The organism is Citrobacter sp. BDA59-3, assembly GCF_015167655.1.
GTDB lineage: Bacteria > Pseudomonadota > Gammaproteobacteria > Enterobacterales > Enterobacteriaceae > Phytobacter > Phytobacter diazotrophicus.
This window is the reverse complement of record NZ_CP063427.1, coordinates 3,734,489-3,849,831: the sequence shown is the minus strand read 5'-3', so window position 1 is coordinate 3,849,831 and position 115,343 is coordinate 3,734,489. Positions and strand designations below refer to the sequence as shown.

100 protein-coding genes, 1 tRNA gene and 3 pseudogenes (2 of these 104 running past the window's edge) are annotated in these 115,343 nt (G+C 53.6%); 78 read left to right on the top strand and 26 right to left on the bottom strand.

Features of this window, described 5'->3' with window-relative positions; genetic code table 11:
* A protein-coding gene (locus IP582_RS18140; RefSeq protein WP_193794017.1) for a glycoside hydrolase family 1 protein crosses the window boundary here: on the top strand, positions 1-428 show its 3' portion. The gene continues 973 nt to the left of window position 1, outside the view; 428 of the gene's 1,401 nt are visible here — the last part of the coding sequence; the start codon falls outside the window, past its left edge; it ends in the stop codon at positions 426-428.
* 5 nt (positions 429-433) lie between these two features.
* The gene (manA, locus tag IP582_RS18135; protein WP_193794016.1) at positions 434-1,609 is read left to right on the top strand and encodes a mannose-6-phosphate isomerase, class I; all 1,176 of its coding nucleotides are present in this window, start codon (positions 434-436) and stop codon (positions 1,607-1,609) included.
* A 73-nt stretch (positions 1,610-1,682) separates the two neighbouring features.
* Here the strand turns inward: manA and IP582_RS18130 are convergent, their stop codons facing one another.
* Positions 1,683-3,587, bottom strand: a complete 1,905-nt coding sequence (locus tag IP582_RS18130; protein WP_193794015.1) for a methyl-accepting chemotaxis protein — start codon at positions 3,585-3,587, stop codon at positions 1,683-1,685.
* A 538-nt stretch (positions 3,588-4,125) separates the two neighbouring features.
* Here IP582_RS18130 and IP582_RS18125 point away from each other — a divergent pair.
* Entirely contained in the window at positions 4,126-4,386 is a 261-nt protein-coding gene (locus IP582_RS18125) for a hypothetical protein (RefSeq protein ID WP_193794014.1), read from the top strand.
* Positions 4,387-4,632: 246 nt separating this feature from the next.
* Here IP582_RS18125 and IP582_RS18120 read toward each other — a convergent pair whose 3' ends face one another.
* Positions 4,633-4,899 (bottom strand): hypothetical protein, encoded by a 267-nt coding sequence (locus IP582_RS18120; protein WP_039079814.1) that lies wholly within the window; start codon positions 4,897-4,899, stop codon positions 4,633-4,635.
* Between the two features lie 285 nt (positions 4,900-5,184).
* Entirely contained in the window at positions 5,185-5,355 is a 171-nt protein-coding gene (locus tag IP582_RS25405) for a YnfU family zinc-binding protein (RefSeq protein WP_222556294.1), read from the bottom strand.
* Positions 5,356-5,820: 465 nt separating this feature from the next.
* On the opposite strand from IP582_RS25405, the gene IP582_RS18115 reads away from it, so the two are divergent.
* From IP582_RS18115 to IP582_RS18110, 3 genes are read left to right on the top strand one after another with little or no spacing between them, the layout of a single operon-like run.
* A complete protein-coding gene (locus IP582_RS18115) occupies positions 5,821-6,033 on the top strand; it encodes a cold shock domain-containing protein (RefSeq protein WP_193794013.1) in 213 nt (70 codons plus the stop codon).
* Between the two features lie 13 nt (positions 6,034-6,046).
* Entirely contained in the window at positions 6,047-6,247 is a 201-nt protein-coding gene (locus IP582_RS25400) for a cold-shock protein (protein ID WP_228008000.1), read from the top strand.
* A gap of 40 nt (positions 6,248-6,287) precedes the next feature.
* Positions 6,288-6,518: a hypothetical protein gene (locus IP582_RS18110; protein ID WP_039079816.1), complete on the top strand. Its 231-nt coding sequence runs from the start codon at positions 6,288-6,290 to the stop codon at positions 6,516-6,518.
* 259 nt (positions 6,519-6,777) lie between these two features.
* On the opposite strand, the gene ttrR is transcribed toward IP582_RS18110, so the two are convergent.
* Together ttrR and ttrS are read right to left on the bottom strand one after the other, a co-directional pair.
* Positions 6,778-7,389 carry a tetrathionate respiration response regulator TtrR gene (ttrR, locus tag IP582_RS18105; protein ID WP_193796305.1) on the bottom strand — a complete coding sequence of 204 codons (612 nt, stop codon included), beginning with the start codon at positions 7,387-7,389 and terminating at the stop codon, positions 6,778-6,780.
* An 8-nt stretch (positions 7,390-7,397) separates the two neighbouring features.
* Complete coding sequence (gene ttrS / locus IP582_RS18100; RefSeq protein WP_193794012.1) at positions 7,398-9,122, bottom strand: tetrathionate respiration histidine kinase TtrS; 1,725 nt, start codon at positions 9,120-9,122, stop codon at positions 7,398-7,400.
* A gap of 167 nt (positions 9,123-9,289) precedes the next feature.
* Here ttrS and ttrB point away from each other — a divergent pair, with 167 nt between their 5' ends.
* From ttrB to IP582_RS18055, 9 genes are all read left to right on the top strand, one after another.
* Positions 9,290-10,039: a tetrathionate reductase subunit TtrB gene (ttrB, locus tag IP582_RS18095; RefSeq protein WP_193794011.1), complete on the top strand. Its 750-nt coding sequence runs from the start codon at positions 9,290-9,292 to the stop codon at positions 10,037-10,039.
* On the top strand, positions 10,036-11,049 hold the full coding sequence (ttrC, locus tag IP582_RS18090; RefSeq protein ID WP_370551812.1) for a tetrathionate reductase subunit TtrC: 1,014 nt from the start codon (positions 10,036-10,038) through the stop codon (positions 11,047-11,049). Before ttrB ends, ttrC begins: the two co-directional genes overlap by 4 nt.
* Positions 11,042-14,113: a tetrathionate reductase subunit TtrA gene (gene ttrA, locus IP582_RS18085; protein WP_193794009.1), complete on the top strand. Its 3,072-nt coding sequence runs from the start codon at positions 11,042-11,044 to the stop codon at positions 14,111-14,113. The genes ttrC and ttrA overlap by 8 nt, the downstream gene beginning before the upstream one ends.
* A 365-nt stretch (positions 14,114-14,478) precedes the next feature.
* The gene (locus tag IP582_RS18080; protein ID WP_193794008.1) at positions 14,479-22,218 is read left to right on the top strand and encodes an Ig-like domain-containing protein; all 7,740 of its coding nucleotides are present in this window, start codon (positions 14,479-14,481) and stop codon (positions 22,216-22,218) included.
* Between the two features lie 67 nt (positions 22,219-22,285).
* A complete protein-coding gene (locus IP582_RS18075; protein ID WP_193794007.1) occupies positions 22,286-23,806 on the top strand; it encodes a TolC family protein in 1,521 nt (506 codons plus the stop codon).
* Positions 23,803-24,564 carry an efflux RND transporter periplasmic adaptor subunit gene (locus IP582_RS18070; protein ID WP_039079821.1) on the top strand — a complete coding sequence of 254 codons (762 nt, stop codon included), beginning with the start codon at positions 23,803-23,805 and terminating at the stop codon, positions 24,562-24,564. The genes IP582_RS18075 and IP582_RS18070 overlap by 4 nt, the downstream gene beginning before the upstream one ends.
* Before the next feature lie 7 nt (positions 24,565-24,571).
* Positions 24,572-25,897, top strand: a complete 1,326-nt coding sequence (locus tag IP582_RS18065; protein WP_107224745.1) for an efflux RND transporter periplasmic adaptor subunit — start codon at positions 24,572-24,574, stop codon at positions 25,895-25,897.
* Position 25,898: 1 nt separating this feature from the next.
* Positions 25,899-27,998 carry an HlyD family efflux transporter periplasmic adaptor subunit gene (locus tag IP582_RS18060; protein WP_228007908.1) on the top strand — a complete coding sequence of 700 codons (2,100 nt, stop codon included), beginning with the start codon at positions 25,899-25,901 and terminating at the stop codon, positions 27,996-27,998.
* A gap of 38 nt (positions 27,999-28,036) precedes the next feature.
* Complete coding sequence (locus IP582_RS18055; protein WP_228007907.1) at positions 28,037-28,546, top strand: GNAT family N-acetyltransferase; 510 nt, start codon at positions 28,037-28,039, stop codon at positions 28,544-28,546.
* A gap of 36 nt (positions 28,547-28,582) precedes the next feature.
* On the opposite strand, the gene IP582_RS18050 is transcribed toward IP582_RS18055, so the two are convergent.
* The 3 genes from IP582_RS18050 to IP582_RS18040 all read right to left on the bottom strand — a co-directional run bounded on the left by IP582_RS18050 (position 28,583) and on the right by IP582_RS18040 (position 30,182).
* A complete protein-coding gene (locus IP582_RS18050) occupies positions 28,583-28,918 on the bottom strand; it encodes a hypothetical protein (RefSeq protein ID WP_193794006.1) in 336 nt (111 codons plus the stop codon).
* 17 nt (positions 28,919-28,935) lie between these two features.
* The gene (locus tag IP582_RS18045) at positions 28,936-29,511 is read right to left on the bottom strand and encodes a phage tail protein (protein WP_193794005.1); all 576 of its coding nucleotides are present in this window, start codon (positions 29,509-29,511) and stop codon (positions 28,936-28,938) included.
* A 596-nt stretch (positions 29,512-30,107) separates the two neighbouring features.
* Positions 30,108-30,182: transfer RNA gene (locus IP582_RS18040), tRNA-Arg, on the bottom strand.
* 195 nt (positions 30,183-30,377) lie between these two features.
* Between IP582_RS18040 and IP582_RS18035 the strand changes: the two genes are divergently transcribed.
* Positions 30,378-31,547, top strand: coding sequence for a site-specific integrase (locus IP582_RS18035; protein WP_193794004.1), 1,170 nt, complete (start codon positions 30,378-30,380; stop codon positions 31,545-31,547).
* Here IP582_RS18035 and IP582_RS18030 read toward each other — a convergent pair.
* Positions 31,531-31,776, bottom strand: coding sequence for a hypothetical protein (locus IP582_RS18030; RefSeq protein ID WP_370551815.1), 246 nt, complete (start codon positions 31,774-31,776; stop codon positions 31,531-31,533). The two genes, IP582_RS18035 and IP582_RS18030, sit on opposite strands and share 17 nt — an antisense overlap.
* Positions 31,710-32,086: pseudogene (locus IP582_RS25585) on the bottom strand (ATP-dependent helicase); the annotation flags it as partial. The pseudogene IP582_RS25585 and the gene IP582_RS18030, both read right to left, overlap by 67 nt.
* A 407-nt stretch (positions 32,087-32,493) precedes the next feature.
* On the opposite strand from IP582_RS25585, the gene IP582_RS18025 reads away from it, so the two are divergent.
* Positions 32,494-32,832: a hypothetical protein gene (locus IP582_RS18025; protein WP_193794003.1), complete on the top strand. Its 339-nt coding sequence runs from the start codon at positions 32,494-32,496 to the stop codon at positions 32,830-32,832.
* 159 nt (positions 32,833-32,991) lie between these two features.
* Positions 32,992-34,086, top strand: a complete 1,095-nt coding sequence (locus IP582_RS18020) for an acyltransferase (protein WP_193794002.1) — start codon at positions 32,992-32,994, stop codon at positions 34,084-34,086.
* A gap of 807 nt (positions 34,087-34,893) precedes the next feature.
* Here IP582_RS18020 and IP582_RS18015 read toward each other — a convergent pair.
* A complete protein-coding gene (locus tag IP582_RS18015; RefSeq protein WP_193794001.1) occupies positions 34,894-35,820 on the bottom strand; it encodes a formate/nitrite transporter family protein in 927 nt (308 codons plus the stop codon).
* A 309-nt stretch (positions 35,821-36,129) separates the two neighbouring features.
* Between IP582_RS18015 and mlaA the strand changes: the two genes are divergently transcribed.
* Positions 36,130-36,882, top strand: coding sequence for a phospholipid-binding lipoprotein MlaA (gene mlaA, locus IP582_RS18010; protein ID WP_039079826.1), 753 nt, complete (start codon positions 36,130-36,132; stop codon positions 36,880-36,882).
* Positions 36,883-36,930: 48 nt separating this feature from the next.
* On the opposite strand, the gene fadL is transcribed toward mlaA, so the two are convergent.
* Positions 36,931-38,259: a long-chain fatty acid transporter FadL gene (fadL, locus tag IP582_RS18005; RefSeq protein ID WP_193794000.1), complete on the bottom strand. Its 1,329-nt coding sequence runs from the start codon at positions 38,257-38,259 to the stop codon at positions 36,931-36,933.
* A gap of 370 nt (positions 38,260-38,629) precedes the next feature.
* Between fadL and IP582_RS18000 the strand changes: the two genes are divergently transcribed.
* The 4 genes from IP582_RS18000 (at position 38,630) to sixA (ending at position 43,229) form a co-directional block, all read left to right on the top strand.
* Positions 38,630-38,914 carry a YfcZ/YiiS family protein gene (locus IP582_RS18000; RefSeq protein WP_193793999.1) on the top strand — a complete coding sequence of 95 codons (285 nt, stop codon included), beginning with the start codon at positions 38,630-38,632 and terminating at the stop codon, positions 38,912-38,914.
* Between the two features lie 162 nt (positions 38,915-39,076).
* Positions 39,077-40,387 (top strand): acetyl-CoA C-acyltransferase FadI, encoded by a 1,311-nt coding sequence (fadI, locus tag IP582_RS17995; RefSeq protein WP_071196191.1) that lies wholly within the window; start codon positions 39,077-39,079, stop codon positions 40,385-40,387.
* Positions 40,387-42,534 carry a fatty acid oxidation complex subunit alpha FadJ gene (fadJ, locus tag IP582_RS17990; protein WP_193793998.1) on the top strand — a complete coding sequence of 716 codons (2,148 nt, stop codon included), beginning with the start codon at positions 40,387-40,389 and terminating at the stop codon, positions 42,532-42,534. Before fadI ends, fadJ begins: the two co-directional genes overlap by 1 nt.
* Positions 42,535-42,743: 209 nt before the next feature.
* Positions 42,744-43,229, top strand: a complete 486-nt coding sequence (gene sixA, locus IP582_RS17985) for a phosphohistidine phosphatase SixA (RefSeq protein ID WP_039079831.1) — start codon at positions 42,744-42,746, stop codon at positions 43,227-43,229.
* Between the two features lie 65 nt (positions 43,230-43,294).
* Here the strand turns inward: sixA and smrB are convergent, their stop codons facing one another.
* The gene (gene smrB / locus IP582_RS17980) at positions 43,295-43,846 is read right to left on the bottom strand and encodes an endonuclease SmrB (RefSeq protein ID WP_039079832.1); all 552 of its coding nucleotides are present in this window, start codon (positions 43,844-43,846) and stop codon (positions 43,295-43,297) included.
* Positions 43,847-44,009: 163 nt separating this feature from the next.
* Between smrB and prmB the strand changes: the two genes are divergently transcribed.
* The 7 genes from prmB (at position 44,010) to IP582_RS17945 (ending at position 49,001) form a co-directional block, all read left to right on the top strand.
* Positions 44,010-44,942, top strand: a complete 933-nt coding sequence (gene prmB / locus IP582_RS17975; protein ID WP_039079833.1) for a 50S ribosomal protein L3 N(5)-glutamine methyltransferase — start codon at positions 44,010-44,012, stop codon at positions 44,940-44,942.
* Between the two features lie 35 nt (positions 44,943-44,977).
* On the top strand, positions 44,978-46,063 hold the full coding sequence (aroC, locus tag IP582_RS17970) for a chorismate synthase (RefSeq protein WP_193793997.1): 1,086 nt from the start codon (positions 44,978-44,980) through the stop codon (positions 46,061-46,063).
* A gap of 3 nt (positions 46,064-46,066) precedes the next feature.
* Positions 46,067-46,888 (top strand): penicillin-insensitive murein endopeptidase, encoded by an 822-nt coding sequence (gene mepA / locus IP582_RS17965; protein WP_193793996.1) that lies wholly within the window; start codon positions 46,067-46,069, stop codon positions 46,886-46,888.
* A complete protein-coding gene (locus IP582_RS17960) occupies positions 46,888-47,700 on the top strand; it encodes a sulfite exporter TauE/SafE family protein (RefSeq protein WP_193793995.1) in 813 nt (270 codons plus the stop codon). The genes mepA and IP582_RS17960 overlap by 1 nt, the downstream gene beginning before the upstream one ends.
* Entirely contained in the window at positions 47,697-48,245 is a 549-nt protein-coding gene (locus tag IP582_RS17955) for an elongation factor P hydroxylase (RefSeq protein WP_039079837.1), read from the top strand. Before IP582_RS17960 ends, IP582_RS17955 begins: the two co-directional genes overlap by 4 nt.
* Before the next feature lie 13 nt (positions 48,246-48,258).
* A complete protein-coding gene (locus tag IP582_RS17950) occupies positions 48,259-48,537 on the top strand; it encodes a YfcL family protein (protein ID WP_039079838.1) in 279 nt (92 codons plus the stop codon).
* Between the two features lie 239 nt (positions 48,538-48,776).
* Entirely contained in the window at positions 48,777-49,001 is a 225-nt protein-coding gene (locus IP582_RS17945; protein ID WP_193793994.1) for a hypothetical protein, read from the top strand.
* Positions 49,002-49,146: 145 nt separating this feature from the next.
* On the opposite strand, the gene mnmC is transcribed toward IP582_RS17945, so the two are convergent.
* Positions 49,147-51,147 (bottom strand): bifunctional tRNA (5-methylaminomethyl-2-thiouridine)(34)-methyltransferase MnmD/FAD-dependent 5-carboxymethylaminomethyl-2-thiouridine(34) oxidoreductase MnmC, encoded by a 2,001-nt coding sequence (mnmC, locus tag IP582_RS17940; protein WP_193793993.1) that lies wholly within the window; start codon positions 51,145-51,147, stop codon positions 49,147-49,149.
* A gap of 159 nt (positions 51,148-51,306) precedes the next feature.
* Between mnmC and fabB the strand changes: the two genes are divergently transcribed.
* The 3 genes from fabB to IP582_RS17925 all read left to right on the top strand — a co-directional run bounded on the left by fabB (position 51,307) and on the right by IP582_RS17925 (position 55,613).
* Positions 51,307-52,521, top strand: a complete 1,215-nt coding sequence (gene fabB, locus IP582_RS17935; protein ID WP_039079840.1) for a beta-ketoacyl-ACP synthase I — start codon at positions 51,307-51,309, stop codon at positions 52,519-52,521.
* 219 nt (positions 52,522-52,740) lie between these two features.
* The gene (locus tag IP582_RS17930) at positions 52,741-53,922 is read left to right on the top strand and encodes an MFS transporter (protein WP_039079841.1); all 1,182 of its coding nucleotides are present in this window, start codon (positions 52,741-52,743) and stop codon (positions 53,920-53,922) included.
* A 260-nt stretch (positions 53,923-54,182) separates the two neighbouring features.
* Positions 54,183-55,613: a 6-phospho-beta-glucosidase gene (locus IP582_RS17925; RefSeq protein WP_193793992.1), complete on the top strand. Its 1,431-nt coding sequence runs from the start codon at positions 54,183-54,185 to the stop codon at positions 55,611-55,613.
* A 30-nt stretch (positions 55,614-55,643) separates the two neighbouring features.
* Here the strand turns inward: IP582_RS17925 and flk are convergent, their stop codons facing one another.
* Positions 55,644-56,651 carry a flagella biosynthesis regulator Flk gene (flk, locus tag IP582_RS17920; RefSeq protein ID WP_193796301.1) on the bottom strand — a complete coding sequence of 336 codons (1,008 nt, stop codon included), beginning with the start codon at positions 56,649-56,651 and terminating at the stop codon, positions 55,644-55,646.
* 113 nt (positions 56,652-56,764) lie between these two features.
* Here flk and pdxB point away from each other — a divergent pair, with 113 nt between their 5' ends.
* From pdxB to hisP, 15 genes are all read left to right on the top strand, one after another.
* Positions 56,765-57,901: a 4-phosphoerythronate dehydrogenase PdxB gene (gene pdxB / locus IP582_RS17915; protein ID WP_039079844.1), complete on the top strand. Its 1,137-nt coding sequence runs from the start codon at positions 56,765-56,767 to the stop codon at positions 57,899-57,901.
* 63 nt (positions 57,902-57,964) lie between these two features.
* Complete coding sequence (locus IP582_RS17910; RefSeq protein WP_193793991.1) at positions 57,965-58,978, top strand: aspartate-semialdehyde dehydrogenase; 1,014 nt, start codon at positions 57,965-57,967, stop codon at positions 58,976-58,978.
* Entirely contained in the window at positions 58,978-59,790 is an 813-nt protein-coding gene (gene truA, locus IP582_RS17905) for a tRNA pseudouridine(38-40) synthase TruA (protein WP_039079846.1), read from the top strand. Before IP582_RS17910 ends, truA begins: the two co-directional genes overlap by 1 nt.
* A 26-nt stretch (positions 59,791-59,816) precedes the next feature.
* Entirely contained in the window at positions 59,817-60,476 is a 660-nt protein-coding gene (locus IP582_RS17900; protein ID WP_039079847.1) for a DedA family protein, read from the top strand.
* A 103-nt stretch (positions 60,477-60,579) separates the two neighbouring features.
* The gene (gene accD / locus IP582_RS17895) at positions 60,580-61,494 is read left to right on the top strand and encodes an acetyl-CoA carboxylase, carboxyltransferase subunit beta (protein WP_039079848.1); all 915 of its coding nucleotides are present in this window, start codon (positions 60,580-60,582) and stop codon (positions 61,492-61,494) included.
* Positions 61,495-61,566: 72 nt separating this feature from the next.
* On the top strand, positions 61,567-62,835 hold the full coding sequence (folC, locus tag IP582_RS17890) for a bifunctional tetrahydrofolate synthase/dihydrofolate synthase (protein ID WP_193793990.1): 1,269 nt from the start codon (positions 61,567-61,569) through the stop codon (positions 62,833-62,835).
* Positions 62,825-63,511: a cell division protein DedD gene (gene dedD, locus IP582_RS17885; RefSeq protein WP_193793989.1), complete on the top strand. Its 687-nt coding sequence runs from the start codon at positions 62,825-62,827 to the stop codon at positions 63,509-63,511. Before folC ends, dedD begins: the two co-directional genes overlap by 11 nt.
* 269 nt (positions 63,512-63,780) lie before the next feature.
* Positions 63,781-64,269: a colicin V production protein gene (cvpA, locus tag IP582_RS17880; protein ID WP_039079851.1), complete on the top strand. Its 489-nt coding sequence runs from the start codon at positions 63,781-63,783 to the stop codon at positions 64,267-64,269.
* A gap of 35 nt (positions 64,270-64,304) precedes the next feature.
* Entirely contained in the window at positions 64,305-65,822 is a 1,518-nt protein-coding gene (gene purF, locus IP582_RS17875) for an amidophosphoribosyltransferase (protein ID WP_039079852.1), read from the top strand.
* 102 nt (positions 65,823-65,924) lie between these two features.
* Positions 65,925-66,506, top strand: coding sequence for a UbiX family flavin prenyltransferase (locus tag IP582_RS17870; RefSeq protein WP_071196206.1), 582 nt, complete (start codon positions 65,925-65,927; stop codon positions 66,504-66,506).
* 273 nt (positions 66,507-66,779) lie between these two features.
* Positions 66,780-67,562 carry a lysine/arginine/ornithine ABC transporter substrate-binding protein ArgT gene (gene argT / locus IP582_RS17865; protein ID WP_039079854.1) on the top strand — a complete coding sequence of 261 codons (783 nt, stop codon included), beginning with the start codon at positions 66,780-66,782 and terminating at the stop codon, positions 67,560-67,562.
* A 251-nt stretch (positions 67,563-67,813) separates the two neighbouring features.
* Positions 67,814-68,596, top strand: coding sequence for a histidine ABC transporter substrate-binding protein HisJ (gene hisJ, locus IP582_RS17860; protein ID WP_039079855.1), 783 nt, complete (start codon positions 67,814-67,816; stop codon positions 68,594-68,596).
* An 82-nt stretch (positions 68,597-68,678) separates the two neighbouring features.
* Entirely contained in the window at positions 68,679-69,365 is a 687-nt protein-coding gene (locus IP582_RS17855; RefSeq protein WP_039079856.1) for a histidine ABC transporter permease HisQ, read from the top strand.
* The gene (locus IP582_RS17850; protein WP_039079857.1) at positions 69,362-70,078 is read left to right on the top strand and encodes an ABC transporter permease; all 717 of its coding nucleotides are present in this window, start codon (positions 69,362-69,364) and stop codon (positions 70,076-70,078) included. Before IP582_RS17855 ends, IP582_RS17850 begins: the two co-directional genes overlap by 4 nt.
* 7 nt (positions 70,079-70,085) lie before the next feature.
* Positions 70,086-70,859 carry a histidine ABC transporter ATP-binding protein HisP gene (gene hisP, locus IP582_RS17845; RefSeq protein WP_047369432.1) on the top strand — a complete coding sequence of 258 codons (774 nt, stop codon included), beginning with the start codon at positions 70,086-70,088 and terminating at the stop codon, positions 70,857-70,859.
* Positions 70,860-70,891: 32 nt separating this feature from the next.
* Here hisP and IP582_RS17840 read toward each other — a convergent pair whose 3' ends face one another.
* A complete protein-coding gene (locus IP582_RS17840) occupies positions 70,892-71,839 on the bottom strand; it encodes a sugar-binding transcriptional regulator (protein ID WP_039079859.1) in 948 nt (315 codons plus the stop codon).
* Positions 71,840-72,038: 199 nt separating this feature from the next.
* On the opposite strand from IP582_RS17840, the gene dalD reads away from it, so the two are divergent.
* The 3 genes from dalD to IP582_RS17825 all read left to right on the top strand — a co-directional run bounded on the left by dalD (position 72,039) and on the right by IP582_RS17825 (position 76,246).
* Positions 72,039-73,436, top strand: a complete 1,398-nt coding sequence (dalD, locus tag IP582_RS17835) for a D-arabinitol 4-dehydrogenase (RefSeq protein WP_193793988.1) — start codon at positions 72,039-72,041, stop codon at positions 73,434-73,436.
* 9 nt (positions 73,437-73,445) lie between these two features.
* Positions 73,446-74,906: a xylulokinase gene (xylB, locus tag IP582_RS17830; RefSeq protein WP_193793987.1), complete on the top strand. Its 1,461-nt coding sequence runs from the start codon at positions 73,446-73,448 to the stop codon at positions 74,904-74,906.
* 65 nt (positions 74,907-74,971) lie between these two features.
* A complete protein-coding gene (locus IP582_RS17825; RefSeq protein WP_039079861.1) occupies positions 74,972-76,246 on the top strand; it encodes an MFS transporter in 1,275 nt (424 codons plus the stop codon).
* Positions 76,247-76,275: 29 nt separating this feature from the next.
* Here IP582_RS17825 and IP582_RS17820 read toward each other — a convergent pair.
* From IP582_RS17820 to IP582_RS17805, 4 genes and pseudogenes are all read right to left on the bottom strand, one after another.
* Positions 76,276-76,776, bottom strand: a pseudogene (locus IP582_RS17820) (GNAT family N-acetyltransferase).
* 62 nt (positions 76,777-76,838) lie between these two features.
* Positions 76,839-77,744 (bottom strand): TIGR01777 family oxidoreductase, encoded by a 906-nt coding sequence (locus IP582_RS17815; RefSeq protein WP_193793986.1) that lies wholly within the window; start codon positions 77,742-77,744, stop codon positions 76,839-76,841.
* Positions 77,745-77,757: 13 nt separating this feature from the next.
* Positions 77,758-78,126 carry a dihydroneopterin triphosphate 2'-epimerase gene (gene folX, locus IP582_RS17810; RefSeq protein ID WP_039079864.1) on the bottom strand — a complete coding sequence of 123 codons (369 nt, stop codon included), beginning with the start codon at positions 78,124-78,126 and terminating at the stop codon, positions 77,758-77,760.
* A 195-nt stretch (positions 78,127-78,321) separates the two neighbouring features.
* Positions 78,322-78,438 (bottom strand): annotated as a pseudogene (locus IP582_RS17805) (thiol:disulfide oxidoreductase); the annotation flags it as partial.
* Between the two features lie 127 nt (positions 78,439-78,565).
* Here IP582_RS17805 and yfcF point away from each other — a divergent pair.
* The 5 genes from yfcF (at position 78,566) to IP582_RS17780 (ending at position 83,479) form a co-directional block, all read left to right on the top strand.
* Positions 78,566-79,210 (top strand): glutathione transferase, encoded by a 645-nt coding sequence (gene yfcF / locus IP582_RS17800; protein ID WP_193793984.1) that lies wholly within the window; start codon positions 78,566-78,568, stop codon positions 79,208-79,210.
* A gap of 55 nt (positions 79,211-79,265) precedes the next feature.
* Positions 79,266-79,817: a phosphodiesterase gene (yfcE, locus tag IP582_RS17795; protein WP_193793983.1), complete on the top strand. Its 552-nt coding sequence runs from the start codon at positions 79,266-79,268 to the stop codon at positions 79,815-79,817.
* A 52-nt stretch (positions 79,818-79,869) separates the two neighbouring features.
* Complete coding sequence (gene yfcD / locus IP582_RS17790) at positions 79,870-80,415, top strand: NUDIX hydrolase YfcD (protein WP_039079867.1); 546 nt, start codon at positions 79,870-79,872, stop codon at positions 80,413-80,415.
* A gap of 197 nt (positions 80,416-80,612) precedes the next feature.
* A complete protein-coding gene (locus tag IP582_RS17785) occupies positions 80,613-81,671 on the top strand; it encodes an AAA family ATPase (RefSeq protein ID WP_193793982.1) in 1,059 nt (352 codons plus the stop codon).
* Between the two features lie 5 nt (positions 81,672-81,676).
* Entirely contained in the window at positions 81,677-83,479 is a 1,803-nt protein-coding gene (locus IP582_RS17780) for a VWA-like domain-containing protein (protein WP_193793981.1), read from the top strand.
* Positions 83,480-83,522: 43 nt separating this feature from the next.
* On the opposite strand, the gene pta is transcribed toward IP582_RS17780, so the two are convergent.
* Complete coding sequence (gene pta, locus IP582_RS17775) at positions 83,523-85,664, bottom strand: phosphate acetyltransferase (RefSeq protein WP_193793980.1); 2,142 nt, start codon at positions 85,662-85,664, stop codon at positions 83,523-83,525.
* Positions 85,665-85,740: 76 nt separating this feature from the next.
* The gene (gene ackA, locus IP582_RS17770; protein WP_039079871.1) at positions 85,741-86,943 is read right to left on the bottom strand and encodes an acetate kinase; all 1,203 of its coding nucleotides are present in this window, start codon (positions 86,941-86,943) and stop codon (positions 85,741-85,743) included.
* A gap of 337 nt (positions 86,944-87,280) precedes the next feature.
* Here ackA and yfbV point away from each other — a divergent pair, with 337 nt between their 5' ends.
* The 4 genes from yfbV (at position 87,281) to IP582_RS17750 (ending at position 90,903) form a co-directional block, all read left to right on the top strand.
* Complete coding sequence (gene yfbV, locus IP582_RS17765; protein ID WP_039079872.1) at positions 87,281-87,736, top strand: terminus macrodomain insulation protein YfbV; 456 nt, start codon at positions 87,281-87,283, stop codon at positions 87,734-87,736.
* A gap of 94 nt (positions 87,737-87,830) precedes the next feature.
* Positions 87,831-88,325 carry a YfbU family protein gene (locus IP582_RS17760; protein ID WP_039079873.1) on the top strand — a complete coding sequence of 165 codons (495 nt, stop codon included), beginning with the start codon at positions 87,831-87,833 and terminating at the stop codon, positions 88,323-88,325.
* Entirely contained in the window at positions 88,297-88,995 is a 699-nt protein-coding gene (locus tag IP582_RS17755; RefSeq protein WP_304489334.1) for a sugar phosphatase, read from the top strand. Before IP582_RS17760 ends, IP582_RS17755 begins: the two co-directional genes overlap by 29 nt.
* Positions 88,996-89,070: 75 nt before the next feature.
* Positions 89,071-90,903 (top strand): SLC13 family permease, encoded by a 1,833-nt coding sequence (locus IP582_RS17750; RefSeq protein ID WP_193793978.1) that lies wholly within the window; start codon positions 89,071-89,073, stop codon positions 90,901-90,903.
* A gap of 79 nt (positions 90,904-90,982) precedes the next feature.
* Here the strand turns inward: IP582_RS17750 and yfbR are convergent, their stop codons facing one another.
* Positions 90,983-91,582 (bottom strand): 5'-deoxynucleotidase, encoded by a 600-nt coding sequence (gene yfbR, locus IP582_RS17745; RefSeq protein ID WP_193793977.1) that lies wholly within the window; start codon positions 91,580-91,582, stop codon positions 90,983-90,985.
* A gap of 81 nt (positions 91,583-91,663) precedes the next feature.
* The gene (gene alaA, locus IP582_RS17740; protein WP_039079877.1) at positions 91,664-92,878 is read right to left on the bottom strand and encodes an alanine transaminase AlaA; all 1,215 of its coding nucleotides are present in this window, start codon (positions 92,876-92,878) and stop codon (positions 91,664-91,666) included.
* A 949-nt stretch (positions 92,879-93,827) separates the two neighbouring features.
* On the opposite strand from alaA, the gene lrhA reads away from it, so the two are divergent.
* The 14 genes from lrhA (at position 93,828) to nuoN (ending at position 110,393) form a co-directional block, all read left to right on the top strand.
* The gene (gene lrhA / locus IP582_RS17735) at positions 93,828-94,766 is read left to right on the top strand and encodes a transcriptional regulator LrhA (RefSeq protein WP_193793976.1); all 939 of its coding nucleotides are present in this window, start codon (positions 93,828-93,830) and stop codon (positions 94,764-94,766) included.
* A gap of 625 nt (positions 94,767-95,391) precedes the next feature.
* A complete protein-coding gene (nuoA, locus tag IP582_RS17730; RefSeq protein ID WP_039079879.1) occupies positions 95,392-95,835 on the top strand; it encodes an NADH-quinone oxidoreductase subunit NuoA in 444 nt (147 codons plus the stop codon).
* Between the two features lie 15 nt (positions 95,836-95,850).
* Positions 95,851-96,513: an NADH-quinone oxidoreductase subunit NuoB gene (gene nuoB / locus IP582_RS17725; RefSeq protein WP_039079880.1), complete on the top strand. Its 663-nt coding sequence runs from the start codon at positions 95,851-95,853 to the stop codon at positions 96,511-96,513.
* Positions 96,514-96,602: 89 nt separating this feature from the next.
* Positions 96,603-98,405: an NADH-quinone oxidoreductase subunit C/D gene (gene nuoC, locus IP582_RS17720; protein ID WP_075203679.1), complete on the top strand. Its 1,803-nt coding sequence runs from the start codon at positions 96,603-96,605 to the stop codon at positions 98,403-98,405.
* Positions 98,406-98,407: 2 nt separating this feature from the next.
* Entirely contained in the window at positions 98,408-98,908 is a 501-nt protein-coding gene (gene nuoE / locus IP582_RS17715; protein WP_039079881.1) for an NADH-quinone oxidoreductase subunit NuoE, read from the top strand.
* A complete protein-coding gene (gene nuoF, locus IP582_RS17710; protein ID WP_039079882.1) occupies positions 98,905-100,242 on the top strand; it encodes an NADH-quinone oxidoreductase subunit NuoF in 1,338 nt (445 codons plus the stop codon). Before nuoE ends, nuoF begins: the two co-directional genes overlap by 4 nt.
* A 28-nt stretch (positions 100,243-100,270) precedes the next feature.
* Entirely contained in the window at positions 100,271-102,997 is a 2,727-nt protein-coding gene (gene nuoG, locus IP582_RS17705; protein WP_193793975.1) for an NADH-quinone oxidoreductase subunit NuoG, read from the top strand.
* Positions 102,994-103,971, top strand: coding sequence for an NADH-quinone oxidoreductase subunit NuoH (nuoH, locus tag IP582_RS17700; RefSeq protein ID WP_039079884.1), 978 nt, complete (start codon positions 102,994-102,996; stop codon positions 103,969-103,971). Before nuoG ends, nuoH begins: the two co-directional genes overlap by 4 nt.
* 14 nt (positions 103,972-103,985) lie before the next feature.
* Complete coding sequence (gene nuoI / locus IP582_RS17695) at positions 103,986-104,528, top strand: NADH-quinone oxidoreductase subunit NuoI (RefSeq protein ID WP_039079885.1); 543 nt, start codon at positions 103,986-103,988, stop codon at positions 104,526-104,528.
* Between the two features lie 11 nt (positions 104,529-104,539).
* The gene (nuoJ, locus tag IP582_RS17690) at positions 104,540-105,094 is read left to right on the top strand and encodes an NADH-quinone oxidoreductase subunit J (RefSeq protein WP_039079886.1); all 555 of its coding nucleotides are present in this window, start codon (positions 104,540-104,542) and stop codon (positions 105,092-105,094) included.
* Positions 105,091-105,393 carry an NADH-quinone oxidoreductase subunit NuoK gene (gene nuoK, locus IP582_RS17685; RefSeq protein ID WP_004388260.1) on the top strand — a complete coding sequence of 101 codons (303 nt, stop codon included), beginning with the start codon at positions 105,091-105,093 and terminating at the stop codon, positions 105,391-105,393. Before nuoJ ends, nuoK begins: the two co-directional genes overlap by 4 nt.
* Positions 105,390-107,231 carry an NADH-quinone oxidoreductase subunit L gene (gene nuoL / locus IP582_RS17680; protein WP_039079888.1) on the top strand — a complete coding sequence of 614 codons (1,842 nt, stop codon included), beginning with the start codon at positions 105,390-105,392 and terminating at the stop codon, positions 107,229-107,231. Before nuoK ends, nuoL begins: the two co-directional genes overlap by 4 nt.
* Before the next feature lie 167 nt (positions 107,232-107,398).
* On the top strand, positions 107,399-108,928 hold the full coding sequence (gene nuoM, locus IP582_RS17675; protein ID WP_193793974.1) for an NADH-quinone oxidoreductase subunit M: 1,530 nt from the start codon (positions 107,399-107,401) through the stop codon (positions 108,926-108,928).
* Between the two features lie 7 nt (positions 108,929-108,935).
* Positions 108,936-110,393 carry an NADH-quinone oxidoreductase subunit NuoN gene (gene nuoN, locus IP582_RS17670; RefSeq protein ID WP_193793973.1) on the top strand — a complete coding sequence of 486 codons (1,458 nt, stop codon included), beginning with the start codon at positions 108,936-108,938 and terminating at the stop codon, positions 110,391-110,393.
* A gap of 67 nt (positions 110,394-110,460) precedes the next feature.
* Here nuoN and IP582_RS17665 read toward each other — a convergent pair whose 3' ends face one another.
* Together IP582_RS17665 and rbn are read right to left on the bottom strand one after the other, a co-directional pair.
* Complete coding sequence (locus tag IP582_RS17665) at positions 110,461-111,486, bottom strand: chemotaxis protein (RefSeq protein WP_193793972.1); 1,026 nt, start codon at positions 111,484-111,486, stop codon at positions 110,461-110,463.
* A 77-nt stretch (positions 111,487-111,563) separates the two neighbouring features.
* The gene (gene rbn / locus IP582_RS17660; protein ID WP_193793971.1) at positions 111,564-112,481 is read right to left on the bottom strand and encodes a ribonuclease BN; all 918 of its coding nucleotides are present in this window, start codon (positions 112,479-112,481) and stop codon (positions 111,564-111,566) included.
* Between the two features lie 72 nt (positions 112,482-112,553).
* Here rbn and IP582_RS17655 point away from each other — a divergent pair, with 72 nt between their 5' ends.
* The 4 genes from IP582_RS17655 to menD all read left to right on the top strand — a co-directional run.
* Positions 112,554-113,015, top strand: coding sequence for a GNAT family N-acetyltransferase (locus IP582_RS17655; protein WP_193793970.1), 462 nt, complete (start codon positions 112,554-112,556; stop codon positions 113,013-113,015).
* A 53-nt stretch (positions 113,016-113,068) separates the two neighbouring features.
* Positions 113,069-113,374 (top strand): stress response protein ElaB, encoded by a 306-nt coding sequence (gene elaB / locus IP582_RS17650; RefSeq protein ID WP_039079901.1) that lies wholly within the window; start codon positions 113,069-113,071, stop codon positions 113,372-113,374.
* 84 nt (positions 113,375-113,458) lie between these two features.
* Positions 113,459-114,757 carry an isochorismate synthase MenF gene (gene menF / locus IP582_RS17645; protein ID WP_193793969.1) on the top strand — a complete coding sequence of 433 codons (1,299 nt, stop codon included), beginning with the start codon at positions 113,459-113,461 and terminating at the stop codon, positions 114,755-114,757.
* 71 nt (positions 114,758-114,828) lie between these two features.
* Positions 114,829-115,343, top strand: partial view of a 2-succinyl-5-enolpyruvyl-6-hydroxy-3-cyclohexene-1-carboxylic-acid synthase gene (gene menD / locus IP582_RS17640; RefSeq protein WP_108700924.1) — the 5' end (the start) only. It continues 1,156 nt past the right edge of the window; only the first 515 of its 1,671 coding nucleotides appear in the window; it begins with the start codon at positions 114,829-114,831; the stop codon falls past the right edge of the window.

Sequence of the window (115,343 nt, the reverse complement as noted above, 5' to 3'; positions counted from 1 at the left end):
TGAATCCGCACGGGCGCTTTAACCCATACCGGGATAATAACGAAATTTTGCCGCAGGCGATTTACGACATTGCCGCAAATATCCGCGACAACTACGGCAATATTAAATGGTATCTGGCGGAGATTGGTATTGCCATGGACCTTGAATCAGAGGGACCGGTGCAGGCTGATGGCGCGATTGACGACAGTTTCCGTATCGGACTGATGAAAGAGCATTTAATTCAGCTACATCGGGCTATTACGGATGGGGCGAACTGCTTTGGTGTTCATCAGTGGACTTTCATTGATAACTGGTCGTGGATTAATTCCTTCAAACGTCGCTATGGTTTTTATCGTCTCGATATTGAAACAGGGGAGCGGCATATAAAGCGCAACGGGGTATGGTTTAAGACGCTTGCCCAAACCAACCAGTTCACTGACGAGGAGTAATCGACGTGAGTCACTGTTTCTATCCACTCGTAAATGTGGTGAAGAATTATCCGTGGGGGAGTCGCTCCGCGTTCAACACGCGTTTTCATATCCCGAATCCTGATGACCAACCGCAGGCAGAATTATGGATGGGCGTGCATCCGGCGGGGATTTCTCAGGTTGTCTGTGAAGACGGCACCTGTTCTTTGACGGAACTGATTGCCGCTGATAAGCAGGCCATGCTCGGCAGTAAAATTGCCGGACAATTCGGTGAGCTACCGTATCTGTTAAAGATCCTTGCCGCCGAAAGTGCGCTGTCGATTCAGGTTCATCCGCAAAAAGCGCAGGCGCAGGCGGGGTTTCAGCGCCAACAACAAAATCCGGTTAACCCGCCTGATTACAACGATGATAACCATAAGCCAGAGCTGGTTTATGCGCTGACGCCGTTTATGGCGATGAACGGCTTTCGTAACCCCGCTGACATTGTGGACAACTTTACGCCACTTCATATTCCGTCACTCAGTGATGCGTTAACACAATTAGCCGTCTCCCCCTGCGCAGAAACACTGCAGGCATTTTTCCTCCTGGTGATGCAGCTACCACAGGATGAAAAACAGCAGGCATTAAAACGGCTTATTGATAATACCAGGGACTGGTATGACGATAATCTGGCGACGTTTATATTACGCCTGCATCAATATTATCATGATGATATTGGCCTGTTCGCGCCGCTGTTTCTCAATTGCCTGACATTGCAGCCAGGGGAGGCGATGTTTCTTTCACCCGGTACGTTACATGCATATGTTCATGGCGTCGCCGTGGAAGTGATGGCCAGCTCCGATAATGTTCTGCGCGCCGGGTTAACACCGAAAAAAATTAACCTGAAGGAGCTTGTTGCCTGCACGGTATTTGTACCGATTTATGCGACGCAATTACGCATGCGGCCGATAAGTGAAGCAGGAAAACACCATTATCCGATTCCGGTGGAGGATTTTTGCTTTGATGTCTATAGCGATGTGAAAGATGTTGCTATACAGACTACGAGTGCAGAGATTGTTTTAGTGATCGATGGGCAGGCGTTATTGCATCATCCTTGTGGAGAAACGGTGACACTCAAGGAAGGGCAGTCGGTGTTTATTCCGGCAGTGACCGGTGACTGGACGTTGAGTATAACCGGGACGTTATGTCGCGTTTACGGTTAATATAATTAAGCGTTGTTGAGTCCTTAGAGGGCGGCAGACACCCGGATAGACCTGATGTCTGCTTTCCGTTATCTCAGGATACAAAGCGGTCAACAAGCGTGGACATCGATTTCGACTGTGCGTCAAGCATTTGACTGGCGGTTGCCATCTGGGAAACGAGCGCCGCGTTTTGCTGAGTGACCTGCTCCAGTTGATTCAGTGCCTGATGCACTTGTGTTACGCCAAGAGACTGTTCATTGGCTGCGCGGGCGATATCACTGACATATTGCTTCATCCGCCCGGTCGTATCCGCCGCCGCTTTCAGTGCCGCCTCGGACGCCGAAACCCGTTGCACCCCTTCGCCAATATTATCCATATTCTGATTAACCAGTTCCCGAATCAGGCTGGCCTCTCTGGCACAGCGTTGGGAGAGATGACGCACCTCTGCCGCCACAACGGCGAAACCTTTGCCCAGTTCGCCTGCGCGGGCGGCTTCAACCGCGGCGTTTAGCGCCAGTAAGTTGGTTTGGAACGAGATCTCATCGATTGACGCCACAATCTGGAAAATATTGTCGCTGGACGAACGGATAGCCGCCATGCTCTGGCTGGCCTCGTTGGAAACGCGGGTCGCATCCAGCACGTCGTTTGCCATCAATTGGGTCAGTCGTTCCGCCTCGCTGGCGTTATGGGCGGTCTGGGAGATGGCCGTCGATATCTGTTCCATACTGGCGGCGGTTTCAACGATGGATGCTGCCTGCTCATCGGTACGCTGAGCCAAATCCTGGTTACCATCGGTAATATCACTGCTGGCGTTACTGAGTATCAGCGCGCCCGATTTAATTTCCTGCACGATATGCTGAATGTTTTCGATTGCCTGATTGTAGGCGCGATTAAGAGCAGAGAGCTCGTCGCTACCTGGTACATCGAGGCGGCGGGTCAAATCGCCGTCCATCTCATTGATGGTTTTCAGCGTGTTGGTTAGTTGTTGTTGAATACTGCGCACTACTATCATGGCAAAGGCAATAGCAATGAGCAGGGCAATCAGACTGATCGCCAGAAAGGATTGCCAGTCAACACGTGCGTTATGGGCTAGTGCCGCCGAATGCGCGAGCAGGGTATCCGCCGCCTGGGTTTCTACCTGGCGAAGTATCTCAATGCGTTTGGTCTGGGCAGTAAACCAGTCCGTCGGTTTGACGCCAAATCCACCCTCCTGCGACTTATTCAAGGCAATCGTTCTCAGCTCAAGAGCACGGGTGACTTCGGCCGACGCAAGGGCTTTATCCAGCTCCGCAGCCTGAGCTTCGCTACTAAAGCGGCGGGTGGCGATCAGCCAGGCTTCTTGTTTACCCACCACGTCACTGAGCATACGGAATTGGCCGTCGCTAAAGCGATCAACAGAGAAGACATTGGTGAGCAGTGCGCGCTCGATCCCGGCCTGCTCCTTTAAATTCAGCAGGCTATAGAAGGCTGCCAGCTCATTCACCATTGGGCCGGAGGCGCTTAACTGACCTATACCACCAACGAAACTCAGCAGTCCGGAGATGGTCTGCGTATAGAACTGCGTCGATTTTGACGCCTCTATATTCAGCCCGCTTATCGCATTACGGGTGTCGTCGAGGGACTGAATACTCTCCTTAAACATTTTCAGCGGGGCGGCAATATTGCCCTGCGTCAAATTCGTGTCCGTACTGGCTAGCGCCTGGTTCAACTTTACCAGCGCCTCGTCAGTTAATTTTCGTTGCACGATGATTTCATCGCGGAACTGCTGCCCACGCGCGCCGATAAAACCGGCGCTCATTCCACGTTCACGTTGCAGTTGGTGGACAACATCTCCCGCGCTCCGGGCAAGCGTTGTTAACTGACCGATAGTGTCCATCTGTCGTTCGGTACCAATACGGCTGAGCATGCCTGAACCGGCAAACCATACCAGAGCAAGCAGCAGAGGGAATAACGCGATAAATAACTTCATTCTCATAGAAATACGATAAATCCATGACATATCGTTATTTTCCTTATTTGCTGTGTTGTCTTATAAGTGCTATCGGCACATTTATGGCTAATCTTTACAACTTTATTATTATGAAAAACTGAATCGTTATTCATATAAGAAGGCGATGGTAAAGAATGAATACATAAGAGGCGTCATAGGTTTCAGGCATGTATTCTCTCTGCTCTTCGCTCTATGTGTGTTTTTGACGTTATTAGAATGGCTGTTTTTCTATGCTTTTGTGCTGGCGGAAAGATGCAATTTAAGTATTTATTAAATTTTATGCAGCATCACTTCAATTGTTGAAGAGGCTCTTTTTTGGGGCGATACCGTGAGGCTCACACTCCTTTTGCCTGGTATCTCCGCCATCACCAGGTTTTGCTTGAGTTAATTTGGCAGCAAATGCGGTATAGTATTCCTTTGCACTTCGTCTCAAAAATCAGAATTTAAGCTTATTCCGAAAATATATTATTCAGTAGTATATAAATAATTTTAACAATCTTATACCGTTACGTTATCCCATACATAATGTATCGTGGAGAGATAAATTATGCGGCTTGATGTGATAACTGCTCATACCGAAATTGTGTTGAATCTTATGATGGACAAGGCCATCCGGGAATGTGACCCCGAGTACGGTCGGGTGGCCGCTACATGGTACACGATGGCAGAGGGGGCACTGTTCCTCTGGCAGGAACTGGCGGAGTGTTGCCCCGAAGTTTCGCAAGAAGAGAAAAATAAAATGGCATCTCGCCTTCACAGCATTATCAGTATGAATAGAGTACCTCTGCTCAAAAAAAAGGATGAGTAATACGTTGATTTTCTGAGTACATGCATCTCTAAAAACTGTGTGTCGCCTGATTCTGGTCGGGAAGCCGACCGGGTGGGGTATTATCAGAAGAGTGACGTTACTGCGACAGGGTGACGAAATATAATATATGCTCTTTCCTGCGATGCGTTTTTTTTGATGCTATGTCAGATTGAATCGAAACCCTACATTACTGCGCCTGGTTAATCTGTCCTCACCTGCAAAGCAGGCGAGGTGAATTCCGGGTGATTATTGTTTTGCGGCCTCTGTATTTTTCGCATGTATTTTTTTATTCGCTTCGCCACTTTCATTCAGTGCCTGACTGGCGGCTTTTTCGGCGTGTGCGGCACTATAGGCTGCAAGATGTGAAATAACGATGGCGTAAATACTCATCAGCGAAACCCAGAGTATGCTGTTTTTCCACCATAATAATGTTGGGATTGTCAGCACTGCCCAAATTAACGCCAAAAATAAATGCACTCTGGCCATAAATCGGGCTGTTAGTTTAACTTTCATATTTGCTCCTTATTTCCGCACTCTGTATTTTCCATCCTGATAATATTTATAGCATTTGCTGGTTAGCTGTTGCGCTTATTTTGTTACAGTTTGTACGTGAAATAAATTGAGATAATTCCTCTGGAAAGGGGGCGAACAAGGAGATTTGTTACAGAGTTCAGGGCATATAGCTTTGTGGTACCCGTCTGTGTGAAAAAGCCAGACGGGAGGGTTTCGTATGAAATTAATACTTAAGTGTTATACGATCTTCTAACCCGTGATGTATTTCCGGGGAAAACACCGGCCTTAAGCAAAGGCTGTTTTGTCTTGATTATAAAGTTTACTGCAATGAGGGCACATCAATGACAAGCCTTTCTGGACTCGTGTAAAGCTATGTTCTGACTGTTTGGTGCAGTGAGGGCAGGTGCATTTAACGAGATAGTTGCGATTATTTTTTGAATCTTTGCGTTGTGGCATAGGGTCTTTCCTGATAAATGGGCGGTAACCATACACTATCCCTGCGCGCATTGCCCATACTCATTTTTTCGCTCCCATGTAAGCGGGGATATTATCCATGCTGGTCAGGGCACTTTGTTAAAAAGGTCATCGCCGGGCCTGGCCTGTTTGTAGCAGTTCTTTACGTTAAAAGGCATGATTAGCCCCTGCATCAGAAGCGCGTCGCTGGAGATTTCAACATTAAACGAATGCTTGCGAACGTAACGGTGGAGAATGGGCCAGGAAAATAATACTTGCATAACAGGAGATGACATGCCTTAATGAGTTGTCGGTTTGATACACAGACCAGTCCAAAGCATTCCATTTTTTGCCCTCATTTTAAGTATCCTTAGATATCTCTTTTTGAGTCTTCATTGAAAGTTATGCGATTATTCTGTAATCGGACCCTGCATGCCGAAAGGCTTACATTTATATAGGTAAAAAATTATGTCTTCAAAAACGACAGGTAACGTAAAGTGGTTCAATCCTGAAAAAGGTTTTGGTTTTATCACTCCAAAAGATGGTAGCAAAGATGTATTCGTGCATTTCTCTGCTATTCAAAGTAATGAATTTAAAACGCTTGAAGAAAATCAACAAGTTGAATTCTCAGTCGAAAACGGTCCGAAAGGCCCTTCCGCTGTTAATGTAGTAGTACTTTAAGGACACTTTCACTATTTTTAATATTCATCTTCGTTGTCCAAAATGTCACGGCTCGCAATATCGTGTTTCGCATTTTGATGTAACAGAAACTAATCCATATGGCGCAAAATGTATTTTTTGCAAAACCGTAATGGTAACCAATGAACGTTACAATTTAGCGACCATGCATCCTGTGCCGCTTGTCAGAAATATCACAGCAACGCATATCGCATAGATATTTCGCCTGCCTCACGTAATCAATTAAGGACCGACTTATGACATCAAAAGTTTTGGTTTTTTTCAACTCTCAGCCAGTCAAAGCTGTTGACAGAAATGCCAGCGATAAGACCGTTGATTGTGAATACCCTAACGGCGAGAAAGCGACCCTAAATATTATGCACGCAGGCGTTCACTCACTCACCGGTGATCATCTGGAGATTCGTGTCGCTACTGACCGACAGCTTTCATCGGATGACATTATGACCGCGGCCCAGAAATTTATCTAAACGGGCTGTTCACGTGCTGCGTCATTTCCGTTGCTAAGCCCAGGAATTTGCTGATTTTTTCTTTTCTGCCAGCAAAAATACGGGGTTATCGTATTAACGAGGACGTTACATGGCGCATCCGGTGAATCTGATAATGAATACAACACTCGTTCCGCCTGAGAGCGTGTGAAAAGTTTACTGGCTACCTGGCTGGGCAAAAGTTATCTGAGAAATGAGTTCAGTCATGCCGACAGGGAGTTGTTAAAAAATCTCGACAATTTTATCCCCTGCTTAAATTCTCACCTGACAGATCAATGCTATTCATTTGCATGATCAGTTCTGCCATCGTTCTGGCATCCATTTTTTCCATAACTCGTGAGCGGTGAACTTCCACCGTGCGCAATGCAATATTCATCTGCGAGGCGATATCCTTATTCATCATGCCTGCGGCTACATAATGCGCCACGGCTTTTTCTTTGGGTGTCAGTTGGCCGTAACGCTGTTTACGCTCCTGTATTTTCGCCAGCCGCTCAGAGTGTTCGTAGCCTTTACTGATGGCCTTTTTTAGGGCATCAAGCGCGACAGGTTTTTGTAAAAAATCGACGGCACCCGACTGGATCTCTTTTACCGCCATCGGGATATCGCCATGGCCTGTCAGGAAAATAACGGCAAGGGTGCTGTTATCGTGACGCATGGCCTGAAACAGGCGATGCCCGTCCATACCAGGCATCCGCATATCCAACAGCGCGACGCCCGTATCTTTAAGCGCTGCTTTGTGCAGAAAGCGCTCACTTTCGTTCCAGCACTGAACGGTGTATCCCAGACTTTCCAGTAAAAAAGAGCATGAGCGGGTCACCGCTTCGTCGTCATCCACTAAATGAATCATTTGAATCTTCTGTGTTATTGGTCCGTCGGAAAGGTCAGGGCCACGAGTAAACCATAACGCCCATCCGGGGCGCTGTGATTATTCACACTAATCTCGCCATTGACGCTGCGCAGAAGGCGCTGGCAAATAACGAGTCCCAGCCCCATACCGCCTTTTTTGGTGGAGTGAAAAGGGCGAAACAGCGCCGAAAGCTGTTCCGCTGACAGGCCGCCTGCGTTATCCAGTAGCGTAATCTGCTGCTGTTGACCGACACGTTCCTCCGTTACCCAAAGGCGTGTGGCGCCTGCCTGGACCGCATTCAAAATGATATTTGCCAGTACCTGCTCCAGCAGGACCGGTGGCAGAGAAAGCGGCATGGGGCGCTTGATGTTTACCTCAACAAGCAGGTCGGGTGACGCTTTATCAAGCTGCAAGAGCCTGAGCACGTGTCGGAGCGTATCTGCGACATCACAGGGCGCATTTTCACTTTGCTGCTGCGGACTCGCCCATTCCCGTAAATGTTTGATGATAAGTCCACAGCGTTCGGCCTGAGCATCGATGTTGTGTAGTGCCTCTTCTACGGCCTCTCTCTTTTCCGGCTGAGGGAGATAATTAAGCCCTCCCTGCGCATACATGCGGATTGCCGCTAGCGGCTGGTTAAGCTCGTGCGCGAAACCGGAGGCCATCTCACCCAGTACGCTCATCTGTCGGGCCTGCTCCAGCGTCTGCTGTTGGGCGCGCAGCCGGGCGTTTGCCTGCTCCAGCGCTTTACCGCGCCGGTTTACCAGCACCATCACCCAACCATAATTGGCAACGAACAGCACGCCCGGCACAAGGATCAGCCCAATCATTAGCCTGTGCTGGCTCAGCCAGGCGAGCAGGGTTTGCCCGATCCTCTGCTGCTCCGGGTGGCGGTTAAGTTGGCGAAGCAGGGCTTCGGTATCGCTGGTTGAGGCGGGAGCGCCCCAGTGCCAGGTACCGCTCTGGGGTGCCGTCAGCAACGCCTTTGCGACGGCATCGGCAACCCGGTCACCCACGCCGGGCAGGGCAGCGAACGACCAGTCAGGATAGAGTGCGGTACTGGTCAGGCAGGGAGATGCGGACGGCTTTTGGAGCAGAACCCGAAAGGCATTTTTCGCAATAAGACCTTCCGCGTCCATGTCTTCCAACAGGCACACGGGAACGATGGCAGCCTGAATGGCATCTTCGCGCAGCAAATAGAGCAGCGCATCGGCCGGAAAGCCCAAAAATCTCACCTTCACCTGGTCGTCCACCCGTAACCCCGCATCCAGCAGTTCACGGTAGCCGAGCAGATAGCCGCCAAAGGCCTGCGCATCGACTGCGCCCAGGGTTTGTCCGGCCAGATCCCGCGCGTGGGTGATGGGGCTATCACGGCGAACCAGAATAGCGCTGCCGGTGGCCATGCTCTCCCCGGCGGCCCCTTTCCCGGATCGTAACGATGCCAGCCAGCGCAAATGATAGTGGCTATTTAGTTGCACAAACTGCGCCTGATTGGTGATGACAAACTGGACGCTTCCTGCGTTTACCGCCGCGCGCATCGCGTTGAGATCAAGGGGGAGCAGCCGAAAATGGGCATCCGGTACGGTGTCGTTAAGCGAGTCGATAAGCGGCTGCCAGTGACGTTGAGTTGCCGCTTCACCGCGCAATGCCAGGATGCCGATGGTCCAGTCAGCGGCGAGAAGAGGGGAGCTAAACCCGACGATGAACAGGCACAACAGGATTTTTGCGATGCGATCCATGCGACAAATGCCCCTTTTTGTTTGCGGTAGATCAAGCCCGCTTCGTTTATGTGGTTAACCACAATAGAGGGCGACCTGGCGGGATTTTTAGACTGTAACTAATCACATTTGGTTAGGTAATTCCATCCCTAATCTTTTCTTTAGCCGCGCACTGAATGGAGGTCACTATGGACATCAGTAAGCGACATTTCTTGCAGCAATTGGGTGTTGTCACCGCCGGGGCATCACTGATACCGCTGGCGCAGGCGAGTCTCTCATTAAAGCCTGAACGGCACGAAGGCTCCGACAAGCAGCGTTACGCCATGCTTATTGATTTGCGCCGTTGCATTGGCTGCCAGTCCTGCACGGTGAGCTGCACCATAGAAAACCAGACCCCGCAGGGGGCTTTCCGCACCACGGTGAACCAGTATCAGGTGAAGCTCGCCGACAGCGATGAGGTGACCAACGTGCTGCTGCCGCGTTTGTGTAACCACTGTGACGATCCGCCCTGTGTGCCGGTTTGCCCGGTGCAGGCCACCTTTCAACGCAAGGACGGGATTGTGGTTATCGACAACACCCGCTGCGTGGGATGTGCCTACTGTGTGCAGGCCTGCCCGTATGATGCCCGCTTTATTAATCACACGACCCAAACGGCGGATAAATGCACCTTTTGCGCACACCGACTGGAGGTCGGGCTGCTCCCTGCCTGTGTGGAATCCTGCGTGGGTGGCGCGCGGATTATTGGCGATTTACACGATCCCAACAGTACGATCAGCGCGCTGCTGGCGGCGCACCGGGACGAGATAAAAGTCCTCAAGCCGGAGAATAACACCCACCCGCACGTCTTTTATCTGGGGCTCGACGACGCCTTTGTCTCCCCGTTACAGGGGCGTGCGCAGCCCGCGCTCTGGCAGGAGGTGGAAATATGTCACCCATGATCATTGATGAGGTGCTGGCTCAGCCGCAGGACATTACCTGGCTTCCCTGGGCCGTACAGTATTTTTTCTTTATCGGTATCGCCTCGTGCGCGGTGCTGCTGGCCTGCGCGGCACGCTGGTCTCAGCACCGGTATCGCGAAGCGTTCGAGCGAGTTTGCCTGTTCCTCGCTTTAACCTGCGGGATTGCCGCGCCGCTGGCGTTAACTGCCGATCTGCATCAGACCGCCCGCTTCTGGCACTTTTATGCCTGGCCGACGCCCTGGTCATGGATGCCCTGGGGCGCGCTGTTTTTACCGCTGTTTACCGTGTTCGTTGGGCTGTGGTTTTTGCTTTTCCATCTGCGCGTGGTCACGGAACGCTTTACACCGTTGATGCGCTGGATAGCTCTCGCCGCGGCGCTGACGGCGGTCGGCTTACTGCTCTATACCGGACGTGAAGTTTCGATCGTGCAGGCCAGACCAATATGGTTCAGCTATGGGTATCCGCTGGTGATGTTTATAAGTGCGATAAGTGGGCTACTGGCACTCCTCAGCCTGGCCCTGCATAAGCATCGCTATTGCGGCAAATTGCTGGCGAAAGGGCAGGTGGTAACGCTACTGCTACTCGGGGCCGTAGCGCTGCTATGGCTGCTGGGGGATACGTTGTCGGGCGAGGCCCTTCGCCAGCAGTGGCGGCTTGCTACGGATATCCGTTTTTACATGCTGGTGATGGTGACGTTATGGAGCGTCGTGCTGGTCCTGGCGCTCGCTGCGAACCGCTACGACTTTCCGTTATCGCTGACACTGGCGAGCACGCTGCTGGTGGCGGCACTGTGCTGGACATTGCGCTGGGCGCTGCTGATTGGCGGGCAAACGGTCCCGAAATACAACGCCCTGATTAACGACTACCACCTTCCCCCTGGGACCGACGGTCTGCTGGCCATTATTGGCACCTTCGGGCTGTGGTTCGCCCTCATGATAACCATCAGGGAATGCGTCAACTGGCTTTCAAGGAGGTTTCGTCATGTCTGAATTATCCCGCCGTCAATGGCTAAAAATTGGGGTAGCTGTAGGGGGCTTTGCCGCGTTCGGTTTGAGCTATCGTGATGTTGCAAAACGGGCCGTGGACGGGCTGGTCAATGGCACGTCCGGGAAGGTGACGCGGGACAGGATCCACGGTAACGCTCTTGTTCCGGAAGGTAGCGCGCACGGCGGCTGGCAGAGTAACCCCGATCAGGCGGTCTCCATGACCCAGTGTTTTGGATGCTGGACGCTATGCGGCATTCGCGTGCGTGTGAACAGAGCAGAGAATAAAGTCTTACGCATCGCCGGAAACCCATGGCACCCGCTGTCACACGAGAAGCCTTTTGACAGCATGATGCCGTTTTCCGAAGCGCTGCAAAAGATGGCGGGGGAAAGCGGGCTTGAATCCCGTTCTACCGCCTGTGCGCGCGGCGCCACTCTGTTAGAGAGCCTGAACAGCCCGCTGCGTATTCTTACGCCGATGAAACGCGCCGGAAAGCGCGGGGAAGGCAAGTGGCAGCGCATCAGCTTTGAGCAACTGATTAAAGAGGTGGTGGAGGGCGGTAACCTGTTTGGCGAAGGCCACGTCGACGGGCTGCGTACCATTCGCGATCTCAACACGCCTGTTGATGCGAAACATCCCGCCTATGGCCCGAAGGCCAACCAGTTGCTGGTTACCAATACCAGCGATGAAGGCAGGGATGGCTTCCTGCGCCGTTTTGCGCTGAACAGTTTTGGCTCAAAGAACTTTGGCGCGCACGGTGCCTACTGTGGACTCTCTTATCGCGCCGGTTCCGGTGCGCTGATGGGCGATCTGGATAAAAATCCCCACGTTAAACCCGATTGGGAAAACGTCGAGTTTGCGCTGTTTATGGGAACATCCCCCGCACAATCCGGGAACCCCTTCAAACGTCAGGCGAGACAGCTTGCCAGCGCTCGCTTACGTAAAAGCTTTAACTACGTCGTGGTGTCTCCCGCGCTGCCCCTGACCACGGTACTGGCTGATGACCATGGCCACTGGTTGCCGATAAAACCGGGAACTGATTCTGCGCTGGCGATGGCTATGATCCGCTGGATTATTGATAACGAACGCTATGTGGCCGCATACCTGATGCTGACCAGCCGGGAAGCGATGACGCGCGCCGGTGAAAAAAGCTGGAGCAATGCCACCTGGCTGGTTATTACCGATGAAAACCATCCGCTGAGCGGACAGCACCTGAGCGTATCCCATCTCAATGGCGGCGACGGGCAGGCTGATGAACCGCTGGTGGTGAACGAGACGGGAGAGCTGGTCCCCGTCAGCCAGTGCGATCGCGGGACGCTACGGGTATCGCAGGCGGTCACGCTGCACGATGGCGCTACGGTTACGGTGAAAAGTAGCTTTCAATGCCTGGCTGAATCGGCCCACCGTTTCACGCCGGAGCAATACAGCATGGAATGCGGCGTGCCGGTTAAACAGATTCATGCGCTGGCGAAAGCGGTTACCGATCACGGGCGTAAGGCGGCGGTGGTGACCCATGGCGGGATGATGTCCGGCAACGGTTTTTATAATGCCTGGGCGGTGATGATGCTCAATGTGCTGCTGGGCAATATGAGTCTGAGCGGCGGCGTATTTGTCGGCGGGGGGAAATTCAACGGCGAGATTAACGGACCGTGCTACAACATTGAACAATTTCCCGGCAAGATCGCACCCAAAGGGCTCAATATCGCTCGCAGTAAAGCCGACTACGCCAAATCCGATGAGTATCAGGCAAAAGTGGCCGTCGGTCAGTCGCCGTGGCCCGCCAACGCGCCGTGGTACCCGTTTGTTGCCGGGCAACTGACAGAACTTTTACCCTCCGCGCTGGAGGGCTATCCCTATCCATTAAAAGCGTGGATTTCGAATATGACCAATCCGCTGTACGGCGTGCCCGGTCTGCGCACGGTCATTGAAGAGCGGCTAAAAGATCCGCAACGTCTGCCGCTGTTTATCGCCATCGATGCTTTTATGAATGAGACCACTGCGCTGGCGGATTATATCGTGCCGGATACCCATAACTTTGAAAGCTGGGGATTCAGCGCTCCCTGGGGGGGCGTGGCGAGTAAAACCGCAACGGCGCGCTGGCCTGTTGTCGCTCCCGCGACCGCCAGGACGCTACAGGATGACCCGGTATCCATGGAATCCTTCTGTATTGCGGTGGCTAAACGGATGCAGTTGCCGGGATTTGGCGAGAATGCGATACCGGATGCACAGGGGGTGATGCATCACCTGAATCGCGCGGAGGATTACTACCTGCGCGTGGCGGCCAATATTGCTTTTGCCGGGCAGAAACCGCTGCCGCCGGCTGGCGAGCAGGATGTGGCGTTGTCCGGCGTTGAGCGCATATTTCCGGCAATAAAGGGTACGTTGAAATCAGAAGAGGCGCTACCCGTTGCCTTTCTTTACAGCCGGGGAGGGCGTTTTGCGCCCGATGCCTCAGGGCGTAAAGAGGGGATGGTCGGCGGTGAATGGGTCAGGCCGCTGCAGATTTGGAACGCCCAGGTAGCGGCCTTCAGATATGCCATGACCGGCGAGCGATTCAGCGGCTGCCCGACCTGGTATCCCGCGCGGTTGTCCGATGGGCGGGCGCTGGATGAGGTCTTCCCGCAGATAAAATGGCCGATGAAACTGATGTCTTTTAAATCAAACCTGATGAGTAGCTCCACGACAGTTGTTGAGCGGCTGCATCACGTTAAGCCGATGGGGCTGGTGGCCATTCACCCCGACGATGGTAAACGCTTTGGGTTACAGCATGGCGACAAGGCAAAGATAACGACGCCGGGAGGCAGTGTGGAGGCGCGGGTGAGTTTGCTCTCAGGCGTGATGCCGGGTGTGATTGCTATGGAACATGGGTACGGACATACGGAGATGGGGGCGCGTCAGCACTGGCTTGACGGTGAACCTCTGGCACATAAAAGCCAGATAGCATCCGGCGTCAATCTCAACGATTTGGGCTTTGCCGATCCCACGCGCAAGGTGCCCGGCCCCTGGCTTGACTGGGTAACCGGGTCGTCCGTGCGTCAGGGACTACCGGCTTGTATTGAAAAAGTGTGATGGAAGCTGGCCCCGGTGCGGGGCCAGCGTTTAGCGTGTTGTAGACATTCCCCTCGTAACACAGTCGTTACATTGAAAGAAATATGTGACGGATTTCTCTCTTTTTAACTTTTTTTAAGAAAGCTAACCACCTGATTCCCACTGTTTTTATGTGCTTTTCTGCCGATTGGTAAAAAAATGTAAGAGTAAAGTAAATTTTTTAGCTGCCGATAGGATCGTGTTGCGGGTTTTTAAGGCAAATACCTTCGGGCCTAAGGGGAGTGATTATGTCGTGGTGGAAAGTCTTTTCTGGAAAAAAAACGATCATTAATTCAACGGCAGCTCCTGAACCCCGGCGCTTGTTGCTTCAGGCGCTGGAGCCCAGAATGATGTTTGATGGTGTTGCCGTCAGTGCAACTACCGCGACCGCGGATGCCGCTCACACTGATACGGCATCGCATACCACGGCATCCGTGAGTGTGGCGCATACGGACACCAGCACAGCGGCGGCGACCACAACAGCCGAAACCAGCAAAACCACATCGGGCGCCACTGCCGTCACATCCAGTTCAACGTCTTCTGCATCCAACATAACAACACAGGATACCAGTAAAACCTCCGCTGCCAGCGTTGCATCCGGCACGAGCAGTACCAGCGGGCCACAGGTCGTATTTGTGGAGTCGGATGTGAAGGATTATCAATCTCTAATCAATCAATTACCGTCCGGTTATGAAGTGGTCGTGCTGGACAGTTCAAAAGATGGCCTGGCGCAAATCGCCGCCTGGGCCAGTACCCATAGTGGTTACAGTGCGATGCATATTCTTTCACATGGTGAAAAGAATGACCTGATGCTGGGAACGGTAGCGCTGAACAGCGCCAATATAGCGAATTACGAAAGTGAACTGGCGACCATCGGCCGGGCACTGAGCACCGATGGCGATATTTTATTGTATGGCTGTAGTATTGCGCAGGGCAGTGACGGTGCCGCATTGATTGGCGCTTTGGCTAAGGACACGCAACATGCCGTCGCGGGTTCTACGGATCCCACTGGTGCCGCAGCATTGGGCGGTAACTGGACCCTGGAATACAGCACCGATAAGTTACATGTCGCGGCCCTGGATTTAGTGGGCTATGACGGCCTCCTTACTCGTCCTACGTCAGGAACAACACTCTTTGATTCCCTCGATGGCTCTTTAACGGTCATCCCCAATGGCCAGTCATCGATAACGGCGCCTAATTACATGGGGTGGGACTTTACCATGCAGATGAATTCACCATCTGATGGTCAGAACGAAATGATTATTGTGGAAAAAGATGGTTCCAGTTCAGTGGAAACCGTCGATGCTTTGAGCGATGGTTCTAAGCAAATAACCTACTTTTCGGTTAAACCCAACGATGGCTCTTTGTTTACGCTGAATTCTATTGGCGTGGTGGTTAATGGCTATGATTCCGGTTTTAGCGGGGGAACCGTTACGTTAACCGGTTATCTGAATGGTTCTGCGGTCAGCGGTGCAACGTTAGCATTTAATGTTAGTGACATATATAACAGTGGCAATCTTGTCACATTTAATGTTTCTTCTAATTCCGCTTTTCAGGGCATTGATTCCTTTCGCGTTACGGCGGCAAATGGCCATACTATTACAGGTTTAATTGGTATTGGCGCGATTAATGCCACTAACTTCCATTTCCCCGGCCCGGTATTAACGACAAGTGGCGGTAGCACAGCATACAGCAGCGGTACTGGAAACGCTGTGGCCATCGATAGCGGTATCACGCTAACCGATACCGCAGCCTCTACGCTGACCAGCGCGACAATTGCCATCACCGGAAACTTTCACAGTGGCGAAGATGTGCTGGCCTTTAGTAATACTAATGCCACGACGTACGGCAATATTATCGGTTCTTATAACAGTACCACGGGCCTGCTGACATTAACCTCTTCTGGCAGCACAGCTACGACAGCGCAGTGGCAGGCAGCGCTGAAAGCGGTGACTTATCAGGACAGCTCTCTGTCGCCAAATACCAGTTCCCGAACACTCTCTTTCACCATTACCGATGCTTCCAGTAATACCAGTAGCACCGTAACACGTATTGTCACCGTAGCTGCGGATGTCGCGCCTGTTATCAGCAATCTTAATGGCGATAGCGGGACATTTTATGCAGGCGGGACGGCAGTGCATCTGGACAGCGGAACCGCTGCAACGGTCACTGATAGCGACACGACCAGTTTCAATGGCGGAAACCTGACAGTACAGATAACCGCTAACGGCCATAGCGCAGAAGATGTTCTGGGTATCGATACCAGTGGTACGGTGACCGCCAGTAATGGCACGACCGCAGGCAGTGTTATCTCTGTTGGCGGCGTCGCTATCGGGAGTATTGCCACCAACGGTGATGGGATTAACGGCGATAATCTGAGTATTACCTTTAACGCGAATGCGACAGCCAGCCGTGTCTCGACACTGGTTGATGCCCTGACCTATTACAATAGCGCCACCACGCCGACAACGGGAAACCGTACAATACAAGTGGTGGTGAATGATGGCCGCGGGCAGACCAGCAGTGCATCCAGCGTCACCATAGCCATGAACAATAATGCCCTGGTTACCACCAGCGGCGGCAGTGCCGCTTTTACCTCCGGGGATAATAGCGTTTCAACACCAGTGGTTATCGATAGTGGGCTGAGTATTGTTGATCATGCCAGCAGTACGCTGGCGTCCGGCACGGTATCCATTACCTCGAATTTTCACAGTGGCGAAGACGTTCTGGCATTCACCAATACCAACACGACAACCTATGGCAATATCGTCGCTTCCTATAATGCGGCAACCGGTGTTTTGACACTGACCTCCAGTGGCGCGACGGCGACGATTGCGCAGTGGCAGGCGGCGATGCGAGCGGTCACCTGGACGGATACCGCCGTGACGCCCAATTCAGCCACCCGTACTATCAGTTTTCAGGTCACCGATGGCAGCAGCAACAGTAGCCCGGTCGCCACACGGACGGTCACGGTAACAGCTGTCGATCAGACACCGATAGTGAGCACCAGCGGCGGCAGCGCAGCCTTTACCGCGGGTGATAATACCGCGCCGACGCCAGTGGTTGTTGATAACGGCCTGACCTTAGCAGACCTGGACAATACGACCTTCGCTTCGGCAACCGTGGCTATTACCGGCAATTTCCATAGCGGTGAGGATGCACTCGCATTCACCAATAACAATGCCGGGATATATGGCAATATTGTCGGCAGTTATAATAGCGCGACCGGTATCTTGACCTTATCGTCAAGCGGGGCGACGGCAACAGTTGCCCAGTGGCAGGCGGCATTACGGGCGGTTACCTGGACAGATTTAGCGGTGACGCCCAACACGGCGACCCGGACGGTGGGCTTTACCGTTAATGACGGAACGAAAAACAGCACTGTAGCGACACGGCAGATAACCGTTACTGCGACAGATCAGACGCCAATACTGACGACCAGTGGCGGCAGTGTTGCCTTTACCGCCGGTGATAACACCCCCTCGACGCCCGTTGTCATCGACAGCGCTCTCACGATTTCAGATATCGATAACACCACACTTGCCAGCGCTACCGTGGCCATTACCGGCAACTTTCACTCCACAGAGGATGTATTGGCCTTTACCAATACCAGCGGCGCGACATTTGGCAATATCGTTGCCAGTTATAATAGCGGCACGGGGGTATTAACGCTGACGTCTGCTGGCGCTACCGCGACCCTTAGTCAGTGGCAGGCTGCGTTACGGTCCGTGACCTGGACGGATACGGCAATCACCCCTAATACCGCGACAAGAACCATCAGCTTTACCGTCAACGATGGCACGAAAACCAGTACCGCTGCGACACGAAACGTGACGGTTGCCAGTACGGATCAAAGCCCTATTGCAACAACATCTGGCCCTGGCACCACGTATCCGTTGGGAACCCCTGGTACGCCCATTGCGGTGGACAGCGGCCTGACATTATCAGACCTGGATAACGCCACGTTTTCCAGCGCTACCGTCGCCATTACCGGCAACTTCCACTCCGCAGAGGATGTATTGGCCTTTACCAATACCAGCGGCGCGACATTTGGCAATATCGTTGCCAGTTATAATAGCGGCACGGGGGTATTAACGCTGACGTCTGCTGGCGCTACCGCGACCCTTAGCCAGTGGCAGTCGGCATTACGGGCGGTGACCTGGGCTGATGGGGCCACAACGCCCAATACAGCAACCCGGGTTATCAGTATTACGGTGAACGACGGAATCAAAAACAGTGCGACCGTAACGCGCTCTATCGCTATGTCCATTCCCGTACCGTCTGTCACCGGCATCACGGCCGCCAGCGATACGGGGAGCAGCGCTTCCGATGGCATAACCCGCAATGCACAGCCAACGTTTATCGGCACGGCCCAGGCGGGAAGTACCGTGACTGTGTATGTCGATGCTGTTTCAGTGGGCACCACAACGGCGGATGGCAGTGGCGCCTGGTCATTTACCCCTTCCAGTGCGTTGAGTGAAGGCAGCCATGCGGTTAGCGCGATGGCTACGCTCGGCAGCGTGAACAGTGTGGTTTCCGCTAACGCGTCGGTAGTGATTGACACCACCGCCCCGGCGATCCCGACAGGGATTGCGCTGACCGCAGCCACCGATACCGGCGCCAGCACCAGTGACGGGGTGACCAGTAATCCCCAGCCGACCCTCACGGGGGCAGCCACCGCGGGCAGCCTGGTGACGGTCTATATCGACGGGACGGCTGTCGGTACCACCACCGCGGACGGCAGCGGAGTCTGGCAGTATAACCTCGCTGGGTTATTGCCGGACGGTCCACATACGGTACGCGTTACGGCGACAGATACAGCCGGTAACGTCAGTGCCGCGACCACGCCCTGGATCTTTACGGTGGACACCGCCGCCCCGGCGATCCCGACAGGGATTGCGCTGAGCGCAGCCACCGATACCGGCGCCAGCGCCAGTGACGGGATAACCGCTAATAACCAGCCGACCCTGACTGGGGCCGCCACCGCGGGCAGCCTGGTGACGGTCTATATCGACGGAGCGGCGGTCGGCACCACCACCGCGGACGGCAGCGGGGTCTGGCAGTATAACGTTGCGGCACCTCTGACCGATGGCGCGCATACGGTCAGTGCCACCGCGACGGATACCGCCGGTAACGTCAGTGCCGCGGCAACGTCCCGGACCTTTACGGTGGACACCGCCGCCCCGGCGATCCCGACAGGGATTGCGCTGACCACGGCCACCGATACCGGTGTGAGCGCCAGTGACGGGATAACCGCTAATAACCAGCCGACCCTCACGGGCGCGGCGAGCGCGGGCAGCCTGGTGACGGTCTATATCGACGGAACGGTGGTCGGCACCACCACTGCGGACGGCAGCGGGGTCTGGCAGTATAACGTTGCGGCCCCCCTGGCCGACGGCGCGCATACGGTCAGCGCCACCGCGACAGATACCGCCGGTAACGTCAGTGCCGCGGCAACGTCCCGGACCTTTACGGTGGACACCGCCGCCCCGGCGATCCCGACAGGGATTGCGCTGACCACGGCCACCGATACCGGTGTGAGCGCCAGTGACGGGATAACCGCTAATAACCAGCCGACCCTCACGGGGGTAGCCACCGCGGGCAGCCTGGTGACGGTCTATATCGACGGAACGGCGGTCGGCACCACCACCGCGGACGGCAGCGGGGTCTGGCAGTATAACGTTGCGGCTCCCCTGGCCGATGGCGCGCATACGGTCAGCGCCACCGCGACGGACACCGCCGGTAACGTCAGTGCCGCGGCAACGTCCCGGACCTTTACGGTGGACACCGCCGCCCCGGCGATCCCGACAGGGATTGCGCTGACCGCGGCCACCGATACCGGCGTGAGCGCCAGTGACGGGGTGACCGCTAATAACCAGCCAACCCTGACTGGGGCAGCCACCGCGGGCAGCCTGGTGACGGTCTATATCGACGGGACGGCGGTCGGCACCACCACCGCGGACGGCAGCGGGGTCTGGCAGTATAACGTTGCGGCCCCCCTGGCCGACGGTGCGCATACGGTCAGTGCCACCGCGACAGATACCGCCGGTAACGTCAGTGCCGCGGCAACGTCCCGGACCTTTACGGTGGACACCGCCGCCCCGGCAGTCCCGACAGGGATTGCGCTGACCACGGCCACCGATACCGGCGTGAGCGCCAGTGACGGGGTGACCGCTAATAACCAGCCAACCCTGACTGGGGCAGCCACCGCGGGCAGCCTGGTGACGGTCTATATCGACGGAACTGTGGTCGGCACCACCACCGCGGACGGCAGCGGGGTCTGGCAGTATAACGTTGCGGCTCCCCTGGCCGACGGCGCGCATACGGTCAGCGCCACCGCGACGGATACCGCCGGTAATGTCAGTACCGCGACCACGCCACGGGCCTTTACGGTGGACACCGCCGCCCCGGCGATCCCGACAGGGATTGCGCTGACCGCAGCCACCGATACCGGTGTGAGCGCCAGTGACGGGATAACCGCTAATAACCAGCCGACCCTCACGGGCGCGGCGAGCGCGGGCAGCCTGGTGACGGTCTATATCGACGGAACTGTGGTCGGCACCACCACCGCGGACGGCAGCGGGGTCTGGCAGTATAACGTTGCGGCCCCCCGGGCCGACGGCGCGTATACCGTCAGTGCCACCGCGACAGATACCGCCGGTAATGTCAGTGCCGCGGCAACGTCCCGGACCTTTACGGTGGACACCGCCGCCCCGGCGATCCCGACAGGGATTGCGCTGACCGCGGCCACCGATACCGGTGTGAGCGCCAGTGACGGGGTGACCGCTAATAACCAGCCGACCCTCACGGGCGCGGCGAGCGCGGGCAGCCTGGTGACGGTCTATATCGACGGAGCGGCGGTCGGCACCACCACCGCGGACGGCAGCGGAGTCTGGCAGTACAACGTTGCGGCCCCCCTGACCGATGGCGCGCATACGGTCAGGGCCACCGCGACGGACACCGCCGGTAATGTCAGTGCCGCGACGGCGTTTGCAACCTTTACGGTGGACACCACCGCACCTCAGGTGCAGGCAGTTACCGCACAGAATACCCTTACAGGGGCTCAGGGGCAGGTCGGGTATAACATCTCCTTCACGAAACCGGTTCAGGCTTTATCCGCGAGTGAATTGCAGATGCTGACCACGGGCAATGTCCAGGCGAATATCGTTTCGGTTACTCAGGTCAACGCCACGACATGGCAGGCTGTATTAAGTGTCCAGGGTACTGGTTCCGTCACCCTGGGTTTTGTGGATAGTGCTATTAAAGACATCGCGGGGAACACGTTGTCAGGCTCGCAGGCCAGCGTTCCGGTTTATCAGGTCGCGCCTGCCGTTACACCTGTGACGCCGACAACACCGTCTACCGTATCGCCAGTGGTGCCGGGGAATTCAGCGCCAGCGTTAGCACTGCAGTCGCCGCTCAGCGGTTCAATGAAAGGCCTGTTTCAGGAGGCTGCTCCTTCTCCCATCGCGCCCAATATTGTTTTAACAGCGCTCAACGGCATCAGTACGCCAGCGTTAAGTTTGACCGGGGATGGTTTGCTGGCAACAGGAAACGCAACCTTACCGTTAACCCTCTCCGTTACCCCAGCCTTTGGTGAGTTTGCGGTTCCGGGCGGTTCGGCATCGCCTTCTTATATTGGCTCTATTACCAGTAGCCCGACGGCAGCCCTTGAAGTGAGGGCGGATGTGGGCAGTGTAGGGGTCGTATCCGGCCAAAGCTTTAGCGTGTCACTCCCGGCAGGCACGATTTTAACCCGTGAATCTATGGCGAACTTATCGGTGACCGTGCGCCAAAGTAACGGTATGCCGCTGCCTTCATGGATTAAATTCGATCCAGCAACCGGGCGTTTTTCCGGACAGCCACCCGCCGGATGGAAGCAACCCGTCTCAATTGAAATTCGGGTGGTGGATAAGCAAGGGCATTCAGGTACCAGCCATCTGGAGCTGAAAGTCGCCGGGGCGCGGGAAGCCACCCCCTCGGCAAGTATTCAGGCATCACCGGGCAAGCCCGGTCTGGATCAACAAATCGCCGCTCAAAAGACCATTTTTTCAGGGCGACTGATGACACCAGAAAAACAGGTGTAATGTTTACCCAATATCTAATGCGCTGTTTTTTATAAATAAAATCAATTGATATATTAAGGATGGTAGCATGCAAGGTACGTTATCCGCACAACGTCATCCAGGCCGGTTTGTCCTTCTCCCTGTCGCGGTCGCTCTGCTGCTGTCAGGGTGTATGGTCAAACCACATCCTGTGAGCCTGCAAGAGCGGCAGGCCACCGCCGCCGCCGATAAACAAACGTTGTTTGGCAGCCAGGAAAAAATATCAGCGCCGGTCACTCTGGAAAATGCCATGGCCCGGGCGCTGAAATACAATATGGATTACCGCGTCAAGCTCATGGAAGAGGCCATGGGACAACGTCAGTTGGATGTGGCGAATCTGGATATGTTACCCAAACTTGCCGCCTCTGCCGGTTATACCGCCAGGGATAAAGACAACGCCTCTTCATCGCAAAATATCGCCACTGGCGAACAATCCCTTGCTCCGTCTATCTCAACCGAAAAACAGGATCGCATGGCGGATTTAAGCCTGAGCTGGAACGTGCTGGATTTTGGCGTGAGTTATTACACCGCGCAGCAACAGGCTGACCGCGTTTTGATTCTGGAACAACGTAAACGCCGGGTAGGGCAACAGTTGGTTCAGCAAGTGCGCGAAGCATGGTGGCAGGCAGCAGGTGCGCAGCAGTTACAAGGGCGAATCGATACCCTTCTTGCTCAGGCCCAGTCCGCGCTGGAAGATGCCAGGGAGGTCGAAAGCTTAAAACTGCGTTCTCCGCTGGAAGCCCTGAATTATCAGCGTCAGTTATTGGATGTTATTCGCCAGTTAACGGCGGTGCGCAGCGCGCTGGCTCAGGCAAAACCACGGCTGGCAGCATTAATGAACATTTCCCCTGGGGTCGATTTCAGTGTCGCGGTATCTGATGATATGCCAGTACCTAAGTTGGGTATCCCCGTCGACAAGATGGAAGATATCGCTCTGCTTAACCGCCCTGAAATGGTGGAAGCGAATTACAGCCAGCGCATCAGTGCACTGGAAACCCGTAAAGCGATCGCCAAACTATTACCGGGTATTGAGTTGAGCGTTGGGCAAAGCTATGACAGCAATAAATTCCTGACAAACAATGCCTGGGGATATGCCGGGTTACGTGTGAGCTGGAATCTGCTCAATCTCTTTAATGCCGGGCCGATTACCAAAGCGGCAGAAGCGGAAAAACAAGTCAATGATGCCCAGCGCCTGGCGTTGAGCATGGCGGTGCTGACTCAGGTGAATATCGCCTGGCTGGATTATGAAGGTAAAACCAAACAGTTTGAACTGGAACGCCAGTTGAATACGGTTGATCAAACGATTTACGAGCAGACACGCCATGCGGTAGAGAGCGGCGCATCGGCACGTTTGCAGGGTATTCTGGCTGATGCTAACGCGGTCTATTCATCATTACGTCTCTATCAGTCCTATGGCGCATTACAAAACGCCTACGGACAAATGGGGGCCAGCCTTGGGCTTGATCCTTTGCCGGAAGATACGCGGGGATATGATATTGCCTCATTGGATCAAGCCTTTAAAGGCGTTACAGCCCGCGTAACTAAGCAAATGGCAGGCGATAAACAATGAAAAAATACGCGCTGTGGTTGATGGCAGGCGTCCTGAGCGCCAGCGCGGTTGGCGCAACGACCGGCTCATCGCCGACGCCGGAGAGCACGCCGTCAGGCAGTAGTGATGGCGGGATTCGTGTTGAACTGCTCTCTCCCCATGCGGTAACGCTCTCCGGCGAAGTCGCGGCGCGTATCGCCGCGCTGAAAGTCTCCGAAGGCGACAGCTTTCGACAGGGGCAGACACTGATTGAGTTCGATTGTGCGACCTATCGCGCGCAACTGCGTAAGGCGCAGGCCGTGCAGGAGGCCGCCAGTCAGTTGCTGAAAGTGAACAATCAACTGGCGAAATACAATTCTGTCGGCACCCTGGAGCTGACCCAGGCAAAAGGAAAGCTTGATGAGGCGGCGGCGGATGTCAGCTATATGCAAACGCTGGTCTCAAAATGCACGATCACAGCACCTTTTGATGGGCGTGTTTCAAAGCGACATGCCGCCGCCTGGCAGTATATGACCCCAGGCGCACCGGTTCTCGATATTGTGGCAACCCAGGATTTGGAGTTACGTATGCTGGTGCCGTCAAAATGGCTACCGCGCTTAAACGCCGGTGCCACATTCCAGGTGACGATTGATGAGTTGGGGCAGACCTTCCCGGCAAAAATCAAGCGTACAGGTGCGCAAATCGACCCTGTCAGCCAGACCATTCCGGTGATTGGCGTTATCACCGGGAATGCGGAGAATTTGTTACCCGGTATGAGTGGGTGGGCAAACTTTAATTAAGGTTGATATGGAACAAGCGCAACATAACGGGCTGGCGGTACTGCTGCATCTTCTTCATCTGGCGCGAGAGGCGCAAAGTCCGCTACGCCTGGGATTCATTATGGTGAATGAGTCCCGCCAGTTGTTGGTTTATCGCCAGGCGGCGTTCTGGCAGGAGGGGCTGCGCCGTCAGGTTGTTTCCGTCTCCGGGCTTGCGGAAGCTGATGCCACGTCACCCTATTTACAGTGGTTAAGCGGCGTTTTTCGATTTCTTTATCAACACCACCCTGAATTGCCGCCGTATGTGGCGCTAACGGCTGCGGCTTTACCTGAGTCTCTGGCTGCGGACTGGTCTCAGTGGCTACCCGCCCATGCCGTCTGGTTCCCGTTGGGATCTGCGGGGGCATTACTGTTTGCCAGCGATGAGCCCTGGGATGACGAAACCCTCCATCTGGCCCAGGAACTGATCCACGGCTACCGTTTTGCGCTGGTTCAGCATCTGCCTCACCTGAATAGCCGTCAGAAATTTCAGGCCTGGTTGAAAGCGTCGCCGCGCCGGAAATGGTGGCTGCTGGCGCCGCTGCTCCTGTTGTGTATACCCGTGCGGATGAGCGTGCTTGCGCGGGCAGAGGTGGTGCCATCGGATCCCGAACTGATTCGTGCCCCCGTAGTTGGGGTTATCGATAAAGTGCTGGTACAGCCGAATCAGGTGGTGCAGAAGGGAACGGCGCTTTTCGCCCTGGACGCAACGGTACTGGCCGGGCAGTTCGCCCTGGCAAAACAGGAGGCGCTGGCGGCAAAAGAGCGCTTTCGGATCAGTGCGCAGATGGCGGTGACCAGCGACAAGAATAAGCTGGAACTGGCTGAGGATAAATCTCGTCTGGCGGCAAAAGACATCTCGGCCGACTATGCAGGAAAGGCGCTGGATAAACTTAACGTGACGGCGCCGGGCAGCGGCGTGGTGGTGTTTTCCGATGCTGAGGAATGGCAGGGAAAAGCAGTTAACGTCGGTGAGAAAGTGATGACCCTGGCCGATCCGGAACATGTGGAGCTGGCGGCCTGGTTACCCGCGGCGGATGCCATTCATCTGCAACCGGGGGCGAAAGTCACGCTTTACCCAAACGCATCGCCCTTTAGCGCCTTTGACGCGACCCTGGTAAGAATAGCGTATAAAGCTGAGGTCAGTGATGGCAACGTGCTGAGCTATCGCCTGCAGGCAAAATTCCTTGCGCCAAAACAGACACCCATGATTGGGCAGATGGGCACCGCGCGTATTTATGGCGACTGGGTTCCTTTGGGCTACTATGCTCTGCGGCGTCCTTTGACCGCCGCGCGACAGTGGCTTGGGTGGTAGCATGGATAATTTCCTGCTTCCTCCACTGCGTCAGGAACTGACCCTGCATGCCGGGCCGGATCAGCAGGATGGCTCGCCAGGTTGGGTGCTCCACGACCCGGCGGCAAACCGTTTTTTTCTGCTGGGATGGGCCAGTTTTGAGATGCTGTCACGCTGGGGAGCACGGGATGCCGGGCGCCTGATGAAGGCCGTCAATACGCAAACCACATTGACGCTGGATATGCACGATATCCACCACCTGGTGCAATTTCTGCGCGAAAATCAGTTACTGCAAACAGAGTCGAGTGAAGAGTTGTGGCGTTTGCATCAGCATCGCCATCGCGGTTATTTATCCTGGCTGCTCAGCCATTATCTGTTTTTCCGTATTCCTCTGGTTCGCCCGGATGCGCTTCTGGCTCGCTTGTTACCCTGGATCAATTGGGTTTTTCGCCCGGGATTTTGGTGGCTAATGGCGCTGATAACCCTGAGCGGCTTGTTTATGGTGTCTCAGCAGTGGGATGCTTTCACGCATACGTTTTCAAGTTATGGCGGCTGGATGGCGGCGGTAGGGATTGCGGTGGCCCTGAGTGTCGCTAAAGTGGTTCACGAACTGGGACATGCGTTTACCGCCCGCCATTTTGGGTGCCGGGTGCCCGCCATGGGGATCGCTTTTTTGGTGATGGTCCCGGTGCTGTATACCGATACCAATGATGCGTGGAAATTACCGTCGCGTCGGCAACGATTATTGATTGGCGGCGCCGGAATGATGGCTGAACTGACGCTGGCCTCCTGCGCGACGTTACTCTGGTGTTTCTTACCCGACAGCCCGTTTCGCGCCGGTATTTTTCTCTTAGCCAGCACAACCTGGCTGGCGACGCTGGCAATTAATGCCAGCCCCTTTATGCGGTTCGACGGCTATTTTCTGTTATCGGACCTGCTGCAGATGCCAAATCTACACGCCAGATCCTTCGCGTTGGCACGCTGGCATTTGAGACGAGTGTTGCTGGGGCTTGATGATCCCGAGCCAGAGCATTTCTCTGCTTCACGGCGACGTGGTTTACTTATTTTTGCCTGGCTGACCTGGTTATATCGCCTGGTCATCTTCACCTCCATCGCGTTTTTGGTTTATCACCTTTTTTTTAAAACGCTGGGGATAATATTACTGATGGTGGAACTGGGGTGGTTTGTGGTACGACCCTTTGTTAATGAATTACAGGTTTGGTGGCGGCGGCGCCATGATTTACGCTGGGGATTCAGGACCTGGCGCACGTTGTTTTTCCTGACTGTGATAGTGCTTTTTTTGGCCGTGCCATGGCAGCGGGGTGTTTCGGTACCCGCCGTGATGGACGCGGCACAATCTCAGGCTATTTATGTGCCGGAGGATGCATTAGTCGGGCAGGTGAATGTGCATGATGGCGACTGGGTGCAACAAGGGCAGGTACTGGCGGTATTGACGTCGGACAGCCTTGATTACCAGATAGCGCAGGCTAAGGTTATCGCTGCGAACCTGGCCTGGCAGGTTGCTCAGCAGCCTTTTTCAAAGGGGCTTGATGAACAAGGTGCGGCACTGGAAAAGCTCGCGCTGGCCGCTCAGCAGCAAATCGAAAGTTTATTACGTCAGCAAGCGCGACTGACATTAACCGCCCCATTCGCCGGACGCATAGCGGATGCCAGCGATACGTTAAAGCCTGGCACCGTAGTGGTTCAGGGCGAACGGTTGATGCAAGTTCTGGGTAAAGAGGGTATGCGTGGTGAAGGTTGGGTGGATGAAGATACGGTCACGACCCTGCGCCCTGGCGATGCTGCGTTCTTTGTGCCTGACAGCGGTGAAACAAGCGCGATTCGCTGTAAAGTCGGTCAGGTTGACAGGCTTAACCAAACGACGCTTGACCAACCATTGCTGGCATCGGTGTACGGCGGTGGCATTCCGGTGCAGATCATCAATGAGCGTCTTGTGCCCATCAACACCATTTTCCGCGTTCGTCTGGACGCCTGCGAAACACGCCTTTCGCCAGAGCGTGAGATGGCCGGAAAAGTAGTGTTACAGAGTGAGCATCGTAGTTTTTTACAACGCGCCTGGCGGTGGCTGGTGGTCAGTCTGGGTCGGGAGGCGGGGTTGTAATCCGTCTGGAGGCAGGATTTACCTTTCATAAAGGAGTCATGATGGTGTCTAAGCCCGAGGTTTCGAAGTCTATAGATGTCTTATCTTTACGGCCTGCACGCACATCGGATATGCCGTTGATTGAGCAAATTTATCAGAGTGCTCGACCTGATTTGCAGTGGATTGATGGTGAACAGGCGCTTATAGAGACCGTACGAGAGCAACAGTGGTATATGATGCAGCAATCCAGCGGTGAACAGCACCCTAATGCCATGCATTTTATGGTGGAGCGTGCAGGTTCGAATGTCGGCACCGTGATGGTCGATTTTGGTCATAATGAGGCAAGGGTGATATTCATTGCTATGTTGCCGCAAGCGCGTGGACAAGGTTACGGACGCCTGATACTACAGCAATTACAGGTTGCTGCCCGTAAAGTCGGCTGCCCGCTCAGTGCTACCGTCTGGCGAATGAATCACGATGCCCAACGGTTATATCTGGCGCTGGGATTTCGGTGTGAGGAACGAGGTGCAGTTGCGGATAAATGGGTGTGGTATCCCTCAGACAGCTAATTATATTGGCGCAGAAGTTTTTTCTGCGCCAGGGCGTTAATTAAAAATGAGCTGGAAATAACTGTAAGCAGGATCTCTTCCCATTTCCAGAGTACGGTTGATATTGACGCCTTCTATTTTTAACTCCTGATGTTCAGTGGTTTCAGGTAATCGTAAGATGCCATAGACATTCACCAACGGTGTATGTGCCGTTGCCTGCAGTTCTACAATAAACGGAGTGCGTGATATATTCCGCTTCGCAGGCATTTGTGCTCTTGGTAGCAATGTGACGGACTGCACTGATAAAGTTAACGCCATACCATTATCAGCATCCATCGTACAGGTTTTCCCAATAAAAGATGTAAATAAGTGGCTGTTAATTTCTTCCAGCATAAGACCCTCTGGATATGTTAATCATTGCGCATGGGAAATATTCCGGTGACTGCGATACAGAAGTTAATCGCCAGAAATGGGTTCATGACAGATACAGGGACATTTCCGCCTGTAGGGTTCAGTTGACCCGTAATACTGGTACCGCCGACGTCTACAGGATCTTTTAGAGTGGTTGACCAGATGGTTGCCAGCCCCGTGCCGCCGCCGGAAGCACCAATGAACGGCGCCTGTGCTGAGGGAATACTGGCCGGTGTTGTAGGGTTGGCAGTGCCGCTAGCCTGCAATTTTACCTGTAAAGCGGGGGTATGCGTGTGTGCCGGCATATTTGCGGTAGACAACTGAACATTGGCCGAGCCACCAGTATCGCCCATGTTATGAATAACCGTTTGTAGCTGACCGAAACCAATAGGCATTCGCCCCTGGAGATTCGGCAGGTTAAACGTTGTTGTGCCATCACCACCGTAAAATTTGCCCAACAAAGCGAAAAGCGCCTGATATTGCGAAACTCTATATTGTTGTCCATTGCAGAAATCAAAATAGCTTGGTGCGTAGTTAAAAGCAAAAGGAAGAATTGTTCCCATATAACAGTCCATAACTAACTCCTTATTGGTGTTGAAATGTGCAGAGCTGGAAAGATGCGAGCAAACAACATTAAAAGTGTGGCTTGTTATTGCCATTTGTCGAATAATTTACGCTAAAGCATTGCTTTATGAATATTGTACTGTTGCTACATTAAAAAAGTGGAGCTGGTTATTTACATACGATTTGGGCTATTCCGGGAGTTGTTGTATTAAGTAAGAGTGTCAGATTAAAAATAATGAATCGGGGAAAGCATTTTTTAGCGGAAGCTTATCCTTATAAATAGAAATTATTGACGTCGATCTCATCCGGATGGCTTTACATGGATGTATGCCTGAGAATGTCTGCCGCCTTGCGCATATTAGCCACTCAGGTCATAGCGGGTCTGAATCGCAATGCGTTGTTCCGGCGATATCCGATAATGGTAAGCAGGCCGGTGTGGCTATGATGACAACAAGGGCTTATCAGTCTTGATTTAGCCGATATCAAATAAATTTGTCTTTAGTGAGTTAAAAGGTAAACCTGGAAATGAGGATCACGATGACCCACGAAGGGTGGCATGGCATACGTCGGGAAGAGCGGTTTCGCCAGACGTCAGGAGAGGTATGTATGGTGTCCCCTGCAGGAATCGAACCTGCAACTAGCCCTTAGGAGGGGCTCGTTATATCCATTTAACTAAGGGGACATTGAGCGCGATTGGTTTTCTTTGTTCGCGTTGTTTGCAATGTTACCGTGTTTACTGTTTCCGATTCAAGAATTAAGTTCTCTTATGTTTTTAATTGTTCGCTGTCGTTTCTCTAAAAATCACCTTCGTTCACTTGCCATTGCGTACAGAATGAGTACAGAATCAGTTTCCCAAGTGTGTACAGGAAACTTAATCGTGGCTCTCAGTGATACCAAGCTTCGAAGCATCAGCGGCAAACCATATTCTGGAGCACCAGAGGTTACCGACGGTGATGGTCTGAGCGCGCGCATATCCCCTGCAGGAACTGTCACTTTCCAGTATCGCTATCGTTGGGATGGCAAACCAGTCCGTATCACCGTGGGCCGATATCCAGCAACTTCATTGAAAGAAGCGCGAGTCATCGTCGGCGAGATGCGCGCATTGTACATGAAGGGGGTAAACCCAAAAAATTATTTTACTCGTGAATACGGAGAGTTGACTCTTAAAGACTGTCTCGAGCAATGGTGGGATAAGTATGCCTCTAAGCTGAAACCTAACACACAAACACTCTATAAATCGGTTGTGTACAACAGCATGTACACACAGTTCTCTGGCACTCCCGTTGCCAACATTCCAGTTTCAGCCTGGGTGCGTTTCTTCGACAAGCAAGAAGAAATGAACGATAAGAAATCACGCGTGCTTCTGGTCCAATTGCGCTCAGTAATCAACTGGTGCATTAGTCGCCAACTTATCCCTTCATGTGAAGTGATGAAATTGAGCGTTAAAAACATTGGTAAAAAGCCAGACGTTGGCAAACGTGTACTAACTTACACTGAGTTAGCTAAGATCTGGCTGGCGCTCGAAAATTCAAAAATTGTCTCTTCTAATAAAGTCCTGCATCAGATGCTGTTACTTTGGGGACCGAGACTGTCAGAACTACGCCTGGCTACTGCTGCCGAATTTAATATGGATGATCTTATCTGGGCTACTCCAGAAGAGCATTCAAAGATGGGTAACCTTATCAGGCGTCCTATCTTTGACCAAATCAAACCCTATGTAGAACGCCTCTTGAATACCGGTAATGATGTGCTGTTTCCAGGGCAATCTTTTGATAAAGCAATTGACCGCTCTTCATGCAATCTGTACATGAAAAAGTTACGAGAGAAAATTGATATTCCTGACTGGCATACACATGATTTCAGAAGATCGCTCGTAACAAACCTGTCAGCAGAAGGTGTTATGCCCCATGTCACCGAAAAGATGCTGGGGCATGAACTGGGGGGAGTAATGGCCGTATATAATAAACATGACTGGTTGGGGGAACAGAAAGAGGCGTATGAGTTGTATGCTGATAAAATTTTCTGGCATGTTAAACAGCTTGGTTAACACCTCCGGCGTTAAGCCATTTTTCAACAGCCTGTTGGCTGTATTGTGCCGGATGAGTAAGGATAGTCTCTGGAAAAACATGTTCTTTTTTCAGACCACACATGGCGGTTCGCTTTTTCTCTAGTAATTCCGATAATCTTTTTTCATTCATAAAATCAGTAATCATAACCTGCCTTTCTTTTTCACGGCATCGAGCTGGATGTCTTGCACTGTTCGTTTTGAGTTGCACCGTTTCATCACCCTTTCTTCCATAGTGTCTGCGGAGATAGTGTGGGATGAACATCGGATGGTTGTATCCGGCCTGGATTTGTCGAGATGGCCCGATGCGTTCGATAATTTGCCGATATTGCTCCAGGTCCTACCGGTGCGAGAAAAATACCAATATGTTACCGCTACCCTGGCAGGTTGTATGAGCGAGCTGATTTTTTCCTGGTGTTCCAATAGCGCCGTGTCTGTGAAACCTGGTTAAGGCGTTGGCCGCATGGGAATGTTTTAAGCAGAAGCACAAGGTCTTGTTTCCAGTGGCAGGCTACCACGAGTGCGGATGTAGAGAATTTGAATATATCTACTAAAGCAACGGGTGAATTTGAAATACGGGATGACATTTCTGGTGGTGGTTATTAGAACCCTTTTCGATTCTATAACGGTGATGCTGGGACAGATAAACTGCATAAAGTTATGAAGATAACGTTCGGCGAACATGTTGGAATAATGAGCACTGGTAGATACTCTCGAGCTCTGTTCAGAGTAGATAAGAAAACAAGCATTCCTCTTTCAGGCAGCATTCAAAAACAATCGGTCATTGTAAGATCCACTTACACAGACAGGGCCCACGAAATGTGGATGGGTTACATTGGTAAAAATGTGGGTTTATTCAGGATCGCGATGCGACAGATAATAACTATCAGATTACACTTAACACCCGTGGCGGAAATGTTGGGTTAACATGACAGATCCGAAATTACCTCTCGATGCTGATGGGGCTTGCGGTCCTCATGTGGGTAGTTTTTATACTCCTGGAAATTCGTCACGGAGCTGGGTTACAGCTTATTCAACTGGAGGGGTTGTAACAGCCTCAGATGAAATGCTTCAAACTAAAGTTGAAGCATTTACTGTCAATGCGATAACACCATCTCAGGAACTTGCGTTGCGTTCAGGAATCTTCCAACGACTCAAGGACTACCGAGGTTTTGGCGGGCATGTGGAGGGGAATATTGCGTATACTGTACAGCAGGTCATGAAAGTTATGGCCAGGCACGGCTTGGTTACAGAAAGTACAAAATGATTGAGCACAATGTCGAGGCCGATACCTATAGATTAAACTACGTTCAAATAACAGTTTTGTTATGGTAGGTATCGCCGTAAGTTTGACAAGATAAACTTTGATTGGTAGCCCCTCTGGGGTATTATGCTACGCATAAAAAAATATGTACCAGAGGATTTGATGAAAACCACAACAAGAATTGAAGCGCTTGACGGTCTTCGCTTCATGGCGTTTATGATGGTGATGATGTATCACTACTTGTTTGCCGGGCCTGTCTCCGGCTTTTTACCAAAAGAGTTAACAGTTAACGCGTTCTATTTTGGGGATTTTGGTGTCGATTTATTTTTTCTTATAAGTGGATTTGTGATATCACTGTCTTCAGATGGAAGAACTCCTCTTGCATTCATTAAGTCAAGGATAAATAGAATTGTACCAACATTTGTTATCTTTGGATTTATTGTTCTAATATTCTCCGTATCACTTCCAATGGTTGATTTAAGGGAGAGGCTAATATCTCTCTTCTATAGTTTTACATTTTTCCCCCAAGCTTTTGGTCATCATTTCTTTAGTGATATTTACTGGACAATACAAAAAGAGGTTACATTTTATCTTCTTGTGTTTGCTATGATGTTGCTTAATGTTTGGAGTGATTATAAAAAACAAATATGCTTTGCATGGATTTTGATAGCGTATGTTAATCAATTTATACTGCACTCAAGCGCAATTGATTACATTTTTATAACGGAGCATGCTGGCCACTTCATTGCTGGTGTTATAATATATGATGTGAGGAAAAATAAAGCTTCTCCATTTGATATTGCATTGATTATCCTTAGTGTTGTTCTTATTTATAATAGAATGATTGGCTTTAACTCATATATCAATGGTAGCTTCGGGTATTCTGTTTCAGACGCATCACTTCTTCTTACATGTATCGCTCTTGTTGCATTGACATGGTGTGCTTCTAATGTATCGGAAGTAGGGCGATTTTATGGTGTTGTCAAGTTTCTTGGTGCGATGACATATCCATTGTATTTAATACATGCTGATATAGGTTTTTGGTCTCATGCGATGTTCGAAAGAAAATGGTGGGCAGATTATCCTGTAACGAAATCATTTGTTAATTATGAGGTTACAGTGGTCATAGCGGTGTTGATATCGTTTTCTATCGCAGCGCTATATATAAAGTTTTTCGATAAAAAAATAACACATGCCTTTAATAAATTATGGGATACATTTGACTTCCTGGCCCATAAGAAAAATATAAATGGTTAAAATATGTCAGATATGAATACGTTGTATTGATCTCTGTACCGCCCCCTAACACTCAGGATTCCGACCAACTCAAAACCTTATCCTTGGAGCACATAACAGTATTCCATCCGGGGGTAAGGTATAAGGATGAACCCGTATTACAACTGGCTTGCTTGAGTGGGCAACGTGCTAACCACTGTTGCCATTTACCTTGGTATTAACCATCTTGATTTAATTTGTCCTGCTCTGGCCGTTTTTAGCTTTCTCCTTTCTTTTCTGGGCTGGTTGTACATCCGAGCGAAAATCAAAGCTGATCGTCACACCGCTGAGCGACTTTCGCCAGGCTTGCTCTGATTTTGGGAGAAGGTCAATTGATGCCAACCTGATTAAACGAAACGTTTTGTCGTGATGTTATGACATATGTTAACGACCCGAAACGCACTGTGTGCCGTTTTGACGACGACGCTGTGCAACTGCGGTAGCGTACAATCGACGCGGCCAACAATATCCCCGGTTTTGATGAACTAGCAGTGCAAGATAAATAACTTTGGTCGGGACAGTAACAAAAATCGGCAGGCGTATATTCAAAGCTCGGAATGCGTTAGATGTCTACGTAATAATATTTATCGCTGACAGTTGTAGTATAAGGCAATAGAATGATGCGGACATAACTGAGTGTTAGAATTTAGATTCAATGATATAAAATCAATTAAACTAAAGAATTATTTTTTTATTTTGATTCAACTAAGGGGACGAGGCGGCAGGAGTATAACGTCATTTCGCCTTTGCGTTAAGTGTCCTGCGCCCGAGTGGTTAAAGTGTCGCCATTCAGCCCCTGTTTTCGGCTGTTTCCTGTTTTGCTTTGGCTTTTGCCTCGGCTTTGCGCTTGTTAATCATGTCATTGCGAATTTGCGCGTGACTCAGTAGCGCGAAGATAAACGTACCGCCGCAGATATTTCCGGCAAGCGTCGGAAGCGCAAACGGCCAGAAAAATTCGCTCCAGTGGATATTGCCATTAAAGATGAGATAAAAAATCTCTACCGCGCCCACCACAATATGGGTGGTGTCGGCCAGGGCGATAAGCCAGGTCATCAGAATAATAACCACGATTTTCGCAGCACCCGCAGACGGGAACATCCAGACCATGGTGGCGATAATCCAGCCGGAAATAATGGCGTTGGAAAACATCTCCATCGGCGTGTTCTTCATTACATCCATACCAATTTTAACGAACGCGTCGCGCGTCGGCTCATCAAAAATCGGCATATATTCAAAAGCCCACGCTGCGATACCCGTACCAATGAGATTCCCCAGCAGCACAACGCTCCACAGGCGCATCATCAGGCCAAAATTGACCCATGAAGGCTTTTGCATCACCGGAAGCACAGCGGTAACGGTGTTTTCAGTAAAAAGCTGCTGACGGGCCATAATCACAATAATAAAGCCGAAGGTATAGCCGAGGTTTTCCAGAATAAAGGCGGCCGGTACACCTGCCAGTTGAACGTGAAAGATCCCCTTTGCCAGCAACGAGGCACCCATCGACAGCCCGGCGGCGATGGCGGACCAAAACAGCGCCATGGCATCGCGTTCCAGCTCTTTTTCGCCGTCCTGACGGATATGTTCATGGATAGCCATCGCGCGGGAGGGGAGGCGTTCTTCATCTACTTCAATTTGCTCGCCACCTATTTTCTCTTCGCTTTCCACTTCTATTCCGTCGCTGTGTTTGTCGATTTTCTCGTCTTTGATGCCGTCCATATTGCCTCTGTCTACTTGTGGTCCATGGTCTAAGCGTAGCGGCTTTTTTTAGAAGGTCTGGAGGGCTTCTTCCTAATTTGGTGGCGATGGCAACTATGGTGATATGACTTTGGCGAAGATGAGATAAAATTGTCACGAAACGAGGGGGCAAACTGCGACTATGCTCAATAGGAGATTCGCGCGTTGCGTAGACAACACAAGGTGTGCTGATACAATGCCTTGCATGTTTATGACGCGAACCGAGGCAGATTGCGTTTGTGCCCTTCTGGATGGCACTGAGCGAAAGCCATTTTCTTCAGGGAGACACCTATGAAATTTCGTGTGTCGGCGATTGCGCTGGCAACCACACTGTTGGCGGGCTGCGCCAGTTCAGGAGACACGCAGGGGCGTTCAGATCCACTGGAAGGATTTAACCGCACCATGTACAACTTCAACTTTAATGTCCTGGACCCGTATGTTGTGCGTCCCGTTGCGGTGGCATGGCGTGATTATGTGCCGCAGCCCGCGCGTAACGGCCTGAGCAATTTCACCAGCAACCTTGAAGAACCTGCCATCATGGTGAACTACTTCCTGCAGGGCGATCCCTATCAGGGTATGGTTCACTTTACGCGCTTCTTCCTCAACACCTTGCTGGGTATGGGTGGCCTGATGGATGTTGCAGGGATGTCGAACCCGAAATTGCAGCGCGTTGAACCGCACCGTTTTGGTAGCACGCTGGGGCATTATGGCGTTGGCTACGGGCCGTACATGCAGTTGCCATTCTACGGCAGCTTTACGCTTCGTGAAGATGGCGGCGATATGGCGGATACGCTCTATCCGGTGCTGTCCTGGCTGACCTGGCCGCTGTCGGTTGGTAAATGGACGGTGGAAGGCATTGAAACCCGCGCGCAGTTGCTCGATTCCGACGGCCTGCTGCGTCAGTCTTCCGACCCTTACATCATGGTGCGTGAAGCCTACTTCCAGCGTCATGACTTTATCGCCAACGGCGGTAAGCTCAAACCGCAGGAAAACCCGAACGCCCAGGCGATTCAGGGTGACCTCAAGGATATCGACTCCGAATAAACGAAAAAAGGTGAGCGCGAAGCTCACCTTTTTTACGTCTGCAATAAATCAGAACGCGTAGTTAAAGTTCGCGCCGTACAGCCACGCACGACCTTCTGATGTGAACTTGTACGGGCCTTCCTGGAAGCTCACTTTCTGACCGTGCATATAAGACACGCCGACGTCAACAGAGGCATCTTTGTTAAACGCATAAGTGGTACCCGCGCTCAGCCAGAAACGGTCCTGGTCCGGAATGGAGATAGAACGTTTGTCGGCCGGAACCGGGCTGTCATCAAAGGCGATACCGGTACGGAAGGTCCAGTTATCGTCCATATAGTAGGTGGTACCCAGCGCGATACGGTAAGAATCTTTAAAGCTTTCATCTTTATAGAACAGAGTCTGACCGTTGCTGTTTGTCGCTTTCAGCTCCTGGAACTGACTCCAACTGGTATAGGCCATGCTGTAGTGGATAGCCCATTGCGGCGCAACGCGGTTATAGCCTGAGATTTCCCACATTTCCGGCAGGTTGAGGGTCAGAGAACCGCCAGTGGTGCTGCCATTGGTGCCCATTGGCAGACCGAAGTTGCCGAGGATCTGGTTATAGGCTGAAGGCAGACTGCTCTTGTAATCGCCATCAAAGTCGACTTTCACCTCAGAACGGTAGGTTAAGCCGTAACGGTTGTTTTTATCGAGTTCATAAAGGATACCGGCGTTCCAGCCGAAGCCCCACTCATCACCTTTCAGATAAGCTATCTGAGTATTTGCCGGGATACCTGCAACCTGCTGTGCAAGGCCTGGGATCGGTGGTAACGCGCCTGAGCCAGCAACGATTTTGCCCAGGTCACCTGCGTAGCGCTCGATCTTCGCTTTGGCATACACCGCATCAAAGCCCAGACCGAAACTCCAGTGGTTATTCAGACGATAAGCACCGCTCAGGTTCAGGTTCAGGGTTTCCAGATCTGTCTTACCCGCGTATGCGCCTGCGGCATAACTGTTATTAAACTCGGTCGCTAAACCGTAGTTAGAAGTAACGGACGCGCCCCAGCCAAACTGATCATTAATTGGCGCGACGAAGTGGAGGTTTGGAACCCATGCTGTTGGCGCAATATTTTTCGAATCGAGGCTGGCACCTGTTCGTGACGTGCCTGAAATATCAACACCCGGGTCAACGAAAATAGCACCCGCGGAGAACGTCGGACGGTCAAACATCATGATCAGCGCCGGGTTGCGGCTGACGTTGCCTGCATCATCTGCAATAGCGCCTTCGCCGGAATAGGCGCGGCCAAGACCAGAAGAAGAAAACTCGTTGAGTTGGAAGCCTGCGGACCAGGCCTGGGTGGAGACGATTGCCACTGCAACTGCGAGTGCAGATTTGGTAAACAGGTTTTTATGGCTCATGACCAAAACCTCATCCGGTTATTTTTATTTAAACTATGTTACGTGGTGTAACAGGAGCGCGAAGTGTAGGGTCTGCGGTACTTCATAGAAATCAGACCAGTGGCGAGAGTATAGGTCGGACCAGAGCAAATGTTGCAAGCTTGTATATAAAATTTTTCAATTGTGATCTTCGAAACGGGATCTGCGTGGCAAAATTGTGGCCAGCGCCGCTAATGATAATGGGTGGTTTTTGTTCTGGATCATTTTTAAGTGTGATTTCGGTCACTTAGGGCGCTTCCTCAAATTATCAACTGGAGACGCGTTATTGAGGGGGGTAAAATATGCACAACGTTTATTTGGCACCTTGGGTGCGAATTCAGAGGAAATCACAATGAGTAAATGCAGTGCTGATGAAACCCCGGTTTGCTGCTGTATGGATGTTGGTACCATCATGGACAACTCCGATTGCACCGCCTCGTATAGCCGTGTGTTCACAAACCGCACCGATGCAGAAGAGACGCTGGCTGCGCTGACATCGCGCGCGCGTGGCGTAGAGTCAGATCCTTGCCAGATCACCTCAACGTTCACTGAGGTTGATGGCGGCGTGCGTCTGGATATTGATTTTGTTTTCGCTTGCGAAGCGGAAACCCTGATTTTCCAGTTGGGTCTGCGTTAATCTTCCTGCCTGCGCTCCTGCATCTGCGGGAGCGTTTTTTCAATCATCTCTGTGTTTTACCTCCCACTTTTTTCTTTCCCCCATTGGCTAAATGTAAATAATTAGTTAAGACTGTTATCAGGTCCGACCACTAGTGCATCATGCTGTTAACAGGGGAGTGTTATGAGTCAGGCATTACCGCTTGTCACCCGTCAGGGCGACCGCATCGCCATTGTCAGTGGATTACGTACGCCATTTGCCCGTCAGGCAACGGTATTCCACGGTGTTCCGGCTATCGATCTCGGCAAAATGGTGGTGGGCGAACTCCTTGCCCGTAGCGAAATCCCGCCGGAAATCATAGAGCAACTGGTCTTTGGTCAGGTGGTGCAAATGCCGGAAGCGCCGAATATCGCGCGAGAAATCGTGCTGGGAACGGGCATGAGTGTGCACACCGATGCCTACAGCGTCAGCCGCGCCTGTGCCACTAGTTTTCAGGCGGTGGCAAACGTTGCCGAAAGCCTGATGGCAGGGACGATTCGTGCAGGTATCGCGGGTGGTGCTGACTCCTCATCAGTGTTGCCCATCGGCGTGAGCAAAAAGCTGGCTCGCGTGCTGGTTGATGCCAACAAAGCGCGCAGCACGGGGCAAAAATTAAAGCTTTTCTCCCGTTTACGGCTGCGTGATTTGCTGCCGGTGCCGCCTGCGGTAGCTGAATATTCTACTGGTTTACGCATGGGCGATACCGCAGAGCAGATGGCGAAAACCTATGGCATCACGCGTCAAGAACAGGATGCGCTGGCCCACCGTTCTCACCAGTTTGCTGCACAGGCCTGGGCGGAAGGTAAGCTGGCGGATGAAGTGATGACCGCCTATGCGCCACCTTTTCGCGATCCGATAACCCAGGACAATAATGTACGGCAAAATTCCAGTCTCGCGGATTACGCCAAACTGCGTCCGGCCTTTGATCGTCGACACGGCACCGTGACCGCGGCGAACAGTACTCCCCTTACCGATGGCGCGGCAGCGGTGATCCTGATGACCGAATCGCGGGCGAAAGAGCTGGGTTTGCAGCCTCTGGGATACCTGCGAAGCTATGCTTTCACCGCCATTGACGTGCAGCAGGACATGCTGCTGGGACCCGCCTGGGCGACGCCGCTGGCGCTCGACAGAGCGGGGCTGACGATGGCGGATTTAACCTTACTGGATATGCACGAAGCCTTTGCGTCGCAAACCCTGACCAACCTGAAACTGATGGCCAGCGAGCGTTTTGCCCGCGATGTATTGGGCCGGTCGCAGGCAACGGGTGAGGTGGATGACAGCAAATTCAACGTGCTGGGGGGATCAATTGCTTACGGGCATCCGTTTGCGGCAACCGGTGCGCGAATGATCACCCAAACCTTGCATGAACTGCGCAGACGCGGCGGCGGATTTGGCCTTGTCACCGCCTGTGCCGCAGGCGGGCTTGGCGCAGCTATGGTTCTGGAGGCCGAATAATGGACATGACCTCAGCATTTACCCTTGTTGTACGCCCGGACAATGTTGCCGTTGTCAGTATTGATGTTCCCGGCGAAAAGATGAATACGCTAAAGGCGGAGTTTGGCAGCCAGGTACGCGCCATCCTTAAACAAATTCGCGAAAACAAACAGATTCGCGGCGTGGTGTTCATTTCCGCAAAACCGGATAATTTTATCGCCGGGGCGGATATCAACATGATCGATCGCTGCAAAACGGCCAAAGAGGCCGAAGATCTGGCGCGCCAGGGGCAGCAGATCATGGCCGAGATCCATGCGCTGTCGATCCCGGTGATCGCCGCCATCCATGGCCCATGCCTTGGCGGTGGTCTGGAACTGGCATTAGCCTGCCATCGCCGCATTTGTACAGATGATGTGAAGACGGTCCTGGGGCTGCCCGAAGTGCAGCTTGGTCTGCTGCCTGGTTCTGGTGGCACTCAGCGGCTGCCGCGTCTGGTCGGAGTAAGCACTGCACTGGATATGATCCTGACCGGTAAGCAACTGCGCGCGCGCCAGGCGTTAAAAGCCGGGCTGGTGGATGATGTCGTGCCGGTGTCTATTTTGCTGGATGCTGCCGCAGAGCTTGCCGCGCAGGGCCGTCCTGCCAGCCGCAGCCTGCCGGTACGTGAACGTCTGCTGGCCGGGCCGTTGGTCCGCGCGCTGTTATTCCGCATGGTCGCGAAAAAAACCGAGCAAAAAACCCAGGGCAACTACCCCGCGACGACCCGTATTCTGAATGTTATCGAAACAGGCTTAAGCCAGGGCAGTAGCAGTGGTTATGACGCCGAGGCACGCGCGTTTGGTCAACTGGCAATGACCCCGCAATCGCAGGCGCTGCGGCATATTTTCTTTGCCAGCACTGAGGTGAAAAAAGACCCCGGCAGCCCGGTTGCCGCCGGTCCGCTGCGCTCCGTTGGTGTTCTCGGCGGCGGGTTAATGGGCGGTGGAATCGCCTACGTGACGGCAGTGAAGGGTAATCTCCCGGTTCGCATAAAAGATATTAATCCGAAAGGCATTAACCACGCGCTGAAATATAGCTGGGAACAGCTTGATAAAAAGGTGCGTCGCCGCCATCTCAAATCTGCTGAGCGTGATGCGCAAATGGCGCGCATTTCCGGTACTACGGACTACAGCGGTTTTTCCCATCGGGATGTGGTGATAGAGGCCGTATTCGAAGATTTGACTCTTAAGCAACAGATGGTGGCGGAGATTGAAGCGCAGTGTGCGCCGCAGACCATTTTTGCCTCCAATACGTCGTCATTGCCGATTGGTGATATTGCGGCCGGGGCTGCACGTCCTGGCAATATTATCGGATTACATTTTTTTAGCCCGGTTGAGAAGATGCCATTGGTGGAAGTCATTCCCCATGCCGGTACCGACGAACAGACCATTTCAACAGTGGTGAAACTGGCGAAGAAGCAGGGCAAAACGCCGATCGTCGTGGCGGACAAAGCGGGTTTTTACGTGAACCGCATTCTGGCGCCTTATATTAGCGAAGCGATGCGGCTCCTGAGCGAAGGGGAACGTATCGAGAATATCGATAAGGCGCTGGTAAAATTTGGCTTTCCTGTCGGCCCAATCCAACTTTTGGATGAAGTGGGCATCGACACCGGGACTAAAATTATCCCTGTACTGGAGGCTGCTTATGGTGATCGTTTTAGTGCCCCTGCAAGCGTCGTTTCTGCAATATTGAATGACGATCGCAAAGGCAGAAAAAATGAGCGCGGTTTCTATCTTTACGGTAAGAAAGGGCGTAAAAGCAACAAACAGCCTGACCCGGCAATTTACCCGCTTGTGGGGGCATCTGGCACAGGCAAATTATCGGCAGAACAGATTGCCGAACGATGCGTCATGATGATGCTTAACGAGGCCGCACGCTGTTTCGCCGAGAAGGTGATTCGCAGCCCGCGAGATGGTGATATTGGCGCGGTGTTTGGCATCGGTTTTCCGCCTTTCCTGGGCGGCCCGTTCCGCTATATGGATACCCTTGGCGCGGGTGATATTGTCGCGACTCTGCAGCGCCTGGCTTCGCTTTATGGGGAACGTTTTGCACCTTGTCAGCTTTTGTTACAAATGGCTGAGCAGGGCGAAAAGTTTTGGGACAAGCAGGAAACTGATTTTGTAAGTTAAGGTCAAAAAAGGGTAAATCCGGCGTTGAATGAAGCGGTAATGGTTATTTTGTAAACAGTCATTGACTATACTTACGCCATTGAGGTAAAAAACAGCGTTTCATTCATCGAATGGATCAGGCACAATGCCCGGCCATTGATATTTCCTGTCGTAATGGAACTGTTCACGCGGGGAGTGTTAATGCTTCTGGTTAACAAAAGCGGTGCAATATGCAAGTTTTTATCATGCGTCACGGCGATGCAGCCCTCGATGCAGCCAGCGACTCAGTTCGTCCTCTAACCCCTTGTGGTTGTGATGAATCTCGTCAGATGGCAACCTGGCTGAAAGGTCAAAAAGTGGATGTCGAACGTGTTCTGGTCAGCCCGTTTCTTCGTGCTGAACAGACGCTAAACGAGGTGGGTGAATGCATGAACCTGCCCGACAACGTGGATGTCCTGCCCGAACTGACCCCTTGTGGTGATGTTGGTCTGGTCAGCGCCTATCTCCAGGCGCTGGCAAATGAAGGTACTTCCTCTGTGCTGGTGATTTCTCACCTGCCGTTGGTGGGGTATCTGGTGTCCGAGCTTTGCCCGGGTGAAACACCGCCAATGTTCACTACCTCCGCGATTGCCAGCGTGACGCTGGATGAGAGCGGTAAAGGCGTTTACAACTGGCAAATGAGTCCCTGCAACCTGAGAATGCCAAAAGCAATCTGATTCGCCGGACCGTGAAAAAAAGCCGCACTTGTGCGGCTTTTTACGTTTCTGCGCGTCCGTTGCGTTCAGGGAAGCTCAGGCGGCTGCCACTCTTCAACTTCAATCAACACCAGTATTGCCGCATCGCCACCGTACTCTTTGGGGGCCTGGTGAAACGCCATAACATGCGGATGTTGTGCCAGCCAGAGCGGCGTCTGCTGCTTGAGAATATGTTTACCATGCCCGTGCATGACGCAGGCGCAAAAGACGTGTTCGCGTCGGCAGGCGGCGATCAGCGCCCCCAGCTCCTGCTTAGCCTGTAGCTGCGTTAAGCCGTGCAGGTCGAGGAACAGATCCGGGGAATAGTCACCGCGGCGGATCTTCTTTAGCTCGAAATGGCTGACATCGTCGCGCACATACTTCACCGGCCCTTCGGTGTTCAGCAATGGCTGAAATTCATCAGAGAAATAGTGGCTGTTATCCGCCTGCTCCGACAACAGGCGCTTCACCGGGACTTCACTGATTTTTTTACGTGTCGGGCGGTGGACTACCGTATCCTGCTTTATTTGACGCGTGCCGGTCATTAATTGTCGGAACAGCGTCTGCTCCTCCTCGCTAAGCGATGGTTTCTTTTTCATCTGCGCATCTCATCTTTTATTTCTTTTAGTGTACCCGACTCGCTCCCTGCTGTTCAGCAAAATGCATTTTTAGGCCGCGACGCGAAGTGACAATGCTGATTTATCGCCGTCTTCATGGCAAACTAGCCGCCGAATTTCTTGCGAGCGTGTCCTGGAGGATAAGATGGATAAAATTTTCGTTGATGAGGCAGTAAGTGAACTGCATACCATTCAGGACATGTTGCGCTGGTCGGTAAGCCGATTTAGCGCGGCAAACATCTGGTACGGCCACGGCACCGATAACCCGTGGGATGAAGCCGTACAGCTGGTGTTGCCTACCCTTTACCTGCCGCTGGATATCCCGGAAGAGATGCGCAATGCGCGGCTGACCTCCAGCGAGCGTCACCGTATCGTTGAGCGAGTCATTCGTCGCGTCAATGAACGTATCCCGGTTGCCTACCTCACCAATAAAGCCTGGTTCTGCGGCCACGAGTTTTACGTTGATGAACGCGTGCTGGTGCCGCGTTCACCGATTGGTGAGCTGATCAATAACCACTTTGCCGGGCTTATCGACGCACAGCCGCAGCACATTCTGGATATGTGTACCGGTAGCGGCTGTATCGCCATCGCCTGCGCTTACGCCTTCCCGGAAGCGGAGGTGGACGCGGTAGACATCTCCCCGGATGCGCTGGCGGTAACAGAACATAACATTGAAGATCACGGCCTGATTCATCACGTCACGCCGATTCGTTCCGACCTCTTCCGCGACCTGCCAAAAGTGCAGTACGACCTGATTGTGACCAACCCGCCGTATGTTGATGAAGAGGACATGTCTGATCTGCCATCAGAGTATCGCCATGAGCCGGAACTCGGGCTGGCGTCTGGTAGCGATGGCCTGAAACTGACGCGTCGCATACTGGCCTGCGCCCCAGATTACCTCACCGACAATGGTGTGCTGATTTGTGAAGTGGGCAACAGCATGGTACATCTGATGGAACAATATCCGGATGTACCGTTCACCTGGCTTGAATTTGATAATGGCGGTGACGGTGTTTTCATGCTGACCAAAGCGCAGTTGCTGGCCGCGCAGGAACATTTCAGCATCTATAAAGATTAAAACGCTAACAACATAACGACGACAACGGAGCCGTAATGGCAGGAAACACTATTGGACAACTCTTTCGCGTAACGACCTTCGGCGAATCGCACGGCATTGCGCTGGGCTGCATCGTCGATGGCGTACCGCCGGGCATTCCACTGACCGAAGCCGACCTCCAGCATGACCTGGACCGACGCCGCCCCGGCACCTCGCGCTATACCACCCAACGCCGCGAACCGGATCAGGTGAAAATTCTCTCCGGCGTGTTTGAAGGCGTGACCACCGGCACCAGCATCGGCCTGCTGATTGAAAATACCGATCAGCGCTCTCAGGATTACAGCGCAATCAAAGACGTCTTCCGTCCGGGCCACGCTGATTACACCTACGAGCAAAAATATGGCCTGCGCGACTATCGTGGCGGTGGCCGCTCCTCGGCGCGTGAAACCGCAATGCGTGTGGCGGCAGGGGCGATTGCCAGGAAATTCCTCGCCCACAAATTCGGCATCGTGATCCGTGGCTGTCTGACCCAGATGGGCGACATTCCACTGGCGATGAAAGACTGGGATCAGGTTGAACAGAACCCATTCTTCTGCCCCGACCCGGACAAAATCGACGCGCTGGACGAACTGATGCGTGGGCTCAAAAAAGAGGGCGACTCCATCGGTGCGAAAGTTACCGTTGTGGCGGACGGTGTTCCGGCAGGCCTCGGCGAGCCGGTCTTTGATCGTCTGGATGCCGATATCGCCCATGCGATGATGAGCATTAACGCGGTTAAAGGCGTGGAGATTGGCGACGGTTTTGGTGTGATCAACCTGCGCGGTAGCCAGAATCGCGATGAAATCACGAAAGACGGTTTTCAGAGCAACCACGCGGGCGGCATTCTGGGCGGTATCAGCAGCGGGCAGCAAATCGTTACCCATATCGCGCTGAAACCGACCTCAAGCATTACCGTTTCGGGACGTACGATTAATCGCTTTGGCGAAGAAGTAGAGATGATTACCAAAGGGCGTCACGACCCGTGTGTCGGTATTCGTGCGGTGCCGATCGCCGAAGCGATGCTGGCCATTGTGCTGATGGACCATTTTATGCGTCAGCGCGCGCAGAATGGCGATGTGACGACCACTATTCCTCGCTGGTAAACAATGAAACGAATTGCAATTGCGCTACTGGCGTTTTGCGCAACGCTGACCTGCCAGGCGGCAACGCCCTGGCAGAAAATTACCCATCCGGTTGCGGGCACGCCGCAATCGATCGGTGCTTTCTCGAATGGCTGTATTGTTGGCGCGCATGAACTGCCGCTGCAATCCGATACCTACCAGGTCATGCGGACCGATCAGCGACGCTACTTTGGTCATCCGGACCTGATTCTGTTTATTCAGCGTCTGGGTAATCAGGTGCATAACCTGGGGCTGGGGACGGTGCTGGTGGGGGATATGGGCATGCCAGCCGGCGGGCGCTTTAACGGCGGTCACGCCAGCCACCAGACGGGGCTGGATGTGGACATTTTCCTGCAACTGCCGAAAGCACGCTGGAGCTCAGCGCAATTGTTAAAACCGCAGGCGCTGGATTTGGTTTCCAGCGATGGCAAGCAGGTGGTGTCGTCATTATGGAAACCTGAAATTACCAGCCTGATTAAGCTGGCGGCGAAGGATGACGACGTCACGCGCATTTTCGTCAACCCGGTCATTAAGCAGCAGTTATGTCTGGACGCCGGTACAGATCGCGACTGGCTGCGGAAAGTGCGCCCCTGGTTCCAGCATCGCGCGCATATGCATGTCCGTTTGCGCTGCCCGGCAGATAGCCTTGAGTGCCAGGATCAGCCTTTGCCGCCGGATGGCGACGGCTGTGGCGCGGAATTGCAAAGCTGGTTCAAACCGGCCAAACCTTCTACGACTCCTGAGAAGACGACACCACCGCCGCTGCCTGCTTCCTGTCAGGCATTACTGGATGAGCACGTATTGTAATGGATGCATTTCACGAGATATTTATGGTGTCGCCACTGCTTCTGGTGGTGCTTTTTGTGGTCGCCACGCTGGCGGGATTCATTGATGCGTTAGCCGGTGGCGGCGGTTTACTGACCGTACCTGCATTACTGGCCGCCGGGATGACCCCGGCGCAGGCGCTGGCCACCAATAAACTGCAGGCCTGCGGTGGTTCCATCTCTTCCACGCTCTATTTTTTGCGCCGTAAAGTGGTGAGTCTTGCCGATCAGAAACTCAATATTCTGATGACCTTTATTGGTTCAACGTCGGGTGCGCTGCTGGTTCAGCATGTTCAGTCTGATATTTTGCGCCAGATTTTGCCGGTCCTTATCATCTGTATTGGTCTCTACTTTTTGTTGATGCCAAAACTGGGTGAAGAGGACCGTCAACGTCGGCTGCATGGCCTGCCTTTCGCGCTGGTTGCGGGCGGCTGCGTGGGGTTCTATGACGGCTTTTTTGGCCCCGGTGCCGGGTCATTTTATGCGCTGGCGTTTGTCACGCTGGCCGGTTTTAACCTCGCCAAATCCACCGCACACGCCAAGGTGCTTAATGCCACCTCTAATATCGGCGGGCTGTTGCTGTTTATCATTGGCGGCAAGGTGATCTGGGCAACGGGCTTTGTGATGCTGGCGGGCCAGTTCCTGGGGGCGCGTCTGGGCTCACGTCTGGTGCTCAGCAAAGGGCAAAAACTCATTCGTCCGATGATTGTTATCGTCTCGGCAGTAATGAGCGCAAAATTACTTTATGACAGCCATGGGCAGGAGATCCTCCAGTTTCTGGGGGTGAGTGCATGAACACCACAACACATCACTACGAACAATTAATTACCCTTTTTGACGGCTGTTTTGCCGACGATTTTAATACCCGTCTGATTAAAGGCGACGACGAACCGATCTATCTTCCTGCTGATGAAGAAGTGCCTTATAACCGGATCGTCTTCGCTCACGGGTTCTACGCCAGCGCGTTGCATGAGATCTCCCACTGGTGTATCGCCGGGAAAGCCCGTCGCGAGCTGGTGGATTTTGGTTACTGGTACTGCCCGGATGGTCGTGATGCGGCGACCCAGTGTCAGTTTGAAGACGTAGAGGTTAAACCGCAGGCTTTTGACTGGTTGTTCTGCGTGGCGGCGGGTTATCCGTTTAACGTCAGCTGTGACAACCTGGAAGGGGATTTTGAACCGGATCGCGTTGTATTCCAGCGCCGCGTGCATGCGCAGGTAATGGAGTATCTCGACAAAGGGATCCCGGAACGTCCGGCGCGTTTTATTAAAGCGCTGCAAGATTACTACCACACGCCTGAACTAAAGGCGGAACACTTCCCCTGGCCGGAAGATTTATAACTGAGGAAAGAAGATGATCGCAGAATTTGAATCGCGCATTCTGGCGTTAATTGATGACATGGTAGAGCACGCCAGTGACGATGAGCTGTTTGCTGGCGGTTATCTGCGTGGGCACCTGACGCTGGCGGTGGCGGAACTGGAAGCGGGGGAGGATCATTCATCCGCAGCACTGCACGCCCGGGTGTCGGCGAGCCTGGAAAAAGCCATTCAGGCGGGTGAGTTGTCTCCGCCGGATCAGGCGCTGGTGATGGGGATGTGGGACACGCTGTTCCAGAAAGCGCAGGCACAGTAATCAAGCTTGCTTGTAGCCCGCTAAGCGTAGCGCCAGCGGGGGATATTCCCGGTGCAGCATGGGTGCGCGGGTTTCCCCCTCACCCTAACCCTCTCCCGTGGGAGAGGGGACAGATCGAGCAGGTTTTTCTCCCTCTCCTCGTGGCTGAGGAATCCCCAGTAATCTTACCTTTTACAGCGATAACGCCGCTTAATAAGAATAAAACCGTGGCAGCGATGACAGGGTCCGGCTGGAAATCGATGAGGCGTCGGCGGCTGACCGGGGCCGCCCGCAGGGAAGCGGGCGGAGGGGATAGCCTGCAAGGACGCAGGCTGGTCCCCGACCCGAAAATCAGCCGACATAAGCGTCATGGACCGCGTCAGCGGCGATTTTCCTGGCCGGGAGCGCGGGTCGCCAGGGGGGTGGCGGTGAGCCACCCTGGCACGTTAACGGGTTCTGTCGCGACAGAAAAGCAACGAACATAAGGTGAACGGAATGACCATCAGAGCCGCATTTTCCCCCTCACCCTGGCTCTCTCCCTCAGCGAGAAGGGACCGTTCGTGCTCGCATTTTTGTGGGGATTCCTCAGCCCCGTGGGAGAGGGCCGGGGGTGAGGGCATCAGCCTGCGCTCACTTAACCTGTTTTCCCTTCAACAATTTTCTCACCCACAGACGATTAGGATTCAGCGCGGCCAGCGTTTCACCATCCAGCGGCAATGGCTCCTCACTCATTTGCGAGGCCAGAATCTCCGCCGCCAGCGGCGCGCTGCATAATCCGCGTGAACCGAGCGCGCCAAGCATAAACAACCCGTCATAAACCGGTGCGCTCACCGTATCCGTTCTCTCTTGCGCAAGACTGGCATATGCATTCAGTGTCGCGGCGTAATCCGCCACATTACCCACTAACGGCAAATGATCCCGGGTTGCACAGCGCACACCGCAGCGCGCTTCACCGTCGCTGACATCAACATCTTTCGCCCACAGTGCCTGTGGGAAGCAGTTCAACAAACGCTGGCGGTTTTGCTGCTGATCCTCCTCGCTGTAAGCCGTCTCCTCCTGCCCACGGTGGTAGCTTGCGCCAATACAGTGATGCTGATTGTGCGGGTTTTGCGGTGTCAGATAACCGTCATAGCAGAGTACCTGACGCAGTTCGCCCAGTTTCGCCGTTGTGGGGATATGGCTGACCTGCCCGCCAACCGGGTAAACCGGCAGCTTTTCGGTCTGGGCGAAATGGCTGATGTGGTGCCCGTTCGCCAGCACGACGCAGGCATGAGCGCGCTGGCTGCCATCGGCAAACTCCAGCCGCCATTCGCCATCCTGCTGAACCAGGCTTGTCACCGGGTGGTCGTAGTGCACGCATAATCCCTGACGCTGTGCTAATGCCAATGCCGCCGCCGTCAATTGTGCCGGACACAGCCAGCCGCCAGCCGGATAATGAATACCGCCGCATCCGGTCTCTACGCCCGCCATTTGCGCGACCGCTTCGGCGCTGACCGCATGGGCAATGGCATCCGGCAGGCCCAGCGTCAGCATCTGGCTAATTTTTTGCTGACTTTTCTCGTCGTACCCCAGTTGGGTGACCCCGCACCAGTCATGATCGAAATCGACGGGCAGGGCGTCATACAGTCGACGGGCGAAGGTAAATGCGGCGGGGAAAAAGTGGGTCAGCGCCGGGTCATGTGCACTGAGCAGAGGATACAGCGCGCCTTGCCGATTGCCGGATGCCCCCTGTGCCGGTTCGCCATCGGCGCAGTAGAGCGTCACCTGCCAGCCGCGACGCAACAAGGCCAGCGATAGCAGCGCACTGGCGATACCGCCGCCGACAATCGCAGCAGCGCGTTTTTCCGTGCCAGTGCGGGCAAACCACGGCGCGCGCAGCACCGGCAGGGTGGCGCTTTCCAGTACCCCGGTGAGCATTTCCCGCTTGCGGCCAAACCCTTTGCTTTTGCGCATGGTGAAGCCTGCGTCCTGCAACCCACGGCGAACGAAACCAGCAGAGGTGAAAGTGGCCAGCGTCGCGCCGGGACGCGCCAGTCTCGCCATCGCGTTAAACAGGCCCTGTGTCCACATGTCCGGGTTTTTCGCCGGTGCAAAACCGTCGAGAAACCAGGCATCAACCTGCTGTTGTAGCGAATCATCTAAAGTCTCGGTCAGTTCATTGATATCGCCAAACCAGACATCCAGCGTCACCCGGCCGCCGTCCAGTAACAGGCGATGGCAACCGGCAAAGGGCAGCGGCCACTGCTGCTGTAACTGCTCTGCCCAGGGGGCCAGTTCCGGCCAGTGCTGGTGCGCCAGACGCAGATCGTCTTTCGTTAAGGGGAATTTTTCGAAACTGATGAAATGTAATCTTTCCAGGGTAGCCTGCGGACTGGCGCGGCGAAAGGCATCGAACGCCTGCCACAGGGTCAGGAAATTGAGACCCGTACCAAAGCCGCTTTCCGCGACGACAAACAGCGGGCGGGGATGTCCGACGAAACGCTCTGGTATACCGTTGCCGCCAAGGAAAACATAACGGGTCTCTTCGAGTCCGTTATCGTTAGAGAAATAGACGTCATCAAAATCTCGGGAAACAGGTGTACCCTCAGCGTTGAATTCGAGGTTGGCAGATTGTATAGCGGTTTGTTTCACGTAAGTTACTCGTCGGACAGGCAGTGCCATGATCTTAACGATGTGCGCCCCAGGGCGCAAATTTACCCATTAATTGTCTGATCGGACTTGTTCGGCGTACAACTGTACGCTATCTTGCGACACGAAAACTTAAATTAGTGCGACTTACAGGGGTATTGAATGAAACGTGCAGTGATTACTGGCCTGGGCATCGTTTCCAGCATCGGTAATAACCAGCAGGAAGTCCTGGCCTCTCTGCGTGAAGGACGCTCAGGGATCACTTTCTCTCAGGAATTCAAAGATTCCGGAATGCGCAGCCACGTATGGGGTAACGTCAAGCTGGATACAACCGGTTTGATTGACCGTAAAGTGGTTCGTTTCATGAACGATGCCTCTATCTATGCTTTTCTCTCCATGCAAGAAGCTATTGCGGATGCTGGCCTGAGCGCAGAGGTTTATCAGAACAACCCGCGTGTTGGCCTGATTGCCGGTTCTGGCGGCTCTTCAAAAGCGCAGGTCTTCGGTGCGGACGCAATGCGTAGCCCGCGCGGCCTGAAAGCAGTGGGACCGTATGTCGTGACCAAAGCAATGGGCTCTGCGGTTTCCGCGTGCCTCGCAACGCCGTTTAAAATTCACGGTGTGAACTATTCCATCAGCTCCGCCTGTGCCACTTCCGCACACTGTATCGGTAACGCGGTTGAGCAGATCCAACTGGGCAAACAGGACATCGTTTTTGCTGGCGGCGGCGAAGAGCTGGGCTGGGAAATGGCCTGTGAGTTCGACGCCATGGGCGCGCTGTCGACCAAATACAACGAAACCCCGGAAAAAGCGTCCCGTACCTATGACGCCCACCGTGATGGCTTCATCATCGCAGGCGGCGGCGGTATGGTTGTGGTTGAAGAACTGGAACATGCGCTGGCACGTGGCGCGCACATCTATGCTGAAATCGTGGGCTATGGCGCAACGTCTGATGGCGCTGACATGGTTGCGCCGTCAGGTGAGGGCGCAGTGCGCTGTATGAAGATGGCAATGCACGGTGTTGATACCCCGATCGACTACCTGAACTCCCACGGGACCTCTACGCCGGTAGGCGACGTAAAAGAGCTGGGGGCAATCCGCGAAGTGTTCGGCGACAACAGCCCGGCAATCTCCGCGACCAAAGCCATGACCGGTCACTCTCTGGGTGCCGCTGGCGTGCAGGAAGCAATCTACTCACTGCTGATGCTGGAGCATGGCTTTATCGCTCCGAGCATCAATATCGACGAGATGGATGAGCAGGCTGCTGGCCTGAACATCGTCACCAAACCGACTGACGCGACGCTGAATACCGTCATGTCCAACAGCTTCGGTTTCGGCGGTACTAACGCCACGCTGGTAATGCGTAAGCTCAAGTAATCCTTTGAATTTCGAAAAAGGGAGCCAACGGGCTCCCTTTTTTACGCGGTTTTTTATGCATTGACAAGCCGCTGCATGGGCAGGCAAACTTCACCCGCAACATTATCCCCCTGATAATGCGTAAGCGTTTAACGTTATCCAACGCACCTTAATCCTGAACATCAGGTAGAGGGGGCGTGGCTTTTTTTCCTCGCCTTACTCTGCGGTACGGAGTAATGCATGTCTGTAGAGACTCAAACACTTTCTTCCTCATCCGGTACGGGCACGAATGCGTTGCTGCGGCTGGTGATTGCTGTTTTTTTGACCTATATGACCATCGGGTTACCGTTGCCCGTCATTCCGCTCTTTGTGCACAACGAACTCGGTTACGGCAATACCATGGTGGGCATCGCCGTCGGTATCCAGTTTCTGGCGACCGTCCTGACGCGAGGCTATGCCGGGCGTCTGGCCGATCAGTTTGGCGCAAAGCGCTCGGCGCTACAGGGGATGTTGGCCTGCGGGCTGGCTGGCGTCGCCTGGTTGCTGGCGGCCTGGCTACCAGTAAGCGCACTGGCAAAATTCGGCTTGCTGATTGTTGGGCGTTTAATTCTGGGCTTTGGTGAAAGCCAGTTGCTCACAGGGACACTCGCCTGGGGGATGGGGCTGGTGGGGCCTAAACGTTCGGGCAAAGTGATGTCCTGGAACGGTATGGCAATTTACGGTGCGCTGGCCGTCGGCGCGCCGCTCGGTCTGCTCATTCACAGTCGTTTTGGTTTTGCCACCCTGGCGGCGATCACGATGGTTTTACCGCTGCTGGCGTGGGCATTTAATGGCGGCGTACAGAAAACGCCTGCTCATTCGGGGGAACGTCCCTCCCTGTGGGGCGTGGTCGGTCAAATCTGGCAGCCGGGCCTTGGCCTTGCGCTACAGGGTGTAGGTTTCGCGGTTATCGGTACCTTCGTTTCGCTCTACTTTGCCAGTAACGGCTGGGCAATGGCCGGGTTTACGCTGACGGCATTTGGCGGTGCCTTTGTTCTGATGCGTCTGCTGTTTGGCTGGATGCCGGATCGCTTTGGCGGCGTGCGGGTGGCAACTGTTTCGTTGATGGTGGAAACGGTGGGCCTGTTATTGCTCTGGCAGGCGCCGAACGCCTGGGTGGCGATGGCCGGTGCGGCATTGACCGGCTGTGGCTGTTCGTTGATTTTCCCGGCGTTGGGCGTTGAAGTGGTGAAACGCGTTGCCCCGCAGGTTCGCGGTACTGCACTGGGCGGGTATGCGGCATTTCAGGACATCGCGAACGGTATCAGCGGGCCACTTACCGGCTTGCTGGCAACCTCGCTCGGTTATCCGTCGGTATTCCTGGCCGCAGCAATTGCGGCGGTAACGGGCATTGTGGTGACGCTGATTTCATTTCGAAAATAATCGTCTTTTCCGGCCTTCATGATGAGGGCCGGAAATAATAAAAGCGCAACCTCTCATAATTCTGAATACTATTTTTGTCGTCAGAAAATAATTAAAAATACGCGCCAGACCACAGAAAAAACATATTGTTTTATTGGTGTAACATATTCCACTCATATAATTTTATGCAATATTCTCAGACAGTTATATTGCTGCTATAGTCAGGCTATCTTCGTACGTAAGTTATTCTTTTACTACTTTTTTAGAGAAAGGAGAGACGTATGCCTGGGTTTAAAGCAGATTTTCTGTGGGGTGGCGCGGTGGCGGCGCATCAGCTTGAAGGCGGCTGGCAGGAAGGCGGTAAAGGCGTCAGTGTCGCTGATGTGATGACCGCCGGGGCGCACGGCGTTCCGCGCGAAATTACCGATGGCGTCTTGCCGGGAAAAAACTACCCAAACCATGATGCCATCGACTTTTATCACCGCTATAAAGATGACATCAAACTCTTTGCGGAAATGGGGTTTAAATGTTTCCGTACGTCAATTGCCTGGACACGTATTTTCCCGAAAGGCGATGAATTAGAACCAAATGAAGCCGGCCTGCAGTTTTATGACGATCTTTTCGATGAATGTCTGAAATACAATATTGAACCGGTCATTACCCTCTCGCATTTCGAAATGCCTTATTACCTGGTCACTGAATACGGTGGCTGGCGTAACCGTAAGCTTATTGATTTCTTCGTGCGCTTCGCCAAAACGGTATTTACCCGCTACAAAGGTAAAGTGAAATACTGGATGACGTTTAACGAAATCAACAACCAGGCCAATTATCACGAAGATTTCGCGCCCTTTACCAACTCGGGCCTTAAATACAAAGAAGGTGAGGATCGTGAGCCGGTAATGTACCAGGCGGCACACTATGAGCTTGTCGCCAGTGCGCTGGCGGTGGAAGCCGGGCATGCGATTAACCCTGATTTCCAGATTGGCTGTATGATTGCCATGTGCCCGGTCTATCCACTCACCTGTAACCCGGACGACATGATGATGTCCGTCTCGGCGATGCACCGCCGTTACTGGTTTACCGATGTGCATGTTCGCGGTTATTACCCGCGCCATCTGCTAAATTACTTCGCCCGTAAAGGCTTTAAGCTTGATATTACCGAAGAAGATTTGCACATCCTTAAACGAGGCTGTGTGGATTATATCGGCTTTAGCTATTACATGTCGTTTGCCACCAAAGCCACTGCGGATAACCCGCAACTGGACTATGACGAAACGAAGAGTCTGGTGAAAAACCCGTATGTGAAAGCATCGGACTGGGGATGGCAGATCGATCCGGTGGGGCTGCGTTATTCACTGAACTATTTTTACGATCTTTATCAACTGCCGCTGTTTATTGTGGAGAACGGCTTCGGCGCTATCGATCAGAAAGAAAGTGACGGCTCGGTAAACGATCAGTACCGCATCGAATACCTGCAAAGCCACCTGCGCGAAATGAAAAAGGCGGTGGTGGAAGATGGCGTGGATCTGATGGGTTACACCCCGTGGGGCTGTATTGACCTGGTTTCTGCGGGTACGGGCGAAATGAAAAAACGCTACGGCTTTATCTATGTTGATAAAGATAACGAAGGCAAGGGGACACTTGAACGCAGCCGTAAGAAATCGTTCTGGTGGTACCAGCAGACAATTAAAAGTAACGGCGAAAACCTTTAACGACTATCCCCTCCAGCGGAGGGGATTTTTTTAGATAACCAGCCAGATAAGGGCGAAGGCAATAAGCAACGCGACCAGGAACAGACCAGGCCGGGTTGAGAGGTTTTTGACGCTTTCGATGATCGGCGCGAAAAGCGGGCTGTAGATCGGCTGAATATTTCGTGCTTCCAGCACACCCGAAGTTCGTTCTGCGCGATGTAAAAAAACCTGATTAAGAATGTCCTGCACCTGCGCCGTTGTCAGTACTGTCTGAGGCGTGGCCTGCCAGTTCTGACGGGCATAATCGGTGATAGTTTGCCACTCAACATTATCCAGCGGCTGCTTAAGCGCGGTTTGCACGCTTTGCAGTGTCGGGGAAGTCTGGGTGCTTAATGTCTGACGCGCCTGCAGCCAGGTCATTAAGTGGGTAAAATGTTTTGCCGGGATGAGCTCTCCGGTTTTCACGCCGGATAATTCCATCATTGATTGCCAAATCAATTTACCGGATTCACCCGTCGCAGCGGCCAGTTTGGTCACCGCCTGGTTGAGCGAATTGTGCTCAGCGGGCAACAGCGGGCGGTCTGTCGCCGGGCGTTGCAAGGGCTGAGGTACCGAAATCTGGTTGTTCTGCAGCAGCGTCAGCACCGTTTTAAGCTGCTCTGGCGTAAGCTGGCTCAGCGCCGTCTGACCAAACTGCTGGCGAATGAAGTCGCTAACCGCCTGACGGTTATTACCCTGACCGAGCAATTCCGTCAGTTGCGAGATAACCTGGCGGGTGGTGTGATTCTGCGTGGCGGTATCCAGGCGCTGGTTGAGATTCTGCTCTGCCGCCGGGAAATGGCGTGACAGCAGCGGCGCGTCATTCTTCAAACCCAAATCATGTTTAACCCCGGCCCAGACTTCGGCGCTCTGCTGTTGCGTGAGCGCCACCAGGCGAATAATCAACCGCTCCAGCACAGTGCGCTGGATTGTCGATAACGGCTGCTCTCCGGCGGCCAAAGTCGTGGGCGTAGGGTCTTGCCCCGGAGGGCGCGCGGGGGTGCCCTGAATGGGTTGCATCATGGAAATCCTCTGGGTCTCGCACGTCGTGTAGCGGCATTGCAGGTATGCCTGGCAGCGAGATTATGGCACACTTAAAAGCTTAACTCCCGTTCTCTAACCGGTACTGTAACGTGAAAATCCTTGTTGATGAAAATATGCCCTATGCCGGCGATTTGTTCCGTCGTCTGGGTGAGGTAAAAGCTGTGCCTGGTCGTCCCATTCCGGCTGCGGAATTGGCGGATGCGGATGCGCTGATGGTGCGTTCCGTGACGAAGGTGAATGAAGCGCTGCTCAGCGGTACGCCGATTAAATTCGTGGGTACGGCAACGGCGGGTACCGATCATGTTGACGAGCAATGGTTGCAGCAGGCGGGGATCGGTTTTTCTGCTGCTCCGGGGTGTAATGCCATTGCGGTTGTGGAATATGTTTTCTCATCCCTGATGCTGTTGGCCGAACGTGACGGTTTCGATCTGCGCGACCGCACCGTCGGGATTGTCGGAGTGGGTAATGTCGGCGGTCGTCTGCAGGCGCGCCTGGAAGCCTGGGGGGTACGCACGTTGCTGTGCGATCCGCCGCGTGCCGACCGTGGCGATGAGGGTGATTTTCTGCCGCTCGACGCCCTGGTGCGTGAAGCTGATGTGCTGACCTTCCACACGCCGCTGTTTAAAGACGGGCCGTATAAAAGCTGGCATCTGGCGGATGAAGAGGTAATTAGCCGCCTGAAACCTGGCGCTATTCTGATTAATGCCTGCCGGGGCCCGGTGGTGGATAACGCCGCCCTGTTGCGTCGTCTGGAGGCCGGTCAGCCGCTGAGCGTTATCCTTGACGTCTGGGAACCGGAGCCGGATCTCGACGTGGCGCTGCTGGCAAAAGTGGATATCGGTACTGCGCATATCGCTGGCTACACGCTGGAAGGGAAAGCACGTGGCACCACGCAGGTATTCGAAGCGTTTAGCGATTTTATCGGCAAACGTCAGCAGGTTGCGCTGGATACGCTGCTGCCTGCGCCGGAATTCGGTCGCATTACGCTGCACGGCCCGCTCGATCAGTCGATCCTAAAAAGACTCATTCATTTGGTGTATGATGTGCGCCGCGACGATGCACTGCTGCGAAAAGTGGCGGGCATCCCGGGTGAGTTCGACAAGCTGCGTAAAAATTATCTTGAGCGTCGGGAATGGTCATCGCTGTATGTGCAGTGTGATGACGACCAGGCGGCTACACTGCTGCAAAAGCTGGGTTTCAACGCTGTCCATCACCCAATTCGTTAATGTCATCTTAATGCTACCTGCCGGATACTCCGGCGGGTACGCTTTTTTCTGGAGTAAATCACCATGTCTGAAGGCTGGAATATTGCCGTACTGGGCGCGACAGGCGCTGTCGGAGAAGCCTTACTCGAAACGCTTGCGGAGCGTGAGTACCCGGTGGGCGATTTGTATGCGCTGGCGCGTAATGAAAGCGCCGGTGAGACGCTGCGTTTTGGCGGAAAAACCGTACGCGTTCAGGATGTTGCGGAATTTGACTGGACGCAGGCGCAACTGGCGTTCTTTGTCGCCGGCGCTCAGGCGACGGCTGAGAATATTGAAGAAGCCACCAACGCCGGTTGTCTGGTGATTGATACCAGCGGTCTGTTCGCGCTGGAGCCGGATGTGCCGCTGGTTGTGCCAGAGGTGAACCCGTTTGTCCTGGCCGATTACCGCAATCGTAATCTCATTGCCGTGCCGGATAGCCTGACCAGCCAGTTGCTGATCGCGCTGAAACCGCTGATCGACGAAGGTGGCCTGTCACGTATTGGCGTGACCAGTCTGCTCTCCGTGTCGGCGCAGGGCAAACAGGCGGTGGATGCCCTTGCCGGGCAAAGTGCGAAGTTGCTCAACGGCATTCCGATCGACGAGGACGACTTCTTTGGCCGGCAACTGGCGTTCAACATGCTGCCTATTCTGCCGGACCGTGAAGGTACGGTTCTGGAAGAGCGTCGTCTGGTGGACCAGGTGCGTAAAATTCTGCAGGACGACGGGCTGATGATATCCGCGAACTGCGTCCGCGCGCCGGTCTTTTATGGTCACGCGCAGATGGTCAGCTTCGAAGCGCTGCGTCCACTGGCGGCAGAAGAGGCCCGTGATGCGTTTGCCCGCGGTGAAGATATTGTGCTGTCCGAAGAGAATGAATTCCCGACCCAGGTTGGCGATGCTTCCGGTAGCGCTCATCTCTCTGTCAGTTGCGTACGTAACGATTATGGCCTGCCTGAACAGATTCAGTTCTGGTCGGTGGCAGATAACGTACGTTTTGGTGGGGCGCTTATGGCGGTGAAAATCGCTGAGAAACTGGTACAGGAGTACCTGTACTAATGTCAGATGTTGTTGAACAACCGCTGTTGAAAATTGCGCTCGGTATTGAGTACGACGGCAGTAAATATTACGGCTGGCAGCGTCAGCAAGAAGTACGCAGCGTGCAGGAAAAACTGGAAAAAGCGTTGTCGCAGGTCGCCAATGAGCCGGTGACGGTTTTTTGTGCCGGGCGTACCGATGCCGGTGTGCATGCCACAGGGCAGGTGGTCCATTTTGAGACTCGCGCGGTACGTAAAGACGCGGCCTGGACCTTGGGCGTAAATGCGAATTTACCTGGAGACATCGCGGTACGTTGGGTGAAAGATGTGCCCGATGATTTCCACGCGCGGTTTAGCGCGACAGCGCGTCGTTATCGCTACGTTATCTACAATCATCGTTTACGCCCGGCGGTACTGAACCAGGGGGTGACGCATTATCACCTGCCCCTTGATGCGGAGCGCATGCAGCGTGCGGCGCAATGTCTGCTGGGTGAAAATGATTTTACCTCGTTTCGCGCGGTACAGTGCCAGTCGCGCACGCCGTGGCGCAACATGATGCACATTAACGTTCAGCGTTATGGTGCGTATGTGGTGGTGGATATCAAAGCGAATGCCTTTGTACACCATATGGTGAGAAACATTGTCGGTAGCCTGATGGAGGTGGGTGCCAACAACCAGCCGGAGAGCTGGATAGCAGAGCTACTGGCGGCTAAGGACAGAACGCTGGCGGCAGCAACGGCGAGAGCAGAAGGGTTGTATCTGGTGTCGGTTGATTATCCGGACCGTTTCAACTTACCCCGCCCGCCAATGGGTCCGCTGTTTCTCGCGGACTAGTCGCAATCAACCAAGGCTTAGACAATATGGACGTAATTCGCTTTCTTATTGATTTCATTCTGCATATTGATGTTCATCTGGCGGAGCTGGTCGCGCAATACGGTATCTGGGTATACGCGATCCTGTTTCTGATTTTGTTCTGCGAAACCGGGCTGGTGGTCACGCCGTTTTTACCGGGGGATTCGCTGCTGTTCGTCGCGGGCGCGCTGGCCTCACTGCCCACGAACGATATCAACGTTCACGTTATGGTGATGCTGATGCTTGTTGCGGCCATTCTCGGCGATGCGGTGAATTACACGATAGGGCGCCTGTTCGGCGACAAGCTATTTAGCAACCCGAACTCGAAAGTGTTCCGTCGCAGCTATCTCGATAAAACCCATCAGTTTTATGAGAAACACGGTGGCAAAACCATTATTCTTGCCCGCTTTATCCCCATTGTGCGGACGTTCGCGCCTTTCGTTGCCGGGATGGGGCATATGTCCTATCGTCATTTCGCGGCGTTCAACGTGATCGGGGCGCTGTTATGGGTGCTACTGTTTACTTATGCTGGCTACTTCTTCGGTACGCTGCCGATGGTGCAGGAAAATCTTAAATTACTGATTGTCGCGATCATCGTGGTGTCTATACTTCCTGGGGTGATTGAGATCATTCGCCACCGTCGTGCTGCAGCGCGGCAGGCAAAATAAGATGTCTATGGCGGTTCGACCACTTTTTTATCCCAAGTTGCGAACTGTTATGTTTTAATGTGCCCCATTTATGGGCTACCAGGTTCATGTATAAAGGTTATCAATGAGCTGGATTGAACGAATCAAAAGCAATATTACCCCCACCCGTAAGGCGAGCATCCCTGAGGGCGTGTGGACGAAATGCGATAGCTGCGGCCAGGTACTGTATCGTGCCGAGCTGGAGCGTAACCTTGAGGTCTGCCCGAAGTGTGACCACCATATGCGCATGACTGCGCGTAACCGCCTGCATACATTGCTGGACGAAGGTTCACTGGTGGAACTGGGTAGCGAACTCGAGCCGAAAGACGTGCTCAAGTTCCGTGACTCCAAAAAATACAAAGACCGTCTGGCGACGGCACAGAAAGAGACCGGCGAAAAAGATGCGCTGGTGGTAATGAAAGGCACGCTGCATGGTATGCCGGTTGTCGCGGCAGCGTTTGAATTCGCCTTTATGGGCGGCTCAATGGGCTCTGTCGTGGGTGCGCGTTTTGTTCGCGCCGTTGAGCAGGCGCTGGAAGATAACTGTCCGTTGATCTGTTTCTCCGCCTCGGGTGGCGCACGTATGCAGGAAGCGCTGATGTCGCTGATGCAGATGGCGAAAACCTCCGCAGCGCTGGCGAAGATGCAAGAGCGCGGCCTGCCGTATATCTCTGTACTGACTGACCCAACCATGGGCGGTGTTTCCGCGAGTTTCGCGATGCTGGGCGACCTGAATATTGCCGAGCCGAAAGCGCTCATTGGTTTTGCCGGCCCGCGCGTTATTGAGCAGACCGTACGTGAAAAACTGCCGCCGGGATTCCAGCGCAGTGAATTCCTGATTGAAAAAGGGGCGATCGACATGATCGTTCGTCGTCCGGAAATGCGCCTGAAACTGGCCAGCATCCTGGCGAAGCTGACCAATCAGCCAGCGCCGAGCCCGGATGCGCCACGTGAAAGCGTGGTGGTGCCCCCGGTGCCCGATCAGGAAGCCGAGGCCTGATAATACCGAAGGGCAGGGCCATCACGGCGCTGCCCTTTTGCTTTTTACATCGTCAAACATCCTACGGGCATCATGGAAAATAAACGCATTTTGCAAGCCACGTCGCCCCTGGCCGCGTGGCTTTCTTATCTGGAAAACCTGCACAGCAAAACCATTGACCTGGGACTTGAGCGCGTAAGCCAGGTTGCAGCGCGTCTTGATGTTTTGCGACCGGCGCCGTTTGTCTTTACCGTTGCGGGAACCAATGGTAAAGGCACGACTTGCCGTACTCTCGAATCCATTCTCCTGGCGGCCGGATATCGTGTGGGTGTCTACAGTTCGCCGCATCTTATCCGTTATACCGAGCGCGTCCGCGTACAGGGCGAGGAGCTGACGGAACTCGATCACACCCGTTCTTTTGCCGAAATTGAAGCGGTGCGCGGTGAAACCTCATTAACCTATTTTGAATACGGTACGCTGTCGGCGCTGTGGCTGTTTAAACAGGCGAAGCTGGACGTTGTTATCCTCGAAGTGGGACTGGGCGGGCGTCTTGACGCCACCAATATGGTCGATGCGGATGTCGCCGTGGTAACCAGCATTGCGCTTGATCATACCGACTGGCTGGGGCCAGACAGAGAAAGTATCGGTCGCGAAAAAGCGGGCGTCTTCCGGGGCGGTAAACCGGCGGTAGTCGGCGAAAGCGATATGCCGTATACCATCGGCGAGGTGGCTGTGGAAAAAGGCGCTCTGCTGATGCGCCGGGGCGTAGACTGGCAGTATGAAGTAGAGCAGGGCCAGTGGCGTTTTCGCGACGGCCAGGGCGAGTTGACCGGTTTACCGCTGCCGCAGGTGCCGCAGCCAAATGCCGCAACGGCGCTTGCAGCACTGCGGGCCAGTGGGCTGGCGGTGAGCGAGCAGGCTATTCGTGACGGTATCGCGTCGGCGATTTTGCCTGGTCGCTTTCAGATTGTGGCTGAAAACCCACGTCTTATTCTGGATGTGGCGCATAATCCTCATGCGGCGGCTTACCTTGCCGGGCGGCTGGCTGCAGAGCCTAAGCGCGGTCGCGTGCTGGCGGTCATCGGCATGCTGCATGATAAAGACATCGCCGGAACACTCGCCTGTCTGGAGCCCGTGGTCGATAGCTGGTATTGTGCCCCTCTGGAGGGGCCACGCGGTGCGACGGCAGAACAGTTGATGGCGCACTTACCGCAAGGGAAGGCGTATCAACACGTTGCGCAGGCCTGGCAGGCAGCGATGGCGGAGGCCACAGCAGAAGATACCGTGCTGGTGTGTGGTTCATTCCATACGGTGGCACATGTCATGGAAGCGATGGAAGCGGGGAGAACCGGTGGCAAGTAAGTTTCAGAACCGTTTGATGGGAACCATTGTGCTGGTTGCGCTCGGGGTGATTATTCTGCCCGGGCTGCTGGACGGGCAAAAAAAGCATTATCAGGATGAGTTCGCCGCCATTCCTCTGGTACCCAAACCCGGCGATCGTGATGAGCCGGATATGATGCCAGCGGCCACGCAGGCGCTCCCGGCTCAGCCGCCGGAAGGGGCAGCGGAAGAGGTGCAGGCTGGCGAGGCGGCAGCGCCGTCGCTGGATGCCTCCCGGCGGGCTGTCAGTGGGGCGACGACGCCGGATGTCACGACGCAACCCGTCGCGCCGAAGCAGGTTGAACAGCCAAAACCGGTTGAGAAGCCCAAGCCACAGCCACAGAAACCCGCAGAACAGGTGGCGGCAATCCCGCCAGCGGATCAGCCGCCCGCGGCGGATAAGTCTGCGCCAGTGGGTAAAGCCTGGGTGGTACAACTGGGTGCGCTTAAGAACGCTGACAAAGTTAATGAAATTGTCGGTAAACTGCGCGGTGCAGGTTATCGCGTTTATACTGCGCCCACCACGCCAGTACAGGGTAAAATCACCCGCATCCTGGTCGGTCCGGATGCATCAAAAGATAAACTCAAGGGGTCGCTTGAGGAGCTTAAGCAACTGTCAGGCTTGAGCGGTGTGGTAATGGGGTATAGCGCGAACTAGCGTGCGTTTTGTTCCCCCTCACCCTAACCCTCTCCCCAAAGGGGGCGAGGGGATGGTTTGCTCCCTCTCCCTTGAGGGAGAGGGCCGGGGTGAGGGGGTAAATACGAATTCAAAAACACGCCCGAAGAGGCTAAAGATCCGATGGCGTTGAATATTTTTTCAGCGCCATTTTTATTTACGCGCGGGAAGGAAATCCCTACGCAAACGTTTTCTTTTTCTGTTAGAATGCGCCCCGAACTGGATGACAGGGCGTAAATCGTGGGACACATATGGTCTGGATTGATTACGCCATCATCGCGGTGATTGGTTTTTCCTGTCTGGTTAGCCTCATCCGCGGCTTTGTTCGTGAAGCGTTATCACTGGTGACATGGGGTTGTGCTTTCTTTGTTGCCAGTCATTACTACACTTACCTGTCAGTCTGGTTTACGGGCTTTGAAGACGAACTGGTGCGCAATGGGATATCCATCGCCATCCTGTTCATCGCGACGCTGATTGTTGGCGCTATCGTCAATTACGTGATAGGTCAACTTGTGGAGAAAACCGGCCTGTCGGGTACAGACAGGGTGTTGGGGATCTGTTTTGGCGCGCTACGCGGGGTGCTAATTGTCGCCGCCATTCTGTTCTTTCTCGATACCTTTACGGGCCTGTCAAAAAGCGAAGACTGGCAGAAGTCGCAGCTTATCCCGCAATTCAGTTTCATCATCAGATGGTTCTTTGACTATCTGCAAAGTTCGTCAAGTTTCTTGCCCAGAGCGTAATCGCTCTGAGATGTGGCTTAACGAGGAAAAGACGTATGTGCGGTATTGTCGGTATCGCCGGTGTTATGCCGGTCAACCAGTCGATTTATGACGCGTTAACGGTGCTTCAGCACCGTGGTCAGGATGCCGCTGGCATCATCACGATCGATGCAAATAATTGTTTCCGTCTGCGCAAAGCAAATGGTCTGGTCAACGATGTTTTCGAAGCCCGCCATATGCAGCGTCTTCAGGGCAACATGGGTATCGGCCATGTGCGTTACCCAACCGCTGGCAGCTCCAGCGCCTCCGAGGCTCAGCCTTTTTACGTTAACTCCCCTTACGGCATCACGCTTGCCCATAACGGCAACCTGACCAATGCCCATGAGCTGCGCAAAAAGCTGTTTGAAGAAAAACGCCGCCACATCAACACCACGTCTGATTCCGAAATCCTGCTGAATATTTTCGCCAGCGAGCTGGATAATTTCCGCCATTATCCGCTGGAAGCAGACAACATTTTCGCCGCTGTCGCCGCGACCAACCGCCAGATACGTGGCGCGTATGCATGTGTTGCGATGATCATCGGCCACGGTATGGTTGCTTTCCGCGACCCGAACGGTATTCGTCCACTGGTACTGGGTAAACGCGATATTGGTGATGGCCGCACTGAGTACATGGTGGCGTCAGAAAGCGTGGCGCTCGATACGCTGGGCTTTGAATTCCTGCGCGATATCGCGCCGGGCGAAGCTGTCTACATCACCGAAAAAGGCCAGTTGTTTACCCGCCAGTGTGCGGATAATCCGGTCAGCAACCCGTGCCTGTTCGAATACGTCTATTTTGCGCGTCCGGACTCCTTCATCGACAAAATCTCCGTCTACAGCGCACGTGTCAATATGGGCACGAAGCTTGGCGAGAAGATTGCGCGTGAATGGGAAGATCTGGATATCGACGTGGTTATTCCCATCCCGGAAACCTCCTGCGATATCGCGCTGGAAATCGCCCGCATTCTTGGCAAGCCGTACCGTCAGGGTTTTGTGAAAAACCGCTACGTTGGCCGGACCTTTATCATGCCGGGTCAGCAACTGCGTCGCAAATCCGTCCGCCGTAAGCTGAACGCGAACCGCGCTGAGTTCCGCGATAAAAACGTGCTGCTGGTGGATGACTCCATCGTACGTGGTACCACTTCTGAGCAGATTATCGAGATGGCCCGTGAAGCCGGGGCGAAGAAAGTGTACCTCGCCTCTGCGGCGCCGGAAATTCGTTTCCCGAACGTCTACGGTATCGATATGCCGACCGCGAACGAACTGATTGCACATGGTCGTGAAGTGGATGAGATTCGCCAGATCATCGGCGCTGATGGCCTGATTTTCCAGGATCTAACCGATCTGATCGACGCTGTTCGCGCGGAAAACCCGGATATCCAGCAGTTCGAGTGCTCAGTCTTCAATGGCATCTATGTCACCAAAGACGTGGATCAGGGGTATCTCGACTACCTCGACTCGCTGCGTAACGACGATGCGAAAGCCGTGCAGATGCAGAACGATCTCGAAAGCTTAGAGATGCACAACGAAGGGTAATCGACCCGTTTTCGCCCTCTCCGCCCGGAGGGGGCGCTCATCAGTTGCAACTGTTGGCATAATCCGGCAAAGTCTGCCTCAGTGTAGATAAAGGCGACGGATATGAAACGACTCATTGTGGGGATCTCAGGGGCCAGCGGCGCGATTTACGGCGTGCGCTTGTTGCAGGTATTACGCGACGTGGCGGACATTGAAACCCATCTGGTGATGAGCCCGGCCGCGCGCCAGACCCTCTCTCTCGAAACCGATTTTTCCCTGCGTGATGTTCAGGCTATGGCGGATGTGGTGCATGATGCCCGCGATATCGCTGCTAACATCTCTTCCGGCTCATTTAAGACCGCAGGCATGGTCGTATTGCCCTGTTCGATAAAAACGCTCTCTGGCATTGTGCACAGCTATACAGACGGCCTGTTGACGCGTGCGGCGGATGTGGTGTTAAAAGAGCGTCGCCCGCTGGTGCTGTGCGTGCGTGAAACACCGTTGCATTTAGGCCATCTGCGTTTGATGACGCAGGCCGCAGAATTGGGGGCTGTTATCATGCCGCCGGTCCCTGCGTTTTACCATGCGCCGAAAACGCTGGATGACATTATTAACCAGACCGTGAACCGCGTTCTGGATCAATTTGATATCGCTCTGCCTGAAGATCTGTTCATCCGCTGGCAGGGGGGAAATGCCTCCAGATAGTGCGCATCATTGCCCGATGCCCTTTTTTAGGGCATTTTTGCAATCACGATCATATCCTCAACATTTAATTCCTTTTTTCCCCTGTTAACACTCCGGTTCGTTCGGTGGACCTGCTATCTTTCACCATTAAGGTCAATTTGCAACGTTTCATTAACAAATTTAACGCTGTTGTTTTTCAGCGCTAAAAATCTGGCATAAGACGTGCAAGTAAACTCGTAGCAACACACAACACAACGCAGCACAAAATAAAATCAGAATACTTGAGGGTAATGTATGAAGAAGACGGTTATTGCTCTGTCTTTACTGCTGGGCCTGTCCGCGGCATCCAGTGTTTACGCAGCGCTTCCCCAGACTGTACGCATCGGTACTGATGCGACATACGCACCTTTCTCTTCTAAAGATGCGAAAGGGAATTTTGTCGGTTTTGACATCGATCTCGGTAATGAGATGTGTACCCGCATCAAGGTCAAATGTACCTGGGTTGGCAGCGATTTTGACGCGCTCATCCCGTCTCTGAAAGCGAAGAAAATCGATGCGATTATCTCCTCTCTCTCCATTACCGAAAAACGTCAGCAGGAGATTGCTTTCTCCGACAAACTCTATGCTGCTGATTCCCGTCTGATCGCCAAAAAAGGCTCGCCGATCGTGCCGACGCTGGACTCTCTGAAAGGCAAACACGTAGGGGTTCTGCAGGGGTCTACGCAAGAAGGTTATGCGAATGACAACTGGCGCACTAAGGGTATCGATGTGGTGGCCTACCAGAACCAGGATCTGATCTACTCTGATCTCGCCGCAGGCCGTCTGGATGCTGCATTCCAGGACGAAGTGGCTGCCAGCGAAGGCTTCCTGAAACAGCCTGCCGGTAAAGATTTTGCGTTCGCCGGTCCGTCCGTTAAAGATAAAAAATACTTTGGTGATGGCACCGGGATCGGTCTGCGTAAAGACGATACCGAGCTGAAAGCGGCCTTCGACAAAGCCTTTGCTGAAATTCGTAAAGACGGTACCTACGATAAGCTCGCGAAGAAATATTTCGACTTTAACGTCTACGGCGAGTAAAGCAGCTGTTTTTGGGATAAACGATGCGCCATTTTGATTTTCCAGAATGGTGCATAAATACGTGTGATGTTTAAAGTTGGTGCGCCTGATGCACCGAAATGGCGCAACGCTGCATAGTTAAGCAAAAACCATGCAAAAAAAGCCGGCAGGCGGGCAGAATGCTTTGCCTTGCCGTGCCATATAATGGCACGATAGCGACACCGTATTCTTCTAATAAATCCCTTAGGAAAGACAGTCTGTTGAGGATAATTATGAAAAAATTGGTGTTATCACTTTCTTTGGTGCTCGCTATCTCCAGCGTTTCAAGCGCATTCGCAGCCATTCCGCAAAAACTCCGCATCGGTACTGACCCAACTTATGCTCCTTTCGAATCAAAGAATTCGCAGGGCGAATTGGTTGGTTTTGACATCGATCTGGCGAAAGAGCTGTGTACGCGTATCAAAACCCAGTGTGTCTTTATTGAAAACCCACTGGACGCGCTGATTCCTTCGCTTAAAGCGAAAAAAATCGACGCCATCATGTCATCTCTCTCAATTACTGAAAAACGCCAACAGGAAATTTCGTTCACCGACAAGCTGTATGCAGCGGATTCTCGTCTGGTTGTGGCGAAAGACTCCGACATCGTTCCCGATCTCGCGAAGCTGAAAGGCAAACGCATTGGCGTATTGCAGGGCACCACGCAGGAAACGTACGGTAATGTTCACTGGGCGCCGCAGGGTATTGAAATCGTCTCCTACCAGGGACAGGACAATATCTACTCTGACCTGACCGCAGGCCGTATTGATGCTGCGTTTCAGGATGAAGTGGCCGCCAGCGAAGGTTTCCTGAAAACGGCGATGGGTAAAGACTACAAATTTGGCGGTCCGTCTATTAAAGACGAGAAGCTGTTTGGCGTCGGCACCGGTATGGGGATTCGTAAAGACGATAACGAACTGCGTGAAGCGCTGAATAAAGCCTTCGCGGAAATGCGTGCAGACGGAACTTACGAAAAACTGGCGAAAAAGTACTTTGATTTTGATGTTTATGGTGGTTAATTCCACGCGTGTTTAACGTGCGACCCCTTCCGCCCGGAAGGGGAAGAGACGCGGCAGACACGAATACGACAGGACAGGCTGCATGCTGTATGGTTTTTCTCAAGTTATCTTTCATGGTGCCCTTGTCACGCTGGAACTGGCTATCAGTTCGGTGGTGCTGGCGGTACTGATTGGCCTGGCCGGTGCGGGCGCAAAACTCTCTAAAAACCGTCCGTTAGCGCTGGTTTTTGAAGGCTACACCACATTGATTCGCGGCGTGCCCGATCTGGTGCTGATGCTGCTGATTTTTTACGGATTGCAAATAGCCCTCAACACGCTGACCGATGCGATGGGTATGGAGCAACTCGATATTGATCCTATGGTGGCGGGTATTATCACCCTGGGGTTTATTTATGGTGCCTATTTCACCGAAACCTTCCGTGGCGCTTATATGGCGGTGCCGAAAGGGCATATTGAGGCTGCCACCGCGTTTGGTTTCACCAACTCACAGACCTTTCGCCGTATTTTGTTTCCGGCCATGATGCGCTTCGCATTGCCGGGGATTGGCAACAACTGGCAGGTTATTCTCAAAGCGACGGCGTTAGTGTCGTTGCTGGGGCTGGAAGATGTGGTGAAAGCCACGCAGCTCGCCGGGAAAAGCACCTGGGAGCCATTCTACTTTGCCGTTGTATGCGGCCTGATTTATCTGGTGTTTACCACCGTTTCTAATGGCGTACTGCTTCTTCTCGAACGTCGCTACTCCGTAGGTGTGAAGAGGGCTGACCTGTGATCGAGATTATTCAGGAGTACTGGAAATCGCTGTTGTGGACCGATGGATACCGCTTCACCGGGGTGGCTATTACCCTGTGGCTGTTGATCTCTTCGGTGGTGATGGGCGGCGTCATGGCGGTGTTTCTGGCCATTGGTCGCGTCTCCAGCAACAAATACATTCAATTTCCCATCTGGCTGTTCACGTATATTTTTCGCGGTACGCCGCTCTATGTGCAGTTGCTGGTTTTTTACTCAGGCATGTATACGCTGGAAATCGTGAAGGGAACGGAACTGCTCAACGCGTTTTTCCGCAGCGGCCTCAATTGTACGGTGCTGGCGTTAACGCTTAATACCTGTGCTTACACTACCGAGATTTTCGCCGGGGCGATCCGTTCGGTACCGGCCGGGGAAATTGAAGCCGCCCGCGCCTATGGTTTCTCGTCGGTGAAAATGTATCGCTGCATTATCCTGCCGTCGGCGCTGCGCATTGCGCTGCCTGCCTACAGCAACGAAGTGATTTTGATGCTCCACTCTACCGCGCTGGCTTTTACCGCGACGGTGCCGGATCTGCTCAAAATCGCCCGTGATATTAACTCCGCGACCTACCAGCCGTTCACCGCGTTTGGTATGGCGGCAGTACTGTATTTGATCATCTCTTATGTGCTGATTAGCCTGTTCCGCAAGGCGGAAAAACGCTGGCTGCAGCATATAAAACCTTCTTCGACGCACTGAGAACATCATGTCTGACAATAAATTAAACGTTATCGATTTACATAAACGCTACGGCGAGCATGAGGTGTTGAAAGGGGTGTCGCTGCAGGCTAACGCCGGGGATGTGATCAGCATTATTGGCTCGTCCGGCTCCGGTAAAAGTACCTTTCTGCGCTGCATAAACTTCCTTGAGAAGCCAAGTGAAGGAACGATCATCGTCAATGGCGAGAACATCAACCTGGTGCGCGATAAAGACGGTCAGTTGCGGGTGGCGGATAAACAGCAACTGCGTTTGTTGCGTACCCGCCTGACAATGGTGTTTCAGCATTTCAACCTGTGGAGCCACATGACGGTTCTGGAAAACGTCATGGAAGCGCCAATCCAGGTGCTGGGGCTGAGCAAACAGGAGGCCCGCGAGCGTGCGGTGAAATACCTGGCAAAAGTGGGTATTGATGGTATTCAGCAGGCGAAATACCCGGTGCATCTCTCTGGCGGTCAGCAGCAGCGCGTCTCCATTGCCCGTGCGCTGGCAATGGAACCGGAAGTCTTGCTGTTTGACGAACCCACTTCCGCGCTGGACCCGGAGCTGGTGGGCGAAGTGCTGCGCATCATGCAACAACTGGCGGAAGAGGGAAAAACCATGGTGGTGGTGACGCATGAAATGGGCTTTGCCCGCCATGTGTCCACCCATGTGATTTTCCTGCATCAGGGCAAAATTGAAGAAGAGGGCGCGCCGGATGAGCTGTTTGGCAATCCGAAAAGCCCACGTCTGCAGCAGTTCCTCAAAGGTTCACTCAAGTAATCCTCGGGCTACCGGCGCTCGCCGGTAGCCGCTTAGTCCGCCAGCAGTTGCAGCGCGGTATCTTCGTCCGTCACCAGCCCATTGACCCAGCCACCGACCAGGGCTGCGCGAATGGCGGCAAGTTTACGTTCCCCTCCGGCAAACCCGACCACTTTTCGTTGCGTGTGGCTGGTGAGCGGCACACTGGTCAGCATTGCATCCAGTTCGGAATCCAGGCGTACACCCTGATGGTTAAAGAAATGGCCAAGCATCTCGCCTGCGACATGCTGCGTCTCCAGATCTTTGACCTGGGCGTCGGTAATAAACCCCTCGGTGTTCAGCGGGCAACCCAATTTCACCTCGCCAATGCCAAGAAAAGTGACATCCGCGTTAAGCGCTCTTGCCGCCACGCGCTGGTAGATCTGATGCTGGCACCAACTGTTTTTATCTTCCGGGCTATCGGCATAGAGCGGCGCCGGAATGAAAAAATACTTACCCTGCATTTTTTCCGCCATTTTCAGCGGCACATCGTAACGGGTACCGGAGTCATCCCGTGCGATGGCGCCGATCATCGACACGCACTGATGCTGCGGTCGCTCCAGCGACGGCAGGGCGTCAATCACGGCGCGCAGCGTTTTACCGGAGCCGACACCAAAGACCTGCGGTTTCTCTTCACAGATAAATTGTGCCATCACCTGTGCCCCTTCAACGGCCAGCATCTGCTGAATGGCATCATCTTCCAGCCCGGCAGATGGCACAACGCGACACAGGTTGAGGGCATATTTTTCTTGCAGGTCATGCGCCAGTTTCAGACAACGGGTTACCGGATGGCTGATATTGACGGTAACCATCCCGGTTTCGCGGGCACCGGAAATGAGCCGTTGTGCTACCTGGCGCGACAGGCCCAGCGCCGAGGCAATATCCTGTTGTGTTAATCCCGCCACGTAATACATCCATGCGGCACGGGCGGCGAGTTCCTGTTTTTTCTCTTCTTTGTTCATCACTCATTCCCCTAATTTCCTGCCGCCATTGTACGCGCAATGGTCAGCTTAACAAAAATGGGCAAATGTCATTTTAAAGAGCAAAAGCTATTTTCGTGAGTTTCCTCGCAGAAAACCTTCGCATCTCACTACTAACATACATACAACAATCGGGCATAAGCCCGTAAAACTGTCAAATGCTCAAATTGAGGTGATGATTATGTCCGAGAAAAAAGCGGTGTGGATGCATATTGGTGCCGGGTCGTTTCATCGTGCTCATCAGGCGTGGTATCTGCACAAACTGATGAAGCAGGGGGATGACCGCTGGAGTATCGCGTTGGGAAATATTCGCGATGACGCCCGTGTGCTGCTGGGCCATCTCGCCGCGCAAAACGGTGAATATGTGCTGGAAACCGTGTCGCCGGAGGGCGAACGGCAGTACGAAACCATCACCTCAATTCGCAAAGTGTTGCCCTGGGATAGCGAAATTAGCGCACTGGTGAAACAGGGCGCCGATGCCGAAACGCGCGTCATCGCCTTTACGGTTACCGAAAGCGGTTACTACCTGACGCCCGAGCATGAGCTGGATCAGCAGCAGGCCGACATTCAGGCCGACCTGAACGGCGGGATCCGCACACTTTACGGCGCGCTGACCCGTATCCTGAAACAGCGTATTGCGCAGCATGGCAACCCCGTTACCTTGCTGAACTGCGACAACCTGCGCCATAACGGCGAGCGCTTTCGCCACGGCTTTCTCTCCTTCTTGCAGGCGAAGGGCGAAACCGAACTACGTCAGTGGGTAGAGAACAACACCACGTCACCCAATACCATGGTCGACCGCATCACTCCGCGCCCGACACCGGATGTGGCCGAGCGGGTACTGGCGGCAACCGGCATTAAAGATGCGGTACCGGTAATGGGCGAATCCTTTATTCAGTGGGTGATTGAAGATGATTTTATTAATGGCCGCCCGGCGCTCGAAAAGGTAGGGGTGGAACTGGTGGGATCCGTACTGCCCTGGGAAGAGGCGAAAATCCGCATTCTGAACGCTACCCATAGCTGCATCGCTTGGGCGGGAACGTTGATTGGTCTGAGCTTTATTGATGACAGCACCCGCCAGAGCGCCATTCGTCAGATGGCCTGGGAGTATATCTCGCGCGATGTCATTCCCTCATTGACGCCAAGTCCGCTTGATCTGGCGAAGTATCGCGATGTGGTACTGGCGCGCTTTAGCAACCCCTACATCAAAGACACTAACCAGCGCGTCGCCGCCGACGGTCTGTCCAAAATTCCTGGAATGGTCACGCCGACGCTTATCGAATGCTACAAACGCGGCGATGTCCCCTCTGCGACCGCCGTGCTGCCTGCACTGTTCTTCCTGTTCCTGAAACGCTGGGCCGACGGTTCTCTACCCTATACCTATCAGGATGGCGTGATGCAACCCGATGCCGTACGCGCCGTTTTCAACGCGCCTGATCCGCTGGCGGTGTGGGCGGCGGACGACGCGCTGTTTGCTGGCCTTGCGACATCCGCAGAGTTCTTAACCCTGCTGCGTCGTACTGTCGCGGAGCTGGAGCAGTGGATAAAACAACCTGAATCACAACTGGCGGCAGTGTAAGGGGGCGCTATGTACCTGGGCATTGATATTGGCACCTCAGAATTAAAAGCGCTGCTCACTGACGGCGACGGTGAGATTGTCGCCTCGGCGCATGCCGCGCTGACGGTGCAACGTCCGCATCCGCACTGGGCGGAACAGGATCCACAGGCCTGGTGGCAGGCCTGTGGCCGGGTGGTCACCGAACTGCGCCAGCAGCATCCACAACAGTGGGCGGCTATTCGCGCCATCGGCCTGTCGGGGCAGATGCACGGTGCGGTACTGCTTGATAACGACGGCAACGTGCTGCGTCCTTGCATTTTATGGAATGACACCCGCAGCGCCGACGAGTGCGCATGGCTGAGTGAGCATCATCCGGAAATGATGACTGTCAGCGGCAACATGATCATGCCGGGTTTTACCGCGCCGAAGCTGGTGTGGGTGGCCCGTCACGAGCCTGACGTGTTCAGCCGGGTGGCAAAAGTACTGCTGCCAAAAGATTACCTGCGCTGGCGTTTAACCGGTGAGTTTGTCAGCGACCCGTCCGACGCGGCTGGCACCCTGTGGCTGGATGTGGCAAAACGCGACTGGTCAGACGAACTGCTTGCCATGGCTGACCTCAACCGCAGCCAGATGCCGTCGCTGGTGGAAGGCAGCGCGCCCAGCGGGACGTTGCGTGCCGCGCTGGCTACCGAGTGGGGCTTAAGCTCCTCGGTGGTGGTCGCCGGGGGCGGGGGGGATAACGCCACCTCTGCCGTGGGCGTCGGCGCGGTGGCGCCGGGTGACGCGTTTATCTCTCTGGGGACGTCCGGGGTGATTTTCGTGGTCAACGATGCGCTGCAGGCAGACCCGGACTCTGGCGTACATGCCTTCTGCCATGCGCTCCCCGGACGCTGGCACCAGATGAGCGTGATGCTGAGCGCCGCCAGTTGTCTGCGATGGATCTGTAATCTGCTTTCGGTCACCGAAAGCCAGTTGATGGACGAGATTGCCCAACTGACGGAAGAGGAACTGAAACGCGCGCCGGTATTCCTGCCTTATCTGTCGGGGGAGCGCACACCGCATAACGATCCGCTGGCGGCAGGGAGTTTTTTCAATCTGCGCCATGAAACCAGCCGCGCGCTGTTGGGTTACGCGGTGATTGAAGGCGTCACCTTCGGGCTGGCCGATGGACTGAATGTACTGGGTAACGCCTCGATTTGTCAGTGCAGCCTGACGGGCGGTGGGGCGAGAAGCCCGCTGTGGGCGCAACTGATTGCCGATGTACTGAACATTCCGATGGTCACGCATCCGGCAAGTTCTTCCGGTGCGCTGGGTGCTGCGCGTCTGGCCTGGCTGGCAGATGGCGGCGATGAGGCGAAAGTCTGTCTGAAACCTCCGGTGGTCACCCGTTTTACGCCGCAGCCTGAACGCGGCCAATGGCTGGCGAAACGGCTGGCGCTGTTCCGGCTGCTCTATCAGCAGCAACAGGTCGCCCGCACGTTACTGCCTTAAACCTCCAGCCCCGGCCTCTGTACCTTCGCCGGGGCATATCTCCCGGCTTATAAAGGAAGATTGTTATGCAATCTAATGAATACTGGTTTGGCTTACCGAAAAAACTGCTCTGGGGATTTGTGGCTATCGCGATTTTTATGGCTGGCGATGGCTTTGAAATGGCATTCTTATCAAAACACATAACCGATATGGGCTTCTCGCCTGCGCAGTCGGCTGTCGTCTTTACGATTTACGGCCTGGCGGCAGCGCTGGCGGCCTGGGCATCCGGCGTGGTGGCGGAACTCATCACCCCGCAACGCGCTATGACCATTGGCTGTGTCCTGTGGGTCATTATGCATGCCCTGTTTATGTCGATGGGACTGGGGATGCGTAACTACCCGCTGATGCTGCTGTTCTATGGTATTCGCGGCCTGGCTTATCCGATGTTTATCTACTCTTTCATGTTGATGCTGGTTCAGGTGCTGCCGCGCCCGAATCTGGCGGCGGCGACAGGCTGGTTCTGGGCCATGTATTCCATCGGCATTGGCGTGGTGGGCAGTTACCTGCCAAGCCTGACCATTCCGATGTTTGGCGAAACGGGGACGCTGTGGTTTGCCATCGTCTGGGTCGGTTGTGGTGGCCTGGTGGCGTTCTTTAGCCTGCGCAATGTGCCAGTGGACCGTTCGCGGGTGAATTTGCCGCTGCGCGACAAAATGACCGAGCTTTCCCGCGCGGCGACCATTCTGTTTACTAACCGCGATATCTTCTATGCCTGCCTGATTCGTATCATCAATACGCTGTCGCTGTTTGGTTTTGCGATTGTGATGCCGCTGCTGTTTGTTGATCGGCTGGGCTTTAGCATCTCTGAATGGCTGCAAATCTGGGCGGTGTTCTTCTTCGTCACCATTTTCACCAATATTTTCTGGGGGATCACCGGGGAATACATTGGCTGGATCCGCCAGGTGCGCTGGTTCGGCTGCCTGGGCATGGCCATCTCCAGCCTGACGTTTTACTACCTGCCGGTCTATGCCGGACATAACTTCGCGGTGGCGCTGATTCCGGCAATTATGCTGGGGATTTTTGTTGCGGCTTTCGTGCCGATGACGGCGGTCTTCCCGACGCTGGAACCGCATCACAAAGGCGCGGCGGTCTCCATCTACAACCTCTCTGCCGGGATGAGCAACTTTGTCGCCCCGGCGATTGCCTCCGCACTGCTACCGTTTTTCGATATCGTAGGCGTGGTATGGGCCTACACCGGGCTCTATATCTTCGCCGGTGTGCTGACCTTTATCATCAAAGTGCCGCAGCCCAAACGCGTGCGCCAGGGGCGTTCAGCGGAAGAGGTGGAACAGAGCGTGTAACCTGGCATAAGGCGCAGTGTCTCTGCGCCTTATCGCGTTTTTTCCAGGCGGTAAGCCCAGTCATCATAATCCACGCCGTTAATCGTATAGCCCTTTTCCAGCACCTGCCTACGCGTAAACCCCAGTTTCTCCAGTAGCCGCACCGAACCCTGATTTTCCGCCAGCACCTAGGCATTCAGCGCGGTGACGTGGATCTGCGTAAAGGCATAATCCCGCATGGCTTTCAGCGCTTCACTGGCAACACCTTTTCCCTGCGCGAAAGGGGCAATGGCGTAGCCGATATCGGCTTCCTGCGGATAATGCGTACTGATGTGCAGCCCAATATCACCCAGCGGTTCGCCATTTCTGTCGCGAATCACCCGGGCGTGATTATCGTTCAGGCGGGAGATAAACAGGGTGCGGATATCGTCTTCACAGGCAATGGCGCCCATAAAGCGCATGACATCCGGGCTTTGGCGTAGGGTGAGGAAAAAAGACCAGTCGGCCTCGGTAAACGCAGAGAGCGTCAGGCGCTCGGTGGTCAATATCATGGTTGCGCCATTCCGGTAGCAAAGCGTCTTAGCTTAGCACCGGAATGGCGCGGGTAAACGCCTTATAATGGTGGGGGTGTCACCACATCCTTGAGCGCTTCTTCTAAATCGAACCAGCGAAACGCGAACCCGGAGGCTTCAAGTCGTTTTGGCAGCGCGCGCTGGCCACCAAGGACCAGCACGGCGGACTCTCCCATCATCAGGCGCACGGTGGCGGCCGGGGCGTGCATAACCGCCGGCCGATTAAGCGCATGTCCCAGCGCGTGAGCGAATTGTTCGTTACGTGCGGGGTAGGGCGAAACCATATTGAACGGGCCGCGCAGGTCGTTATTGAGCAGCCAGATGATGCCGTTAGCCATATCGTCGATATGAATCCAGGACATGTACTGGTGACCGGTACCGACCGGGCCGCCAAGCCCGACGCGAAAGAGCGGCAGCAGTTTGGCAATTGCCCCGCCTTTGCGCGCAATCACAACGCCGGTGCGCAGTAAACAGACGCGGGTGCGTTCACTTTCCGCACCGCTGGCGATTTGCTCCCAGCGGGCGCACAGTTCGTGGGTAAATTCGTTATGCGGCGTCTCGTCTTCCGTGATCACCGCATCTCCCGTATCGCCGTAATAGCCGACAGCGGAGCCGGAGATAAATACTTCCGGTGGATTCGCGCTGGCGAGAGTGAGATCGACCAGCCTCTGGGTTATTTTCCAGCGGCTTTCACACAAGCGCTGTTTTTGCTCATCGCTCCAGCGCTTTTCGGCAATCGGTTCGCCCGCCAGATTGATGACGGCGTCGAAATCATTGAGGTCAGTGAGATCGTCCAGACCTGGTAGCAGCGCCACCGTATCGCCAAGTGTTTGCTGCGCTTTGGCGGGGTCGCGTGTCACCACGGTGATGGAATGGTTCAGCTCTTGTAAACGAGGAATCAAAAAACGACCAATCAGGCCTGTACCACCGGTAATCAGAATCTTCATGCAACCTCCAGGGCTACGCTTGACGACGCCAGCTCATGGTCATGGACACAGAGTCGGCGTAACGCAATGCGTGAAGTTTATCGATCTCAACCTCAGCATAAGTGACCCAGTGATGTTCGCGTGCGATATTCAGCACATCCTGAGTTAATTTTTCCAATAACGAGAAGCGGTTACTCTCGACATGGTGAATTATGCTTTTAGTTATCGTGCGGTAGTTTAGCGCGTCATTGATATCTTCGCTGGCGCGGGCCTTATCGGCCGGGTAATGGATGATGACATTGATAATGATATCCTGACGGTTGATGACCTCTTCTTCTTTGATACCGATAAATGTGCGCAGGCGCAGATTTTTAATCCGAATAATGGCGTCTGGTTGTGACATTGCAGGCTTCCCTCAGTAATAACAGTCTCATCATACACAAGGAAAACATTGCTGCCATTTAGATTTACTGCGCTTTCGCCAGCGCGGGTATCGCCGCAGGCCGGGTGCGAATACGCTCAAATCTGTTATTCGCCTCCGGGTCATTATTCAGTACGATTCGCTGCCGCTGGTGGGCATGAATCTATGACCGATGCTGTAATGCTCGCCTTTGCTGATATCCACCCGAATAAGCCGCTTTGCAAGCTCCGCTTCTTCAGGAAAAAACGTGATTTTTTGCCCGCAAGAGGTTGCAGCGTAGAAGAGAACACTCATTTTTTTCCTGGCGTAATAGAGATTTTAATGAGTATAAGCGTTACTTATCGCCCTTGAGTTTTGATCAAGTGACACTCTTAACAAGACGTTATATTTTGATGAAAAACCTAATCGTTGAGAGGATGTTATGAGCGAGTCGACAATCACGTTGTGGTCAGATGCGGAATTTTTCTCCCCGTATGTCATGTCTGCTTATGTTGCGCTGCAGGAAAAAGCGTTGCCCTTTACCCTGAAAACCATTGATTTGGAACACGGCGAGCAGCAGAAGACGGGATGGACTGGCTATTACCTTACTCGCCGCGTGCCGGTGCTGGAAATTGACGGTTTCGAGCTCAGCGAATCCTCGGCAATTGATGAGTATCTGGAAGAGCGCTTTGCACCGCCGGAATATGAACGCATCTACCCTCACGACTTACAAAAACGCGCCCGTGCCCGTCAGGTGCAGGCGTGGATCCGCAGCGATTTGATGCCGATTCGCGAAGAGCGTAGCACCGACGTGATTTTCGCCGGGGCGAAGAAAGCGCCGCTCAGCGCCGCAGGCCAGCAGAGTGCCGCCAAACTCTTTGCCCTTGCTGGGGAGTTACTGGCGCACGGTAAACCGAATCTGTTTGGCGAGTGGTGTATCGCCGATGCCGATCTGGCACTGATGATTAACCGGCTGGTAATAAACGGCGATGATGTGCCGGAGCGTCTGGTGGATTACGCCACCTTCCAGTGGCAGCGCTCCTCAATACAACGCTATGTCGCACTGTCGGCGAAGCGTGCGGGCTGAGACCTGGCCGCACTTGCGGTATGATACGGCATTCTCTTTAACCTGAGGTGTAGTGATGAAACTGATGTTCGCATCCGATATTCATGGCTCGCTGCCTGCCACCGAACGCGTACTGGCGCTGTTTGCCGAAAGCGGGGCGCAGTGGTTAGTGATTTTGGGTGATGTGCTGAATCACGGGCCAAGAAACGCGCTGCCGCAAGGGTACGCGCCCGCGCAGGTGGCAGAGCGGCTGAATGAACACGCGTCGCGTATTATTGCTGTACGTGGCAACTGTGACAGCGAAGTCGATCAGATGCTGCTCAATTTCCCCATTACGGCCCCCTGGCAGCAAGTATTATTACCTGACCAGCGGCTGTTTTTGACCCACGGTCACCTGTTCGGGCCGGATAATATACCGCCGCTGGCGCAGGGTGACGTGCTGGTCTATGGTCATACTCATCTGCCGGTGGCGCAGCGCCAGGGTGACATTTTTCACTTTAATCCGGGCTCGGTGAGTATTCCCAAAGGGGGATTCGACGCCAGTTACGGCATGCTGGAAGAGGGTGTTTTGCGCGTAATGGCACTGAATGATAAGCGGCTTATTGCACAGGTCGCGATTAATCCGTAAGTTACCCTTCAACTAAAACGCGCCATAAGAGCGCAATGACGAGACATTTCTGATGGTGGAACCGAATCATTTTACAGGCACGGAGTGGGTGGATATTGTCAGCGAGGACAACGAAGTCATCGCCCAGGCGAGTCGCGAGCAAATGCGCGCGCAATGTTTGCGCCACCGCGCGACCTATATTGTCGTCCATGATGGGATGGGCAAGATCCTGGTTCAGCGCCGTACGGAAACCAAAGATTTTATGCCGGGTATGCTGGACGCCACCGCAGGCGGCGTTGTGCAGGCTGATGAAGTGTTGCTGGATTCCGCTCGCCGCGAAGCCGAAGAAGAGCTTGGTATTGCCGGTGTCCCGTTTGCTGAACATGGCACATTTTATTTTGAAGACGAACACTGCCGGGTATGGGGCGGGTTGTTTAGTTGTGTCTCTCATGGCCCGTTTGCCCTGCAGGAAGAGGAAGTGAGCGAAGTCTGGTGGATGACGCCGGAAGAGATCACCGCCCGCTGCGATGAATTCACCCAGGACTCGTTAAAAGCGCTGGCGCTGTGGATGAGCCGTAACGCCAGCAACTCTGTCGAAAAAGCCGAAGAAACAGAATAAGGTTACGGCGAAAAGCCTGGCCTGAGCACGCGGTGAACTGAACACGTCAATGAGCCACGCTGATGAATCATCAGCGTGGCTTTTTTACGCACGGAAAAGGCGCGTAAAAAGAGCAGCGGAAAATTTAAGGTGACGGGTTTTCGCTTTTGTATTACCTTGAAAGGTTGCGAAAAATATAATGAAAAAGGAATTTTTATATGCTTTCAGCTATTCAACTGACACCCGATCAGACCTTTGAATTTCTCCTGAATGTTGCCATTACCCGCCCTGTCTTTTTATGGGGGGCGCCGGGGATTGGTAAAAGTGCCCTGGTGCGACGTTTTGCTGATGAGGTCGGCATGGAGTGCGTCTCGTTACTGGGTAGCCAGCTTGCGCCAGAAGACCTGCTGGGCATTCCGCAAATTGACGGGCAGTGTTCGCGATTTTATCCCCCGGCAAATATCGTCCGTGACAAACCCTTCGTTTTGTTCCTGGATGAGCTGAACGCCTCCTCCCATGAAATTCAGAAAGCTTTTTATTCGTTAATCCTGGAGCAGCGTATTGGTGAGTATCGGCTGCCGGAGGGCACCGTCGTCATTGGTGCAGGCAACCGTGCTAAAGATGCGGCCATCGTGAAACCGATGCCCTCGGCGTTGATCAACCGCATGGTGCATGTCCATCTGCGCGCCGACCATCGTCAGTGGCTGCACTGGGCTATCAATGAATCCTCCATTCACCCCTGGGTTGTGGAGTACATTCAGCTACGTCCGGATCAACTCTGGAATGAGCCACCGAAGCATGAAGAACCTTTTTCGACGCCACGCAGTTGGCACATGCTTTCTGATGCCCTTACATCATTTGGTGAGACTATCAGTGATGAGATGCTGGAAGCCTTGATTTATGGTCTTTTATCGCCTGCACATGCGGCGAGTTTTAAAGGGTTTATCAAACAGATTCGCCAAAAACATACCGTTTCTTCCATTCTTAAAGGCGATGCGAACTGGCCGGACGATCCTGCCGATCGCGACATTCTCTATTTCCTTGCCCAATCTTTCCGTACCCATCTTTATAAAGAGCTGCCCGAAACGGACAAGGCATTGCGTAATGAGCACAAGCAGCTTGCGATGCGAGCGAAAGACTGTCTGAAAACGCTGGCGCGAATCAGCGTTGAGATTGCGCAATCCGTGATGAGTGAAGATGAAAATGGCAAAAAACTTCCGGCCTGGTTTTTACTGGAGGTTGCACGCGATCTTCCTCGCCTGGCGGTAAGGAATTAAGGACGATGAAACGCAAAACGGAGCGCAACCCTGCGCTCAATGCCTGTCAGGCAGGGTTGCAGATTATTGCATGGCATCCGTTATTCTCGCCTATTTTCGCTCACATCTATGTGCGTTTTGACCATACGCACGCGCAGGTGAGTGCGAAAAACTGGCTGGCAATCAGCAATGATGGCTATTTGTGGCTTAATGCAAAGCGCCATGCCCGGCCAGAAGAATGGGCGCGGATGGTTGCCCAGGCGCTGGCGGCGCTGGGGTTTGGTTATATCACCCCCCGGACGCCTGCGGTTACCTGGGAGCTGGCAGTACTGATTTCTACAATGCATTTTTGCGAAGGGCTTAAAATCGGCCCATTGCCAGAAGAGTTGCAATCTTACCTTTTCCCCCAGGACATACACAGCGACGCGGAGCTTCTGTTTCGCCAGTTGCAGGAAGAGGGTATTTCTGAATCGCTTGCCCGCTGGCAGACCATCTATTGCGGCGAGCAACCTCATTTTGTCCACGCTGAAAAATCATCGCGCTATCATTCCGTCAACTGGCAGGAATTGCTGGCGGATGGCCTGAGCAATAGCGTCAGCCAGGCACTCGAACAGGTCGGGGGATACCAGCCTCAGCAGGGGCAGAAATATAAGCTGACCTTAGCGCAGAAAGCCCGACAACAGATAATGACCCTTTATCCCTTGCTGGGCGCGCTGGCGGCAGGATTCGACATTGAAGAAGATGCGAAGTTATGCAGCCAGTATGATATCGCGGTGGCAGCGATTGACGTCGGTATTGGCAAAATTTGGATCAACCCGACGGCCCGCTTAAACCAGGCTGAGATGCTCTTTGTTTTTGCCCACGAGTTGTTACATGCAGGGTTGAACCATGCATCCCGGCGCCGCGGACGCGACGCGGAACTGTGGAATGTAGCCTGCGATTTTATCATCAACGACTGGCTTATTGAGATGCAGGTTGGCGCGCCGCCAGAGCTGGGATTGCTCTATGATGCCCAGTTTAAGGGGATGTCGGCAGAAGAAATTTATGACTCGCTCGCCATGGATATGCGCCGGTCACGTAAGCTTATTACCCTCAGGGGCAGGGCGGGGGGCGATATACTGGGCGAGGATGGCGATCCGCGATTTACGAATGCCGAGGCCTATTGTCGTCGGGCCTTGTATCAGGGGATGGAGCGTTGTCTGTATGGCCAGAGCCGGGGGGCGCTGCCTGCGGGGTTGATTGAAGAAATCCGCAGCCTGGCGCAACCGCCTGTCCCCTGGGATGTCGCCCTGGCTGAGTGGTTCGATGAGCATTTCCCGCCACCCGAGCGACGTCGTACCTATGCGCGTCCGTCTCGCCGTCAGAGTGCGACACCGGATATCCCCCGGCCAGCTATTCAAGCCCCGAGCGAAGAAGAAAGGCATTCGCGCGTTTTTGGCGTCGTTCTGGATACGTCCGGATCGATGGACCCTCAGTTGCTGGGCAAGGCGCTTGGTGCCATCGCCAGTTATTCGCTGGCGCGCGAGGTGTTTGCCGTGCGCTTTATTTGTTGTGATGCAAAAGCTTACGATCGCGGCTGGGTCCAGCCTGAACAACTCCTTCACCATTTTACGTTGCAAGGGAGAGGCGGTACCGTCTTGCAGCCGGGTATTGAATTACTGGATAGCCTGGCGTTGCGCGGAGATTTTCCACGTGGAGGGCCATTACTGATCATTACCGACGGGTTTTGCGAGAATAATGTTTCGGTGAAAATGGAGCATGCCTGGTTATTGCCACAGAATCGTCGGCTGCCCTTTGTCCCGCGAGGAAAAGTGTTTTCGCTAAGCTAAAAAAAAGCTCCTGCATGCAGGAGCTTTTTTCAGTTAACGGCAATTATTTCTGCTGAGCAGACTGAATTGCAGTCAGTGCGATGGTGTAGACGATATCGTCAACCAGTGCGCCACGTGACAGGTCGTTAACCGGTTTGCGCATACCCTGCAGCATCGGCCCGATGGAGATCAGGTCAGCAGAACGCTGTACCGCTTTGTAGGTGGTGTTACCGGTGTTCAGATCCGGGAAGATGAACACGGTAGCGCGACCTGCAACCGGAGAGTTCGGTGCTTTGGATTTCGCAACGTCGGCCATAACGGCGGCGTCGTACTGCAGCGGACCGTCGATAACCAGATCCGGGCGTTTTTCCTGCGCCAGACGGGTTGCTTCGCGGACTTTCTCAACATCGCTACCCGCACCGGAGTTACCGGTAGAGTAGGAGAGCATTGCCACGCGCGGTTCGATGCCAAAGGCAGCAGCGGAATCAGCGGACTGAATCGCGATTTCTGCCAGTTGCTCAGCGGTCGGATCCGGGTTGATTGCACAGTCACCGTAAACGTAAACCTGTTCCGGCAGCAGCATAAAGAACACGGAAGAGACCAGAGAACTGCCCGGTGCTGTTTTGATCAACTGCAGCGGCGGACGAATGGTGTTCGCCGTGGTGTGAACCGCACCGGAAACCAGACCGTCAACTTCGTCCTGCTCCAGCATCAGGGTACCCAGAACAACGTTGTCTTCCAGTTGTTCGCGGGCAACCGCTTCGGTCATACCCTTGCTCTTACGCAGTTCAACCAGGCGTGCCACGTAGCTTTCACGTACCACTTCCGGATCAACAATTTCGATGCCCGTACCCAGTTCAACGCCTTGCGCCGCAGCAACACGGTTGATCTCGTCCGGGTTACCCAGCAGTACGCAGGTTGCGATGCCGCGTTCAGCACAGATAGCCGCTGCTTTAACGGTACGCGGTTCGTCGCCTTCTGGCAGTACAACGCGTTTACCGGCTTTACGTGCCAGTTCGGTCAACTGATAACGGAAGGCTGGCGGAGAGAGGCGACGGCTACGTTCAGACGTGGCGGTCAGAGACTCGATCCAGTCTGCATTGATGTAGCTGGCAACGTATTCCTGAACTTTCTCGATACGCTGATGGTCATCAACCGGCACTTCCAGGTTGAAACTCTGCAGGCTCAGAGAGGTCTGCCAGGTATTGGTTTCAACCATGAATACCGGCAGGCCGGTTTCGAATGCGCGTTCGCACAGTTTGCTGACGCGCGGGTCCATTTCGTAGGCGCCAGTCAGCAGGATCGCGCCGATTTCAACGCCGTTCATCGCAGCCAGACATGCGGCAACCAGCACGTCAGGACGGTCTGCGGAAGTCACCAGCAGAGAACCTGCGCGGAAGTGTTCCAGCATGTGCGGGATGCTACGCGCACAGAAGGTCACAGATTTCACGCGACGGGTGCTGATTTCGCCTTCGTTAACGATGGTCGCATTCAGGTGACGCGCCATGTCGATTGCGCGGGTCGCAATCAGGTCGAAGCTCCATGGTACTGCGCCGAGTACGGGCAGCGGGCTGGAAGCCGCCAGGCTTGCCGGGTCAACTTTGATGACTTTCGCTTTAGAGGAGTCATCAAAGATTTCAGACAGATCCGGGCGAGTACGGCCCTGATCGTCAACCGGTGCGTTCAGTTTGTTAATGATAACGCCGGTGATGTTGGTGTTTTTCGCGCCGCCGAAGCTGCTGCGGGTCAGTTCGATACGCTCTTTCAGTTGTTCCTGAGTATCGGTGCCCTGAGACATCACGAACACGATTTCCGCGTTCAGGGTTTTCGCGATTTCAAAGTTCAGAGACTGAGCAAACTGGTGTTTGCGGGTCGGGACCAGACCTTCAACCAGCACAACCTCAGCGTCTTTGCTGTTCTCGTGGTAGCGTGCGACGATTTCTTCCATCAGCACGTCTTTCTGGTTGCTGGAGAGCAGAGACTCAACGTAGCTCATCTTCAACGGTTCTGCCGCTGGCAGGCCGGAGTTGGTGCGTACGATGGTGGTGGTCTGGTCTGGCGCATCGCCGCCAGCGCGTGGCTGGGCGATAGGTTTAAAGACGCTCAGACGAACGCCTTTGCGTTCCATAGCACGGATCACGCCCAGGCTGACGCTGGTCAGGCCGACGCTGGTTCCGGTAGGGATCAGCATGATAATACGGGACACGGTTAATCCTCTTTTCGTTACCGTCATTTCTGACGGGTTACAAAACAGCACCGCCAGCTAAGCTGGCGGTGTGAAATCAGGCAGTCAGACGGCTCGCGTCTTGCGCGATAACCAGCTCTTCGTTTGTCGGGATAACAACAGCCGGACGAGTGCCTTCTTTGTTGATGAAGCCAGACTTACCGAAACGGGCAGCCAGGTTACGCTCGTGATCAACTTCGAAGCCCAGAACGCCCAGTTTGCCCAGGGACAGCTCGCGCACCATTGCTGCGTTTTCACCGATACCACCAGTGAACACAACTGCATCCAGACGACCATCCATCAGCGCAGTGTAAGAGCCGATGTATTTCGCCAGACGGTGGCAGTAAACGTCCATGGCACGTTTTGCGTCTTCTTTATCTTTGTAGTTATCTTCTACATAACGGCAGTCGCTGGTGACCTCGGTCAGACCCAGCAGGCCGGACTCTTTGGTCAGCATTTTGTTGATAGCTTCAACGCTCATGCCCAGGGTGTCATGCAGGTGGAAAATGATAGCCGGGTCGATATCACCAGAACGGGTACCCATCACCAGACCTTCCAGCGGGGTCAGACCCATGGAGGTGTCAACGCATTTGCCATTGCGGATGGCGGATACAGAACCACCATTGCCCAGGTGGCAGGTGATGATGTTCAGTTCTTCAACCGGTTTGTTCAGAACTTTAGCGGCTTCCTGGGTCACATAGTAGTGGCTGGTGCCGTGCGCGCCGTAACGACGAACGCCGTGCTCTTTGTATAATTTGTACGGCAGAGCATAGAGGTAAGACTCTTCCGGCATGGTGGTGTGGAATGCGGTGTCGAAAACGGCAACGTTTTTATCTTTCAGGCTCGGGAAAGATTTCAGTGCTTCCGCGATGCCGATCAGGTGAGCCGGGTTGTGCAGCGGTGCAAATGAGGCTGCATCTTTAATGCCCTGAATAACGGACTCATCGATAACCACGGAGCTGGTGTATTTTTCGCCACCGTGTACGATACGGTGACCGATCGCTGTCAGTTGTGCGGACAGTTCTGGTTTTTGTGCCAGAATAGTGTTAACGATAAAGTTCAGCGCTTCACTGTGAGCGGCACCTGCACCTAAAGCCGCTTCTTGTTTACCACCGTCAATTTTCCATTTGATACGTGCTTCAGGAAGATGGAAACATTCGGCTAAACCAGAAAGGTACTCTTCACCGTTGGCTGCATCGATGATCGCGAATTTCAGTGAGGAGCTACCGCAGTTCAGAACCAGTACTAACTTACTCGACATGGAAGTACCTATTTATGATACGTGGCTAAAAAAACGTCAGTGAGTCTCACAGAATAACGGATGATGACGCTGACATTTATGATTAACATCATGCCTGATTAATTTTCTGGCATGATGGAAAGAATACTTAAGATTTTATGCCATTTTGCGCAAATTTCAGACAGTGGCATAATGGACTTCAAAGTTGACGAGCGACCACACTTCGTCTACGGCCTGTTAAGGCAGGCACAGGATACCTGATACCATGCGCAATTGACAAAAAATTTTAACGTTGTCATGCATAGTTGTTGTTTTGCACAATTATTTTAATTTTTATATGTGAAGTTGAGGTAACGCCATGTCCACTTCAGAAAATCGCCCCGTCAATTTTTTTGGATTGTTTCGCCGGGGACAGCACTATGCGAAGACCTGGCCCATGGAAAAAAGCCTCGCCCCGCTATTTATTGAGAATCGGACGATACGCGCCACCCGTTATGCCATTCGCTTTATGCCGCCCGTTGCTGTGTTTACGCTGTGCTGGCAAATCGCTCTTGGCGGGCAGTTAGGCCCGGCTGTCGCGACGGCGCTGTTTGCCCTGAGCCTGCCTATGCAAGGGCTGTGGTGGCTTGGCAAGCGCTCTGTCACGCCATTGCCCCCTTCAATTCTGCATTGGTTTTATGAAGTCCGCGGTAAATTGCAGGAGGCGGGGCAGGCGCTGGCACCTGTCGAAGGTAAGCCGGATTATCAGGCATTAGCTGACACGCTTAAGCGCGCCTTCAAACAACTCGATAAAACTTTCCTTGATGACTTGTGATTGATCATCGAAACGGTCAGTAAAAAAAGGCACAGTAACCATTAATAGTTACCGTGTCTTTTTTTTAATCTTCAACGCGCACAGGAGTCGTAAGATGGAAATGACCAATGCCCAACGACTGATTTTGTCTAATCAGTATAAAATGATGACCATGATGGATCCTGCTAATGCCGAGCGCTATCGTCGCCTGCAGACCATTATCGAGCGCGGCTATGGTCTGCAAATGCGTGAGCTGGATCGTGAGTTCGGCGAACTTAAAGAAGAAACCTGCCGTACCGTTATCGACATTATGGAGATGTACCACGCGTTACATGTCTCCTGGGCCAATCTGAAAGACGCGCAATCTATTGATGAACGCCGCGTTACCTTCTTAGGTTTTGATGCCGCCACCGAAGCGCGTTATCTCGGCTATGTACGCTTTATGGTCAATATTGAAGGGCGTTATACCCATTTCGATGCCGGTACACACGGCTTTAATGCCCAGACGCCAATGTGGGAAAAATACCAGCGTATGTTGAATGTATGGCACTCCTGCCCGCGCCAGTATCATCTGAGCGCGAATGAAATTAACCAAATTATCAATGCCTGAGGAGGCTCGCGTGCAGTGCAAAGGATTTCTGTTTGACCTGGATGGCACCCTGGTGAATTCGTTGCCCGTCGTGGAGCGGTCATGGTGCAGTTGGGCCGACCGCTTCGGCATCGATCATGACGAAGTGCTGAATTTTATCCATGGCAAACAGGCCATTACTTCGTTACGTCACTTTATGGCCGGTCACTCCGAAGAGGATATCGCAGCGGAGTTTACCTGGCTGGAGGAGATTGAAGCGACGGATACCGAAGGTGTCGTGGCCTTGCCCGGCGCGCTTGAGTTACTGAACCATCTCAATGAATCCCATATCCCGTGGGGCATCGTGACGTCGGGCTCCATCCCTGTTGCTCATGCCCGCCACCGGGCGGCGGGTTTACCGATGCCGGATGTATTTGTCACGGCTGAGCAGGTTAAGCGCGGCAAGCCTGAGCCGGATCCGTACCTGCTTGGGGCAAAACTGCTCGGTTTGCCGCCGCAAGAGTGTGTGGTGGTGGAAGACGCAGGGGCCGGTGTGCTTTCTGGCCTTGCAGCAAACTGCCATGTAATCGCGGTGAATGTGCCTGCCGATTCGCTACGTCTGGATGAGGCGGACTTTGTGCTTGCTCGTCTGGATGAAGTGGTCGTGACAAAGCAGCCTGATGGTCATGTCGTTGTCAGACGAAAAGCCTGAGTCATGATGTAGCCCCGCACCGTCGGGGCTTTTTTATGGCAAGATGAATCACCCCATTTTAAACAAGGACATGTTGTGAACGGTGAGCTTATCTGGGTGTTATGCCTGTTGATGATAGCTGTCGTCCTCTTTGCGACGGGTAAAGTGCGCATGGATGCGGTGGCGTTGCTGGTCATTGTGGCGTTTATTCTGAGCGGGACGTTGACGATGACCGAGGCGTTGTCGGGTTTTAGCGATCCCAACGTTGTCTTGATCGCCGCGCTTTTCATTATTGGTGACGGACTGGTACGGACCGGCGTGGCGACCAGCATGGGGTCATGGCTGGTAAAAATGGCCGGCAGCAGCGAAATTAAAATGCTGGTTCTGCTGATGCTCACCGTCGCAGGGCTTGGTGCCTTTATGAGTTCCACAGGCGTGGTGGCGATTTTTATTCCGGTGGTGCTCAGCGTCTCGATGCGTATGCAAATCTCTCCCTCTCGTTTAATGATGCCGCTCAGCTTTGCCGGGCTTATCAGCGGCATGATGACGCTGGTGGCGACACCGCCAAATCTGGTGGTCAACAGCGAACTGCTACGTGAGGGGTTGGCCGGGTTCAGCTTTTTTAGCGTTACCCCGCTGGGGCTGGTGATTTTGCTGATGGGCATTGTCTATATGCTGCTGATGCGCTTTATGCTTAAGAGCGACAAAGACGACAGCCAGCGTGACGGCTGGAAACGACGTACCTTCCGCGACTTGATAAAAGAGTACCGGCTGACAGGGCGCGCCAGGCGCCTGGCAATTCGCCCGGGCTCCCCCTTAATTGGCCAGCGGCTGGACGATCTGAAACTGCGTGAACGCTATGGCGCGAATGTTATTGGCGTTGAACGCTGGCGACGTTTCCGCCGCGTGATTGTTAACGTTAATGGGGTATCGGAATTTCGCGCCCGCGATGTTTTACTCATTGATATGTCGGCGGCGGATGTCGATTTACGCGAATTCTGCGCCGAACAACTGCTGGAGCCGATGATTTTACGCGGTGAATACTTTTCCGACCAGGCTCTGGATGTGGGGATGGCGGAAGTTTCGCCGATACCGGAGACCGAGTTATTAGGTAAAACCGTACGTGAAATTGGCTTTCGTACCCGTTATGGCTTAAATGTGGTTGGGCTTAAACGTGACGGAGAGGCAATGCCCGGCGTCGTTGTCGATGAACCCCTGCAACTCGGGGATATTTTATTAGTGGTGGGTAACTGGAAGTTAATTAGCCAGTTGGGCCAGAAAGGACGAGAGTTTCTGGTTCTCAATATGCCCGTGGAAGAGAGCGCCGTCTCTCCCGCCCATCACCAGGCGCCTCATGCGATATTCTGTCTGGTGCTGATGGTTGCGCTGATGCTGACAGATGAAATTCCTAATCCGGTGGCGGCAATCACAGCCTGCCTGCTGATGGGGAAATTCCGCTGTATTGATGCTGAGAGCGCCTATAAAGCCATTCACTGGCCAAGCCTTATTTTGATCGTCGGGATGATGCCCTTTGCGCTGGCGCTGCAAAAAACGGGTGGGGTAGATCTTGTCGTTAAAGCTTTACTCGATTTCGGCGGCAGCTATGGGCCCTATATGATGCTGGTATGCCTGTTTGTGTTGTGTGCCACTATCGGGCTATTTATCTCGAATACCGCGACGGCTGTTTTAATGGCGCCTATCGCGTTGGCGACGGCAAAATCGATGGGGGTCTCTCCTTATCCTTTCGCGATGGTTGTCGCGATGGCGGCCTCGGCAGCCTTCATGACGCCAGTATCATCACCGGTAAATACGCTGGTTCTGGGGCCGGGTAATTATCAATTCAGCGATTTCGTTAAAATCGGCGTGCCGTTTACTCTGCTCGTCATGGCGGTGTGCGTCGTGTTGATCCCTGTTCTGTTTCCGTTTTAAAGGCTACCCCGGCGGCAGTGCGAGCGCCGGGGTAGCCTTTTTCAAACGGAGGGTAACGCCGTAAGCGGAAAGAAGTGTATTAAAGCGGTGAGTCCTGGCTTATTTCATCAAGCGATAAATGGAAGCTTGGTACAAAAACTTGTATGAAGTAATCCATTTCCGGACTGCGTCGGGCATCCAGGGTTTTCTCCAGACGCGATTTTGCCAGCATAAATTCGTTATTTCCGGCAGACAATTCTTCAAGACATTTCAGATATGCACAGAGCGCATCTGCCTGTTTAACGATCAATTTTTCATCAGCGCTGTAATAATGCTCATCGATCAGCTCAGAGAATATATCGCGTAGCTCTTCCGGCACCATCTCGACCAGCTTCTGCTGGGCAATTTTTTCGATGGCTTTATATTCCTGGGCGATTTGCGAGTTGAAGTATTTAACCGGGGTGGGTAAATCACCGGTCAATACTTCTGAGGCATCATGATACATCGCTAACAGCGCGATTCGTTCCGCATTAACCTGGCCGCCGAACTTGCGATTTTTAATCGCCGCCAGTGCATGTGCCACCATGGCAACCTGCAGGCTGTGTTCCGAGACGTTCTCGGTACGCACATTGCGCATCAGTGGCCAACGGTTGATTAATTTAAGACGGGAGAGGTGCGCGAAGAAGTGGCTTTGACTCATAGTAAACCTTGTCTGTAACTGCGACGATGAGCCATTGTGCGCAGAGAGTGGGGGAAGATGCAAATCCTCCCCCCGGCGCAATTATTGGTGGTAACCTGATAAGAAGCGGCCAAAACGGGTGATGGACATTTCCAGGTCGTCCATGCGCGGCAGTGTGACGATGCGCACATGATCCGGCCATGGCCAGTTGAAGGCCGTTCCCTGAACAAGCAGCACTTTTTCCTGCAACAGGAAATCAAGCACCATTTTCTGATCGTCGTGAATATTGAAGCGTTTAGCGTCAATTTTCGGGAACATATAAAGTGCTCCCTTTGGTTTCACGCAGGACACGCCAGGGATTTCGTTAATCAGTTCCCACGCGCGATTGCGTTGTTCGTAAAGACGCCCGCCAGGCACGATGAATTCACTGATGCTCTGGTAGCCGCCAAGCGCGGTCTGAATCGCATGCTGTGCGGGGACGTTCGCGCAAAGACGCATAGAGGCCAACATCTCCAGCCCTTCAATGTAGCCTTTGGCGTGTTTTTGCGGTCCGCTCAGTACCATCCAACCCTGACGGAACCCGGCAACGCGGTAGGTCTTGGAAAGGCCGTTAAAGGTGATGGTAAACACGTCCGGCGCCATCGCAGCAATAGAGTGATGCTCGGCATCGTCATAGAGGATTTTGTCGTAGATCTCGTCGGCGAAAATAATGAGATTATGCTGTCGCGCAATCTCTACAATCTCCATCAACAACTCTTTCGAATAAACCGCCCCAGTGGGGTTATTCGGGTTAATGATGACGATCCCACGGGTTCGTGGCGTTATTTTCGCGCGGATATCATCAAGATCCGGGAACCAGTCAGAGGATTCATCACACAGATAGTGCACAGCTTTACCGCTCGAAAGCGACACTGCCGCTGTCCATAAAGGATAGTCCGGCGCCGGGACCAGCATTTCGTCACCGCTGTTTAACAGGGCCTGCATTGATTGTACGATCAGTTCTGAAACGCCATTACCGATGTAGATATCTTCAACGGTAACATCGCGCATGCCGCGTGCCTGATAGTGCTGCATGATGGCTTTACGCGCTGAGTACAGCCCTTTTGAGTCACAATAACCTTGCGCGGTTGGCAGATTTCGAATGACGTCGACCAGAATTTCATCTGGCGCCTCAAAGCCGAAAGGCGCCGGGTTGCCGATGTTTAGTTTAAGAACTTTGTTGCCTTCTTCTTCCAGGCGTTTCGCCTCTTTGAGAACCGGCCCGCGTATGTCATAACAGACGTTGTCTAATTTGCTGGATTTTTCGATGGAGGACATGAATCTTTGACCTTTTAGCTGTGAGTGCCACTTCCTGCCGTGGAAGTCAGCACCGAACAATGTACTCCCACGAGCGCAGGTTTTGAAGGGTGGACAGAAGAAGATTTTGCCTTAACCACATCACAATTAACGTTTTTTAAACTACCATTATTGGTTAAATCTCTATATACCAGTGTTAATGATATCGTTTGTGGTTTATGGTTCTTCTTGAGCTGTTTTTTGTCGATTTTTCTGCTAAAAAAGAAAGGTTCTGCAGTATGCACGACAATGCAGAAGAATGATTTCGTCTCATAATCATTCTCAATACATAGAGAGTGATAAATTTGAAAGTAAGACAGTGCCTGAGAAACGACTAATCTGTGAAGATAATGTTAAGTATTATTAATACATAAGGTGATTTATTTTTCACGTTTATTTAATATTGCGAAAGGAAAAAGTGGACCCTTTTAATATTAATAAAACTAAATCGTTCGCGAGATGATTTTTGGCGATCAGATTAATCGCAATAATGCTTATAAATATAATAGTTTTAGGTTAAAATGGTGCCCGGAAATGGTTCCAGCTGGAAAGCCATGCTTTCTGTATGGACTATTTGTTATTATTAGTTTGCTGTTATTACTCGTTTTCTACTCCCGTTCGGCCATATGAATTGGCCGTATATGACGTGCTCGCCATGTACGGCTAAGAATGTTGCAAAAAAATGCTTTTTCCTTAAAAGGATTAACAAGTATTCGCATGGTTTATATATTCAATAGGGAAGGGAGTATGCAGAATAATGACGTTGAGTTTGTCTTGCCCCAGACTGTGAACTATAAACACCTGAACTTTTTGTCAAGTTGACCAGGGTGATAACTCTGCTGGATGCACATTAAAAAGGGAATTGCTTAAATCTTACGCGCACAGCATAAACCCGGGTAACTCCGAGTGAGGAACCCGTAAGTGAAAAATTATGATAAATGCAAATCGTCCGATACTGAATCTCGACCTCGATCTGCTGAGAACCTTCGTTGCGGTCGCTGATTTGAACACGTTCGCTGCGGCAGCAGCCGCAGTTTGTCGCACCCAGTCAGCGGTAAGTCAGCAAATGCAAAGACTGGAGCAGTTAGTAGGAAAAGAGCTTTTTGCCCGTCATGGTCGAAATAAGCTGTTAACTGAGCACGGCATTCAGTTACTGGGCTATGCAAGAAAGATCTTACGTTTCAATGATGAAGCATGTACATCGTTAATGTTTAGCAATTTACAGGGAGCGTTAACGATCGGCGCTTCGGATGAATCTGCCGACACTATCTTGCCGTTCCTGCTTAATCGTATTAGTTCTGTTTATCCAAAGCTCGCCCTGGACGTGCGTGTCAAACGTAATCCTTTTGCCGGAGATAGACTGAAAGAAGATGATGTCGATCTTGTCGTTACCACTAATCGGCCAGGTGAATTCGATTGTCTGACGCTGCGAACTTCACCCACGCACTGGTACTGCTCTGCGGAATTCGTATTGCAAAGAGGTGAAGCGGTACCACTGGTCCTGTTAGATGAACCAAGTCCCTTTCGCGATATCGTGATAAATACGCTTAATGAGGCGGATATTCCCTGGCGTATTGCTTATGTCGCGTCCACTCTTTCAGCGGTAAAAGCGGCGGTAAAAGCCGGGCTTGGGATCACCGCCCGCCCCGTTGAAATGATGAGTCCTGATTTACGGGTATTGGGTAAATCAGACGGACTGCCGCTCCTGCCTGATACTGAATATCTCCTTTGCTATAACCCGCTAAGTCAAAATGAACTGGCGCAGGTGATTTTCGAGGCAATGGAGCACTATCAGAATCCCTGGCATTACGGCAGTAGTGCCACCGAAGGGGGAGGAGATTCTCTGGTGATCGAGGGCGATTTTGGGTAACAGCCGCGCCAAAAACTGGTAACAAAATGTAAGTGTGAAAATAGACCGCTGGCAGCAAAAATGCTGTCATCGGTTTGTTTTTTGCACAATTTAGTGCTTTATGAAACGTAAATGCGTTAAATAACTAAATAATTCAACTTCTTAATTATCCCGCCTGTCATCTCATCACTTTTGATCTATAGTTTTTGGTAATGGCCATTCATGTTAAAAAACTAGCCATTTTGTTGCCGTTTTTAGGAATGAATTAACAAAAGCGTGTCTCAGATCAAGAAAATACTCCCATAGAGGGGGAGGAATCCAGGCAAAATCCTGTCAAAATGAGAGGGTAATATTTGTAAAACCTCACAACGGACACGATTCAACACCCTGATTGTTTGCGGGCTTTATTTGAGGTTGAAGAAGAAAACGGCATTAAATGTTAATGAATTGCTGTCGATGTAAACTAATGTGAGGAAGCTTTTGTTAAAGTTGACAAAAGGTTATAGAAAGGAGTAAAAACCCACATCGTTTGACCGACTTTGTCAAATTCGCACTGAGCGTGTGGTTTTATTCCTCCCCATGAATCGATGTGGCGCCATCTGCCGAGAAGAGCAGAGGTATTAAGCGCTACCTTTTGAGTTAAGCAATGCGTATGTCAACATCCACTGAAATCATCGCTCATCATTGGGCATTCGCTATCTTTCTTATTGTCGCTATTGGCCTGTGCTGCCTGATGCTCGTCGGTGGCCGGTTCCTCGGTGGTCGGGCGCGTGCAAGACACAAAAACGTCCCATTCGAGTCCGGTATCGATTCGGTAGGTTCAGCTCGCCTTCGTCTGTCTGCCAAGTTCTACCTGGTGGCCATGTTCTTCGTCATCTTCGACGTTGAAGCGCTCTATTTATATGCATGGTCAACCTCCATTCGTGAGAGTGGTTGGGTTGGTTTTGTCGAAGCTGCAATTTTCATTTTAGTGCTGCTGGCAGGTCTTGTTTACCTGGTGCGTATCGGTGCGCTGGACTGGACGCCTGCGCGTTCACGCCGCGAACGACTCAATCCGGAAACCGACAGCTACACTAATCGTCAACGCTAACCGCGAGGCAATAAGATGGATTATACGCTCACCCGCATAGATCCCAACGGTGAGAATGACCGTTACCCCCTGCAAAAACAGGAGATCGTAACCGACCCTCTTGAGCAGGAAGTGAATAAAACGGTGTTCATGGGCAAACTCCATGACCTGGTTAACTGGGGCCGTAAAAACTCAATCTGGCCTTATAACTTTGGCCTCTCCTGCTGCTACGTTGAGATGGTAACGTCATTCACTGCGGTGCATGACGTTGCGCGTTTCGGGGCTGAGGTGTTACGTGCTTCGCCGCGTCAGGCCGACCTGATGGTTATCGCGGGTACGCCGTTCACCAAAATGGCGCCGGTAATCCAGCGTCTGTATGACCAGATGCTTGAGCCAAAATGGGTTATTTCCATGGGCGCATGTGCCAACTCCGGCGGTATGTACGATATTTACTCTGTCGTACAGGGCGTTGATAAATTCATCCCGGTGGACGTATACATCCCCGGCTGCCCGCCACGTCCGGAAGCCTATATGCAGGCCCTGATGCTGTTGCAGGAATCCATTGGTAAAGAACGCCGCCCGCTGTCGTGGGTTGTTGGCGATCAAGGCGTGTATCGCGCCAATATGCAATCAGAGCGCGAGCGTAAACGCGGCGAACGTATTGCCGTCACGAATCTGCGTACACCTGACGAGATTTAATTTGCGCCTGTAGGTAATGGCAAACACTTCGCATTTTAATAATCAACTAACGCGGAGCCTTACCTGACAGTCACCACGGACCTTTTGCAATGGTGAACAATATGACTGACTTAACTGCGCAAGAAGCCACATGGCAGACCCGCGATCACCTTGATGATCCGGTCATTGGCGAGCTGCGCAACCGTTTTGGGCCGGATGCCTTTACCGTTCAGGCTACCCGCACCGGGGTACCCGTTGTTTGGGTGAAGCGTGAACAGTTACTGGAAGTAGGTGATTTCCTCAAGAAACTGCCAAAACCTTACGTCATGCTGTTTGATTTACACGGCATGGACGAACGTCTCCGTACGCACCGCGCGGGTTTGCCTGCCGCGGATTTTTCCGTTTTCTATCACCTGATTTCCATTGAACGCAATCGCGATATCATGCTCAAGGTGGCGTTATCTGAAAACGATCTGCGTGTACCGACTTTCACCAAACTTTTCCCGAACGCGAACTGGTATGAGCGCGAAACATGGGAAATGTTCGGTATTGATATCGAAGGCCACCCGCACCTGACGCGCATTATGATGCCGCAGACGTGGACAGGCCACCCGCTGCGTAAAGACTATCCGGCGCGTGCGACCGAATTCGATCCGTTTGAGCTGACAAAAGCGAAACAGGATCTGGAGATGGAAGCACTGAAATTCAAACCGGAAGACTGGGGCATGAAGCGTGGTACCGACAATGAGGACTTCATGTTCCTTAACCTCGGTCCGAACCACCCGTCTGCGCACGGTGCATTCCGTATTATCCTCCAGCTTGATGGCGAAGAGATCGTCGACTGCGTACCGGATATCGGTTACCACCACCGTGGTGCCGAGAAGATGGGCGAGCGTCAGTCCTGGCACAGCTACATCCCCTATACCGACCGTATTGAATATCTCGGCGGTTGCGTCAATGAAATGCCGTACGTACTGGCGGTGGAAAAACTGGCAGGAATTACCGTTCCGGACCGCGTGAATGTGATTCGCGTGATGCTCTCCGAGCTGTTCCGTATCAACAGCCATCTGCTGTACATTTCGACGTTTATTCAGGACGTGGGCGCGATGACCCCGGTCTTCTTCGCCTTTACCGATCGTCAGAAAATCTACGATCTGGTGGAAGCGATCACTGGTTTCCGTATGCATCCGGCCTGGTTCCGTATCGGCGGGGTGGCTCACGATCTGCCGCGTGGCTGGGATCGTCTGCTGCGCGAATTCCTCGACTGGATGCCGAAGCGTCTGGCCTCGTACGAGAAAGCAGCGCTGCGTAATACCATTCTGAAAGGTCGTTCTCAGGGGGTTGCTGCCTATGGCGCGAAAGAAGCGCTGGAGTGGGGCACCACAGGCGCAGGTCTGCGCGCCACCGGGATTGACTTCGACGTGCGTAAGGCGCGTCCGTACTCTGGCTATGAAAACTTCGACTTTGAAGTCCCGGTTGGCGGCGGTGTTTCCGACTGCTACACCCGCGTGATGCTGAAAGTGGAAGAGCTGCGCCAGAGTCTGCGCATCCTTGAGCAGTGCCTCAACAATATGCCGGAAGGCCCGTTCAAAGCGGATCACCCGCTGACCACGCCGCCGCCGAAAGAGCGCACGCTGCAACATATCGAAACCCTGATCACCCACTTCCTGCAGGTTTCCTGGGGCCCGGTCATGCCGGCGCAGGAGTCCTTCCAGATGATTGAAGCGACCAAGGGTATTAACAGTTACTACCTGACCAGTGATGGCAGCACCATGAGCTACCGTACTCGTGTACGTACGCCAAGCTTTGCGCACCTGCAGCAGATCCCGTCCGCCATCCGCGGCAGTCTGGTCTCTGACCTGATTGTGTATCTGGGTAGTATCGATTTTGTTATGTCAGATGTGGACCGCTAATTATGCACGAGAATCAATTACCAGAAACCGAGGCTTTTGAGCTGAGTGCGGCAGAGCGTGAAGCTATTGAGCACGAGATGCACCACTACGAAGATCCGCGTGCTGCGTCCATTGAAGCGCTGAAAATCGTTCAGAAACAGCGTGGTTGGGTGCCAGACGGCGCGATTTACGCCATCGCTGATGTGCTGGGTATCCCGGCGAGCGATGTGGAAGGGGTGGCGACATTCTATAGCCAGATCTTCCGCCAGCCGGTGGGCCGTCACGTTATCCGTTATTGCGACAGCGTGGTGTGCCATATCACCGGTTACCAGGGTATTCAGTCTGCGATTGAAAGCCACCTGAAGATCAAGCCGGGCCAGACCACCTTCGACGGTCGCTTTACGCTGCTGCCGACCTGCTGTCTGGGTAACTGTGATAAGGGGCCGAACATGATGATTGATGAGGATACTCATGCGCATCTGACCCCGGAAGGCATTCCCGAATTACTGGAGCGGTATAAATGAAAACCGTTAACCGTACTCCCGAAACGCATCCGCTGACCTGGCGTCTGCGTGATGACAAGCAGCCCGTGTGGCTGGATGAATATCAGAGCAAAAACGGCTATGCCGGTGCGCGTCGCGCGCTGACCGGTATGGCGCCGGATGACATCGTCAATGCGGTCAAAGACTCTGGTCTGAAAGGCCGTGGCGGCGCTGGCTTCTCCACGGGTCTGAAGTGGAGCCTGATGCCGAAAGACGAATCCATGAACATCCGTTACCTGCTGTGTAACGCTGATGAAATGGAGCCGGGCACCTACAAAGACCGTTTACTGATGGAGCAACTGCCGCACCTTCTGGTGGAAGGCATGCTCATCTCCGCATTTGCGCTGAAAGCGTACCGTGGCTACATCTTCCTGCGCGGCGAATACATTGAAGCGGCGGTGCATTTGCGCCGTGCGATTGCCGAAGCGACTGAAGCGGGTCTGCTGGGGAAAAACATCCTCGGTTCTGGTTTCGATTTCGAACTGTTCGTGCACACCGGTGCCGGGCGTTATATCTGTGGTGAAGAGACCGCGCTGATTAACTCCCTCGAAGGTCGTCGCGCCAACCCGCGCTCCAAACCGCCATTCCCGGCGAGCTCCGGCGTGTGGGGTAAACCGACCTGTGTAAACAACGTCGAAACCCTGTGTAACGTCCCGGCAATCCTCGCTAACGGCGTTGAGTGGTACCAGAACATTTCGAAGAGCAAAGACGCTGGCACCAAACTGATGGGCTTCTCTGGTCGCGTGAAGAATCCGGGACTGTGGGAGCTGCCGTTTGGCACCACGGCTCGTGAAATCCTTGAGGATTACGCGGGCGGTATGCGTGATGGACTGAAATTCAAAGCCTGGCAACCGGGCGGGGCAGGGACTGACTTCCTGACCGAAGCGCACCTCGATCTGCCGATGGAATTCGAAAGCATCGGTAAAGCGGGCAGCCGTCTGGGTACGGCGCTGGCCATGGCGGTAGACCACGAAATTGGTATGGTTTCGCTGGTCCGTAATCTGGAAGAGTTTTTCGCCCGTGAATCCTGCGGCTGGTGTACGCCTTGCCGTGACGGTTTGCCGTGGAGCGTGAAAATTCTGCGCGCGTTAGAGCGCGGCGAAGGCCAGCCTGGGGATATCGAGACACTTGAGCAACTGTGTCGTTTCCTCGGACCGGGTAAAACCTTCTGCGCGCATGCGCCAGGTGCGGTAGAGCCGCTGCAGAGCGCAATAAAATACTTCCGCGAAGAATTCGAGGCAGGCATTAAGCAACAGTTCAGCAATACCCAGGCTATTCATGGGATTCAGCCGAACCTGCTTAAAACGCGCTGGTGAGTTAAATTTCTAATTTGGAAGCACGCTAATGGCTACGATTCATGTAGACGGCAAAGAATACGAGGTTAACGGAGCGGACAACCTGCTACAGGCATGTCTCTCTATGGGCCTTGATATTCCTTATTTTTGCTGGCATCCGGCGCTGGGAAGCGTGGGTGCGTGCCGCCAGTGTGCGGTGAAGCAATATCAAAACGCGGAAGACACGCGTGGTCGCCTGGTCATGTCCTGTATGACCCCGGCAACCGATGGCACCTTTATTTCTATCGACGATGAAGAAGCGAAGCAGTTCCGTGAAAGCGTTGTAGAGTGGCTGATGACCAACCACCCGCACGACTGTCCGGTCTGTGAAGAGGGCGGCAACTGCCACCTGCAGGATATGACCGTGATGACGGGTCATAGCTTCCGTCGCTACCGTTTCACCAAACGTACTCACCGCAACCAGGACCTGGGGCCGTTCATCTCTCACGAAATGAACCGCTGCATCGCCTGCTATCGCTGCGTGCGTTACTACAAAGACTACGCAGACGGCGCCGATCTTGGCGTTTATGGCGCACACGACAACGTCTACTTTGGTCGCCCGGAAGACGGTACGCTTGAAAGCGAATTCTCCGGTAACCTGGTGGAAATTTGCCCGACCGGCGTCTTCACCGATAAAACCCACTCCGAGCGTTACAACCGTAAGTGGGACATGCAGTTTGCACCGAGCATCTGCCAGCAGTGCTCACTGGGCTGTAACACCAGCCCGGGTGAACGTTACGGTGAACTGCGTCGTATCGAAAACCGTTACAACGGGACCGTTAACCACTACTTCCTCTGCGACCGTGGTCGTTTTGGCTATGGTTATGTGAACCTGAAAGACCGTCCGCGTCAGCCGGTGCAGCGCCGTGGCAATGACCTGATCACCCTTAACGCCGAGCAGGCGATGCAGGGCGCGGCAGATATTCTGCGCCAGTCGAAGAAAGTGATCGGTATCGGCTCCCCGCGCGCCAGCGTCGAAAGCAACTTCGCGCTGCGTGAGCTGGTTGGAGCAGAAAACTTCTATACCGGCATCGCCAGCGGCGAGCAGGAACGTCTGCAATTAATGCTAAAAGTGCTGCGTGAGGGCGGTATTCGCACCCCGGCGCTGCGCGAAATTGAATCTTACGATGCGGTTCTGGTTCTGGGCGAAGACATTACCCAGACGGGCGCACGTGTCGCACTGGCGGTCCGTCAGGCCGTGAAAGGGAAAGCACGTGAGATGGCAGCGGCGCAGAAAGTGGCCGACTGGCAGATTGCGGCGATCCTCAACATTGGCCAGCGCGCCAAACACCCGTTGTTTGTCACCAACGTGGACGATACCCGTCTGGACGATATCGCCGCGTGGACCTACCGCGCACCCGTAGAAGATCAGGCCCGTTTAGGCTTCGCCATCGCTCATGCGCTGGATGACGCTTCTCCGGCGGTCGAGGGTTTAAGCAGCGACTTGCGTGGCAAGGTTGATGTTATCGTTCAGGCGCTGGCAGGCGCGAAAAAGCCGCTGATCATCTCCGGTACCAACACTGGCAGCACGGCTGTAATTCAGGCCGCCGCAAACGTCGCGAAAGCGTTGAAAAGTCGCGGTGCCGATGTCGGTATCACCATGATTGCCCGTTCGACCAACAGCGTCGGCCTGGGGCTGATGGGCGGTGGTTCGCTGGATGACGCGTTAACCGAACTGGAAACCGGTGCCGCTGATGCGGTTATCGTACTGGAAAACGATCTGCACCGTCACGCTGCGGCCAGTCGCGTAAATGCCGCGCTGGATAAAGCGCCGCTGGTGTTGGTTATTGACCATCAGCGCACGGCGATCATGGACCATGCGCATCTGGTGCTGTCTGCGGCAAGCTTCGCGGAAAGCGATGGTACAGTTATCAACAATGAAGGACGCGCGCAGCGCTTCTTCCAGGTGTATGACCCGGCCTATTACGACAGCAAAACGATTATGCTGGAAAGCTGGCGTTGGCTGCACTCCCTGCACAGCACCGTACAGAGCCGTGAAGTGGACTGGACGCAGCTTGACCATGTTATCGACGCCGTCGTTGAAAAAATGCCGCAGTTCGCCGGTATCAAAGACGCAGCACCGGATGCCAGCTTCCGTATCCGTGGCCAGAAACTGGCACGTGAACCGCACCGCTACAGTGGTCGTACGGCCATGCGCGCCAATATCAGCGTTCACGAACCGCGTCAGCCGCAGGATAAAGACACCATGTTCGCTTTCTCAATGGAAGGGAACAACCAGCCGTCCGCACCGCGTTCACAAATTCCGTTCGCATGGGCTCCGGGCTGGAACTCCCCGCAAGCATGGAACAAATTCCAGGCTGAGGTGGGCGGTTCACTGCGCCACGGCGATCCGGGCGTGCGGCTGATCGAAGCCTCGGCGACCGGTCTGGATTACTTCACTTCTGTTCCGGCAGGCTTTGAACCGCAGGACGGTCAGTGGCGTATTGCGCCTTACTACCATCTGTTCGGCAGTGATGAACTGTCCCAGCGTTCTCCGGTCTTCCAGAGCCGTATGCCTGAGCCGTATATCAAACTCAACCCGGCTGACGCCGCGAAGTTGGGTGTGAATGCGGGCGCGCATATTTCGTTCAGCTACGACGGTCAGACGTTAAGCCTGCCTCTGCAGCTTTCCGAAGGGCTGACGGCAGGGCAGGTTGGTTTGCCGATGGGCATGCCGGGCATTGCCCCGGTACTGGCCGGCGCACGTCTTGAAAATCTGCAGGAGGCGCAAGCATGAGTTGGTTAACACCGGATGTTATCGACATTCTGTTAGGTATCATCAAGGCTGTCGTGATCCTGCTGGTGGTTGTCACCTGCGGCGCGCTCATGAGTTTTGGCGAACGTCGTCTGCTGGGGCTGTTCCAGAACCGCTACGGACCGAACCGCGTAGGCTGGGGTGGTTCACTCCAGATCGTCGCGGACATGATCAAGATGTTCTTTAAAGAGGACTGGATCCCGAAATTCACTGACCGGGTTATCTTCACCCTCGCGCCGATGATCGCTTTTACCTCGCTGCTACTGGCCTTCGCCATTGTCCCGGTGAGCCCGGGCTGGGTGGTAGCGGACCTGAACATCGGGATTTTGTTCTTCCTGATGATGGCAGGTCTTGCGGTCTACGCGGTGCTGTTCGCGGGCTGGTCCAGTAACAACAAATACTCCCTGCTGGGTGCGATGCGTGCTTCCGCGCAGACGCTCAGCTACGAAGTGTTCCTCGGGCTTTCCCTGATGGGCGTGGTGGCGCAGGCCGGTTCATTCAACATGACCGACATCGTCAATAACCAGGCTGATATCTGGAACGTTATCCCGCAGTTCTTCGGTTTTATTACCTTCGCTATCGCGGGCGTGGCGGTGTGTCACCGTCACCCGTTTGACCAGCCGGAAGCCGAGCAGGAACTGGCCGATGGTTACCACATTGAATATTCCGGTATGAAGTTCGGTCTGTTCTTTGTGGGGGAATACATCGGTATCGTGACCATCTCTGCACTGATGGTGACGTTGTTCTTCGGTGGCTGGCATGGCCCGTTCTTACCGCCATTCATCTGGTTCGCGATTAAAACCGCGTTCTTTATGATGATGTTCATTTTGATTCGCGCAGCGTTACCCCGTCCGCGTTATGACCAGGTAATGTCCTTCGGCTGGAAAGTATGCCTGCCGCTGACGCTTCTCAATCTGTTGGGTACGGCGGCTGTCATTCTCTGGCAAGCGCAATAAGGGGTGAAAAGACCATGACTTTAAAAGAATTACTCGTGGGCTTCGGCACCCAGGTGCGCAGTATCTGGATGATCGGCCTGCATGCGTTTGCGAAACGCGAAACTCGGATGTACCCGGAAGAGCCGGTATATTTGCCGCCGCGCTACCGTGGACGCATCGTCCTGACGCGTGACCCGGACGGCGCCGAGCGCTGTGTTGCCTGTAACCTGTGTGCGGTAGCGTGCCCGGTAGGCTGTATCTCTTTGCAAAAAGCAGAGACGGTAGATGGCCGTTGGTATCCGGAGTTTTTCCGCATTAACTTCTCGCGCTGCATTTTCTGCGGTCTGTGTGAAGAGGCGTGCCCAACCACTGCAATCCAGCTAACCCCGGACTTCGAACTGGGTGAGTACAAGCGTCAGGATCTGGTGTACGAAAAAGAGGATCTGCTGATCTCCGGTCCGGGTAAATATCCGGAATATAACTTCTACCGGATGGCAGGTATGGCAATCGACGGAAAAGATAAGGGCGAGGCGCAGAACGAAGCCAAACCTATCGACGTCAAGAGCCTGTTACCGTAAGGAGAGGGGCAATGGAGTTCGCTTTTTATATCTGTGGCCTGGTAGCCATCCTCGCGACACTACGGGTTATTACCCATACCAATCCGGTGCATGCGTTGCTGTACCTGATTGTGTCGCTGCTGGCGATTGCAGGTGTCTTCTTCTCGCTTGGCGCCTATTTTGCCGGTGCGCTGGAAATCATCGTTTACGCGGGCGCGATTATGGTGCTGTTCGTGTTTGTGGTGATGATGCTCAATCTGGGCGGCAGCGAAATCGAACAGGAGCGTCAGTGGCTGCGACCGCAAGTGTGGGTTGGCCCGGCACTGTTGTCTGCTGTGCTGCTGGGCGTGATGATTTACGCCATTACTGGCGTTAACGATCAGGGTATTGATGGTACGCCGATCAGCGCCAAAGCGGTGGGCAAGGACCTGTTCGGCGCATATGTGCTGGCGGTTGAACTGGCTTCTATGCTGCTGCTGGCAGGCCTGGTGGTCGCCTTCCATGTCGGTCGTGAAGACCGTATGGGCGAAGTGCTGAGCAATCGGGCGGACGATCGCGCGAAAAGAAAAACGGAGGAGCGCGCATGATCCCTTTACAACATGGACTGATCCTCGCGGCGATATTATTCGTGCTGGGCTTAACTGGTCTGGTGATTCGCCGCAACCTGCTGTTTATGCTGATCGGGCTTGAGATCATGATCAATGCCGCCGCGCTGGCTTTTGTGGTGGCAGGCAGCTACTGGGGGCAGACCGACGGTCAGATAATGTACATCCTCGCCATTAGCCTCGCGGCTGCAGAAGCGAGTATTGGTCTGGCGTTGCTGCTGCAACTCCATCGTCGCCGTCAGAATCTGAATATCGATTCAGTAAGTGAGATGCGTGGATGAACATGCTCGCCTTAACCATTATTTTTCCTCTGATTGGCTTTTTGCTGCTCTCTTTTTCACGTGGGCGCTGGTCGGAAAATCTGTCTGCCACCGTGGGTATCGGCTCTATCGGTTTATCTGCACTGGTAACGGCGATTGTCGGACTGGATTTCATCAATAACGGTCATCAGGGTTTTACCCAACCACTGTGGACGTGGATGTCTGTTGGCAACTTCAACATCAGCTTTAGTCTGGTGCTGGATGGTCTGTCGCTGACCATGCTCTCTGTGGTGACCGGCGTTGGCTTCCTGATCCATATGTTCGCCTCCTGGTATATGCGCGGCGAAGAGGGTTACTCCCGCTTCTTCGCCTACACCAACCTGTTTATCGCCAGCATGGTGATTCTGGTACTGGCGGATAACCTGCTGTTGATGTACCTCGGCTGGGAAGGCGTGGGCCTCTGTTCTTATCTGCTGATCGGCTTCTACTACACCGATCCGAAGAATGGCGCAGCCGCAATGAAAGCGTTTGTCGTAACCCGCGTGGGTGACGTCTTCCTCGCCTTTGCGCTGTTCATTCTTTATAACGAACTGGGCACCCTGAACTTCCGCGAAATGGTTGAACTGGCACCGCAGCATTTCGCCAACGGCAGCACCATGCTGCAGTGGGCGACACTAATGCTGCTGGGTGGTGCGGTCGGTAAATCTGCACAGCTTCCGTTGCAAACGTGGCTGGCTGATGCGATGGCAGGCCCGACGCCTGTCTCCGCGCTGATCCACGCCGCAACGATGGTGACCGCGGGTGTCTACCTGATTGCGCGTACGCATGGCCTGTTCCTGTTAACGCCGGAAATTCTGCATCTGGTGGGGATTGTCGGGGCAGTAACCCTGTTGCTGGCGGGTTTTGCCGCGCTGGTACAGACCGACATCAAACGTGTTCTCGCCTACTCCACCATGAGCCAGATTGGCTATATGTTCCTGGCGCTGGGCGTGCAGGCGTGGGATGCGGCGATTTTTCATCTGATGACGCACGCGTTCTTTAAAGCGCTGCTGTTCCTCTCGTCCGGTTCGGTGATTCTGGCCTGCCATCACGAGCAGAACATCTTCAAAATGGGCGGTCTGCGTAAGTCTATTCCGCTGGTTTATGCCTGCTTCCTTGTGGGTGGTGCGGCGCTGTCAGCATTGCCGATGGTGACTGCGGGCTTCTTTAGTAAGGACGAAATTCTTGCGGGTGCCGTGGCTAACGGTCATATCAACCTGATGGTAGCGGGCCTGGTCGGCGCGTTTATGACCTCGCTGTATACGTTCCGTATGATTTTCATCGTCTTCCATGGCAAAGAACAAATTCATGCACATGCAGGGAAGGGGATTACCCATCATCTGCCGCTGATTGTACTGCTGGTACTGTCCACGTTTGTCGGCGCAATGATTGTTCCGCCGCTGCATGGCGTACTGCCGGAAACCACCGAGCTTGAACACGGTAGCGTGGTCATGCTGGAAGTGGCTTCGGGTGTTGTGGCTATCGTCGGGATCCTGCTGGCTGCCTGGCTGTGGCTGGGTAAACGTACCCTGGTGACATCGATTGCTAACAGCGCACCGGGCCGTCTGCTGGGCACCTGGTGGTACAACGCGTGGGGCTTTGACTGGCTGTACGATCGCGTCTTCGTCAAACCATTCCTCGGTGTGGCATGGCTGTTGAAACGCGATCCACTGAATGCACTGATGAACATTCCGGCGATTCTGTCCCGCTTTGCAGGCAAAGGTCTGCTGCTAAGTGAGAACGGCTATCTGCGCTGGTATGTGGCGTCGATGAGCATCGGTGCAGTGGTGATTCTGGCGTTGCTGATGGTATTGCATTGAGTTTGATTTGAGGTGTGGTTTTACCCGGTGACGCTGCGCTTACCGGGCCTACGAGACCGTAGGTCGGCTAAGCGTTAGCGGCACAAGAAACAGCACCCAATCGTGAATGTTGTCGAATTCGTTGAAAATCGGTCCCTTAGGGACTTTAACAAGGAATAAAAATCGCCATGTTATTACCCTGGCTAATATTAATTCCCTTCATCGGTGGTTTCCTGTGCTGGCAGATCGAACGCTTTGGCGTCCGTGTTCCGCGCTGGATCGCACTGGTCACCATGGGACTGACGCTGGCGCTTGGCCTGCAACTCTGGTTGCAGGGCGGCTATTCACTAACGCAATCCGCTGGCATTCCGCAGTGGCAATCGGAGTTCTTACTCCCCTGGATCCCGCGTTTTGGTATCAATATCCATCTGGCACTGGACGGCCTGTCCCTGCTGATGGTGGTGCTGACCGGTTTCCTCGGCGTACTGGCGGTACTCTGCTCCTGGCGTGAAATCGAAAAATATCAGGGCTTTTTCCACCTGAACCTGATGTGGATCCTGGGCGGCGTTATCGGCGTGTTCCTGGCCATCGACATGTTCCTGTTCTTCTTCTTCTGGGAAATGATGCTGGTGCCGATGTACTTCCTGATAGCACTCTGGGGCCACAAAGCCTCCGACGGGAAGACACGTATCACCGCCGCGACCAAATTCTTCATCTATACCCAGGCAAGTGGTCTGGTGATGTTGATTGCGATTCTGGCGCTGGTGCTGGTGCATCATAACGCGACAGGCGTCTGGACCTTCGATTATCAGGATCTCCTGAAAACCCCGATGTCGCACGGTGTTGAATACCTGCTGATGCTGGGCTTCTTTATCGCGTTTGCGGTGAAAATGCCGGTGGTTCCGTTGCATGGCTGGCTGCCGGATGCGCACTCCCAGGCACCGACGGCGGGTTCCGTTGACCTTGCGGGCATCTTGCTGAAAACGGCGGCCTACGGTCTGCTGCGTTTCGCTCTGCCGCTGTTCCCGAACGCCTCCGCCGAGTTTGCGCCGATTGCCATGTGGCTGGGTGTTATCGGTATCTTCTACGGCGCGTGGATGGCCTTCACGCAGTACGATATCAAGCGTCTGATCGCCTATACCTCCGTTTCCCACATGGGCTTCGTGCTGATTGCCATCTACACCGGCAGCCAACTGGCCTATCAGGGGGCGGTAATCCAGATGATTGCCCATGGTCTTTCCGCCGCCGGTCTTTTCATCCTCTGTGGTCAGTTGTACGAACGCCTGCATACCCGTGATATGCGCATGATGGGCGGTTTGTGGGGCAAAATTAAATGGCTGCCTGCGCTGTCGATGTTCTTTGCAGTTGCCACGCTGGGTATGCCAGGCACCGGTAACTTCGTTGGCGAATTTATGATTTTGTTCGGTAGCTATCAGGTCGTTCCGGTAATTACCGTTATTTCGACCTTCGGTCTGGTGTTTGCGTCTGTTTATTCACTGGCGATGCTGCATCGCGCTTACTTCGGTAAAGCAAAAAGCGAGCTGGCCAGTCAAACGTTACCAGGGATGTCACTGCGCGAGCTGCTGATGATTCTGTCGCTGGTTGTACTTCTGGTACTGCTTGGCTTCTATCCGCAGCCGATTCTGGATACCTCGCATTCCGCGATGAGTAATATCCAGCAGTGGTTTGTTAATTCTGTTTCTACTACAAGGCCGTAAAGCGCTTATGACTTTAACCACACAACACCTGATTGCGCTGCTGCCGCTGCTGATCGTCGGCTTGACGGTGGTGGTTGTGATGCTCTCCATTGCGTGGCGACGCAACCATTTCTTCAATGCCACGCTATCGGTTATTGGTCTGAACGTCGCTCTGCTGTCGCTCTGGTTTGTTGGCCAGGCGGGTGCAATGGACGTGACGCCATTGATGCGCGTAGACGGTTACGCCATGCTGTATACCGGCCTGGTGCTACTGGCGAGCCTCGCAACCTGTACGTTTGCCTATCCCTGGCTTGAAGGCTACAACGACAATAAAGAAGAGTTCTACCTGCTGGTGTTGATCGCCGCGCTGGGCGGAATTCTGCTGGCGAACGCCAACCATATGGCGGCCCTGTTCCTCGGTATCGAGCTTATCTCTTTACCGCTGTTCGGGCTGATTGGTTACGCTTTCCGTCAAAAACGTTCGCTGGAAGCCAGTATTAAGTACACCATTCTGTCTGCCGCAGCCTCTTCTTTCCTGCTGTTCGGTATGGCGCTGGTTTACGCACAGTCCGGCAATCTGTCGTTTGTTGCGCTGGGCAAGAGCATCGCCGGGGACGTACTGCATGAACCGCTGCTGTTGACCGGTCTGGGTCTGATGATTGTTGGCCTTGGCTTTAAACTCTCTCTGGTTCCGTTCCACCTCTGGACGCCGGACGTTTATCAGGGTGCGCCAGCGCCGGTTTCAACCTTCCTGGCAACGGCGAGCAAGATTGCTATCTTTGGCGTCGTGATGCGTCTGTTCCTGTACGCACCGGTAGGCCAAAGTGAAGCCATCCGCGTCGTACTGGGGATTATCGCCTTTGTCTCCATCATCTTCGGTAACCTGATGGCGCTGAGCCAGACCAACATTAAACGTCTGCTTGGTTACTCTTCCATTTCCCATCTGGGTTATCTGCTGGTAGCGCTCATTGCGCTGCAAAGCGGTGAGATGTCGATGGAAACGGTGGGTGTCTACCTGGCGGGTTATCTGTTCAGCAGCCTTGGCGCGTTCGGCGTGGTGAGCCTGATGTCCAGTCCGTATCGTGGCCCGGACGCGGAATCCCTGTTCTCTTATCGCGGCCTGTTCTGGCACCGTCCAATTCTATCGGCGGTAATGACGGTTATGATGCTGTCGCTGGCGGGTATTCCAATGACGCTGGGCTTTATCGGTAAGTTCTACGTGCTGGCAGTGGGCGTACAGGCACACCTGTGGTGGCTGACGGCGGCCGTGGTTCTGGGCTCTGCCATCGGTCTCTACTACTATCTGCGCGTCGCGGTAAGTCTCTATCTGAGTGCGCCGCAACAGCTTAACCGTGATGCACCGGGTAACTGGCAGTATAGCGCCGGTGGTGTTGTGGTACTGATCTCTGCACTGCTGGTGCTGCTGCTCGGTATCTATCCGCAGCCGTTGATTTCGCTGGTACAACTGGCGAAACCGCTGATGTAATGCCTTTCAGATAATAAAAAACCGCCGATATCGGCGGTTTTTTTATGTCTGAAAAAACGTTGTGAATTTATTTTGCCAGCAACGGCCTGGACATGATTTTTTGTCCACTGACCAGCGGCCCGGTGATATGGCTGGCTGAACGTTCAAGCACTTCCTGAATGACCGACGACAGTTCGTTAATTTCAAATTTCGCCACATAACCATCGGCCTGCACTTTACGCACGTGGTCTTCGTTGGCGCTACCGGATAGCGAGGAGTGAATCACTACCGGAATATGCTTAAGACGTGGGTCGCTCTTGATAAGACGGGTCAGGGTGAAACCGTCCATTTCTGGCATTTCCAGGTCCGTCAGAACCATTGAAATCTTATCGCTGATAGGGACGCCTTCAGCATCGGCCTGCTGGCTGAGCACCTGAATACGCTCCCAGGCATCTTTACCTGTAATGTGCATCGTGTTGGGGATCTGCATTGCCTGCAGACCTTTATCCAGCATGGCACGCGCCACTTTCGAATCTTCTGCCACAATCGCGACGGCACCGGGTCTGATGTTGAATTTCTTATCCGGAAGATGGTTGCCGTGCAGGTCGTGATCCGCAGGCGAAATATCATAGAGAATCTGCTCAACATCCAGCACCATCGCCAGATTGTTGCTGTCTTTGTCTTCGTCCAGACAGGCAATACTGGTGATGTACTGACCGTTGATGGCCTTCTCTGCCGTATGAACCTGTTTCCAGTCCAGACGAATAATGTTCTCTACCGACTCCACCGCAAACGCCTGTACGCTGCGGGCATATTCAGTAATTAACAAAATATTGAGTCCAGTCTCAGGCTTACAGCCAGCAACGGCAGAGAGATCAATCACCGGGATCACCTGATCGCGAATGTTCACCATCCCCATTAACGGCGGTTTCATCCCGGCAGGACGGGTAAACGTTGGCATCGGAACGATTTCGCGCAATTTAAAAACGTTAATGCCGAAAAGTTCTGATTTCTCGTTTTTCATCGAGGCACCAAGACGAAACAGCAACAGCTCAAAACGGTTAGACAGAGTGAGATTCGCCCTGTCATCAATATCTTTCTGGAAATTATCCATGGTGCCCTCAATGTGAAATACCTGCGGTAAGACTGTTATCGGCACATTGCGGAAAAAGTAGAGTGCGCAATATCACATCACAGCGCAATGGTATAAAAATCTTTTGCGAGGGTGGTTTGTGCAAATATTGTCCGGCATTCGTGAAGTAATAGCTGGCTTCCTTCGGCGTCATAGCGGGAACTTAAGTGAGTAATAACGAGCCTGCCCACGCCTGCGTCCCGCGCCAGTTGCGCCGCCTGATGCGTTGAACTGTGTCCACGGCTGTTCGCTTTTTCCTCCATGGCATGCTCCAGCGTGGCCTCATGTACCATCATGTCGACACCCTGAGCCAATTGCAGCGCGGCAGGGCACGGGGCGGTATCACCGAAAATGGCCAGTTTTTTCCCCGGTGTTGCCGGGGCGAGGAAATCCTCACCGCGAATAATGCGGCCATCTGCCAGCGTCACCGTTTCGCCGTTTTTGAGACGCTGGAAAAGCGGGCCGGGCAGTACGCCCTGGGCTACCAATGCCCGGGCATCCAGGGCGCCGGGTTTCTCATGCTCTTCAATACGATAGCCATAACACTCTACCGGATGGTTCAGCGCGAAAGCAGTGACACGGCGTAAACCATCATCCACAACCAGACCCTCGCTAACCTCTTCAATCGTCAGAGGATAGTCGGTCCACGACCCGCTCAGACGCAGGCTGGTCTCCACGAATTCGCGAATCCCTTTTGGTCCATAAATCGTCAGCGGCTGCGCATTGCCCGCCATTGAACGGCTGCAGAGCAGCCCTGGCAGGCCAAAAAGGTGGTCACCATGCAGGTGAGTGATAAAAATACGATCCAGCTTGCCGGGATTAAAGGACGTGCGCAGCAGTTGATGCTGTGTCCCTTCGCCGCAGTCAAATAACCACAGGCCAGCCTGCGTTGGGTGCTGCAAATTGAGCAATATCGCGGTCACATTACGCGAGCGGGTTGGCACGCCCGCAGAGGTGCCAAGAAAAATCAGTTCCACAATGCATTACGCCCTTTGCGTTAATGGCAAAGCATTTAGTATAACGAGGTCACACCAAATAAGGAGCACATCATGATTCGCTGGCAGGACCTTCACCACTCTGAATTGACCGTCGCTGAACTTTACGCCCTGCTTAAGCTGCGCTGTGAAGTCTTTATTGTTGAACAAACCTGCCCGTACCTTGATGTCGATGGCGATGACCTGGTTGGTCAAAACCGCCATCTGCTCGGCTGGAAAGAAAATCAGCTGGTGGCGTATGCGAGGATTCTGAAAAGTGAAGACGATCTGGAGCCTGTAGTGATAGGTCGGGTGATCGTCAGTGAGCAGGTTCGCGGTGAAAAATTGGGTTACCAACTGATGGAACGTGCGGTAGCTTCCTGCCTGCAACACTGGCCGCAGCACGCGCTGTATCTGGGGGCGCAGGCCCATCTGCAGCATTTTTATGCCCGCTTTGGTTTTGTTCCGGTGACTGATGTTTATGACGAAGATGGCATTTTACACATCGGTATGGCGCGGGAAGTGCGCCAGGCGTAACCGTCAGTGATTGTCTATAGTTAGCGGACAGGTACATAACATGGAGAAAACCGATGTCTAATCAATTTTATGATTCACGTATCGATGATGACCTGGCCCTGCTGAGCGAGACGCTGGAAGAAGTGTTACGTTCCTCAGGCGACCCTGCTGACCAGAAGTATATTGAGCTTAAAGCACGCGCAGAACAGGCACTGCATGAAGTGAAAAACCGCGTCAGTAGCGCGTCTGATACCTATTACTATCGGGCGAAAAAAGCGGTTTACCGCGCGGATGATTATGTGCACGAAAACCCCTGGCACGGTATTGGCGTAGGCGCCTCTGTCGGTCTTGTCCTGGGCTTGCTGCTGGCCCGTCGTTAATAAAAATCCCCTCCCTCAACGGGGGTACTGCTAATTTTCGCAGTCACCCCGTATACTAAGCGTTTTTGAGCGGGAGGGGATTGCGTGCTTTCGATTTCAGTTGCGCTGGAGCAGTTACGCGAGAAGTTATCCGGCATTGATGCCAACTCACCTGGATTCTACGTTTTTGACGTTGCCTTTGCCCTCAATGACGCTTTTGACCCACTGACTTTTTTAGCCAGCCAGCCCTGTTTCCCCCAATTTTACTGGCAGCAACGTAGCGGTGAAGATGAAGCCGCAGCGCTGGGTCAGGTGCTGCGTTTTCCCTCACTGGCAGAAGCCCGGCATTTTCTTAACAATAATCCCGAACATGACCTGCGTATCTGGGGGCTGAATGCTTTTGACCCTCAACAAGGCGAGCTGTTCCTGCCGCGTCTCGAATGGCGTCGGGAAGGGGGGCGGGCATCCTTACGCCTTATTGTCTTAAATGGCAACGCGCAACAAAACGATGTCGCGCAGGCCCAGGTATTTATTGATGCCCTGGTACGGGCGAAATCGCTGCCAGATGTGCAAATGGAATTGGTCTCGCAGCATCACTTTCCGCAACAATCGGGCTGGGAAGCGCTGGTCACGCAGGCCACGCAGGCGATTACCCGCGGCGAGATGGATAAAGTCGTACTCGCGCGTGCCACGGATTACCATTTCTCCCAACCGGTTAATGCTGCTGCAGTTATGGCGGCGAGCCGTCGTCTTAACCACCATTGCTTTCATTTTTTTATCGCATTCGATCCCCACAATGCGTTTCTGGGGTCATCTCCCGAGCGCCTGTGGCGCAGAAGGGGAACCTCATTGCGTACCGAAGCGCTGGCCGGTACCGTCGCCAATGATACAGACGATACCCGGGCTACTGAGCTTGGCGACTGGTTAATGAATGACGATAAAAACCAGCGCGAGAATATGCTGGTCGTTGAAGATATTTGTCAGAGATTACAGCATGCAACCTCTACGCTGGATGTATTGCCACCGCAAATTGTTCGACTGCGTAAAGTGCAGCATTTGCGACGCTGTATCTGGACCGAGATGCATCATTACGATGATGCACAGTGCTTAACGCTGCTCCAGCCAACAGCGGCGGTGGCCGGGCTCCCCCGCCTGGCGGCGCGTGCGTTTATTACCCAGCATGAACCCTTTGAGCGTGAGTGGTATGCCGGTTCGGCAGGCTATTTGTCACTTAAACAAAGCGAGTTCTGCGTCGCATTACGCTGTGCAAAAATCAGTGGTACAACCGTACGTTTATACGCGGGAGCCGGGATCGTGGCGGGTTCCGACCCGACAATGGAATGGCAGGAAATCGAAAATAAAGCAGCGGGATTGCGTTCGCTCTTGATAATGAAACACGTATAACCGACCCATATCAAAAATCTATTTTTTTCGATTCCTTATACTAAGCCACAATATTGATACTGGACAAACTTATGTCAGTGAGTGCTTTTAACCGACGCTGGGCGGCGGTGATCCTTGAAGCTTTAACGCGCCACGGCGTGCGACATATTTGTATCGCACCGGGGTCCCGTTCCACGCCGCTGACGCTGGCGGCGGCAGAAAATTCGTCCTTTATCCATCACACGCACTTTGATGAACGCGGTTTGGGGCATCTTGCGCTCGGTCTGGCAAAAGCAAGCGGCACTCCGGTTGCGGTGATTGTCACCTCCGGTACCGCTGTGGCGAATTTATACCCGGCGCTGATCGAAGCCAGCCTCACCGGGGAAAAATTGATTTTTCTGACCGCTGACAGGCCGCCTGAACTTATTGATTGCGGGGCCAACCAGGCAATACGCCAGCCGGGGATCTTTGCATCGCACCCGGCGCAATCACTGGCGCTGCCGCGTCCATCACAAGACATCCCGGCCCGCTGGTTGCTCTCTGCTATCGATCATCTAATGGCGTCCGCGCAGACGGGGCCAGTGCACATCAACTGCCCGTTTGCCGA

Excerpts from the sequence above, each read along its gene's own strand:
- IP582_RS18130 (WP_193794015.1), bottom strand. The coding sequence starts at position 3,587 with ATGTCATGGATTTATCGTATTTCTATGAGAATGAAGTTATTTATCGCG.
- IP582_RS18125 (WP_193794014.1), top strand. The coding sequence starts at position 4,126 with ATGCGGCTTGATGTGATAACTGCTCATACCGAAATTGTGTTGAATCTT.
- IP582_RS18120 (WP_039079814.1), bottom strand. The coding sequence starts at position 4,899 with ATGAAAGTTAAACTAACAGCCCGATTTATGGCCAGAGTGCATTTATTT.
- IP582_RS25405 (WP_222556294.1), bottom strand. The coding sequence starts at position 5,355 with ATGCCACAACGCAAAGATTCAAAAAATAATCGCAACTATCTCGTTAAA.
- IP582_RS18115 (WP_193794013.1), top strand. The coding sequence starts at position 5,821 with ATGTCTTCAAAAACGACAGGTAACGTAAAGTGGTTCAATCCTGAAAAA.
- IP582_RS18110 (WP_039079816.1), top strand. The coding sequence starts at position 6,288 with ATGACATCAAAAGTTTTGGTTTTTTTCAACTCTCAGCCAGTCAAAGCT.
- ttrS (WP_193794012.1), bottom strand. The coding sequence starts at position 9,122 with ATGGATCGCATCGCAAAAATCCTGTTGTGCCTGTTCATCGTCGGGTTT.
- ttrB (WP_193794011.1), top strand. The coding sequence starts at position 9,290 with ATGGACATCAGTAAGCGACATTTCTTGCAGCAATTGGGTGTTGTCACC.
- ttrC (WP_370551812.1), top strand. The coding sequence starts at position 10,036 with ATGATCATTGATGAGGTGCTGGCTCAGCCGCAGGACATTACCTGGCTT.
- ttrA (WP_193794009.1), top strand. The coding sequence starts at position 11,042 with ATGTCTGAATTATCCCGCCGTCAATGGCTAAAAATTGGGGTAGCTGTA.
- IP582_RS18080 (WP_193794008.1), top strand. The coding sequence starts at position 14,479 with ATGATGTTTGATGGTGTTGCCGTCAGTGCAACTACCGCGACCGCGGAT.
- IP582_RS18075 (WP_193794007.1), top strand. The coding sequence starts at position 22,286 with ATGCAAGGTACGTTATCCGCACAACGTCATCCAGGCCGGTTTGTCCTT.
- IP582_RS18070 (WP_039079821.1), top strand. The coding sequence starts at position 23,803 with ATGAAAAAATACGCGCTGTGGTTGATGGCAGGCGTCCTGAGCGCCAGC.
- IP582_RS18065 (WP_107224745.1), top strand. The coding sequence starts at position 24,572 with ATGGAACAAGCGCAACATAACGGGCTGGCGGTACTGCTGCATCTTCTT.
- IP582_RS18060 (WP_228007908.1), top strand. The coding sequence starts at position 25,899 with ATGGATAATTTCCTGCTTCCTCCACTGCGTCAGGAACTGACCCTGCAT.
- IP582_RS18055 (WP_228007907.1), top strand. The coding sequence starts at position 28,037 with ATGATGGTGTCTAAGCCCGAGGTTTCGAAGTCTATAGATGTCTTATCT.
- IP582_RS18050 (WP_193794006.1), bottom strand. The coding sequence starts at position 28,918 with ATGCTGGAAGAAATTAACAGCCACTTATTTACATCTTTTATTGGGAAA.
- IP582_RS18045 (WP_193794005.1), bottom strand. The coding sequence starts at position 29,511 with ATGGACTGTTATATGGGAACAATTCTTCCTTTTGCTTTTAACTACGCA.
- IP582_RS18025 (WP_193794003.1), top strand. The coding sequence starts at position 32,494 with ATGACAGATCCGAAATTACCTCTCGATGCTGATGGGGCTTGCGGTCCT.
- IP582_RS18020 (WP_193794002.1), top strand. The coding sequence starts at position 32,992 with ATGAAAACCACAACAAGAATTGAAGCGCTTGACGGTCTTCGCTTCATG.
- IP582_RS18015 (WP_193794001.1), bottom strand. The coding sequence starts at position 35,820 with ATGGACGGCATCAAAGACGAGAAAATCGACAAACACAGCGACGGAATA.
- mlaA (WP_039079826.1), top strand. The coding sequence starts at position 36,130 with ATGAAATTTCGTGTGTCGGCGATTGCGCTGGCAACCACACTGTTGGCG.
- fadL (WP_193794000.1), bottom strand. The coding sequence starts at position 38,259 with ATGAGCCATAAAAACCTGTTTACCAAATCTGCACTCGCAGTTGCAGTG.
- IP582_RS18000 (WP_193793999.1), top strand. The coding sequence starts at position 38,630 with ATGAGTAAATGCAGTGCTGATGAAACCCCGGTTTGCTGCTGTATGGAT.
- fadI (WP_071196191.1), top strand. The coding sequence starts at position 39,077 with ATGAGTCAGGCATTACCGCTTGTCACCCGTCAGGGCGACCGCATCGCC.
- fadJ (WP_193793998.1), top strand. The coding sequence starts at position 40,387 with ATGGACATGACCTCAGCATTTACCCTTGTTGTACGCCCGGACAATGTT.
- sixA (WP_039079831.1), top strand. The coding sequence starts at position 42,744 with ATGCAAGTTTTTATCATGCGTCACGGCGATGCAGCCCTCGATGCAGCC.
- smrB (WP_039079832.1), bottom strand. The coding sequence starts at position 43,846 with ATGAAAAAGAAACCATCGCTTAGCGAGGAGGAGCAGACGCTGTTCCGA.
- prmB (WP_039079833.1), top strand. The coding sequence starts at position 44,010 with ATGGATAAAATTTTCGTTGATGAGGCAGTAAGTGAACTGCATACCATT.
- aroC (WP_193793997.1), top strand. The coding sequence starts at position 44,978 with ATGGCAGGAAACACTATTGGACAACTCTTTCGCGTAACGACCTTCGGC.
- mepA (WP_193793996.1), top strand. The coding sequence starts at position 46,067 with ATGAAACGAATTGCAATTGCGCTACTGGCGTTTTGCGCAACGCTGACC.
- IP582_RS17960 (WP_193793995.1), top strand. The coding sequence starts at position 46,888 with ATGGATGCATTTCACGAGATATTTATGGTGTCGCCACTGCTTCTGGTG.
- IP582_RS17955 (WP_039079837.1), top strand. The coding sequence starts at position 47,697 with ATGAACACCACAACACATCACTACGAACAATTAATTACCCTTTTTGAC.
- IP582_RS17950 (WP_039079838.1), top strand. The coding sequence starts at position 48,259 with ATGATCGCAGAATTTGAATCGCGCATTCTGGCGTTAATTGATGACATG.
- IP582_RS17945 (WP_193793994.1), top strand. The coding sequence starts at position 48,777 with ATGAGGCGTCGGCGGCTGACCGGGGCCGCCCGCAGGGAAGCGGGCGGA.
- fabB (WP_039079840.1), top strand. The coding sequence starts at position 51,307 with ATGAAACGTGCAGTGATTACTGGCCTGGGCATCGTTTCCAGCATCGGT.
- IP582_RS17930 (WP_039079841.1), top strand. The coding sequence starts at position 52,741 with ATGTCTGTAGAGACTCAAACACTTTCTTCCTCATCCGGTACGGGCACG.
- IP582_RS17925 (WP_193793992.1), top strand. The coding sequence starts at position 54,183 with ATGCCTGGGTTTAAAGCAGATTTTCTGTGGGGTGGCGCGGTGGCGGCG.
- flk (WP_193796301.1), bottom strand. The coding sequence starts at position 56,651 with ATGCAACCCATTCAGGGCACCCCCGCGCGCCCTCCGGGGCAAGACCCT.
- IP582_RS17910 (WP_193793991.1), top strand. The coding sequence starts at position 57,965 with ATGTCTGAAGGCTGGAATATTGCCGTACTGGGCGCGACAGGCGCTGTC.
- truA (WP_039079846.1), top strand. The coding sequence starts at position 58,978 with ATGTCAGATGTTGTTGAACAACCGCTGTTGAAAATTGCGCTCGGTATT.
- IP582_RS17900 (WP_039079847.1), top strand. The coding sequence starts at position 59,817 with ATGGACGTAATTCGCTTTCTTATTGATTTCATTCTGCATATTGATGTT.
- accD (WP_039079848.1), top strand. The coding sequence starts at position 60,580 with ATGAGCTGGATTGAACGAATCAAAAGCAATATTACCCCCACCCGTAAG.
- folC (WP_193793990.1), top strand. The coding sequence starts at position 61,567 with ATGGAAAATAAACGCATTTTGCAAGCCACGTCGCCCCTGGCCGCGTGG.
- cvpA (WP_039079851.1), top strand. The coding sequence starts at position 63,781 with ATGGTCTGGATTGATTACGCCATCATCGCGGTGATTGGTTTTTCCTGT.
- purF (WP_039079852.1), top strand. The coding sequence starts at position 64,305 with ATGTGCGGTATTGTCGGTATCGCCGGTGTTATGCCGGTCAACCAGTCG.
- IP582_RS17870 (WP_071196206.1), top strand. The coding sequence starts at position 65,925 with ATGAAACGACTCATTGTGGGGATCTCAGGGGCCAGCGGCGCGATTTAC.
- argT (WP_039079854.1), top strand. The coding sequence starts at position 66,780 with ATGAAGAAGACGGTTATTGCTCTGTCTTTACTGCTGGGCCTGTCCGCG.
- hisJ (WP_039079855.1), top strand. The coding sequence starts at position 67,814 with ATGAAAAAATTGGTGTTATCACTTTCTTTGGTGCTCGCTATCTCCAGC.
- IP582_RS17855 (WP_039079856.1), top strand. The coding sequence starts at position 68,679 with ATGCTGTATGGTTTTTCTCAAGTTATCTTTCATGGTGCCCTTGTCACG.
- hisP (WP_047369432.1), top strand. The coding sequence starts at position 70,086 with ATGTCTGACAATAAATTAAACGTTATCGATTTACATAAACGCTACGGC.
- IP582_RS17840 (WP_039079859.1), bottom strand. The coding sequence starts at position 71,839 with ATGAACAAAGAAGAGAAAAAACAGGAACTCGCCGCCCGTGCCGCATGG.
- dalD (WP_193793988.1), top strand. The coding sequence starts at position 72,039 with ATGTCCGAGAAAAAAGCGGTGTGGATGCATATTGGTGCCGGGTCGTTT.
- xylB (WP_193793987.1), top strand. The coding sequence starts at position 73,446 with ATGTACCTGGGCATTGATATTGGCACCTCAGAATTAAAAGCGCTGCTC.
- IP582_RS17825 (WP_039079861.1), top strand. The coding sequence starts at position 74,972 with ATGCAATCTAATGAATACTGGTTTGGCTTACCGAAAAAACTGCTCTGG.
- IP582_RS17815 (WP_193793986.1), bottom strand. The coding sequence starts at position 77,744 with ATGAAGATTCTGATTACCGGTGGTACAGGCCTGATTGGTCGTTTTTTG.
- folX (WP_039079864.1), bottom strand. The coding sequence starts at position 78,126 with ATGTCACAACCAGACGCCATTATTCGGATTAAAAATCTGCGCCTGCGC.
- yfcF (WP_193793984.1), top strand. The coding sequence starts at position 78,566 with ATGAGCGAGTCGACAATCACGTTGTGGTCAGATGCGGAATTTTTCTCC.
- yfcE (WP_193793983.1), top strand. The coding sequence starts at position 79,266 with ATGAAACTGATGTTCGCATCCGATATTCATGGCTCGCTGCCTGCCACC.
- yfcD (WP_039079867.1), top strand. The coding sequence starts at position 79,870 with ATGGTGGAACCGAATCATTTTACAGGCACGGAGTGGGTGGATATTGTC.
- IP582_RS17785 (WP_193793982.1), top strand. The coding sequence starts at position 80,613 with ATGCTTTCAGCTATTCAACTGACACCCGATCAGACCTTTGAATTTCTC.
- IP582_RS17780 (WP_193793981.1), top strand. The coding sequence starts at position 81,677 with ATGAAACGCAAAACGGAGCGCAACCCTGCGCTCAATGCCTGTCAGGCA.
- ackA (WP_039079871.1), bottom strand. The coding sequence starts at position 86,943 with ATGTCGAGTAAGTTAGTACTGGTTCTGAACTGCGGTAGCTCCTCACTG.
- yfbV (WP_039079872.1), top strand. The coding sequence starts at position 87,281 with ATGTCCACTTCAGAAAATCGCCCCGTCAATTTTTTTGGATTGTTTCGC.
- IP582_RS17760 (WP_039079873.1), top strand. The coding sequence starts at position 87,831 with ATGGAAATGACCAATGCCCAACGACTGATTTTGTCTAATCAGTATAAA.
- IP582_RS17755 (WP_304489334.1), top strand. The coding sequence starts at position 88,297 with ATGAAATTAACCAAATTATCAATGCCTGAGGAGGCTCGCGTGCAGTGC.
- yfbR (WP_193793977.1), bottom strand. The coding sequence starts at position 91,582 with ATGAGTCAAAGCCACTTCTTCGCGCACCTCTCCCGTCTTAAATTAATC.
- alaA (WP_039079877.1), bottom strand. The coding sequence starts at position 92,878 with ATGTCCTCCATCGAAAAATCCAGCAAATTAGACAACGTCTGTTATGAC.
- lrhA (WP_193793976.1), top strand. The coding sequence starts at position 93,828 with ATGATAAATGCAAATCGTCCGATACTGAATCTCGACCTCGATCTGCTG.
- nuoA (WP_039079879.1), top strand. The coding sequence starts at position 95,392 with ATGCGTATGTCAACATCCACTGAAATCATCGCTCATCATTGGGCATTC.
- nuoB (WP_039079880.1), top strand. The coding sequence starts at position 95,851 with ATGGATTATACGCTCACCCGCATAGATCCCAACGGTGAGAATGACCGT.
- nuoC (WP_075203679.1), top strand. The coding sequence starts at position 96,603 with ATGGTGAACAATATGACTGACTTAACTGCGCAAGAAGCCACATGGCAG.
- nuoE (WP_039079881.1), top strand. The coding sequence starts at position 98,408 with ATGCACGAGAATCAATTACCAGAAACCGAGGCTTTTGAGCTGAGTGCG.
- nuoF (WP_039079882.1), top strand. The coding sequence starts at position 98,905 with ATGAAAACCGTTAACCGTACTCCCGAAACGCATCCGCTGACCTGGCGT.
- nuoG (WP_193793975.1), top strand. The coding sequence starts at position 100,271 with ATGGCTACGATTCATGTAGACGGCAAAGAATACGAGGTTAACGGAGCG.
- nuoH (WP_039079884.1), top strand. The coding sequence starts at position 102,994 with ATGAGTTGGTTAACACCGGATGTTATCGACATTCTGTTAGGTATCATC.
- nuoI (WP_039079885.1), top strand. The coding sequence starts at position 103,986 with ATGACTTTAAAAGAATTACTCGTGGGCTTCGGCACCCAGGTGCGCAGT.
- nuoJ (WP_039079886.1), top strand. The coding sequence starts at position 104,540 with ATGGAGTTCGCTTTTTATATCTGTGGCCTGGTAGCCATCCTCGCGACA.
- nuoK (WP_004388260.1), top strand. The coding sequence starts at position 105,091 with ATGATCCCTTTACAACATGGACTGATCCTCGCGGCGATATTATTCGTG.
- nuoL (WP_039079888.1), top strand. The coding sequence starts at position 105,390 with ATGAACATGCTCGCCTTAACCATTATTTTTCCTCTGATTGGCTTTTTG.
- nuoM (WP_193793974.1), top strand. The coding sequence starts at position 107,399 with ATGTTATTACCCTGGCTAATATTAATTCCCTTCATCGGTGGTTTCCTG.
- nuoN (WP_193793973.1), top strand. The coding sequence starts at position 108,936 with ATGACTTTAACCACACAACACCTGATTGCGCTGCTGCCGCTGCTGATC.
- IP582_RS17665 (WP_193793972.1), bottom strand. The coding sequence starts at position 111,486 with ATGGATAATTTCCAGAAAGATATTGATGACAGGGCGAATCTCACTCTG.
- IP582_RS17655 (WP_193793970.1), top strand. The coding sequence starts at position 112,554 with ATGATTCGCTGGCAGGACCTTCACCACTCTGAATTGACCGTCGCTGAA.
- elaB (WP_039079901.1), top strand. The coding sequence starts at position 113,069 with ATGTCTAATCAATTTTATGATTCACGTATCGATGATGACCTGGCCCTG.